This is a genomic window from Rothia sp. HMSC073B08 (genome assembly GCF_001812975.1).
Taxonomy (GTDB): domain Bacteria; phylum Actinomycetota; class Actinomycetes; order Actinomycetales; family Micrococcaceae; genus Rothia; species Rothia mucilaginosa.
In genome coordinates, this window is record NZ_KV811048.1 from 1 (window position 1) to 115343 (window position 115343).

Genomic DNA, 115343 nt, shown 5'->3' on the forward strand with positions numbered 1-115343 from the left:
ACCCGGTCACCCACACTCAACTCGGAAGAGCCTGTTAACGCCACGTTTTGTAACTCAACTTATGGCAAAGATTGCTGGAACAAACAAGGACTCATTCGTGTGGGATACCTGTATGGGATCATCTGGGTTTTTGGTGTCAGCTATGGAAATCATGATTGATGATGCGGGAAGAAGAATTAAGGATAAAGATATACTTTCTGAAAAAATAAACAACATTAAGCGGAATCAGCTTCTGGGTATTGAAATTTTAGGAAATATCTATATCTTGGCTGTACTTAATATGATTCTTATGGGTGACGGATCATCTAAAATCATTTGTGGAGATTCCCGTCAGGAAGGGCCAAAATTTATTGAGGAGAATTCAGCGGTATTTCCAGCTAATGTCTTTTTGTTGAATCCGCCATATTCTGCTCCGGGTAAGGGTTTAGTATTTGTTGAAGAAGCTTTGTCTAGGATGGAGTCTGGATACGGTGCTGTTCTAATTCAAGAGAATGCCGGTAGTGGGCAGGGAGATATTTATCCTAAGCAGATTTTACGGAAAAATACTTTGATTGCCTCAGTTCATATGCCAATTGATTTGTTTATTGGTAAGGCGTCAGTGCAGACGGCAATTTATCTCTTCAAGGTAAATCGCCCACATGAAGAAGATGATGTCGTTACATTCATTGATTTTAGTAAAGATGGATATAGTCGACAAAATCGCAGAAAGTCTACATCTAAAGTGAACCTCAGGAATGTTGACCATGCACTAGAGCGATATGATGAAATTGCAGCTATTTGTCTTGGAAAGAAACCAAAGACTAATTATTACACTGAGGCTAACGGTCTTATTATTAAAGATACAATATCGCTAAATGGTGATGATTGGACGTTTAACCAGCATAAAAGAATCAATATTGCCCCGAGCGAGCAAGATTTTAAAAGAACAGTAATCGAGTATCTGACATGGAGCATGGGTGAAGTTTTAAAAAGTGAGGTGGATTTGAATGTTTAAAGAGTTTAAAATTGGAGAATTGTTTGATATTTATCCAACTAAGGCATATAAACTAACCAATTCAGAAATATTTTTAAGTGAAGGTGAAACGCCTGTTTTATCAAATTCATCAACTAATAATGGTATTTCTGGTTATTGTGGTTTAGAGCCAACTGAGCAAGGAAATATTATTACATTTTCTGATACAACTTCAGGGGCTGAAACAATGTTTTATCAGCCTAATCCTTTTATTGGATATCCACATGTCCAAGGTATGCATCCGTATCAGCCAGAGAAATGGAATAGAAGAAGTTTTTTATATGTAATCTCATGTATTCGAAAATCGGCGGGTAACGGATGGAGCTATGCCGTAAAATTTAACCGTGCACTTGTAAAAGAAATATCCATCGAGTTGCCAGTAATTCTCTCAAGAGACCCAAACCATATTTATACGCTTGAAGATATAGATTGGAAATATATGCAAGATTATATTGCCGATATAGAAAAATCCTGCCTCGAGAAAATTGATTTACATCTAGAGTCGGTTGGTCTCGACGATTGTGAGTTGAGCGATGATGATCGTAAAATTTTAGATATTCATCTTGAATTTAAAAGTTTCAGGATAGATGACTTATTTACTCGAGTCTCGGCGAAGTGTAAAAATCCTGATTTTGATAAAAAAAGGGATACCTCAAAGATTTTGAATCGGGAGTTTTGTGTTCCTCTCGTAAATGCAAAACTCGGCAATAATGGAATTATGTTTTATGGTCGTGAGGATGATTGGGAAACTCAAGAAATGTGTATAGACATTATTCAAAACGGGGCGGTAGCTACAGGCTCTGTCTATGCGCAGCCCCAGCCCGTAGCAGTCTTGTGGGATGCCTATTTAATTAGGCCGGTTTTTAAAGATTATTCAGAGAATATACTTTTATATGTGGCGAAATGTATTGAAAAGGTTACAAAAGAGCAATTCTCGTACGATAATAAAGCAACTTGGAATAGGGTGAGAAACTGTGAAATTGTTTTACCTGTTAAGGATAACGGAGAAATTCATTTTGATTACATGGAACGGTATATTCAAGCGGTAAAGAAATCTGTTATTTCCAACTTGGTAAAGTATAAAGATAGCTTGTCTGATTAGTCGTAGTAAAAATTTTCCCGCCAGAGTTATAGTTGTCATTTATAGATAGTAAGCTCATAAGCATATTAGCGGTGGCGCCTCGGATGGTTGTATCCGAAGCGCCACCGCTCTTTCATACCTTCTAGCGGGTGCGAAATTCTAGCCCTGCGCCCCGAGGATACCCGCCGCGTACGCCGCCTGACCCACGTGCTGCGCCGCATCGTCAATCATGCTGACCAGACGCACACCGCGAGTCACCGGCGGAGTCCACGAACGGTCAATAATCTCGCTCAAATCAGCCTCGCTCAGCGTCTCCGCGTAGTCCGCGAGCGCCTCGCCGGTTGCCACAAGGTACTCCACCAGAAGCGCGGAATCCTCCACCACGATGGAGCGTGCCTGCTCGGCGGTATGGCCGTAGCCCATGGTGTCGCCGAGCTCGCCCAGATTGAAACGCTCCCTGAAGCCCTGAGTCTCCCAGACCTGCGGCTGACCGTTCAGAGCGGAAAGCTGCATGTCCATCTGCCGCCCGGCGTGCCAGAGCAACCAGGCGATAGAGTTCGGGTGCCCGCCCGGATGCGCGTTCAAAGCCTCCGCTGACAGCCCCTTGACGGCCACGGCGGCTTCGATGCCGGGGCGGCTGGCGGCGTCACGCAGAATGTCGTGGGTTTTCATGGAATCCTCCTGAAGATGCTGGCTCCTCGCAGGGAGCCGGGTAGTTTCAGTCTACGCCCGCGTGTTCGCTGCCTTGAAAGAGCCGGTTTGAAAGAGTCGGTTTGGAAGAAAAAATGTGGCACTCGGGAATAATACTCATTTCTTCCCGTTGAACTCTGCGAAGACATCATCATCTAAATTCCACAGGAGAACACTATGACCACCCCCGCTCAGCTGCACTTTGACATGGTTGTCATCGGTTTCGGCAAGGGCGGCAAGACCCTCGCCGGCGCCTACGCGAAGACCGGCAAGAACGTTGCCCTCATCGAGCAGTCCACCGGCATGTACGGTGGCACCTGCATCAACATCGGTTGCGTGCCCACCAAGGCGCTGGTTCACCGTGCCGACGAGTTCCGCGCCAGCGGCGAGCGCACCATCGAGGACGCAAACGCCGCCTACGAGTCCGCCGTGGTGTTCCGTGACAAGCTGACCGGCATGATGCGCGCCAAGAACCGCGAAATCCTGCTGTCCAACGAGACTGCCAAGCTCATTGACGGCCACGCACGCTTCATCTCCGACACCGAGGTTGAGGTCACCGCGGGCGAGGACACCCTGCGCGTTACCGCCGACTACTTCATCGTCAACACCGGCGCCGTGTCGGTGATCCCGCCGATTGAGGGTATCCGCGAATCTGAGCGTGTGCTCACCTCCACCGAGCTGCAGAAGCTCACCCCGCGCCCCAAGCGCCTGGGCATCATTGGTGGCGGCCCCATCGGTGTTGAGTTTGCCGGTATTTTCTCCTCCTACGGTACCGAGGTGACCATTCTGGACGGCGCACCCGCTCTCTTCGGCCGCTACGATGAGGACGTTGCCCAGGTTGCCCGCGAGATTATCGCCGACCAGGACATTACCGCTCATACCGGTGTGCGTGTGCAGTCCTTCAAGGACGGCGCTGACTCGGTGACCGTGACCTACCTCGACTCCGAGGGTGCTACCCAGCAGCTGGAGGTGGACTACGTGATGGTCGCGACCGGCCGCAAGCCCGCCACCGAGGGTCTGGGCCTGGAGAACACCAGCATCGAAACCAACGACCGCGGCGCAATCGTCGTGGATGAGCACCTGCGCACCACCGTGCCGAACATTTTCGCGCTCGGTGACGTGAACGGCGGCCCGCAGTTCACCTACATTTCCATGGATGACTACCGCGTGGTGCTTTCCCAGCTGGTCGGTGACGGTTCCCGCTCCACCAAGGACCGCAAGGCAGTGGCTTCGACCATCTACATGAACCCGCCGCTGTCTTCCGTGGGTCTGACCGAGCGTGAGGCGATCGAGGCTGGCCACAAGGTGAAGGTCGCTTCGAAGCCGGTTGCTGCGGTTGCCGCGATGCCGCGCGCGAAGACCCAGGAGAACCCGCGCGGCATCATGAAGTTTGTGATTGACGCGCAGACCGACCAGATTCTGGGTGCCCAGCTGCTGGTAATCGAGTCCATGGAGGTTATTAACCTGGTGGCGCTGGCGATGCGCCACGGCATTACCGCCTCGCAGCTGCGCGATGAGATTTACACTCACCCCTCGATCACTGAGGGCCTGAATGAGGTTCTTGCCGTCGCGGCGCCCGTGAACTAGTTGAACTAGAATCGCGTCTGGATTCGCGGTTCGTATAGCGTTTCTGCTGGTCAGAGTGCTTCCCTGCCCGTTCCGCCCGTTGCGCTGTCAACGGAGGTGCGGGTGGGGAAGCATTTTTATTAAAGTTCAGATATACCTTGTAGCTAAGCATGCCCTAAGATGGTTATGAGATAAGCGCAAGCTCACTGTGTGGGTGGTCGGTGTGAGGGGGCTCGGAGGAGACACCCACTCGCTGCTACACCCACCACAGCGCACCGCCTGCGCCGCGCATACAACCCATAGGCACGAACCGGGAGAATCATGGCACTGCCCAAAATCAAGCCCTACACCTACGTCGACCGTGAACACAGCAACCGCGTGAACTGGCCCGTAGACCCCAGTCGAGCCGTACTGCTCGTGCACGACATGCAGGTACACTTCGTCCAGGCTTTCGAAGGCGCCAATCTGGGTGAGGGTAACGGCAACCCGGATGCACAGATTAACATCGCCATTCGGAACCTGCGCCGCCTCATTGACGCCGCCCACGCCGCCGGAATCCCGGTCTACTACACCGCGCAGCCGCCGCGCCAGAACCCCGAAGACCGCCGCCTGCTCATCGACTTCTGGGGCGACGGCCTGCAGAACGACGAGTCCGCCCGCGTGCTCGACGCACTTGCACCCACCGACCGCGACACCGTGCTGACCAAGTGGCGCTACTCCGCGTTCGTGCGCAGCCCCTTCGAGGACCTGCTCAAGGAGACCGGTCGCGATCAGCTCATCATCGGCGGCGTGTACGCGCACATTGGCTGCCTGACCACCGCCCTGGAGGCGTTCATGCGTGACATTCAGCCGTTTATGGTTGCGGACGCGCTTGCCGACTTCTCGGAGGAGGAGCACCGCATAGCGTGCGAGTACGCTTCGGGTCGTTGCGCCCGCGTGCTGAACACCGCCGATGTACTCGCCGACCTGCATGCTGCAGAAGGTGCTGAGAAGGCTGAGACTGCTGAGGAGGCGCGCGCATGAGCTGGGTGATTGTGACCGGCGCGAACGGCGGTATTGGTGAGGCAACCGTCCACCAGCTCATTAAGAACGGTTATTCGGTGTTTGCGGCTGACCTTGCAGAGCAGCCCATTGCCTCCTTCGGTACCTACGGAGACGCGATCTTCCGCTACCGCGCCGTAGACGTTACGAGCGAAGAGTCCGTCACCGCCCTCGCCAACGCTGTAGCGGCACTCGACGAACCCATCACCGGTGCGGTGCTCGCCGCGGGCATCGCCCACAGCCAGCCGCTGCTGGAAACCAGTTTCGCCACCTGGAAGCGCCTGCACGCGGTCAACTCCGACGGCGTGTTCCTGTGCCTGCGCGAATTCGCGCGCATCATGATTGACCAGCAGGAAACCGACCCGGCGAACAGCCGCTCCCTGGTGACGGTCGCCTCCAACGCGGCACGTGTGCCCCGCGCGGAGTTTGGCGCCTACGGTGCATCGAAGGCGTCGGCGGCGCGCGTGAGTTCCAGCTTCGGTCTGCAGCTTGCCGCGCACGGTATTCGCGTGAACTCGGTCTGCCCCGGCACCACCCGAACCCCCATGGTGACTGACGCCTGGGAGGGTGAGGATCGCTCCGCCCTGCCGGTTGCCGGTAACCCGGAAACGTTCCGCCTGGGCATTCCGCTGCGCCGTATTGCCGACCCGGCGGATATTGCGGCGGTCAACGCTTTCCTCATCTCGGAGGCGGCACGCCACATCACCATGCAGGAGATTGTCGCTGACGGCGGCGCGACCCTCTAACGGCACCCGGACTATACCTGGCGCCCACAATATACCCGCGCCCGCACTGTGCTCTATGCGCTCCCGGCGCGAACCCACACACCACTGATAGAAGTACGATGACGAACCTTCCCGACTTTATCTTTGCCACCGGCACCCGCGTCCTGCGCGCATCCGGTGCGATGACCCCTGTCACCTTCGATAATGCCCTGGACGAGGCAAAACGCACCGGTAGCGCCGTCGTGGGTCTGATTCCTTTTGACCCTGATATGCCCGCTTACCTCTTCGTGCCCGAACGCCTGGAGGAGCAGCAGGTGCCGGTCCCCGAGCACACAGTGAAGCTGGCCGAACCGGTGTCGGTGACCGGCCGCCAGAACGACCGGTTCCGTGCCGCCGTTGCGACCGCCGTGGAGCGCATGAAGGCGGGTGAGTTGAGCAAGATCGTGCTTTCGCGTGTGCTCACTGCCCGCTACGCACCCGGCGCCCTCAACCTGGAGGCGCTGTACAACAACCTGCGCGCCCAGCAGCGTTCCGCGTTCAACTTTGCGGTGCGCCTGCCCGACGGTGAGCGCGGCATGAACGGAAGCTACCTGATGGGTGCCTCCCCGGAGCTGGTGTTCCGCACCGAGGGCCGCGCCTTCAAGACCCACCCGCTTGCCGGTAGCGCCCCGCGCATTGCCGAGCCCGGTAGCGCCGAGGACGAGGCGATTCGTGACCGCCTGTTCGCCTCGCCGAAGGACCGCCACGAGCACGCCTACGTCATCAACGATATTGCCGAGCGCCTGGCACCCATCGCCGAGGAGCTGAACGTGCCGCAGGTGCCCTCGCTGCTGCAGACCCCGCAGCTTTGGCACCTGGCGACCCCCATCGACGGTGTGCTGAAGGAGGGTTTGACCTGCCTGGACGGTGCCCGCGCGATCCACCCGACTCCCGCGATTTGCGGTGCCCCCACTGAGAAGGCGCTGGAGCTGATTCGCCAGCTGGAGTCTTTCGAGCGCCGCTACTTTGGCGGCCTGGTCGGCTACATGGACGCCGAGGGTAACGGCGAGTGGGCGCTGGTGCTGCGTTGCGCCCAGGTCAGCCCGGACGAGGCGGTCCTGTACGCTGGCGCGGGTATTGTGGCTGAGTCCGACCCGGAGCTGGAGCACACGGAGACCGGTACGAAGCTCGGCAGCTTCGGTCGCGCACTGGGCGTGGATACCCTGGGCGAAGATACCCCTTAAGCTCTGCCTAGAACGCCTTGACGAGGCAGAACGAAACTGCAGAATACAACGACGGAACGCGCTCGCTGGCATGGCGGGCGCGTTCCGTCGTTTTATCAGGTGTTAGGGGATTGAGCGCAACTAATCGGTGAGCAGGCGCTTGAGCTCCAGGGGAGTAGCCACCGGCAGAAGCTGAGCCTCAACCTGCGCGGATTCACCCTCAGCAGGGTTCTCCACAGCCAGGGCGATGAGCATCTTCTGCGCGTGCTCCGGGTTCTCCGCATCGGGCAGTGCCACGGGTACCCACTGCAGGCTAAAGCTTCGCTCGATAGCCTCGCCGTCCTGATTACCGCCCTGATCGCCGCCTCCCTGAGCCGTGGGCGCGCTAAAGGTCGCTTGGGCGGTCAAGCTGTCCTGAGTCAGTACACGCAGGGCGGTCGGCTCGGGAGTGTCGCTGCCCAGAAGGTCCCCCGGGACCTCCTCGTTCATGGCAAGTTCGAGCGCATCCAACAGATCATCGGTGAGCTGCACCCGAACCAGGGAGGGCACCACGCTCAGACCGTGGCCGGTCGCCTTGAGCACCGCCTCCTTAGCGGTCCACAGCGCCACCGAGAACAGGTGCAGTACGGGCGCGGGACGTTCCTGCGCCACCTGCTCATAGAATGCACGTTCTTCATTGGAGAGCGCTAGGCGCGCAAAACCGGAGAACAGGCGCGCATCCAGGGTCTCAACATCCACGCCGAGCACCGCCGAGGAATTACGACTAAACGCACCCACCACCAGCGGATTCACCTGCGACATATTGAAATTCACGCCCGCAATACGCGGCTTACCGTGCTTCTTACCGCTGGTGCACAAGGTGCAGGAACGATCCACCTCAATCTCAGAAGCGGCACTGGACGGCACATCCAGACGAGCCGCCGCCATGGCACGCATGAGTGCCTGAGTGCTCAGGTAGCTGACCGCCGCCGTGGAGGTCGGCAACTGCGCCGCATGCTGCTGCTCGGCAAGACCCAGGTAGCTCAACCAGCTAAAACGCAGGGAACCGTACATTGTGCGGGTGGGAAGAGCGAAAATCTGCACGCGCTCGCTCGGGCGGGCGGTAGGGCGCTCCGGGCGCTGTGCGCCGGGTGTTTCGGGGGCAGAATAGCTCATAGGTTTAGTGTACCCGCCCGGCATTACGGCAATGAGCGCGTCCGAGGCTACTTGAGGTTATCCACAGTGGCGACTGTGTGCTACGCACCCTCGCCGCCGGTGCGGTAAAGTCATCACAGACATCATTACGGACAGCCGCCCGCACGCTAGAGGGGTGGCAGCTTAGAAAGAAGGTACCGTGAACAGCACGCAAGAAATCATTGCCGCCGCAGACGGCTCGGCGCTGGGCAACCCCGGACCGGCGGGCTGGGCATGGTATATCGACGACGACCACTGGGCGAGCGGCGGCTGGGCGCACGGCACCAACAACATGGGTGAGCTCAAGGCGGTCTTGGACCTGTTCGAGGCGACCGCATCCCGCCCGGAGGCGAAGCTGCGCGTGTACTGCGATAGCCAGTACGTCATTAACTCGCTGACTAAGTGGATGCCCGGCTGGAAGAAGAAGGGCTGGAAGAAATCTGACGGCAAGCCCGTGCTCAACCGCGACCTGCTGGAGGCGCTGGATCAGGCGCTGACCGGCCGCGACTACGAGTTTATTTGGGTGAAGGGTCACGCGGGTCACGAGCTCAACGAGAAGGCGGATTCCCTAGCGAATGGTGCGGCGCGCGCTTACCAGGAGGACCGCGAACCCGCGCACGGCCCCGGTTTCGGTGCGGCTGCTGAACCCGCTACTGCGGCTGAGCCTGTGGAGGCTCCGGCTGTTGAAGTGCCGATTGTGAATGCTCCGGCTGCAGAACCTGCACTCTCGGACGTTGCCCTCTCTAAGCCGGTGCCTTCCGAGTCTTCCGCGGACGCCCACCTGCCCGTGCAGGAATTCACCGCAGCCGAGATTGAGAACGCCCAGCGTGGCGTGGAGAGCCTGCGCCTGTCCGGTCTGTTGCGCCCCGCCTCCGCGGTGAACGCCCCCGATCCGGAGGTGGTTCGCACCCGCAAGGAGCAGCTGGCGCTCGCGGCGGAGCGTGCCGCCGAGCGTGACGCAAAGGTGCTGGCTCGCCAGCAGGAGACCGCTCAGCAGGCATCCAACGCCGCGCAGGCGGAAGAAGAGGATGACCTGACCGGTCTGGAAGAGTTCGCCGGCATGGATCCGAACGATGTTGACCCGGCGGAACTGCTGGGTGAGACCGAAGGACATGCAGAAGAGCAGGCGGTAGATCCGGCCGCGGAGCCCGTTCAGGATGCTCCCGCTCAGCCTGCTCCTTCCCAGCCCGCTGAGCCCGCACCGTCTGCTCCTGCGGCACCTGCGGCACCCGCTCTGAACCCCGAGGAAGCCGCCGCCGCAGAACAACTACTCGAAAGCCGCGGCTCCGTCATGGAGGCGGCGCAGCTGGAGTCCATGCTGCACGAGCGTCTGGTGTGGGTGACCGCTACCGGCAAGTCGGTGTCCCGCTCCTCGGTGCTGCAGTACCGCGAACGCGCCTTCACTCAGCAGGGTGCCCCGCTCAAGCAGGGTGTGCAGGTACTGGATTCTTCCAGCGTGCTGGTCATGGCGGCGGTTGCGACCGCGCGTGGTCGCGTGAGCCGTTCGAGCATCTGGCATTACGACGCTGAGCGCGGCCTGTGGCGTCTGCGTTTCCGTCAGGAGACCCCTGCTTCCTAAAGCTCAGCTCCTAAGGCTCTGCTCCTAAGGAATGGGCTCTTGGGCCCAAAGATTTCTGTACATTAAAACCCCGCCGCATCCTCACTTTCGAGGATGTGGCGGGGGTTTCTCAATAGATGTTCGCCGCCTTCTGGCGAATCTAGCGGGCGGTGTGCTGTGCGTCCGGGACCTTTTAGCTGCCCGGTCTGCCGCCTGCCTGCGGGTGGGCCTTAGAATCTGTAGCCCGGACCCCTTAGCCGACGAACATGGAGGCGTTAGCCTGCTCGGTGTCTGCGTAGTTTACGCCTGCGCGGGTGAGTGCCTCGTTGATCTGGGTGATGGATGCTTCGACCTGGCGCTGGGTTGCATGCCACTGGTCCAGTACGCCCTGGAAGTTAGCGGATGCGGAGCCGGTCCAGGAGCTCTGCAAATCGTGCAGGGATGCGGTCATACCGTTGACGTCTGCGGTGATGGATGCGACGTAGGATCGTGCCTGTGCGCTCTTGGCTGCGATGACTTCGGAATCGACATTGAACTGTGCCATGGTTTTTCTCCTTTGAGATATGTGAGATAGGTGGGGCGGTTGCCCCGTGGTGGCGCTTGGGGTTTGGATCTCTGGAAGGGTTGAGTTCCTGACCGGAAGCTTGTTATCACTATATCTTTCAAAATGCATCAAATGAGCTGAAAAATGATTATTAAATAAATCTGTGGATAAACCCGCCAGATTCACTCCAGCATCTCGAAAAAATCGAAAACCCTCCCAAAAATGACGCCGCCATGACGCGCGCTCGGTTGCTCCCGCTGTTCTTTACTCGCGCCGCCGCGAGTCATAGTCCCGCCTCCGGCGCACAGCAAAACCCCCGAACCGTAGAACACTCAAGTTCCACAATCCGGGGGTTTATGCATCAGCGCTACTTCATCAGCTGATCATCCGAGACGGGCGGCGGATAGAACGGCAAAGAAATCACGAAGGTAGCACCGCCACCATCGGTCTCTTCAATGTGAATCCTGCCCTCGTGCTGCTCGATAATCGCAGCCACGATGGACAGACCCAGACCCGTACCGCCGGTCTCACGCGAACGTGAAGCATCGGTGCGGTAGAAACGCTCGAAGACGCGCTCGCGGTCCTCGCCGTGAATACCGGGGCCGTGGTCGCGCACCTCCAGTACAGATAGCAGGAAGCCGGAAACCTCTTCGCGCACGCCCACCGCAATCTCCAGGGGAGAACCGTTGGGGGTATAGCGCATGGCGTTAGTCAGCAGGTTTGCCACGACCTGACGCAGGCGTGATTCGTCGCCGAGCACGGTTGCGGAGGTCGGCGCCACCTCTTCGTTCAGACCCACCAGGGACACTGCACGGTCGGGTGCCGTAGCGTAGGCGTCGTTACTAGCGTCCACCGCCAGGTTGAACAGGTCGAAGGGCGCCAGCTTGGATTCGCGGCGCTCATCGATACGCGCCAGGGTCAGCAGGTCTTCCACAAGCTGACCCATACGCTTGGACTCCGATTCGATGCGGCTCATTGCGGTAGCGACAGCCTCATCGGTCGGTAGCGCGCCCTGACGGTACAGCTCCGAGTAGCCTCGAATACTGACCAGAGGGGTGCGCAGCTCATGCGAAGCGTCACCCACGAAGCGGCGCATTTTCGCCTCGCTCTTCTCGCGGGCTTTGAAGAGCATTTCAATCTGGGTGAGCATCGTGTTCAGCGAAACCGCAAGGTTACCGATCTCGTTGCTGGGGTTGTAGTCCTCAATACGCTGAGAGAGGTCACCGGCAGCGATCTTGGCGGCGGTCTGCTCCACGCGAGCCAGCGGCTCGAAGGTGCGGGTCACAATCACCCAGGTCATCGCAATGGCGGAGGCGAGAGTCGCCAAACCAAACGCGAAGGTCAGCACGCCCACGAGGGCAACCACCTGGTTCGTTTGTTTCAGCGGCATGGCAATGATGAGGGAGGCCGCCTCCGGCAAACCTGAAGAGTCGTTGGCTTCAATGGGTACGGCGAGCACGCGCCAATCGGAGGAGCTGCCCACCGAATTGACGGTGACCGCCTCTTCGTTTTGCTTGCGAACCTTCTCTTCGGTCCAGCCTTGCAGTGCCGGCTCGCTGAACTGTTCGCTGTCCTCGGACTTGAGCGAGTACAGTACGTTGCCGTCCTTGTCGAGCAGGTACAGGCGGTAGGTGCTCAGGGATTGTTCCTGATTGCCGGAGGGGCGCACGGTCGCCAGCTGCACGAGTGAGGGGGCGCTGTTCTTCATCTCTTCGTCCAGCTGGTGCACCATCTGGGCGCGCAGAGCGGAAATCGCCACCAGGCTCGTCACCGCGATGGAGAGGGCGATGAGCATGGAGGTGATGAGCACCAGCTGGGTGCGAAGGGAAAGAGACTGGGGGATCCGGTCGAGGGGTTTGAGCGCCACGTTAGCCTCGAGAACCGCGAATCATGTAGCCCACACCGCGCTTGGTGTGGATGAGCGGCTCGTGGTTTTCACGGTTGTTGTCAATCTTGCGGCGCAGGTACGAAATGTAGGACTCAACGATGGAGGAGTCGCCGTTGAAATCGTACTCCCACACGTGGTCGAGAATCTGCGCCTTGGACAGCACGCGGTTGGCGTTGAGCATCAGGTAGTGCAGCAGGTTGAACTCGGTGGGGGAGAGGTCAATCTCTTCGTCACCGAGGAACACTTCGTGGGTGTCCACGTTCAGGGTGAGGGCGTCAACGCGCAGTACGGCGTCGTCCTCTTCCTGGACGCTGCGGCTACGGCGCAGAATCGCGCGGATGCGGGCGATTACCTCGTCGAGGGAGAAGGGCTTGGTGACGTAGTCGTCACCACCGGCACCCAGACCGGTCACCTTGTCCTCGGTGGCGTCCTTTGCGGTCAGGAAGAGCACGGGGGTGGTGGTGCCGTTTTCGCGCAGGCGGCGGGTCACCTCGAAGCCGTCCATGCCGGGCATCATGACGTCCAGGACGATGAGGTCGGGATTTTCGGCGTGTGCCTTTTCGAGGGCTTCGCGGCCGTTGCCGGCGGTAACTACTTCAAAACCGGCGAAACGCAGGGAGGTGGCGAGCAATTCAAGAATGTTGAACTCGTCATCGACGACTAGGAGTTTTGCTTCAGCAGACATACTCTATCTTTCTCTCTGAATGGCAGGCTGTACTTGATAAGTGAATGATGTGTGTGAGCTTGCGGCTCAAATCTTTATGCCTTGTTGCGGCGCATGACCGACAGGACGAGTGCGGCCATGAGGGCGATAAAGGCGACGGGGAGGAGGACCAGCGGAATCTGGCTCATGAGGGCGGGCGGCGCTGCCCCAACCCACTTCATCACGAGCATGGCGACTCCGGTGAGCAGGCAAATCAGGGCGAGAAGCGCACCTGCCGCGCCGAGCCAGCGGATAGCTCCGGCGTAGGGAAGGGGCGCGGGCGCCTGGTCTGCGGTACTGCGCGTGTCCTGTACGGGTTCATTACTCATAAATTTAACCGTATCAGCTCACACACAGCTGTTCGTGGGCGAAGCCCCAGATTTAGCGGTTTGAGACCCAAATTCACAGCGTATGTGAAGCTTGGGGTGGGCGCCGCAATGTTTGCGCACGCGAGATGCTTTAATAGGGGTATGTCTGAACAGGTTATTGAACTGCTCCCCGAAACTACGCCCGCTACTGACGCACCCGCAGAGTCCGTTGTGCCTTCTGCCGCGCCTGAGAGCACCGACGAGGGTAGCGCTGTACCTGCTGAGACTCAGCCCTCCGTGAACGCTGAGGAATCTGCCTCCGAGGAATCTGCTGCCGAAGAAACCGCACAGAACGAAGACTCCACCCCCGACCCCTTCACCCCGCTGGATGAAGAGGTGGGCGCCCCCTCCCTGGGTGTTCCGCACAAGCTGCGCCGCACCTCCAAGGTGGATGAGATTCTTGCCGCCGCCAAGGATGTGGCGTTGCAGGGCGTTCAGGAAATCGCCCCGGCACACGCTATCGGCCTGGTGCACCACGTGCGCGCCGAGGAAGAGCGTCTGAGCACGCACCTTTTCGAGTGCACCCTGCCCGGTTACCGCGGCTGGTTCTGGTTCGCGACCCTCTCGCGTGCGCCTCGCTCCCGCGTGGCAACAATCTGCGAGGTGGGTCTGTTGCCCGGCGACGACGCGCTCATTGCGCCGGATTGGGTGCCGTGGGCTGACCGCGTTCGCCCGGAAGACCTGGAGGAGAACGCCGCGCAGGAGAACGCAGAGTCTGCTGAAACCGCTGAGGCAGAGGAATCTGCTGAGCCCGCAGAGAACAAAGCGGAAGAGAACGAATCTGCCGTGGAAGAAACCGCTGAGGCTGAGTCCGCAGAGTAAGCCTACCGTCTACTCCTCTTAATAAGGGGTGGGTTAGCAAAAGCGTATATATAAGGTGTCTTGAGTCGTCCAATGAGTTTTCATTGGGCGACTCAATGACTTAAGCCGTGGCAAAAGCCGCTGAAAAAGTACATAATAGATTATTGAATAAGTAACGACTTAGGCAGTGCTATCTAAGTACTGTTGCGGTGAAAGCTGGGAGAGATATATGACAGACCTCATCGATACCACAGAGATGTATTTGCGCACCATCCTCGAACTGGAGGAAGAGGGTATTGTCCCCATGCGTGCGCGCATCGCTGAACGACTCGAGCACTCCGGCCCGACCGTTTCCCAGACTGTGGCACGTATGGAGAAGCACGGCCTGCTCACCGTTGAGCCGGACCGCCACCTCGAACTGACCGAGGAAGGCCGCCACAAGGCGGTCGAGGTGATGCGTAAGCACCGCCTGGCTGAGCGTCTGCTCTCCGACATTATTGGTCTGGAACTTGAGTACGTGCACGAAGAAGCATGCCGCTGGGAACACGTCATGAGTGACAAGGTGGAGAAGCGCATCCTGGAGATGCTCAAGGACCCCAAGTTCTCCCCGTACGGCAACGCTATCCCCGGCCTGGAGGATCTGGGCCACAGTAGTGAGAAGAACGACGAGCGTACCGTGCCCATGTCCCTGGCGGCACGCGACTCCGGTCCCGAGGACCGTTTCACTATCTCTCGTTTCCCTGAGTCCATTCAGACTGACGTTGAGCTGCTGAAGCTGCTGGCTGACGCAGGTATTGTCTACGGCGCTTCGGTGTCCGTGGTTGCCGGCCAGAACGATGACGTGATTGTTCACGCTGATGGCGAAGAGGACACCCTCTCCCTGGATATGGACGTGGCAAACGCAATCGTGGTCAAGCGCGGCGGCAACCTCTAAGCTCTAATTCTGAGAGTCTGCTAACCCAGTTCATGCTAAACGGTGGTATCGCCTTCCTTTGTGGAGGCGGTGCCACCGTTTTTGTGCACGTGTTAGGGCTGCTCGGTCTTGCGGGGGAGGCTTGCGGGGGAGGCTTCGGGAGGCTGAGATGCCTAGTGGGTGGGGTATTTCAGAGTTTGGTCATGCGCGCGGGCGCATATACTCCTCTCTCAGGGTTTTAGCAACTGCGCTTGAGTGCATTTTTCGGGTTTTTCGCTTAAATCTGAGGTTGAAACTGAGGGAAACGCCGATGTTTGAGCAATCTCTGAGAATGGACACTTAAGAGATAAGGGTCATTTTTAAGAGTTTTGAACCCTGTCCTTAAGGGGTGCTGGTGCATTAAAAGCGAATGTGCGTCCTTGTGAAACACCTAGTCAAGAGCCTTAAACGGTACCTGTTGGTTCCATTGAGAGGGGGTCAAACGCCTGGAGTGCCAAGTTTTTCCCCCAGGGTGAAAGTCCAAAATTTAAGCCCGAATGAAGTGACAACTGGGAGTTTTCTGTGTATTCTCGATTTGTGCCCAAATCCTCATCGTAAGAGGGCACCGTCGAAGCGGTTCCGCTGAGTTCTGCCAACGCTTCGATGAACGTCTACCCAATATGGCAGAAGCGGGGGACCCAATCCCCAAGCTGGGATACGGCATCTCAATCGAGAAGCCTCGGGGCTAAGTCACTTCGGTGGCCGAGCGAATCCATGCTCGAGCCCGACAGCTCACCTCGTCAGGCAATGGAGGAATTACCAATGGCTAAGAAGATCGTACGTACCGCAGGTGCAACCCTCGCAGCAGGCGCAATCCTGCTCGGCTCGACCGTTCCCGCGAACGCATTTGCACAGATTCCCGCTGCTGCTGATCTGTCCTACGACTACACCAACTACGAGTTCGACTACACCAGCTACAACACCCCCGCAACCACCTACGTTGCACCCCAGGCTCAGGCACAGCAGACCTACGTTGCTCCCGCAGCAGCTCCTGCACCCGCAGCTGAGACCGCCTACGTAGCACCCCAGGCTGAGACCCAGCAGGCTTACGTTGCACCCGTTGCAACCGAGGCTCCCGCTGCACCCGCAGCTTCCTCCGCTTCCACCGGTAACGCTTCCCGCGACGCAATCGTTGCAACCGCAATGAGCGGCCTGGGCGGCTCCTACGTTTGGGGCGGCAAGACCTTCGGTGCATGGGACTGCTCCGGCTTCACCTCTTGGGTTTTCGCTCAGCACGGCATCAAGCTGACCGCTTTCACCTACGCAATGAAGAACGAGCTGCGCCCGACCGCTAACCCCCAGCCCGGCGACATCGTCTTCCAGAACGGCTACAGCCACGTTGGTATCTACCTGGGCGACGGCAAGATGATCTCCGCTCTGAACCCCACCAACGGTACCCTGGTGCACCCCACCTCCTGGATGTCCGTTGACGGCTACTACACCGCTCTCTAAGCCTTAGCGCATAAGAGCTGGGTCTAGTCCAACATACTTCTCAAAAGGCGCCTACCCCGCACGGGGTGGGCGCCTTTTGCGTACCCGAAAGATTCCGTGAAAATACCGCCGAGAACGCACCTTAGTATGGGCGCATTCTCGGCGGTATGTGTTTTAGGTGTATGCGGCTAGGACGCGAGAGCCTGCAGAAGCCCCTGCGGGTCCTGCGACCACTCGCTGAGCTCTGCCTGCAGATTAGTCTGCGCGGGCTCCTCCCAGAGCTGCAGAGCCTGTTCGGAGAGGAAGATGCGCTTGCGCCCCAGAATCGAACGCAGGAAGGTCGTACGACCGGCACGGAATGCCTCATCGTCAAAATGGGAGTACTCGCTACGCACCCCGCGCAGGTAGCGGCGGTAGCGTGCCGAATCAGCCGCCAGGATAGCCATATCGGCATCGAGGAAAAACTGAATATCCGCTGGCTCATAGCCCGCCGGTAGATCGGCAGACTCGGGCAGCTTGTGGGTTGCCGTGGCACGCACCAGAAGGCTCACCATCTGCAGCTCGTCACCACTGAGCAGGCCCGCGGTAACCAGCGGCTCCAGGGAGATGTTCGCCAGCTGCTCGCTACGGCGCTCATCCTCACCCGGCGCGCCCTCGTACACCGCGTCGTGGAACCACGCCGCCAGAACCAACGCCAGGGGAGTAGAACCCTGCGTGCGGTATGCGTAGAGGCGGTCCAGATCAGTGAGCATCTGCGAAAGGTGCCCGCTGTGGTGGTAGGCGCGGTGCGGCTGCTCCCACGCCTGCAACAGGCTCTCACCCAGCTCCGCGACCTGTTGCTGGAATGTAGCGGGAGCCTTCTCGAGGCGGGGTGCAAACGCCGCCTCCCAGGCGCGAAGCAGGCGCGGGCGAATCTTCTCGGGGCGTTCCTTTAGGGGAATCCGCAGACCGCTGGCAATGAGCGTGCGAGTCAGTTCTGCACCGCTGAGTTCCTTCGCACCCGCCTGCACCAGCTCATCGTAGAGGTGCGCCGGAACATCGTAGTGGTCGCGGTCGAAGGCGCGTTCACTGATGCCCGCTGCTGCGGCGAACTCGTGCAGTTCCGCCAGGGATGCATCGGAGATGAGGTGCGAGAAGACGGTGCCGTGCGCGGGCCAGGTGGGCGGGTCAATGTAGATGCTCATTCGTACATTGTAGGAGCGGTTCTGCCGCCGGGTGCGGGTGTCCTCAAGCGGTGAACACAGGGCGGTGAACACGGGCTGTGCGGACCCTTGGTGCGGGGTGCTTTATACTGGATAGGTACGCCCTCGTAGCTCAGGGGATAGAGCACTTCTCTCCTAAAGAAGGTGTCGGACGTTCGAATCGTCTCGGGGGCACACAGAACCGGTATTCACGCCGGTACGAGAAAACCGCCCGTCGCTTGCATTAGCAGGCGCGGGCGGTTTCTCTGTTTCTGCACGTAACGAGCACTCAAGAAAACACGTTGTTATAGCTGAGACAGGTCAATCTTGCCCATCAGCAGGATTTTCTCGCGAGCGGCCTTATCCGCCATCAGCTCAGCAATATTGTGCGGGACAACCTGCCAAGAAATACCCCAGCGATCTACACACCAGCCGCAACGCTCCGCCTCAGGTATAGCCGAGAGCTGCTCCCAATAGTAATCAATCTCCTCCTGAGTACGGCACGAAAGAACTACCGAAACCCCCGGCGTGAATGTGAAATCGTGGAAAGTGCCGGAATCAGCAGCCGCCATCCAGGTGCCGTGCAGGTTGAAGTCGGTAAACATGACCGCATCTGCCTCAAAGGGGCTACCTTCCGGATAGTGGTACAGGGTACCGCGGCGGGCATCATCAAACATGGAAATCCAGCCGTTGGTGGCTTCCTCTGCATTGCCGTGATTCGTGCCGCCAAACATGAATGAGGGAATGACGAAGGGTCGAGGGTCACCCTCGGGGTTGGTGAGCATCAGCTGCCAGGTCATACCGAAACGATCGCGAACCCAGGCGTAGCGAGGAGAGAACGGGTACTCGCCTAACTCCATGAGTACACCGCCGCCGCTTAGCTTTTCGTAGAGCTCATCAAGGTAGGCGCGCGCCTGATCCTCACCGCCGAACAGGAGTGGGTCAAAGTTTAGGATGCAACTGATGTACTGGTTCGGGACGTACCGGTCATCACCATTAATGAGTGAGAGCTGGAAGCCATGGATGCTTAGAGCCGTCGTAAGTCCGGGCACCTGTTCAACGATAGAAGCATCGCGAAAAACCCTGGTATAGAACTGTGCGGCTTCATCGGCTGAGCCATTGCACCATAGGGCTATTGAGAGGCTCGGAGGTAAGGTCTGGGTCATGCGGTCATCCTAGCATGACTATTCTGTGCCACCGGTGTGCCGTTGCCGATTTAGGTTGTGAGGCTGATTGACCGAACGGGTGGGAGCCGCGGAGTAAATGCGGTAGCATGGAATATCGAACGTGTATTCTAGGCAGCGAGGTAGATGATGAGCGACAAGCCCGAACAGCAGAAGCAGCCCTTCACCGAACAGGACGGCCTGTTCGCCGCCGAACTCGTCACCCCCGCAGCACCGGTAGCGGATGATGAGCCGCCCTTCGACCCCTACTACGACGTACCCCCTGCCGAGGACGACTACTACGCCCCTCCCATGGACGCCGCAGTGATGGATGCCCCGGTGATGGAAGCGCCCGCACAGGACGTACCCGCCGCCCTGCCCACCGGCATGCCCGCCTACGGTACCCCTGCTACCAGCGCGCCCGTTCCTGAACCCGGCGCACCCGCAGCCTTCACCGCCGCAGACCCGCTCGGCGACTTCATGCCACCCGCCTACCGCGTCGGCGGCTACGGTGAGGACTTCGACCCCGCTGACCCCTACGGCGAACGCGCCCACAGCCTCAACGCCGTGGACCCCGCCTCCCTCACCGCCGGGCTCAACGAACGCCAGGAAGAAGCCGTGCTGCACTCCGGCTCGCCCCTGCTCATCGTCGCGGGCGCCGGCTCCGGCAAGACCCGCGTGCTCACCCACCGCATCGCCTACCTGCTCGCAACCCACCGCGCGACCCCCGGCCAGATTCTCGCCATCACCTTCACCAATAAGGCTGCCGCCGAAATGCGTGAACGTATTGAGGCGCTGGTTGGCCCGCGCGCCAAGCACATGTGGATTTCGACCTTCCACAGCTTCTGCGTGCGCGTGCTGCGCCGTGAGGCCGCCGCCCTGGGTTTGAAGTCCACCTTCACCATCTACGATTCGACCGACTCGCAGCGCCTGCTGAGCCTCATCATTAAAGAGCTCAACCTGGACACCAAGAAGTTCACCGCCAAGGCCGTGGGCAACCGCATCTCCGCGCTGAAGAACGAGCTGGTCAGCGCCGAAGCGTACGCATCCCGCGTGGCGAGCGATAACCCGTACGAGAAGACCATCTCGCAGATCTACACCGTCTACACGCAGCGTCTGCGTGCCGCCAACTCCCTCGACTTTGACGATCTGATTGGCCGCACCGTCTTCTTGCTCAAGAAGTTCCCCGAAATCGCGAACTACTACCGCCGCAAGTTCCGCCACATCCTCGTGGACGAGTACCAGGACACCAACCACGCCCAGTACCAGCTGGTGCGTGAACTGGTCGGCGCCCACACGAAGGCACCGGCTGACCGCGGCCCCTACCCGGATGCCGTGCCCCCTGCCGAGCTGACCGTGGTGGGTGACTCCGACCAGTCCATCTACGCCTTCCGTGGCGCGGATATTCGCAATATTACGGACTTCGAGAAGGACTACCCGAACGCCCACACGATTCTGCTGGAGCAGAACTACCGTTCCACGCAGAACATCCTCTCTGCGGCGAATGCGGTCATTGAACGCAACCCCGACCGTCGCCCCAAGAAGCTGTGGACCGCCTCCGGCGCGGGCGCGAAAATCATCGGTTACGTCGCCGAGTCCGAGCACGCCGAGGCACGCTACATCACCCGCGAAATTGACCGCCTTGCCGATGAGCACGGCGTGCAGCCCGGTGACGTCGCAATCTTCTACCGCACCAACGCGCAGTCCCGAACCCTCGAGGACATGCTCATGCGTGCCGGCCTGCCCTACCGCGTGGTCGGCGGTACCCGCTTCTACGAGCGTAAGGAAATCAAGGACGCCCTGGCGTACCTGCGCGCCCTGAGCAACCCCGATGACGACGTGAACGTGCGCCGCATCCTCAACGAACCCAAACGCGGTATCGGTGCCAAATCTGAGTCCGTGGTGGCGGAGTACGCGAGTGCGAACCGCATCTCCTTCTACGCCGCCGCACGCCAGGCAGCCGACATCCCCGGCCTGGGTGCCGCCGCGGTCAAGAAGTACGCCGAGTTCGTGCGCCTCATGGACGACCTCGCGCAGATTGCCCGCACCGAACCCGCCGCAACCTGCCTGGAAGCGGTCCTGGAGCAGACCGGATACCTGGCGGCTCTGCGCGCATCCAAGGACATTCAGGACGAATCGCGCGTGGAGAACCTCTCCGAGCTACTTGACGCCATGGTCGAGTTCGAGACCGAGAACCCCGGCGCCGACCTGGAGCAGTTCCTCGAACACGTGGCCCTGGTCGCCGACGCCGACTCAATCCCGAACCGCCCCGCCAGTGCGGAGGGCGAGAACGCCTCCGCCGCACAGATTGCCGCCGAAGCCGCCGAGGCGAAGGCGCAGGGCATGGTCACCCTCATGACCCTGCACACCGCTAAGGGCCTGGAGTTCCCCGTGGTGTTCCTGACCGGCATGGAGCACGGCCTGTTCCCGCATCAGCGTGCCCTGACCGATGAGAAGGAAATGAGCGAGGAACGCCGCCTGGCGTACGTGGGTCTGACCCGCGCCATGGAGCGCCTGTACCTGACCCGCTCGGAAACCCGCACCATGTGGGGTAAGAGCCAGTTCAACCCGCCCTCGCCCTTCCTGGAGGAAATCCCGGAGGAGCTGATTGACTGGAAGCGCACCGCCGGTTTCTCGGGCTTTGGCGCCTCCTGTATGGGTGCGTATGGCGCTCGCGGCAGCTCCTACGGCAACTCGTACGGTGGCGGCTACTCGGGCGGTTCCCGGTCCGGCTATGGTTCCGGCGGCTACTCGGGTGGTTACAGCTCGGGCGGTTACAGTTCCGGTGGCTCGCGCGGCTCATACGATCCCTACGAGTCCCGCCCCGCACGCCGTTCTGAGCCGTCCACCGCGGATATTAACGGCTCGGCAAGCTACGGGCTGGCGGCGGCCACCTCGAAGGTGACGAACCGTTCTCGCGTTCACCAGAGCAAGGAAATCCCGACTCTGGCGGTTGGCGATACCGTGCGCCACACCAAGTTTGGTGAGGGTCGCGTGCTCGCCGTTGAGGGTAGCGGCGATAAGACCGTGGCGAAGGTCCGTTTCGGTTCGGAAGAGAAGCGCCTGCTGCTGCGTTACGCGCCGCTGGAGAAGGTGAGCTAACGCGTCGGGCGTAAGAACCTGACAATGCCGTTGGAGGGGCGGGTACCTGAGGTTCCCGCCCCTCTTTTGTGCGCCGTACCGGGCGTGTTGTCCGCCTGCTGAGAAGGTGGCCGGGGCTTTGCAGAGCACGGCGGTAAACGCCGCATTTTCGCCGGTATTTCGCGGCGGATGGGGGAGCGCGAGTTTGGGTTAGTTACCCGGTGCACAGCCTTTGGGTAGAATGTACCCAAAATATTTGTGAGCTGAGTCGCTAAAATCTCAGATTTAGGGTTCCGTGAGTGCGAGCTCACGCCGAATCCGATAGAGTAGAGACGAGAGAAATTCCCCGCGTCAATGATGCGTGTGCGCCGGGTGCGAGAGACCCCTATCGCACCGTACTGACCACACGGGGGAACCTCCTCTAATGAGACCAGGCCGAGTGCACCAGTACTCGGCACCACTTCGAAGAAGAAGGACACCTGTGGACCTTTTCGAATACCAGGCGCGCGAGCTCTTCGCAAAGCACGGTGTACCCGTGCTCAAGGGCATTGTTGCGACCACCCCTGAAGAAGCAAAGGCAGCAGCTGAGGAAATTGGCGGCCTGACCGTCATTAAGGCTCAGGTTAAGACCGGCGGCCGCGGTAAGGCTGGCGGCGTTAAGCTCGCAAAGTCCCCCGAAGAAGCTTACGAGCACGCTAAGGCAATTCTCGGCATGGACATCAAGGGCCACACCGTTCACCGCGTGCTGGTCGCTGACGGCGCAGACATCGCCGAAGAATACTACTTCTCCCTCCTGCTGGACCGTGCAAACCGCTCCTACCTGGCAATGTGCTCGGTAGAAGGCGGTATGGAAATTGAGCAGCTCGCTGCTGAGCGCCCCGAGGCACTGGCAAAGATCGAGGTTGACCCGCTGGTTGGCCTGGACCAGGCTAAGGCTGAGGAAATTGCTAAGGCAGCAGGTTTCTCCGCAGAACTGCAGGAGAAGGTTGTTCCCGTTCTCGTTAAGCTGGGCGAAGTCTACACCAAGGAAGACGCAACCCTGGTTGAGGTTAACCCCCTCGTTCTGACCCCCGAGGGCACCATCCTCGCCCTGGACGGCAAGGTCTCCCTGGACGACAACGCAGAATTCCGCCAGCCCGAGCACGAGGCTCTCGTGGACAAGTCCGCTGAGAACCCGCTGGAAGCTAAGGCAAAGCAGTTCGACCTGAACTACGTGAAGCTGGACGGCGAGGTCGGCATCGTTGGTAACGGTGCAGGTCTGGTTATGTCCACCCTGGACGTCGTTGCATACGCTGGTGAGAACCACGGCAACGTCAAGCCCGCAAACTTCCTTGATATTGGTGGCGGCGCGTCCGCTGAGGTTATGGCTGCTGGTCTGGAAATCATTCTGGGCGACGAGCAGGTCAAGAGCGTTTTCGTGAACGTCTTCGGCGGCATCACCGCATGTGACGCAGTGGCAGACGGCATTGTGAAGGCTCTGGAGATTCTGGGCGACGCAGCAACCAAGCCCCTGGTTGTGCGCCTGGACGGCAACAACGTTGCTGAGGGTCGCCGCATCCTCTCCGAGGCGAACCACCCGCTGGTTGTTCTGGCTGAGACCATGGACTCCGGCGCCGACAAGGCAGCAGAGCTCGCTCACAAGGCGTAATCGCCAGCAAAGGATTTCAAGGAAGTAATATGTCTATCTTTGTGAACAAGGACTCCAAGGTCATCGTTCAGGGCATCACCGGTGGCGAGGGTACCAAGCACACCGCACGCATGCTCGCAGCAGGCACCAACATTGTGGGCGGCGTGAACGCTCGCAAGGCTGGTACCACCGTCACCCACAAGGCGAAGGACGGCTCCGACATCGAGCTGGACGTCTTCGGTTCCGTAGCTGAGGCTATGGAGAAGACCGGCGCGAACGTCTCCATCGTCTTCGTTCCCCCGGCCTTCACCAAGGCAGCAGTTCTCGAGGCTATCGAGGCTAAGATCGGCCTCGTCGTCGTCATCACCGAGGGCGTTCCGGTTCAGGACTCCGCAGAGTTCTGGGCAGCTGCTAAGGCATCCGTGGACGAGAACGGCAAGCAGATCACCCGTATCATTGGCCCCAACTGCCCCGGCATCATCTCCCCCGAGGAGTGCCTGGTTGGTATTATCCCGGCGAACATCACCGGCAAGGGCAAGATTGGTCTGGTTTCCAAGTCCGGTACCCTGACCTACCAGCTGATGTACGAACTGTCCGACATTGGTTTCACCACCGCTATCGGTATTGGTGGCGACCCCATCATCGGCACCACCCACATCGACGCTCTGGAAGCTTTCGAAGCTGACCCCGAGACCGAAGCAATCGTCATGATTGGTGAGATCGGTGGTGACGCTGAGGAGCGTGCTGCAGAGTACATCAAGGCAAACGTGACCAAGCCCGTCGTTGGTTACATTGCAGGCTTCACCGCTCCTGAGGGTAAGACCATGGGCCACGCAGGCGCTATTGTCTCCGGTTCCTCCGGTACCGCTCAGGCGAAGAAGGAAGCTCTGGAAGCAGCAGGCGTGAAGGTCGGTAAGACCCCCTCCGAGGCTGCAAACCTGATGCGCGAAATCTTCGCAGCGAAGTAAACAGCATAGTATTGCGGCAGATGCCGGTAGTCCATGAGGCTACCGGCATCTGTGCTTTAACCGGGAACTCAACAGAGACAGTGCCGAAGAACGCCCAGAGGTGCTGGAGGGGAATGCACCGGGGAAAAGAGGAAGGTTGAGCCGCTCCAGCTGCCGAATAGTGCTGGGATTTGAGGATGCTTTTGAGATGTTTGAAACCGGGCGGTAGAACTTACGGAGGAAAGTAAGATTGTGCACATCCGCCCTCATAAGGTGCAGATATAACCTCAACCTTTGTATACTGGAGTGCATTGAGCCTAGTCAGAACCATTCTGAGCGGCTCTAAGAAACACCAAACACTCACAGGAGATCACTACACTCATGACTCAGCCCATCTCTCGCCGCACCATCGCAAAGGCAGGCGTCTGGTCCGCACCCGTCGTCGCAGCCTCCGCAGCAGTACCTGCCTACGCCGCATCCAAGGAAACCCCCGGCGTGCAGTACGGCGTGTACGTCAGCGTGCAGAACAACGGCGGCTACGTCGGCTACGCATCCTCCAACAACACCGGCACCATCAACCCGGCAAGCCCCGAGGCACACTTCACTGCCTCCGGCACCCCCGACTCCGACATCAACTGGGACGACGCAACCTCCAAGCCCAAGAGCGCAACCTACGTCAACGGCGAAGGTAAGTTCACCCCCGTCACCAACTCCCAGACCGGCGCAAACGGCGCATACATGTCCTCCAGCGGCTTCTGGTGGTCCGTACCGACCAAGGACACCGCAACCGGCACCGGCTACATCCCCGGCAGCAGCGTCACCCTCGCAGCTGGCGCAACCTTCGTAACCGAGGTTGAGTACACCGTCGCCGCCAGCGCACAGTCGCTCCTTAAGCTCGGTAAGATCAACGGTCAGGCATGGGCCCCCTCCGGTCGCAAGCTGACCGGTAAGACCACCGAACTGGTAGCCTCCGCAGGCCAGGCAAAGTACCTGTCCGTCGCGCAGACCGCCGGCACCTGGACCGCAGAAGTACCGACCGTCACCAAAAACTCTGACGGCACCTACACCTTCAAGGGTCGTATCGTCTACACCACCAGCAAGGCGTACACCATGAAGCAGTCCGGCACCAAGTACTACAGCCAGACCAACTTCATGCCGGCGCAGCTGCGCTTCCCGGCAAACGACGGCTGGGTTTCGTACAAGCAGACCTCCAGCGTGCAGGTCGCAAACCTGACCTACTCCGGCAACGGCGCGAGCGGTTCGGAGAGCGTTTCCGGTCAGGCCACCACCGCGGAGATTCACCCGTAATAGATCAACCCCTCATGCAGGGTAAGAACATATAGAAAACCCCCGGCGGATACACTGAATGTATCCACCGGGGGATTTCTGCATCCGAATAGTTCTCAAACGCTTGAAAACAAATTCCAGAGCGGCTATATACACTTGTCGAGAGCTTATTGGGGGTGTTGTAACTAGCCGACCGTCGTGCCGAACGCCAGACCCAGCAGGTAGGTCACGAACGCAGCGCCAAAGCCAATTAGAATCTGACGAACACCGCGCTTGAGCGGGGAAGCACCCGAAAGCAGGCCCACCACGCCGCCGGTGAAGCCCAGCGCCGCACCCACAAACAGCAGGGACAACACCATCGCGAACACACCCGACAAGCCAAAGATATACGGCAGAATCGGAACCAACGCACCCGAAGCGAAGAACGCGAACGACGCTGCGGCGGCACCAATATCGGTACCCAAAGCCACATTCTCCTCACGATCCTCTTCCTCGCGGTGAGACAGCGACGGATCGCAGTCACAATCCAGGTAGCCGAAACGCTCCATCGCACGGTGATGCGCCGCGTCCGGCTCCATGCCGCGGGCACGGTAAATGAGCTCCAGCTCGTTCGAATCCAAATCCAAATCGTGCGCAACACGCAGGGTCACCTGGGTCGGCTGGGAGGCATCCAGCAGCTCACGCTGAGAACGCACCGACACGAACTCACCCGCCGCCATCGACAGCGCACCCGCCAGCAGACCCGCAATACCCGAGAGCAGAACCATCGAGCTGGATGCACCCGATGCGGTAATACCCATAGTCAACGCCAGGTTCGACACCAAACCGTCGTTAGCGCCAAAGACCGCCGCACGGAAATTACCCGAAAGCTTCTCCCTGCCACTGGTCGCCAGGGCACGAATAATCTCCTCGTGAATCGCCTCGTCAGCCGCCATTTCCTCGGTAGCGTCCGGATCCTCAGCGTAAGGGGAACGGGACTCGGCGCGCTGAGCCATCGCCAGAATAAACACCGAACCGAAGTTCTTCGCCAAGAACTGCAGTAGCTGCGATTGCAGGGACGGGCGCACGTGTACATCCGCGTGCTCGCCGAGCATGTCACGCCAATGCTGCTGGTGACGCTTCTCCGCCTCAGCAACCTGCAGCAAAATCTCACGGTCGGTACCCTCGGCACGGCGAGCCAGGTAGCGGTAGATGCGCGCCTCCGACTCCTCATCGGCAAGGTAGCGGCGCCAACGCTTAATCTGCGTGGGGGAGGGGGAGGTAACGGCGCTATGGCGGGTGGCCTGCGGAGCCTCGGTAGCGGTGTTTTCCGGCTGAAGTTTCTCAGTTTCTTCGCCGTGCTCGTGCTGGGCGTGCGTGCTCATAGTTCCCTTTCCACGGGTGCCGTGCGTGCAGGGCTGGATCCCTGCGCCTGATGATGCGTTCATGTCTGTGTGCTCTGTCATGAACAGTGAACCACTCTAGAACACTCTGAACAGAAAATCTAGGACGGCCTAACCCGATAATAATGTTCGCCTCAACGTACTCTAGAGTACCCCGCGGGCGAGGCGAAACGTCGGGAAAAAGCACCGAAACAGCACAGAAACCGGGCGGGTGCACCCTCCATAAAGGAGAGCGCATCCGCCCGGTTTCGTGATTCTAAAAATTCGTGTCTTTAGAACGATGGCTTAGATGTTGCCTTCGCCGTTTTCCAGGAACGCGCGGATGAACCACTGGAACTTCTCCAGCTCAGCGGTCTGACCAATCAGCAGGTCCTCAGTGACGGGGTCGGACTCACCGGCAAAAGCAATAGCCTTGCGGTGATCCTTGATCACACGGGTGTACACGTCGTTCAGAGCGTGCAGGTGGTCAGCAACGCGTGCGCGGCCGACGGGGTAGTCCTCGACGGTGCGCTGTGCGACCAGTGCGCCAGCCAGGCCATTGGGGGTTGCGCCCAGGGTTGCCATACGCTCTGCGATGGCGTCGACGAACTCGCGGACGGTGTCGACCTGGGGGTCAATCATTTCGTGAACGGCGATGAAGCCGGGGCCGGTCACGTTCCAGTGAGCGTGCTTCAGCAGCAGGTGCAGGTCGTTCAGGTCGTGCAGACGTGCCTGGAGAACCTCGGAAATGCCCTTGCCTTCTTCGAGGGTCAGGCCGGGTGCGGTGTAGTTTGCGAATGCCATGATGGTCTCCTTCATGATGCTGTGATGCTTGTGGTTCGGTGGGATTTGTCGCCCCGCCGAATCGTTATTATGAGTAAATCATTTTAAGGAACCATTGTCAAGGTTATTTTGAGTAATTCGTAATAAATTGTCATCTATGTGTCGCGCCGCACTTAAAAGCCCCTGTTCAAAAGGCGCTGCTTAAACGTGTCAGCCCCAAATGCCCGCGTGGCTCACCGCCCAAGCACGCACAAAGGGTGGGACACGCGGTATCTCATATCGCGCATCCCACCCTTTATGGTGAAGCGTATTCAGTTTTCTACAGAGCTTCCGGCCTTTCTGTAGGGCTTCCCGCGTGCGAATCGGGCGGTTACGCCAGCGCGCGAACCGCCTCCAGAGTCAGCTCCTCATGCTTGAGGCGCGCGGTGCCCAGCTCCGCCGGAACCTCCAGCTCGCCCGGCACAACAATGACACGCATACCCGCCGCGGTCGCACTGCGCACGCCCGACGGGGAGTCCTCAAGAGCCACGCACTGAGTCGGATCAACACCAAGACGCTCCGCCGCCAAAAGATAGGGCTGCGGGTCCGGCTTGGGGTTGGTGGTCTCATCGTTGCCAATAACCACCGAGAACGTGCCCTCGGGTGCCGCGTTTGCGGTGCGGCGAGCCACGGAGGTGGTTGCGTTTGTGACGATGGCGGCCGGAATCTGTGCATCGTGAACCTCCGAGAGGAAACGCTCAATGCCAGGAAGGAACTCGACCGGCTGCTGCGCCAGGGCCTCGCGCACCTTCGCCACCAGTCGATCGTTAATCTCCTCGTCCGGCAGGTTCACGCCGCGCTCGCGCAGACGATCCAGGGTGAACTGCATCGACAGGCCCAGGCAATCGAGGGTGTCCTGCTCGGTCCAGGTGCCGCCAAATTCTGCGGTGAGAGCAACCTTTGCGGCAGCCCATACGGGTTCAGTATCGACGAGGGTTCCGTCGTGGTCGAAGAGAATGGCGGCGGGGAAGGTGTTCGTAGTCGTCATGTCATTAAGCCTACCGGTTTATTTCTGGGGCGAGTGTAGGGCAACGTCCCCAATCGTCACCAAAAAATCTGTGCCCGCATTCTGAGGGTTCTTGGCGATAGTGAGCAGTGCATCGGCAACGTCTTCACGGGCAATCGTGGGGATGCCCGGAGTTCGCTCGACGCTCGCCATGTCAAATACCTTCACCCCGCCCTTACCGGGCTTATCGGTCAGCCTGCCCGGATGAGCACGCGAAATATATGGCTGATATTCGGCAACCAGGGCGTCCGCCTTAACCTTGTCGGTGAAAATGCCGCGCATGATGACCTTGCACACCAGGCGCATGGGGAGGGACGCGGTCCGTACCGTATTGCCGACACCGTAGGCACTCATCAGAACGCAATGCTTTACGCCTGCGCCCGTGACCGCCTCCATGATGAGGGGCAGACGCTCCTGCATGAACGTGGAGGAGAGAAACTCTCGCACCGTGGCTTTCTGCCCCAGGACGCTCACCATGACGTCCTGCCCGGAGGATGCTGCGGCGAGCTGTTCGGCATCGTTCAGGGTCCCCGGAATGATAGTGAGATTTTGGTGCGCCCCCAAAAGCGCTTGTGCCCTATCGGGGTTGCGCACGTAGGCGGTGACGGTGTGCCCCTCCTCTAGGGCTTTGCGGGTGAAGAGGTAGCCGGTGCGGCCGGTTGCACCTAGAACCAGTATTTTCATGTGGGTCCCCATTCGTGACTGTGATTGTTGTGGGAGCCCGCAAGCACCCAGCCTCGCAAGTACCCAGTCCGGTCAGTATAACAATGCGGTTTTGACTGGGGCTTTTGTCCGGGGCTTTTGTTTGGGGGTCAGGGGTGTGAGGTGGGGTGAGGTGGGGTGAAAAATATGAAAATTTTTTTGCAGGAGGCTTGCGAAACATAATTGAGTGGAGTAGACTCAAGTTATGTAATGCAGGGGCGCATAGGATAAGCCCCTCGAAATGCGAAAGGAACATCATGGACAACAAGTTCACGACCAAGAGTCAAGAAGTTATCTCGGCGGCAAATACTAATGCTCAAACCGCCGGTAACCCCACTATTGAAACCGCGCACATCCTCAAGGCCCTCATGGACCAGCGCGAAGGCGTCGCCGTAGCAGTCCTCAAGGCTGCAGGCCTGGATGTGGACGCTATCTCCGAGGCGGCATCCGCTGAAATCAAGAAGCTGCCGAAGGCATCCGGTGCCTCCGTGCAGAATGCTTCCCTTAGCCGTGCAGCGCTCTCTGCTCTGCAGGCGGCACAGACCCGTGCCCAGGGCTTCGGAGATACCTACGTTTCTACCGAAATGATTCTGCTCGGCATTGCCAGCGGAACCGATAGCACCGCTGAAGCAATGCACAAGCTCGGCGCTACCGCAGAGCTCATCGCACAGACCATCCCCAACGTCCGAGGAGACCGCACCGTGGACACCCCCGACCCCGAAGGCACCTTCCAGGCGCTCGAAAAGTACGGCACCGACCTGACCGCCATTGCCCGCGCGGGCAAGCTCGACCCGGTCATCGGCCGTGACTCTGAGATTCGCCGCGTCGTGCAGGTGCTTTCCCGCCGAACCAAGAACAACCCCGTCCTGATTGGTGAGCCCGGCGTCGGTAAGACCGCCGTCGTGGAAGGCCTGGCACAGCGCATGGTTTCTGGCGACGTGCCCGAATCCCTGCGCGGCAAGACCCTCATCAGCCTGGACCTGGGCTCCATGGTCGCAGGCGCAAAGTACCGCGGTGAGTTCGAGGAGCGCCTGAAGGCAGTCCTCGAGGAAATCAAGAAGTCCGAAGGTCAGATCGTGACCTTCATCGATGAGATTCACACCGTCGTCGGTGCCGGCGCATCCGAAGGCTCCATGGACGCAGGCAACATGCTCAAGCCCATGCTTGCCCGTGGTGAGCTGCGCCTGATCGGTGCAACCACCCTGGACGAGTACCGCGAGAACATCGAGAAGGACCCCGCACTGGAGCGCCGCTTCCAGCAGGTGTACGTGGGCGAGCCCAGCGTAGATGACACCATCGGTATTCTGCGTGGCTTGAAGGAACGCTACGAGGCACACCACAAGGTGCAGATCGCTGACTCCGCGCTGGTTGCCGCAGCAACCCTGTCCAACCGTTACATTCCCTCCCGTCAGCTGCCTGACAAGGCAATTGACCTGATTGACGAGGCAGCATCCCGCCTGCGCATGGAAATTGACTCCGCACCGGAGGAAATCGACCAGCTGCGCCGCGCCGTGGACCGCCTCACCATGGAGGAACTGGCACTTGCCGACGAGACCGATCCCGCATCCGTGGAGCGTCTGGAAGCGTTGCGCAAGGACATGGCTGACAAGAAGGAACAGCTCGACGCCCTCAACGCTCGTTGGGAGGCCGAGAAGGCTAGCCTGAACCGTGTGGGTGACATCAAGACCCAGATTGACGAGCTACGTTCCCGCGCAGAGGTTGCACAGCGCGAGGGTAACCTCGCTGAGGCATCCCGCCTGCTCTACGGCGAGATTCCCGCAAAGCAGGCTGAGCTGGAAGAAGCACAGCGCGCCGAGGACACCGCCAAGAACGAGTCCATGGTCTCCGAAGAGGTCACCGCGGACGATATTGCCGAGGTGATTTCCTCCTGGACCGGTATTCCCGCAGGCCGCATGATGCAGGGTGAATCCGAGAAGCTGCTCGAAATGGAGAAGCGCATCGGTGCCCGCCTCATTGGCCAGGAAGCCGCAGTAGTCGCTGTCTCTGACGCTGTGCGCCGCGCCCGCGCCGGCATCTCCGACCCGAACCGCCCGATTGGTTCCTTCCTGTTCCTGGGCCCGACCGGTGTCGGTAAGACCGAGCTGGCTAAGGCACTGGCTGAGTTCCAGTTCGATGACGAGCGTGCCCTGGTACGCATCGACATGAGCGAGTACTCCGAGAAGCACACCGTGTCCCGCCTGGTCGGTGCCCCTCCCGGATACGTTGGCCACGAAGAGGGCGGTCAGCTGACCGAGGCTGTACGCCGTCGCCCCTACTCGGTGGTCCTGCTCGACGAGGTCGAGAAGGCACACCCCGAGGTCTTCGACATCCTGCTGCAGGTACTCGATGACGGCCGCCTGACCGACGGCCAGGGCCGCACCGTGGACTTCCGCAACGTCATCCTGATCCTGACCTCGAACCTCGGTTCGCAGTACCTGGTCAACCAGGATTTGCCCTTCGAGGAGCGATCCGAGAAGGCGCTGGAGGTTGTTCACCAGGCATTCCGCCCCGAGTTCCTCAACCGACTGGACGACATCATCATGTTCCAGCCCCTGTCGGCTGAGAACCTGGGCCAGATCGTGGGCCTGCAGATCAAGAGCATGGCTAAGCGTCTGGAGGACCGCCGCCTCACCCTGAACGTGACCGAGGCAGCCCTCGAGTGGCTGGGTAAGACCGGCTACGACCCGGCATTCGGTGCCCGCCCGCTGCGCCGCCTGGTTCAGCGTGAGATTGGCGACCGCCTGGCTCGCGGCATCCTCTCCGGCGCAATCCACGACGGCGACACCGTGACCGTGGACGTGAACCCGGACGTTGCCAGCGACGGCCTGTCGGTGACCTCCGAGCGTGAGCAGAAGGCTGAGAACTAAGCTCAACCGGTTGGCTGGGCGGACTTAGCCTGTGGCTGAGTTTGCACATTCGAAACCATAAGAAATAGGCTGTGGGGTACCCTCAAAAGGGGTACCCCACAGCCGTTTAACGCACTAGAACCGCACTAATACACAGAGCATTGAGGAGAAGAATGGACCGCTGGACTGACCACCAGAACTTCGCCGCCGCCGGTGAGCAGCGCGAAGAAATCGCCTCCGTGCACCGTGCCGCAATCCGCTCGATTCAGCGCGTTGTCTCTGAGAACGCCACCCCGCACGACGAAGAATACGCCTCCGCGGGTATTGCCAAGCTACTCAAAGCGGGTAAGGTTCTCGTGCTCACCGGCGCGGGAGTGAGCACCGAATCCGGCATCCCCGATTACCGCGGACCCGGCGGCTCCCTGCACGACCACCGCCCCATGACCTACCAGGAATTCCGCTACGATGACGCCGCCCGCCAACGCTACTGGGCGCGCTCCTACGTGGGTTGGCGCCGCATGCGCCGCGCCGAACCGAACCGCGCCCACTATGCGCTCGCCGAGCTGGAGCAGCTGGGTGCCGTGAGCGGCGTGATTACGCAGAACGTGGATGGGCTGCACGCCCGTGCTGGAAGCTCCCGTCTGCTGGCGCTGCACGGCGACCTCTCTCGTATTGTGTGCCTGGACTGCGGGCAGGACGAGAGTCGCGAAAGCCTGGATACACGCCTGGATGCTGCGAACCTCGGCTACCTGGCGCGCCTTGAAGACGAAGAGCTGCGCGTGAACCCTGATGGCGATGTGGAGTTGGACGACCGCTATATCCGCGATTTTCAGATGGTGCCCTGCCTTGGCTGTGGTTCGACCCGCCTCAAGCCGGATGTGGTGTACTTTGGTGAGTCCGTGCCCGCCGAACGTAAGGCGCTCAAGGACGCCATGCTCGCTGAATGTTCGGCGCTGCTGGTGGTGGGCTCCTCGGTGGCGGTTATGAGTAGCTACAAGATTGTGTTGGAGGCTCTGCGTGCCGGCAAGCCGGTCGCTGTCATCAATGGCGGCCCCGGTCGTGCGGATGCGAAGGCTACCTACCTGTGGCGCACCGGCGTGGGTGAGGCACTGGAGCTCATGCTTGACGAGATTGACGACTAGGTAGCGCTAGCGCCCGGCGAATTTTGCCGCGCGTGCACTGACCTATAGCTGGCCCGTCGTTAACTGCACGAAAGTGCTATTTTGTGTTGCAAGTCATTGCAAATAGCCCCTGGACAGGCGGATACACCCAGAGCGCGGGGATAAAATGATGGGATGGACATTCGACACACTATCACTCGCTTCGGTGCCACCGCCCTGATCGGCTGCGGTCTGGCGGTCACCGCAATCCCCGCAACGTTCGCTCAGAACGGTGAAGAGTCCGTCACCCACGTCTACTCCGACAAGGCGACTTCCCACATCTCTGAGGTCTGGTACAAGGGCGAAACCCTGAAGATTACCGGCGAAGGCTTCCTGACTCAGGACGGCACCTCCGGCTCCGTCATCGCTATCAAGCTGAACAAGGGCTCCGTCAAGATTGACGGCAAGGACTACCTGGAAGTTCAGGCTGACGAGAAGGGCAACTTCTCCGTTTCCATTCCCTGGCAGAACGACCTGGATGAGCGTATCTCCGTGGACGTCTACCTGCTCTCCGGCTCCCTGAAGGACAACGACACCGCTCGCGGCGGCAAGGCTGCGACCGTGAAGATTGAGGCTCGTTCCGTTCAGGAAGCAACCCCCTCCGCTACCGCTTCGGTGAGCCCTTCGGCAACCGCTTCTGCTTCGGCTTCCGTGGTGGCTACCCCCTCCGCTTCTGTTGCGCCCTCCGCATCTGCGACTCCTTCGGCTTCGGCTACCGCCGCTGATGAGGTTGTTGCCTCCGTAGATGCAGAGATCAAGAACCGCGCCGATGAGAAGGCGTCCGCTACCGCTTCGGTGAGCCCCTCGGCTACCGCATCGGCTTCTGTGGTGGCGACCCCCTCCGCTTCGGCACCTGCTACCGAGTCGGCTGCTGCTAATCAGAACGCAGCCGTTGCGAACGAGGCGAAGGATCAGCTGGGTGATTCCGCCTCCGCTACCGAGCAGGTGACTGCTTCGGCTGAGAGCACTCGCTTCGCGAACTGTGCAGAGGTTGCGGCCGCTGGCCTGGCGCCTATGCACGAAAGCCACCCAGACTTCCGCAAGAAGTTTGATAACGACGGTAACGGCCTGGGTTGCGAGGTCATTAACAGCGAGGTAACCGACGGTTCCTCCTCCAACAGCTCCTCGGGTTCTTCGTCCCGCAACTCTGGTGGTCTGGATAACCTGGGCGGCGACTCCTCCTCTTCGAGCAGCTACACCTCGAGCCGCGCTCAGCGCTCTTCCCTGGCTAACACCGGTGCTTCTAACGCCTTCACCATTGCTGGTATGGGCCTGGTGGCTCTGGGCCTGGGTGTTGCTGGCGTGACCGCTGTGCGCAACCGCAAGAACTCCTAAAACTATTGCCGCCGCCCGGTGCGGTGCGTGAGAGTCCCCTCTCCTGAATGCTTTCGAGCGTTCAGGCGGAAGGGATTTTCGCGTTTAACGGGGTGGTTTTTGCTATTGGGTTGTGCTGATGGGATGGGGTATGTACCTGTTAGTTTCTTCAATGTCGGGTTGAGAGTTTAGGTGTGCACGGCGGTGCAAAAGGCTTATATAGTTCAACCATGCCTTCAAGAAACCTTCAAGAAAAATATGTTTTGTGAGTCAGGTCATGGCAAATTAGCGTCTTGGGAGCCGGTATCCCAAGCTTCGCTCGTTAGAATGGGTGGCATGAATATTCGAAACAACATCGCACGCATTGGTGCCACCGCCCTCATCGGCTGTGGCCTCGTTGCTACTTCCGTCCCCGCGACCTTCGCTGTTGAAGGCGCACCTCAGGTTGTCCACACCTACGCAGACTCTGCACAGTTCATCGCCCCCGACGTATGGGTTGAGGGTCAGGGTCTGAACATTGGCGGCGAGGGCTTCAAGACCGCTGACGGCACCTCCGGTTCCGTCCTGGCACTGAAGCTGAACAAGGGTGCAGTTAAGATTAACGGCCAGGACTACCTGGAAATCCACGCTGACGCGGCTGGCAACTTCTCCGTTACCATCCCCTGGCAGGCAGAGCTGCACGGCAGCGTTTCCGTCGACATTTACCTGCTGTCCGGCTCCCTGAAGGACGGTGACGTTCCCCGCGGCGGTAAGGCAGCTACCGTGACCATTAAGGTTGCAGAGCAGCCCGCTCCCTCCGAGGCGCCCACCCCCGCTCCTTCTCAGGACCCGACCCCGGCTCCTTCCGAGAACCCGACTCCGACCCCCTCCGAGGACTCGACCCCGGCTCCGACCCAGGATTCGACCACTGAGGCTCCCAAGCCTGCTGACGAGACCTCCGCTCCCGCAGTTGAGGACGCTAAGGAAACCAAGCCTGCTGAGGATCAGAAGCCTGCCGAAGAGCAGAAGTCTGACGAGAACGCAGCTCCGGCTCCCCAGCCTTCCGAGAGCTTCCGCTTCCAGAACTGCGCTGACGTTGAGGCAGCAGGTCTGGCGCCGATTCACAAGAGCCACCCGGATTACCGTGAGAAGTTCAACGCTGATGGCGACGACTATGGTTGCGAGCAGCCCGTTGACTACGAGAACTCCAAGAAGTCTGACAGCGTTTCGCTGAGCTCCGGCTCGAACGACAACCTGGGCTCCGGTTCCTCGAACGCATCCTCCAAGAACTCTTCTTCCCTGGCTAAGACCGGTGCATCCGATGCGATGACCGCTGCTGGCCTGGGTCTGATTGCTCTGGGTGCTGGTGGTGCGACCATCGTGGCAACCCGCATGCGCAAGAAGGCTTAATAACGCCTAGTCGCTAAGTTTTTAGCTGCTTTTATGGGCTCCCTCCATATCGGAGGGAGCCCATTTTTTGTGCTTTTTGATACCGCAGAAGATACAGAAAACGTAGTGGAGAGAGGAAAAAAATAATAGCCTCTAGTGCATTTGACCAGCAGATTTACTAGAGACTTCTAACACTTATCTCTAAGTTAAGGGCAGCACAGGGTAAACACAGGCTTGCACGGGAATCTAGATACTACAAAGAACGCACAGCCCGAAGCTGAAGAACAGACAGCAAAAAGCACTGCGAACATCACGACACGATATCTGGAGCACCCAATGACTATTCTGACCATGGCGATTGCCGATGCCATAGCCATCGCAGCTCTCTGCACCCTCTACATGGTGCGGCACCGCAACCGCGAACTGATGATTTCCTACGCGGTCATCAACGCCGGCATCTTCACCGTCTCGGTGGCGCTGGTATCCGCCGGATCGAACGCATCCGCTATGGGTATGGGCCTCTTCGGTGTCCTGTCGATTATCCGATTGCGTTCCACCGCCCTGAGCCAGCGCGAGGTGGGTTACTACTTCGTAGCCCTCTCGGTCGGCATGATCGCAGGTGTGAACATTAGCCCGGCGTACATCGCCTTCGGCCTCATGGCTACCCTGGTCGGCCTCATCGCGATTCTCGACTCGCGCAGCACCCCGGTCTCTACCGATCAGACTCAGACCGTTACCGCCGATCGTGCGATCAGCGACGAGGAAGAGCTCAAGGCATACCTGAGCGCTCGCCTGGGTTACACCGTCACCTCGGCGAAGATCACCGAGCTGGACATGGTGAACGACCTGGCCCGCGCCACCGTCACCTACCAGCCCAAGGAAACCACCGAGGGCGGCACCCCCGCGGCAGGGGAGGCGGCTCAGCCTGTAGCCGCTCAGACGGTAGCATCGCAGGCTCCTGCGGCTTACTCGGCAGCACCTCAGGTTCCCACAGCCGAGGCGCACACCACCCTGGACACCCGGATGGTTCCGCTCCAGCGCACCCTGGTGGGCAAGTAAGACCAGCCGGTATAAAAGCCTCCGATTCACTCCAACTGCACAAACTCTCCGATACCCACGACACGCCGCCCCCCAGCGCACAGCACGCAGGGGCGGCACCCCAGAAGGACGAAGACCCATGACTAACGCAGCCGCAAACATCATTCCCACAGAGTGGAAGAGCATCAGCCTCGAAGCCATGAACGAAAAGGCAGCCATGCAGACCCGCGTGGACCGCAAGTACATTGTCGACGCAGAAACCGCCGCCAAGGTACTCTCCACGCTCGACGCAGACGCCTCCGTCATGGAAATCGATGGCCAGCGCGACTTCGCCTACGACTCGGTCTACTTCGACACCCCGCAGATGCAGAGCTACCACTCGGCAGCCTACAGCCGCGACGACACCTTCAAGATCCGTACCCGTAGCTACCTGGACTCGGAACTGACCTTCCTGGAGGTCAAGACCGACGGTGAGCAGGATATGACCGTCAAGAAGCGTATCCCGTACACCTTCGAGAACCGCGATACGCTCACCGCGGAAGGTCACGAGTACATCACCGCAGCACTCGGCGATATCCTCGCCGGCCCCGTGCACAAGCTGGAGGCGGTTCTGACCACCGGCTACCGCCGTACCACGGTCTTCCTGCCGCAGAGCGAGAAGAACCCGGTCGCCTCCCGTATGACCGTAGATAACGCCCTGACCTGGACCCCCATGTCCGAGAACATCCTCATGGCGGGCGTGAACTACCGCAACTTCCACGGCAACCTGGTCGGCACCACCTACGGCCTGCCGAATGCGGTCATCATCGAAACCAAGTCCGGCGTGGAGCCCTCCGTGGCAGATCAGCACCTCTGGGATGCGGGCATCACCCCCGCGAAGATTTCCAAGTTTGCAACCGGTATGGCGGCGTTGAACCCGCAGCTGGCAAGCAACAAGTGGGAAGAAACCCTGAAGAACTGGATGCACCTGGAACCGGTCAATGGCACCCGCCTGAACGTGGATGACATGACCGAAGAGGACTACCAGAAGCTGCTGACCGAGCGTTTCGCAGCCGCCTAAAACGGCAATCTGGCTATAACAACAATCTGGATGCGCGGGTAGGGTAGCGCACCTACCTTACCCGCGTCCCCAGCCCCCTAACCTATACCCCCGAACCAAGCACAACATCGGCCTTATTCGCCCCACACAGGCAATAACCGCTCTCACACATATTCACATTTCACATACGTCTTACCCCTGTGGCGCTGGCTCTACGCGAGTGGTCACCCAAACACAAAGGAAAACCCGTGAAAAAGAGCAATATGATTAAGAGCGCAACCTCCATTACCCTCCTGGCAGCCCTGGCGTTGACCGGCTGCTCGGCAACCTCGGCATCGAATGCCAGCGCTTCGAGTGCAATCAGTACCTCCGCTTCGAGCACTTCGGGCACCACGTCGAAGGTGGCAGACTCCTTCTCCACCGACGTGAAGAGCGGAGCGAAGCTCGCCGAGGACACCCACTACTCCGCGAAGGATCTGACCTGGGATTCCTCCAGCGAAGTTACTATCGATCTTTCTAACCCGACCGCGACCGACGGTGTGACCGTCAGCGACGGCGTCATCACCATCACCAAGGCGGGCAACTACAAGCTCACCGGCACCTACGATGGCCAGATTAAGGTTGATGCAGCCGACAGTGACATGGTCCGCCTGATCCTGAACAACGCGACAATCACCAACTCCACCGGTGCAGCTATCAACGTTGTTGAGGCGGACGAGGTCGTTATCTACACCGCCTCGGGTACCACCAACACCGTCTCTGACGGCTCCTCCTACTCGGATACCGCCAGCGGCAGCCCCGATGCAGCTATCTACTCCAAGAGTGACCTGACCCTGGCGGGCGAAGGCACCCTGAAGGTTGAAGGTAAGTACGAAGAGGGTATCCACACCTCTGACGGCCTGGTCATTGCCTCCGGCACCCTGGAAGTGAACGCGGCAAACACCGGCATCAAGGGTAAGGACTACGTCGATATCCTGGACGGCACCATCACCGTGACCGCAACCAAGGACGGCATCAAGGCAACTAACGACACCGACGGCAACCGCGGCTGGGTACGCCTGAGCGGCGGTACCGTGAACATCTCTGCAGGTGATGACGGTTTCAAGGCTGAGCGCGTGCTTGAAATCTCCGGCGGTACCCTGAACATTACCAGGGCGAACGAGGGTATTGAGGCGCAGTACATCAACATCCTGGACGGCACCGTGAACGTGACCAGCTCCGATGACGGTATCAACGCCTCGTACAGCACCACCTCGACCAGCACTGAGTCGACTACTGCAACCTCGACTAAGCAGAGCGCGCAGGGTGGCCAGAACTCTGCGCCCCAGGCGCCCAGCGGTAGCGCAGGTCAGGTACCTGCAGGTGGCGGTCAGGCTCCCTCGGGCACTATGGGTCAGCCCCCGGCTGGCGGTGGCGCAGGTGGCGGCATGGGCGGCGGCATGGGTGGTGGCGGCACCTTCGAGGTGGTCGACGCAACCATCAACATCACCGGCGGTACCGTCACCGTGAATACGAACGGCGACGGCATCGACTCCAACGGTACGGCAACCCTCTCCGGTGGCACCCTGATCGTGAACGGTCCCTTCACCGGCGGTAACGCATCCCTGGACACCAACGGTGACCTGCTGCTCAACGGCACGACCGTGGCCGCGGGTAACTCCGGCGACATGTTCGAGGCACCCTCGACCAACTCCACCAGCGGCTACGTGAAGATCAGCAACGTATCGAACCTGAGCGCAGGCACCACCGTACAGGTGACCGACTCCTCCGGTAACGTGGTGGCGAACTACAAGGTGACTAACTCCAGCACCGCACTGATCCTGGTCTCCAGTTCCAAGATCACCAAGGGCGAGAGCTACACCGTGTACACCACCACCGATAGCGTGGATGCCTCCAGCACCACCCTGGCTTCTAACGCCACCTCGCTGGGCTCCTTTACCGCAAGCTAGCAGCTTCTTCGCCGCAGGCTCAGCGGCAGGGGGCTCTCCCTTAGACCCCGTGCGGGATGTCATGACCTGCACGGTACCCTCTCTGAACCCGGTCTTGTGAGTGAGCCGGAGGCAGAGACACTCGCCCCGCATCGGATATAGTGATATATCCGGTGCGGGGCTACGTGTTATATAGGGAGTGTGGCGGCTGGGGTAAAAAAGCTGCGGGTGCAAAATAAAACGGTTGTTCCGGTGCGAAGAAGTGCTCTGATACGCAAAATAGGTGCCGTCCAGCGAGACATTCAGGGCTGAAACAGGGTACTCTATAGTGTAGTAAAGACTGTTGAACGATCCGAGAGCGATGCGCCGCGCGTGCTGTTCGCCTCGGACAGGATGAAAGAGGGGGTCACGCCATGGGGCGCGGCCGTCAGAAGGCTAAAGCAACTAGGCAGGCTCGGGAGATGAAGTACTTCAGCCCCGAGACCGACTACAGCGCACTCGAGCGCGAGCTCAGCAGCGCGAAGAAAACGAAGTCCTCCGATTCGTCCCGCCGTCGCTATGACGACGAGGACGACTACTCGGCATACGCAGAAAAGTACGCGTCCTACGAGGATGAGGCATAAAGAATACGCGGAATGATTCGGTGCATATCGACCGAGCGTATTTCATAGATGATGAACCGGCTTGAGGCCCCGTACGGGGTGCTCAGCCGGTTTTTTCGTGCCTTCGAGTGGCCACGTGCGCGTGGGGGAGTGGGGATGCGGTGGGTGCTCAACTGCTTGGTACACACAGCCAGTACACATGTTTATACATGGGTGTGTATAGCATCTTCTGGTAATACGGAACAGGCAGTAATAAAAAAGCCTGGAATGAATAAGCATACATAGCTTCTGCACAGCTTAGTAATGCCTGGCACAGAGAATAGCCCGGCATTCTAGAGACATGAACAACGAACAGAACATGACTCAGAACATTGACCAGACCACCCAGACCGCAGCAGAACAAGCTAACGCAGCGCAAACCGTTGCAGAGCAGAAGCTAGCCAAGAAGAAGCTCACCCGTCGAATTTTCATCGGCGGCGGCCTCGGCGCACTCGCAGTAGTCGGCGGCGGCGCAGGCTGGGCCTACAACCGCTACCTGGCAGAGCACACTGAAATCGAAGACACCACCGCCTACGAGGCGGCAGCAGCTCAGGCAAACGCAAGCGCCTCCGGCTCCGCCACCGCAGATCCCACCGAACTGACCGGCGTGAAGGTCAACGGCCAGAGCCTCACCGCTAACGAAGGCTCGATCACCATCACCTCCAACACCACCGGCAGCGGTTCCGATGCGGTCGTCTCCTTCGTAGCAGACATCAAGCTCAACAACGCAACCCTGCTGCGAAGCGCCTTCGCCAACAACAAGTTCGGCCAGAACATCATCGACACCCCCTCGAACATTGCCTCCGAACACAACGGCATCTGGGCGATCAACGGCGACTACTACGGCTTCCGTACCACCGGCATCGTAATTCGAAACGGTGTTGTCTACCGTGACTCCGGCGCTCGCGAGGGCTTGGCCTTCTACCGCGACGGCTCCGTCAAACTCTACGACGAAACCGCAACCAACGCCCAGACCCTCGTCAACGAAGGTGTATGGAACACCCTCTCCTTCGGCCCCGCACTGGTCAAGGACTCCGCGGTAGTCGACGGCATCGACAGCGTCGAAGTGGACACCAACTTCGGTAACCACTCCATCCAGGGCAACCAGCCGCGAACCGGTGTGGGCGTGCTCGGCACCAACCACCTGGTCTTCATCGTGGTCGACGGCCGCTCCACCAACTACTCGCGCGGCGTGACCATGCCCGAGTTCGCCCAAATGTTCAAGGACCTCGGCTGCGTGAGCGCCTACAACCTGGACGGTGGTGGCTCCTCCGCCATGGTCTTCAACAACAAGCTGGTCAACCGCCCGCAGGGTGGCACCAAGGAACGTGGCACCAGCGACATCCTCTACATTGCAGGGAGCGCATCGTGATTATCCTGATACCCGCCTATAAGCCGGACCAATCACTGGTCCGCCTTGCCCGGGCCCTGCGCAAACAGGACCCTGCCGCCGAAATCCTCGTGATTGACGACGGATCCGGTAGCGCCTACGCACCCATCTTTACCGAACTGCGCATCGACGGCGTGACCGTGCAGACCCACCCCGCCAACAGGGGCAAGGGTGCGGCACTGCGCACCGGCATCGCCTGGGCGAAAGCAAACCGCCCCGGCGAGGTCATCGTCACCGCCGACGCGGACGGCCAGCACCTACCTCGGGATATCTTCCGTGTGGGTGTGCGCACCGAAACCGCCGCGGCGGCAGGGCAGAGGAGCATCATCCTCGGCGTGCGTACCAAGCCCGACCCGAACGCCGGTGAAGAAGGCACGAAGGTGCCGCTGCGCTCCAAAATTGGTAACAGCGCAACCGTAGGCTTCTTCGCCCTGGCGACCGGCGCCCGCATGGCAGACACCCAGACCGGTCTGCGCGGCTTCACCCCGCAGATCCTGGACTGGCTGCTGCAGATTCCCGGCGATAAGTACGAGTACGAGTTCTCCATGCTGCTGCGCGCAACCCGCGCAGACGTGGACCTGGTGCAGGTACCCATCGTGAAGGTCTACGAGCCTGGCAACCCGACCAGCCACTTTAGGCCTCTGCAGGACTCGGCGCTCATTTACGCGCCGTTGCTCGCCTTCCTGGCATCGTCTTTCCTGACCGGCTTCCTCGTGGATGCTATCGCCCTCTTCGTCCTGGTGGGCATGGGCGCTCCGCTGCTGGCAGCCGTGGTCGGTGCCCGCATCATCTCGGCGCTGACGAACTTCACCGTCAACCGAATGCTCATGCACGACGGGGGCACACGCCCCTCGGCATCCGCCTCGCTGGTACGGTACACCGTGCTGGCGGTGGGTATCCTCGCCGCCAACGCGGCCCTGATGGAAGCTTTGACCGGCCTGGGTGCATCCCTGCTGGTCGCCAAGATCCTGACCGAACTGATTCTGATCCCAATCAGCTTCGCGGTCCAGCGCCGCTGGGTTTTTCTACCCACCCAGCGTCAGGAAAATACGCGAGAAAAGACTCAGGCAATCGCCGCCTCTTCCGGCTTGCGCGCGGTGAGCTACGAGTCCACTCGCATGGAGGCTGCCGGTATCCGTACCGGTGTGCGCGCCTCCCAGGTACGCCCCTAGCTCGTCTACCCTAGCGTCCAGCTCGTTAGGGGCGTGCCCAAAGATTTCTCCCACCTGTCAGTCGTGAGGGTGGGTGGGAGAAGCATGCTGCAGCATCAAAAGCCGCAGCGTTCTGTTCACGAAAAGCCCCCGCTGAGAAAACTCAACGGGGGCTTTTTGTATGTGGCATCCTTCAGAAGCCTATTGGCTCACCGGCTTCCGAGCTGGCAACATGCCGATTACTGACCGGGAATCAGGCCGTGAGCAGTAATCAGGAACGGCGGGTTGTGGTTAACAGCCGGGTTAGTCACGTAACCAACACGTGCCGCACGGGTCGGGTGCTTGGGTGCACGCTTCGGCCAGGGCTTTGCCTGCGGGTTCGGGTCCTTCTTGCCCTGCACCATAGCCAGTGCGCTCGCGGCGTTCACAATGCCGGAACCGCAACCGTTCACATCGCAGGTGAGCGGCTTGGAGCTCTGCTTCAGAATCTGCTTTGCACGCTCAGCGTTCAGCGAGGGATCCACGGACTTCATTAGAGCAATCACGCCAGCAACCTGGGGTGCTGCCATGGAGGTGCCGTCGTACTCGGTGTAGCCTGCGCCGGTGGACACGGTGGTACCCAGATCCACGGTGGACATGATGCTACTGCCGGGGGCGCTCACATCAACAAGCTTGCCGTAGTTGGAGAAGTCGCTACGCTTACCGTTCTGGTCGGTAGCGCCCACCACGATCGAACCGCCGCAGTTAGCCGGAGCGACCTTGGAAGTGTCCTGACCATCGTTACCAGCAGCGACAACGAGAATCGCGCCGCGCTTGTTCACTTCAGCAATAGCCTTGGAGTAGGTTGCGGGGCAGGTGCCTTCGCCGCCGAGGGAGAGGTTAATGATCTTGGCGGGGTTGGAGTTCGCAGGAACGCCTTCAACGGTGCCGCCGGCTGCCCAAACCATTGCATCCGCAATGTCGGAGTCGTAGCCGCCGCACATGCCCAGGGCACGCACGGGCAGGATCTTGGTGGAGGGTGCCACGCCGACGATACCGCGCTTATTGTTCATAATCGCCGCGATGGAGCCGGCAACGTGGGTGCCGTGCCAGTTCGACTCGCTTGCCTCTGCATCAGCACCGCAGACGCCCGCTTCTTCCCAGTTGCCCTGGTCGGTCGGGTCGGAGTCGCGGCCGTTGCCGTCACGAGCAATGGAGGGCTCGGTGATGAAGTCGTAGCCGGGCAGGACGTTAGCGTCCAGGTCGGGGTGCTTGACGATGCCGGAGTCAATCACAGCAACGGTCACGCCGGCACCCTGGGTGGTCTTCCACGCTTCGGGGGTAGCCAGACCCTTGGTGCCGTGCAGGTTCCACTGCTGCGGGTAGAGGGTGTCGTTCGGCGCCACAACCTGGTTCGACGCCTGGGCAGCCTGGGCTACCTGAGCGACCTTGGAGTTTGCGGCGGTACGGGTGCGTGCGTTGGAGCGGCGCAGCAGGTCGGGCTCAACCGACGCGACGGAGGGGTTAGAGCTCAGCGCCGCCATGTACTTCTCTGCCTGCTCCGCGGTGAGCTTGGAGGAGAGAGTCACCACGGTTGCCTTCTGAGCGGTGGTGCGTACGTAGCTGGTCTTGATTTTGAAGAGGTCATCGACGCTCTTCACCTCGGAGGTGAGACCCTGGTAGAGGCCGTCGTTCCAGGTGGCAACCTGGGTGCCTGCGGGGCTTGCCCAGTTGATGCCACCTGCGTTCAGAGCGCTATCGGTGTAGGTGATAACGAATCGGTTGAAGCCTGCCTTCTGCTGTGCGGAGCTGAGGGAGGAAATGGTGGTGTGCGCCTTGGCGCGCTCGGCTCCGTTAGCCTTGGCGGGTGCCGCGAAGGATGCGGGGGCGCCCAGGGTCGTGACGAGTGCTGCGGCGGTGCCCAGGCTCAGCGCGGTGCGTGCGACACCGCGCGCTGAGGGGTGAGTGGTAAAAGACATCGGGGTCCTTTGCGTATGTGAGTGCCGGAAGCGGCAAGTGGGTTGGTCATCCACTCACATAAATGCACCTTCGAGAAAATATTTGCATTCTTTTGCATATTTGCTTGTGAGGAGCGAATAGAAAAAGAAAATGCACATCACTGCATTGATGTGTATTTTTCTCTAAACCCCCGTGCGGGAGTTCATCGGAAGTAGTTTATGTGGTGAGATATCGCTATCCTAGCACCTTTTTCTATGTTTGGCGGGGCTAAAACTCGATAGTGTGGCGTAAATAATGAGATTTTTCTTTCATGTAAATGCAGATAAAGAAATGCCTAGTCGGAATATTCTCGCGACTTAAAGTAGTGATTTAAGTTTTACTCATCTATGCATAAAATGACCTGCATCACAAAGGTTATTTTATTCATAAAGTAACTGAAAAAGGGTGCTAGAGTATCTCACGGTGCGTACCCGTGCACGCACATTGTGGAACCACTTCACAGCACACACAATGCACCAACACCTCACTCTTCCGTATTCACTCGTACCGAGCACACGCCCTCAACGCGAGACGGCAACGCTACGCCGCATCGTGCGCACCCGGTACCACTCACCTCAAGGACGTCCATGCTTCGCATTGCTCGCCCCTCGCAGGCACGCTCCTCACAGCGTTCCCTGCTGAGCTTCGTCACCGCAACCTGCCTGCTCTCGGCAAGCGTGATCCCCGCCGTGGCGGCACCCACCGCGCTGGCCACCCACGCAACCCAGGCTTCGGCGGCGGCACAGGCTTCTAACACCACCCAGTCCGCGCCCGTGGCATACAACCGCTTCATCATCACCTATACCGATGAGGCGAAGAACGCCGCCTCCGCCGACGCCACCGCAGATCAGATTGACTGGTCCGCATCCGCCGGTACCCAGCAGGCAACCTGGAGCGACGCACTCTACGCGGGCATCAGCTCCGAGGTGCAGAGCATTGACGAGCTGCTGAACATTAAGACCAGCTACGTCCGCTCCACCGCGCTGGATGCCAGCGTGGTCACCACCTCCGCAGAGCTCACCCCCGCTCAGGCGCAACAGTACATGGACGCCCTGAGCGCGAACTCCAAGGTCGCCTCCGTGTCGCCAGATATGCGCCGCTACGCCACCGTGGATAACACCTCGGAGACCGTCAAGATCAACGACCCGAAGATGAACCGCATGTGGTCCCTCACCGGTGAGAAGGGCATCTCCGCCCTGGAGGCGTGGGGCACCACCCGCGGCAAGGGCGTGACCGTGGCGGTGCTTGACTCCGGCATTACCGCCCACCCGGACCTGGACGCTAACGTGCTGCCCGGCTACGACTTTATTGCCGAGTCGGCGTTCTCCAACGACGGTAACGGCCGCGACTCCGACCCGACCGATGCTGGCAACTGGACCGTAGATAACCAGTGCTTCACCGGTTCGAAGGCGACCGCCTCCGACTGGCACGGCACCCACGTGGCGGGCACCATTGCCGCTATCGCGAACAATAACGAGGGCATTGCCGGCGTGGCACCCGAGGCGAAGATCGTGCCCGTGCGCGTTCTGGGCGCCTGCGGCGGCTTCGACTCGGACATCACCGACGGCATTATTTGGGCTGCCGGTGGTAGTGTGCGCGGTGTCCCCGCAAACCAGAACCCCGCCCAGGTCATTAACATGTCCATCGGTAGCGAGGGCACTTGCACCACCCCGTACCGCCAGGCGATTGCTCAGGCGAATAAACGCGGCTCCATCGTGGTTGTCGCGGCGGGTAACAACAACTTTGATGCCTCGAAGTCCAGCCCCGGCAACTGCGAGGACGTCATCAATGTGGGCGCAACCGATAAGAATGGCAAGCGCTCCTACTTCTCTAACTACGGCTCCCGCGTGGACGTGAGCGCACCCGGTGGCGACCGCCGCTACTGGGGTGGCGGTATTCTCTCCACCCTGAACGCCGGTAAGACTGCTCCCGGTAAGGCCGACTACGCCGAGTACCAGGGCACTTCCATGGCGGCACCGCATGTTGCCGGTATTGTGGCGCTCATGAAGTCGGTCGACCCGAAGCTGACGTATGCTCAGGCGAAGAAGGCTCTGCAATCCACCTCTCAGGGTGTTGAGTGCGACCAGTCCGCGTGCGGTTCCGGCATTGTGAATGCGGCACGCGCGGTTCAGCAGGTCCGCTCCGACCGCGAGGCTGCGGATGCTGCCGCGGCTGAGGCAGCACGCAAGAAGGCTGAGGAGGAAGCCGCACGTAAGAAGGCGGCTGAAGAGGCGGCACGCAAGAAGGCTGAAGAGGACGCTAAGCGTCAGCAGGCCCCCGCGCCTAAGGCAACCCCGGCTCCGAAGGTGACCCCCGCTCCTAAGGCTAGGACCCGCCCGTCCCGCCCGGTGACTCGCCCCTCCTACCCGTCGCGTCCGCGTCACGGTCACACCTCCCGTTACCGCTCCTGGTACGGTGCTTCTGCGAACACCTACCCGAGCAGCGGTTACCCGAGCAGTGCATACCCGAACACTGGCTACCTGGGCTTCGCGACCGGTAATCACCGCTAGTCAAAACTGATTTTAGATACGAAAAGCCCCCGATGAGTTCTCTCATCGGGGGCTTTTACTATGCGCTGTCGACTGGGCCTGGTGCGAAGCCGGTAGCGGATAGCTTATTGTTCATTGACCTCGCGGGGCTTCTGGGCGGGGTTGGTGACTAGCGGTTCGTCCTGGGTGATGGGCTCGGCGTCACCGTTCAGGTCGTAGACCTGGGCATCTTCGGGGATTTCCATGGCGGGAGCGCCGGGAATCCGGTCGTAGTCACCGGTGAGGCTCTCGCCGTTGGCTCCTGCCGTGAGAGCTTCTGTGGTTGCTTTGGCTGCCTCGGCGGCGGCGGCTCTATCGGCAATCTTGGTGTTAGACGCGCCTGCGCTCAGTCCCTTAGAGATCACCTTGATCGTCTTGCGCGGTCGTAGGTAGGTCACCCTACCGTTCGCGTCCAGGTTTCCAGCCTGTTTAGCCAGTTTGAAGCTGTTGATAATGCCTCGTCCACAGAAGTACTTATCGCATTTGATGCGGTTCGTCCCCATGAGAGTAAACGCCTCCTCGACCTGCTTAGTGGTCATGGAGGTGCCGTTGACCAGCTGCTGCGCCAGCAGAGCGGAGACGTGCGGTGCCGACATGGAGGTGCCGCTCTCATAGTCGTAGCTGAACTTAGTATTATCAGGGCGGTCGAGGCTGTTCATGGACAGGGTGAGGATGTTTTCACCCGGTGCCAAGATGTTAACCCTCGTGCCGTAGTTCGAGAATGATGCTCGCGTGCCAGCCTTAGTGGTTGCGCCAACCGTGATGACGCCCATGCAGTTGGCGGGCGCGTACTTGGAGGCCTCCGTGTTGCCGTTACCCGCTGCTGCGACCACGATTGCGCCCTTGGAGCGGGCGATGTTGATGGCGCGCTGGTAAGCGGCGGGGCACTGGGTTACGGTGCCGATGGACATGTTGATAATCTTGGCGGGGTAGGTGTTATCAGGCACCCCGTCGACGTGTCCGCCGGCTGCCCAGATGATGGCGTCGGCAATGTCGGAGGTGCGGCCACCGCATCGGCCCAGCACGCGCACGGGCTGCACACGGGCGAGGTCGGCGGTACCAACCATGCCCATGCCGTTGTTGCCGCGGGCGCCGATAATGCCGGCAACGCTGGTGCCGTGCCAGGTGGAGGTGTGGGCGTTCGCTTGATCCTTGCAGAGGTTGTAGGGCGCGTAGTCGCCTTCATCCTTGGGGTTGGGGTCGCGGCCGTCGCCGTCGCGGGCGCTGAGGGGGTCGCTGACGAAGTCGTAGCCGTTCGCCATGCCGGTGACCAGGTCGGGGTGCGGTACGTAGCCGGTGTCGAGTACGGCGACCTTCACGTATGCGCCGCGGCGCAGGCGTGCGTTACCGGTGTTCTGAACGCCGGTGGTGGGGTTGGTGAGGTTCCACTGCTTGCTGTACTGCGGGTCGTTGTACTGGAAGGTGATGTCGCCCTCTGCGGCGGGGTAGTTGATGTAGTCGGGTTCGACGGAGGCTACGTCCGGGTCGGAGGCGACCTTCGCCATGAACTCCTTCGCCTCGTTTTTGTTGAGGGTTTTGGAGGTCTGGATGACGGCGTCATCGGTGGAGGTACTGCGCAGGATTTGAGTGTCAACGTTCAGAGATTCACTGGCAACATCAACGGTGTCTTTAACGTCATTAGCAATGTCTTGGATTGCATCCCGATTGCCTTCGTTCTGCTGCTTACGCTGCTTGGCTTCGTCGGTGTAGGTGACGATGAATCGGTCGAAGTTCTGCTGGGGAAGCGTGCCGGGGGCTGCCGCGGTGGGGGTGGTGGGGCGTGCTACGCCGTTGCGTGTGAGGGTGAGGGGGCTGACGGGGCCTTCAATCTGGGGCGCTGCCTGAGCTGCTGCCAGGATGGCTTCGTCGCTGGGTGCCTGCGCGAGGACGGCGGGTAGGTCGCCTCCGAAGAGGAGTGCGCCGGCGGCGAGCAGGCTCATGGCTGCGTGTGCGGGGCGCTTGCGGCGGCGGTTATCGGGGCAGGGGTCATCGGTGCGGCGGTTATCGGTGTAGAGGTTATCGGTGCGGCGGTTATCGATGCGGGGGCGAGGAGGTGTTTCGGTGCGCTGCGCACCGATGTATGGAAGCCTCATCTGGTTCTCCTGATGTAGGTGGTATGCGGACTGTGTGATGTGTACTGGTGCTTCCGTCTGCAGATGCACGAGGTGCGTATAGGGTTTTTACAGGGCACTAAAAGGGACCTCTTTGGGTGCGCTGAAGTAATGAATGGGGTGAGGGAATAGTGTTTTGTAGACCCTTTTTCGTACCGAAAGAACCCTTTTTTGGACGGTGTGCAACGTACATTTCTAAGGTATCACCTCAAGGTGAACTTGAGGGATTTTTGAGGTGCTTTTCACGGGTTAATGTGCAGAAAATCAACCTCTGGAGGCTGAATAGTGCCCAATGATTGAGAGTTTATGTAAGTAAAGCTTGAGGGTTGGAATATGCGAGGCAGGATATGCGGTACCTCTTGCTGACAGGGGAGAGAAATAAATGTTTTAACACTGTGGTGTAAGCACTGAAATGCATTAAAAATGCAGTTGATAGCAAAAAATAAAAATAGCCCAAAATACGCGTGAAAATAAATAAAAAGCTGGCATCAAACACACGGGGCAGCACGCCCCGCCGGTAGACACACAAAGACCGGGGCGGCCACCGCATCGGTGACCGCCCCGGTCTATAGAATCATCAGCACCAGCAAACTGGCGCTCGCTACCTACTGGAGAAAGCGTCCTTAGGAAGCGTAGGAGCCCAGCAGGCGAACCGCGCCGCCGTCCACGCCCTTAGCGCCCTGAACGTAATCGGGGTTGTTAGCCTCGGGCTCACCGGCGGCAACAACGTCACCCATAATCCAGGAGGGGATACCGCGGTCGTTCAGACGCTTGGTAGCAGCCTCAGCCACGGAGGGGTCAACGATAGCAATCATGCCCACGCCCAGGTTCAGGGTGCGCTCCAGGTCGGCAAGGGGCACATTGCCCAGCGAACCGATCAGGGAGAAGATGGCGGGAATCTGCCAGGTGGAGCGGTCCACGCGACCCTCCAGGCCCTGAGGCAGAACGCGAGCCAGGTTAGCAGCCAGGCCGCCGCCGGTCACGTGCGAGAAGCCGCGTACACCGCTACCGGTGGTGCCGTCTTCGCCGTTGACGGGGAATGCCGCCGCCAGATCCAGGCAGTCCGCCGCGTACACGCGGGTGGGCTCGAGTAGCTCCTCACCGATGGTGCGACCCAGCTCGTCCACCTGGCGCTCCAGGCCCCAGCCGGCTACGTTCAGGACCTTGCGGACCAGGGAGTAGCCGTTGGAGTGAATACCGGAGGACGCCATAGCGATCAGCACGTCACCCTCGCGCACGCGGTCCGGGCCGAGCAGCTCGTCCGCTTCAACCAGACCGGTTGCGGCACCGGCGACATCGTACTCATCCTCGGCCAGCAGGCCGGGGTGCTCAGCGGTTTCGCCGCCAACCAGGGCGGTGCCAGCCTGTGCACATGCGCCAGCGATACCGCGCACAATGTCAGCGATACGCTCGGGAACGACCTTGCCGGTGGCAATGTAGTCGGTCATGAACAGCGGCTTAGCGCCGCAGACCACGATGTCGTCCACGACCATGCCGACCAGGTCGTAGCCGATGGTGTCGTGAATATCGAGTGCCTGCGCAATAGCGACCTTGGTGCCCACACCGTCGGTGGAGGTAGCCAGGTAGGGCTTGCGGTACTTGACGAGCTCGGAGACATCGTACAGGCCCGCGAAGCCGCCCACGCCACCAACGACGGAGGAGTTGTGGGTCGCCTTGATAGCGCCCTTCATCAGCTCAACGGCGCGATCGCCAGCCTCTACGTCAACACCTGCGCTCGCGTAGGTTACGGTGGTGGTGTTCTCGCTCATTAGGATTCCTTCGGGGTAGCGGTAGCGGAGGAGTTTGCGGGGATGCGGTCCTGCTCGGTGAGCAATGCCTCGAGGTCGGCGTCGGGGCCGGGGTTGCACATGCCCATACCGGCATCGTCTGCGGCAACCTGTACTGCGGAAGGGTCGAACTTCGTTTCGAGAGTTTCGGTTCCTTCGCGGGTTTCAATGGAGACTGCCTCGGCGTGCTCAGGCTTGGAGGGGACGGGGCGCTCCACGGTCACCTCAGCTGCCTTGCCGGCGAGGGGTCCGCCCTTGCCCTTTTCTCCAGCGTCGAAGAGGGACTTGCCGCGTCGTTCCTCGCTCGGCAGCTCGATCGGGTATTTGCCGGTGAAGCATGCGGTGCACATGTTTTCGGCGGGCTGCTCGGTGGCTGCCATCATGCCGTCCTGGGAGATGAAGCCGAGAGAATCGGCACCCAGGGAGGAAGCGATTTCGTCCACGGACAGGCCGTTAGCGATCAGCTCCGCGCGGGAGGCGAAGTCAATACCGTAGAAGCAGGGCCACTTCACGGGCGGGGAGGAGATGCGCACGTGCACTTCCTTCGCGCCAGCTTCGCGGAGCATACGCACGAGGGCACGCTGAGTGTTACCGCGAACAATGGAGTCGTCAATGACGACGAGGCGCTTACCGGCAACCACGGACTTCAGCGGGTTCAGCTTCAGGCGGATACCGAGCTGGCGGATAGTCTGCGAGGGCTGAATGAAGGTTCGGCCCACGTAGGCGTTCTTGACCAGGCCGTTACCGTAGGGGATGCCGGACTCTTCGGCGTAACCAATAGCAGCCGGAACACCGGATTCGGGGGTGGGCATGACCAGGTCAGCTTCAACAGCGTGTTCGCGGGCGAGCTGACGGCCCATTTCTACGCGGGATTCGTAGACGCTACGGCCGGAGATGGTGGTGTCCGGGCGTGCGAGGTAGACGTACTCGAAGACGCAACCGGCGGGCTTAGCTTCTGCGAAACGCTGGGAACGCAGACCGTTCTCGTCAATGGTGAGGAATTCGCCGGGCTCCACTTCACGCACGTAGGATGCGCCGACAATATCAAGTGCCGCGGTTTCGGATGCGACAACCCAGCCGCGCTCCAGGCGACCGAGTACGAGGGGGCGTACACCCTGCGGGTCGCGTGCGGCGTAGAGAGTGTTCTCATCCATGAAGGTGAGGCAGAAAGCACCGCGCAGGGTCGGCAACAGGTCGAGCGCTGCTTCTTCAAGGGAATCGAAGTCATGCTCTGCCAGTAGAGCCGTAACGAGTGCGGTGTCGGTGGTGTTACCCTGAGCAAGCTCACCGTGCTTGGGGGGCTTGCCGCCGTTCTTTTCGAGGATACGGTCGTAAAGGTCAGCGGAATTGGTGAGGTTACCGTTGTGCGCCAGACAGAGCGTGCCGTGCGGGGTGGTACCGAGGGTGGGTTGTGCGTTAGCCCAGTGGGATGCGCCGGTGGTGGAGTATCGGGCGTGGCCGATAGCGTGGTCGCCGGGCATGGAGCTGAGGGTGGCTTCGTCAAAGACCTGGGAGACGAGTCCCATATCTTTGTACACGTGGATGCGTTTGCCGTTACTGGTTGCGATACCTGCTGATTCCTGGCCGCGGTGCTGGAGTGCGTACAGACCGTAGTAGGTTAGCTTTGCCACGTCCTCGCCGGGTGCCCACACGCCGAAGACGCCGCAGGCGTCCTTGGGGCCGTGGTCAATCGGATCGAGGTCGTGAGTGAGTTTTCCGTCGGGACGAATCAATTCACTTCTTTTCGACGTTGGGACTGCGGATGCGTCTGCGCAGGCGCAAGACGGACGTGTGTTTCTGTACTCGCACCTGCCTGTGTGTGCGGTAGCATACACCAGACCTTTAAAAGTGTACCGGGTTTCAATGTAGACGTGGTGAAGGATACGCTAAATACCTCAGGATGGACCACTAGAACAGGCACCAAACACGCCAAATCACGAAAACTGCGTGGACCTGTGAGCTCGTAGCGAATTCTAGAAGAGCGGCAACAAACCCGAAAGGTCACTACGCTCACCCGACGCATCCAGCGCACCGGCACTCACCGCCTGCGCCCACGAACAGGCACCCAGAACCAGCGCCGCCCACACGAGCGGACGCGCCTCCACAACGGACGGGGGAGTGCCGCGCGTATGGCGGGGGCCAGCAATACACTGAGTCACACCCAGCGGGGGTACACGCACCTCCACACTATTGCCGGGGGCGAGGGTTGCCAGCTCCTCCAAGGTGAAGCGCACAAAGGTCGCACGCACCGAGCGGGGGAGCGCGGCAAACGCCTGCTCCACCTCGGCGCTGTTCAGCAGGTACTCGCCTTGGGCATGCACATCTGCAGGCTCGCCGGCTGCCGCACGCTGCGCCTCAAAGAAAGCACGCACTTCGCGTACCGCCGCCATGCCGTCTGCTTCGGAAGTTTTACGTCGAATCGCCACGATTAGTCCTCTTCCGGGGCGCCGGGAACCAGACCCTCGCGGGTGAAAAGCTCCTCATACACACGCAGCTCGCCCACCTCAACCGGCTTGCCGTCCACGTAGCCGCCGGTCACCGGGTGAACCACCAGCGCGAGTAGGCGCTCGCATTCCTCGGCGCTCAGGTAGCCGCCAGCGGCGAGAGCACGCAGAGCCACGGCGTACATGGCGCGGTGCGAACCGTCGCTCATCTTCACCACCACGGATGCGCCCGAACGCAGACCAATGCAGAGCACGCCCTCCGCACCGCCCTTGACGATCGCGTCCAGTTCTTCGCTGAGCACGGTGTCGGGGGAGCCGGGTGCCTGAATCAGCTCGGGGTAATCCACCATGGCGGTCGCGACCGTGGAGGCGCGCGCATCCGCGCCGAGGTTGCGGATTGCCGCACCCAGGGTCGAGTAGGCGCGTGCGGCACCGGCCAGGGAGACGGCGTGCACGGGCGCACCGCAGCCATCAACGCCGATAGCGGCTACGGGCTCGCCGGTGAACGCCTCAATTTCTTCGGTGATGACCTGCTGCAGCGGGTGGGCGGGGTCGAGGTAGTTGTGCAGAGTCCAGTCCTGCGAGCCCTCTTCGAGGTCGCCGCGCTCAAGCTTGGCGGTGCACGCCCACAGGAATGCGGCGTGCTTGCCGGAGCAGGGGTGCGCCAGGGCAGTAGCGGCAAGGTTCGCCTGAACCATTGCCTGGCGTGCCTGCTTGTCGGAGGGGAGCGTGGGCTTGAGCGCCAGGTTTGCCGGGGTGAGCGGGTTGGCTTCGGTGCTGCCCTGGGTGAGTACGTCCTGCACGGCGCGCATCTGCTCGAAGGTGCCTCGATGCGAGCCGCAGGCGATGGCGACCTGGGAGCCGCGCAGGGGTGCGCCCGCCTTCATGGATCCGATGGCCTGCAGCGGCTTGGCGGCGGAGCGCAGGTAGAAGGGCTCGTGAATGTCGCCGAGGGCAAGCTGTACTTCGCCGTCGGGGCCCAGCAGGATGAGGCGGCCGCGGTGGCGTGCCTCAATGAAGTTGTTGCGGGTGAGCTGCGCGAGTTCTACGTCGAAGGTGCTGCTGTGGTCGGTGGTGTGAGTGGTTGCCTGTGGGGTGGTGCTGTTGGTCATTCTTCTAGTTTAAACGGGGCGTGCGGCTTGACCCTATTTGTCTCTGGTGGCGCGGAGCTAGGATGGGCTGGCACCGTCGAGGGAGAGCCCTGTGAAGAGATTCACGTTTACTGCGAGTTGAAGCTATGAGTAATTCATTTTTATAATTGAAGTGTGCTCAAGCGCAACGGGTAAGACTAAGGTAAGTGAGCGAGGCGCAGCCCGCACGAACCGAAAAACCCAGCACCGCATAGGACCGACCACGATTGACGCCCGACGAACCATTCTGGCGCCTCGACGTACCGCCTCATGAACATGGCGATGACCAAGGCAGCGGCAGATGAGCAAAACCCCACCCCGTCAATCGATGAGCTATGAGTGTATCCACGGTTCATCATCTCTGACATGCCCCAATATGCAGTCTGAGAACGGGCGTAATGTATCCAGTACGCAATTGATGCAGTCCCGGGGCCTCTATATCTAGGCGAAACTAGTTAGACGTGACCCGGTACGAGTATGCATCGCTTAATGCCCCTTACCCCTCAACTCACTCTTGATTGGTGAGCGGCAAACCATGTAAAGGAGTACATCCATGGCAGAGCAGAACAACACCTCCGCAAACACCTCCGCACAGAACGTCTCCCCCAAGGGTGGCGTGGGCGTGGATTCTGAATTCCACGCAAAGTTCTTCCCCATCCTGGCTCGCGTTGCTTCTGTGACCGCAGTGCTCATGTATGTCTTCTACTTCCCGCAGATTATCGGTAACCTGAACGGTCACAAGGGTGACTGGATCCAGCCGCTGGTCGCTGCGGTGAACTGCACCCTGTGGGTTCTGTACGGTCTGTGGCGCCCCAAGAAGGATGTTCCGATTATCATCGCGAACCTCCCGGGTATTGTCTTCGGTGGTGTGGCTGCCATTACCGCCCTCATCTAGTGCTTTTAGCTTGATTCGGTAGCTTCGGTTACCGCGCTGTGCGGCTCTTCTCTAGCGTGCATTCTTACGAATGTGCCGCTACATGAGAAGAGCCGCATTTTTAGTGAGCCCAGCTCACGTTTTTAGAGTGATACCGGGTACCCTGAATAGCATGAAGGTTTTGGTACTGGGCCCCGGCGGCCGCGAACACGCAATTATTCGAGCGCTTCTGCGCGACCCTGAGGTAACCGAGGTGCACAGCGCCCCCGGCAACGCCGGCATTGCCCAGGATGTTCCCGTCCATGCAATTGATGCGAATGACCCCGCCCAGGCAACCGCCCTGGCACGCGAACTGAACGCCGACCTGGTCGTTATTGGCCCGGAGGCGCCGCTGGTCGCCGGTGTTTCTGACGCACTGCGTGAGGCGGGTTTTGATGTTTTCGGCCCCTCCGCAGCTGCCGCTCAGCTGGAGGGTTCTAAGGCTTTCGCTAAGCAGGTCATGGAAGAGGCTTCCGTGCCGACTGCCCGCGCTTACGTGGCAACGAATGCTGCTGAGGCGCAGGCTGCCCTGGACGAGTTCGGTGCACCCTATGTGGTGAAGGACGACGGCCTGGCAGCAGGTAAGGGCGTTGTGGTGACCGAGGACCGCACCGCAGCACTGGAGCACGCTCAGGCTTGCTTCAACGCTGGCGGTACCGTGGTCATCGAAGAGTTCCTGGACGGCCCCGAGGTGTCCCTCTTCGTCATTTCTGACGGTAAGAACGTTCTGCCGCTGTCCCCGGCTCAGGACTTCAAGCGCATTTTTGACAACGATGAGGGCCCGAATACCGGCGGTATGGGCGCCTACACCCCGCTTCCCTGGCTGCCCGAGGGCTTCGTGCAGGAGGTCGTGGAGAAGGTTGCCCGCCCGACCGTGGCTCGTATGGCTGAGCGCGGCACCCCGTTCGTGGGTGTGCTCTTCTGCGGCCTGGCTGTGACCAGCCGCGGCGTGCGCGTTATCGAGTTCAACGCCCGCTTTGGCGACCCGGAAACCCAGGCGGTTCTGGCGCGTCTGCGCACCCCGCTGGGTCAGCTGCTGCGTGCGGCTGCTCGCGGTGAAATTTCTGAGGGTACCGAGCTGGATTGGGATCCCCGCACCGCAGTGGACGTGGTTATGGCTGCTGAGAACTACCCTGACACTCCCCGCAAGGGTGATGTTATCTCCGGTCTGGATGAGGCGAATGCTCTGGAGGGCGTGCACGTGATTCACGCGGGTACTGCCGCATCCGAGGAGGGTGTGCTGACTGCTGGCGGTCGTGTGCTGGCTGTTGTGGCGCTCGGTGAGAACCTGGGCGCTGCCCGCGCCGCCGCCTACGAGGGTGTTCGCGCTATCTCTTGGGCTGGCGCGCAGTACCGCACCGATATCGCGCTGAAGGCTGTGGAGAATCGCATCCAGATTCCCGCCCCGCGCGGCTAAAACCTAAGGTGACCGGCTTCCCCGCTTGAGGGTGGGGGAGCCGGTCGCTTCTTTGCCACTCGCTTCTTAGCTTTGTGCCGCCTCAGCTTTTCCCGGGTTCATTTCCTCAGCTCGGGGTGCTGTCGGCGGCGACCGGGGTAGGTTGGGCTCTCAAGATTGTGCCGTATTGATGACTGATGGCACTATCGGGAGCCGCGCCTGTCGCGGTATTGTAATTACACAGACTTTTTGCATCCACATCACACCACCTCATCAGGAGAAATTCTCATGACTTCTCGTTCTAACCCCGTGGAAATCCCGGGCTGGACTCACATTTATTCCGGCAAGGTCCGCGACCTGTATGTTCCGAATGAGGAACGTTTTGACGCTACCGGCTTGACCGTCAATGATGACGCTGAGCTGCGTGCCGGTTCGGTCATGGTTGTCGCCTCGGACCGTATTAGCGCTTTTGACCGTATTCTGCCCACCGAGATCCCGGATAAGGGCAAGATTCTGACTCAGATGTCCCTGTGGTGGTTTGAGCAGCTCAAGCAGGTTCCGAACCACGTGCTGTCCACTGATGTTCCGGATGTTGTGGCTGGTCGCGCGATGATTTGCCGTTCGCTGAACATGTTCCCGGTGGAGTGCATTGTGCGCGGTTACCTGACTGGTTCGGGCTTGGCGGCGTATAACGAGACCGGTGAGATTGCTGGTGTAAAGTTGCCTGCGGGTCTGGTGGATGGTTCCCGCCTGGACACCCCGATTTTCACTCCGACCGGTAAGGCTGAGGTGGGTGAGCATGATGAGCTGGTGACCCGTGAGGAGCTGTACGCTGAGGTGGGTCAGCCGGTGGGTGAGCGCCTGGAGGAGCTGAGCCTGAGCCTGTACACCACTGCCGAGAAGATTGCTCGCGAGCAGGGCATTATTCTGGCGGATACCAAGATGGAGTTCGGTACCGATTCGTACCGCGGCGAAATCACCCTGGGTGATGAGGTGCTGACCCCGGACTCTTCGCGTTTCTGGGATGCGACCCAGTACGAGCCGGGTCGTGCACAGCCGAGCTTCGATAAGCAGTATGTGCGTGACTGGCTGCGTTCCCCGGAAGCGGGTTGGGACGGTTCGGATAACGTGCCGCACCTGCCTGAGGAGGTTGTGGAGAAGACTCGTGCCCGTTACGTTGAGGCGTATGAGCGTCTGACCGGCACGAAGTTCTAAACTCAATATTTCGGACCGAATAAGTCTTTGAGATAGCTAAAGGGCGGTGCCCCGGAAGGTCATTCTTCCGGGGCACCGCCCTTTAGCTATGTGGGGTTATGAGGTTGAGTGGCACATCCTAGCCGGCGTGAATGTTCTCGTGGCACAAATCCTCGTGCAGAATATCCCGCGCCGGATGCTGCCGCGCCCGCTCCTCCGCTGCACGGTCAGACAGCGAATAGAACCACGTAATATGCTCGCACACCCGCTCGTAGGCCGCCTGCTCATCGTGAGAGGCAATCGCCTCAATAATGCCGTAATGCTGCCGCTGCAGCGTGCGCTTGACCGCCTCCCAATCCTTCAAGAAAGGAACCGCCTCCTGCACATAACTCATTGTCGCCATGTGCAAAGAGTCAATCACCGTATCAAGCACAATATTGCCGCCGAGCTTCGACAGCTCATAGTGAAAACGCGTATCGCAGAAATGGAAGCGCTCATCGCTGATCTGCTCATCCATCTCCGCCAGATGCACGCGCGCCCGCTCCAGCGCCGCCGCACGCTCCGGTGTGTCCGGCGCGGCAGCCGCCGCACGTGCCGCGGGGCCCTCCAGCAGCAGGCGGGTTGAGACAACGTCCTTCACCGGCAGGCTGCGGGTCGCAATGTGCATGCGCAGCGCCCAGCTGAGCGCATCCGACGGCTCAGAAATGATAATCGCGCCCGACTTCGGTCCCGAACCCGTGCTGGAACGAATCAGACCCAGCGCGTTCAAAACCCGAAGGCCCTCACGGACCGAGGGGCGGGAAATACCGTGCCGTGCCGCCAGCTCACGCTCGGAGGGGAGCTTATCGCCCACACGCAACTCACCCAGGCGCAGGCGCCGCTCAAAGGTCTCCAGAATGATGCTGTAGCTGCGGTCCGCCAGAATCGGCTGGCGCTCAACCACAGGGGGCGCCTCTGCAGGCTGGGTGTCGTCAAAAGAACGAGGCATACTCTCTCCTGATAACGAGGCGGATAACGAAAAGAAGTCTCGACTCAGCATGTTCTCCCAAACTATTGGGGCAACCTATCGAGTCATAAGGGGCATAAAAAGCGGGGCGGCGATACCGGAAAGGTACGCCGCCCCGCTGTGGCCTCCGGTCAAACCGGGGCGAATGTCCTACTGTTCGTGAAGCGGATGCTTCAGGAACTCTCTAAAACCTGAGCTTCAGATTAGGGAATCATGAAGGACAGCACGTTGGTCTGCAGGAAGACCAGGACGCAGACGAACAGGAGCATAGCGAAGGACCAGGGGAGGACAGCCTTGAGGATGTCGGATTCCTTGCCTTCCATGTCCACGGAGGTAGCAGCAATAGCCAGCGACTGCGGGGAGATCATCTTACCGACCACACCACCGGTGGTGTTAGCAGCCAGCATGAGCTCGGGGGTTGCGCCGTGGATACCTGCGTGCTGCAGGTTCTCAGCAGCAGACACCTGCAGCTTGGAGAACAGTGCGTTCGCGCTGGTGTCCGAACCGGTCACAGCGGTACCGATCCAGCCCAGAGCCGGTGCGAGGAACGCGTAGACGGTGCCCAGGCCTGCCAGGAAGGTACCCATAGCAATGGTCTGACCGGAGAAGTTCATGACGTATGCCAGTGCCAGAACCGAAGCAATGGTCAGGATGGACCAGCGCATGCGGTAGACAACGGAACCGAACTCGGTGAAGATTGCCGGGAACTTGAAGGCGTAGCGGCCCTTCTCGTTGAAGAAGAAGTAGACGACAGCAACAACCAGACCGGAAATGATCAGCAGGGTGCCGGGGTTGGACATCCACGCGAAGTTGTAGACAGCGTCCTTGACGGGCTTGCCGTCAGCGGTGACGAGGCGGGAGCTCAGAGCCTGGATATCAATCTTGATGACGAAGCTCTTCAGCCATGCCTTCAGGCCAGCGTGCAGGTTAGCAACACCGAAGATTGCAACGACGATGACGTAGGGCAGCAGTGCCATCCAGACGCGAACGGCGGGCAGAGCTTCCTTCTCTTCAGCCTGTGCGGGCAGACCGTAGCGTTCACGAACGCCTGCGACGCCGCGCGGCTTCCAGAACTGCAGGAAGATCACGGCAACGCCCATGGAGACGATGCAGGCAACAACGTCGGTCAGGTTGTATGCGGGGGTAGCGGCGGTGACCCACTGTGCGATAGCGAAGGAAACGCCGATGACCAGTGCGGGCAGCCAAGCGTCCTTCAGGCCCTTCATGCCGTCGAGGATGACGAGCAGGATGAGCGGAACGAGCATTGCCAGGAACGGAGCCTGGTGACCAACGATGGTTGCGATAACGTGTGGGTCCTTGCCGCCAACGTCAGCTGCGGTGGTAATCGGGACAGCAACTGCGCCGAATGCCACGGGTGCGGTGTTAGCGATCAGAACGGTGACAGCAGCCTTAAGGGGCTTAACGCCCAGGGAGAGAATCATGGTTGCGGTAATTGCAACGGGAGCGCCGAAGCCAGCCAGTGCCTCGAGCAGACCGCCGAAGCAGAATGCGATGAGGATAGCCTGGATGCGCAGGTCGCCGCCGCCGAGGCGGTCGAAGACGCGGCGCAGGTCTTCAAAGCGGCCGGAGAGAACGGTGAGCTGGTAGAACCAGATTGCACCGAGGATAACCCAGCAGATGACCAGGCCGTAGATGCCACCGCGGACGGCGCTCAGACCGGCGAGGTCAGCGGGCATGTGGAAGCCCAGCGCTGCTACGAGGATAGATGCTGCCAGTGCCACGAGTGCGGACCAGTGGGCGCGTGCCTTAACGCCCAGTAGCATCACAAAGAAGGTGAGGAGGGGAATGGTTGCCACGAGCGCGCTGAGGCCGAGGCTACCTCCCACTGCATTGGTTACAGCGGTATAAGTTTCCACTGGAACTCCTTTGGTTCAGGGTGTGTTTTGTGTGTGGTCAGACCATAGATAATTCTGTGGGGAACGAGTCATTGTTCCCTGCATGGGGATGTGGTCAGACCATTGATCGCATGTTTAGAAGAGTACCGGATAATGTGGTGTTTCACCAAAAGTGACCTGACTCATTTTTGTGGAAGGCGACCGGAACCTGGGCTCGCTTCCAGTGAAACTGCCGAAATATTGCGGTTCTGATAGTTAATTCCAGGTTCTGAAACTCGAATATTTTCAGATACATCACGAGTTGGGTGTATGGGTCATTGGTTTACCCAGGGGAGAGTCTTCATTTGGACGCATATACCCGAAAAGAATGTTGTTTTAAAAAGGAAAAGCCCCATAAAACAACCATAAAATCTTCAGAACGGCGGATTTCTAGGGGGTTTATGGTCCACTTCTGTGTGTTTGATAAATGTTCAATCTGCGAAAAGAATATAGGGGTCTTACGGGGGGTGCATGGGAGATGAGGTCACATGTACCGGAAGGTAGGGAAATATACCTTAAGGTCAGGTCGACCTAACCGGTTATTTAACAAGGAAAGTATGTGCTATTCCAACTAGAGAAAAGCCGTCCAACGGTGTTAAATGGCTAGAAAGATAAAAGACATCACCACGGTTTCTGATCCCACCGCATCCCACCTCCACTTGGGGCGCGCACATTAGCCGGAACCATCCGGCCCAGCTTCCCCGACTCAATACATCTGAGTCGCTTCTTTGGAAGACCGAACTTGTTCGGACTGTGCCCCGCCTGCCCCAGACGCAGGCGGTGAGACCGAGAAACTCTGAACACAGAGGAAAGGACGGACAAGTCATGCGCATTGCACTCTTCTCCACGTGCATCGTTGACGGCATGTACCCCCGCGTAGCACGCGCCACCGTCGAAATTCTTGAGCGCCTGGGCCACGAGGTTGTCTTCCCCCCGAACCAGACCTGCTGCTCTCAGATGCACGTCAACTCGGGCTACTTCGATGACGGTTACGAAGTCATCAAGAACCACGTTGAAGCTTTCGACTCCTGGGACTGGGACGTAGCTGTTGCACCCTCCGGCTCCTGCGTTGCTTCCCTGCGTCACCAGCAGGCAATGGTCGCACGTAGCCGCGGCGACGAAGCGCTGGCTCTGAAGGCAGAGCAGATTGCTTCCCGCACCTTCGAGCTTTCCCAGCTGCTAATCGACATCCTGGGCATCACCAACGCTGCCGAGCAGCTCGGCTCCTACTTCCCCGAGCACGTCACCTACCACAGCTCCTGCCACGGTATGCGTATGCTCGGCCTGGGCACCCGCCAGCAGGACCTGGTCCGCACCGTCGAAGGCATCAAGTACACCCAGCTCGAGGGCATGGACCAGTGCTGCGGCTTCGGTGGTACCTTCTCCTTCAAGAACGCTGACGTCTCCGGCGCAATGGTCAACGACAAGGCAGACAACGTTGAAGCAACCGGTGCTTCCGTCTGCACCGGCGGCGACTGCTCCTGCCTGATGAACATCGGCGGTGCGCTGATGCGTCGCGGCTCGGACGTTCAGACCATCCACTTCGCTGAAATCCTCGCATCCACCAAGGAAAACCCGCTCAAGATCAACTCCGAGCGTGTTGAGCTCTCGATCGGCTAAGGAAAGATAAGACCTCATGACCGCTATTCAGCTTGGTATGCCCAAGGTCGTTCACTACGGCGAGGGCAACATTTTCGAAGAAACCCCCTTCCCCAAGTACGCGAAGGAAGAGCTCAAGAACGAGCAGCTACGCGCCAACCTGCGCTTCGTGACCCACGCGATCCGTAACAAGCGCGCACGCGTCACCGCAGAGGTGCCCGACTGGCAGGACCTGCGTAACACCGGTGAGTCCGTCAAGAACTACGTTCTGGCGAACCTGCCCGAGCTGCTCGAACAGTTCGAGCGTAACTTCACTGCCGCAGGCGGCCACGTGCACTGGGCACGCAACGCCACCGAGGCAAACCAGATTGCTTTGGACCTGATCCGCGAGCAGGGCGTGGACGAAATCATCAAGATTAAGTCCATGGCAACCGCAGAGACCGGCCTGAACGAATTCCTCGAGGAAAACGGCATCAACGCTATTGAGACCGACCTCGCGGAAGAAATCGTCCAGCTCGGCCACGACCGCCCCTCCCACATTCTGGTGCCCGCAATTCACCGCAACCGCCGCGAAATCCGCGACATCTTCCTGCGCGAAATTGAGGGTATTAACCCGGACATCACCGATGAGCCGGCAGAACTGGCAGAGGCATCGCGTAACCGTCTGCGTAACAAGTTCCTGAACACCACCGTGGCAGTCTCCGGCACCAACTTCGGTATTGCTGAGACCGGTACCCTGACCATCGTGGAGTCCGAAGGTAACGGCCGTATGTGCCTGACCCTGCCCGACACCCTCATTACCTTCATGGGTATTGAGAAGATTCTGCCCACCTTCCAGGACTACGAGGCATTCCTGCAGCTGCTGCCCCGCTCCTCCACCGGTGAGCGCATGAACCCCTACACCTCCATGTGGACCGGTGTGACCCCCGGTGACGGCCCGCAGAACATGCACGTCATCCTCATTGACAACGGCCGTACCGCTGTTCTGGCTGACGAGCTCGGTCGCCAGGCACTGCGTTGCATCCGCTGCTCCGCTTGCATGAACGTGTGCCCCGTGTACGAGCGCGCAGGTGGTCACGCCTACGGCTCCACCTACCCGGGCCCCATCGGCGCGATTCTGTCCCCGCAGCTCTCCGGTATCGAGGCTGCAGAGAACAACTCCTTGCCGTACGCATCCTCCCTCTGCGGCGCATGCTACGAGGTCTGCCCCGTGAAGATTAACTTCCCCGAGGTCCTCGTGCACCTGCGCGCTAAGGACGTCGAGTCCAAGCACGCTATCCGCGAGTTCGAGGGCAACAAGAAGGCTCCCTTCTCGCAGATGGACGGCATGATGCTCGGTGCGAAGAAGCTCTTCACCTCCGGCAAGATGATGTCGATTGCAGAGCGTGGTCTGCCCATGTCCCGCCTCATTACCGGCCGCAAGCACAAGATCACCGCTGTTCCCGGTATCGTCGGCGGCTGGACCGCTTACCGCGACATCCCCGAGCCCCCCAAGGAATCCTTCCGCAACTGGTGGAAGAAGGAGAAGGGTCAGGCTCCGGCACGCGATAACGCACAGCGCGTTGACATTCAGGCCCTCATCGAGGCTAACAAGGGTAAGGCAGCTGAAGCGGCTGCAAACGCTAAGGCTGCTCAGGAAGCCCGTGAAGCTAAGGAGAACAACTAATGTCCTCTGCTAAGGAAGATATCCTCGCACGTATCCGCTCGTCCCTGGCTGACGCACCCGTCGCCCCCGAGCCCGTACGTAACTACCGCCGCGTCAGCGAGCTGAACGAAGAGCAGACCATTGAGATGCTCGTCGACCGCCTCATTGACTACAAGGCAAATGTGTTCCACGCGAACAAGGAGAACATCTCCGAGGTCATCGCAGAACGCCTGGGTGAAAAGTCCACCTACGTGGTTCCCGAGGGCCTGAACATGGAGTGGCTGCCGGCTGACACCGCTGACCGCAAGCGCGTCACCGACTCCGGTAGCACCCTCAAGCCCGGCTGCCTGACCCTGAAGGAACTGGACGCAGTTGACGCTGTGGTGACCGGTTCGACCGTCTCCTGCGCAGAGACCGGCACGATCTTCTTGAACACCAACCCCGATGAGGGTCGCCGCGCCATCACCCTGGTGCCCGACCACCACATCTGCGTGGTGCCCCGTTCCACCGTGGTGGAGCTGGTTCCCGAGTCGATCGAGCGTATCACCTACACCCGCCCCGTGACCATGATTTCCGGTCCGTCGGCAACCAGTGATATCGAGCTGATCCGCGTGGAGGGCGTGCACGGCCCCCGTACCCTGGACGTCATCATCTACGACGCATAAGGTAAAGCGCCAGAAGGCGAACCTCTAAAGAAACCGCCCGAGAGCTAAGGCTCCCGGGCGGTTTCTTTATGCCCTCTTGGCTTCTGCATCTTTCAGAGCAGTAGAGAGCAGCGGAGAAGATAAGCGAACGGTGGCGGGCCCATGTTTCCCGCCACCGTTCTGTGCTTTATAGGGTGGTGTATCGACGGTTAGCGTCGTAGCGCCCCGTGAGGGTGCTTAGGCGCGTGCGTCGAAGTGCTGCAGACCGGAGTCCTCGCGGCTACCGCCCTGGCCATCGCCAACATCGTGGTAGTCCTTGATCCACTCAATCTTCTGAACCCACTTGACCATCTTGTAGCCGTGCATGGAGTCCGCACGCAGACGGAGCGGGCCACCGTACACATCGGGCAGGGGCTTGTCGTTCATGCCCCACGCCAGGATGGTCTCATCTTCCATTGCCATGGAGATGTCCAGGCACTCGTAGTAGGGTTCGGTCGGGCGGCCGTCGTAGGTGTGGCCCACGTGGCCGAAGGAGGTCACCATAACGTAGCGTGCCTCGTCGGTCTTCTCGACCAGTGCGAGAACGTCGCGCAGGCGCACGCCCTCCCACTTGGCGATGCCGGTCCAACCCTGCATGCAGGTGTGCATGGTGATGTTGACTTCCTTGCCCAGCTGCTTGAGCTCGTCAATGCTCAGGGACTTGGATTCCTTCACCAGGCCGCCCAGCTCGAGGCGGTAGTCAACGAACTCGTGCTCCTTCAGGCGGTTCCACTCGGTGCTCTCACGCTCTGTCGGCGGGCGAGTGTTAACCCAGTGGAAGGGCGAGATGTCGGCATCGGTGAAGGTCTTCTTCTGCACCTGACGGGAGGTGATACGGTCCAGCAGGACGTTACGAATCGGCTGGGTCAGACCCCAAATGAAGGTCTGGGTGAATCGCAGGTCGCGCAGGGACCAGTACGAAGCGAAAATCCACAGAGCCACAGCGAAGACAATGCCGCCAATGAGCATGGTGACTGCCTGAGCGAACTGTGCTGCGTCGACCTCGTTGTAGGGCTTGTTCAGCATCATGTGGGCGATGTTGTACTGGGGGTGAACCACGAACACCAGCGCCACGTGAATGACGGTGAAGACGCAGTAGAACGCCATGCCCAGGAAGTGGATGGAACGTGCGGTCTGGCGGTTACGGAAGAGGCGCACGTAGCCGGGGAAGCGGCCGCAGAATGCCGGGCTCATAATCGGGCCGGTTGCAATCATCAGCGGTGCCACGATGAACACCACAGTGAAGTACATAATCTGCTGCAGAGCGTCGTACGGCTGGAAATGCTCAATCGAGGGAATCTGGAAGCCAGCGTAAATCTGGATGGATTCCCACGCCTGCGGGATGATGTCCCAGCTGGTCGGGACGATGCGGCGCCACTGGCCGGTCAGGAACAGCAAGGAGACGTAGACGAGACCGTTAGCAATCCAGATAAAAGTTACAAGAGCGTGCCATGCACGGCCCAGACCAATCTGGGCATTACCGGGTAGGGAGATAAGCGGCGACAGTCGACGCTGGTCGTCGCGGGCTGTGAACTCACCGGGGACAGTCGGAACCTTGTCCTTGGTGAACTTGAGCCACTCGGAACCCGGGGTGCAGTGGTTGTTCCAGTACAGACGGGGGTGAGAGGCGAGAACTTCCCAACCTGAACGAATCAGGAAGCCCATCATAATGAAGTTGATGAAGTGCGTAATTCGGAGCCACGACGGGAAGTCCAGCTCTACGCCACCAGTGCTCGCGGTGAGGAGTAGTTGGTGCATGATATTTCCTTCAGAAATGACTGTGTGTGCAGACAATCGTTAGGATTCAGTGCGAGGCCTTGAGATGCGAGGTTAGAAATAGTTACCTTTCTGAACCATATGATCCTCCTCCATGGTTGGGAGCCGCCGGGGGTATCGTCGCGGATACTCCCGAAAGGGGCGCCTCCCGTGTGTGAGATGGGAGGTGCGCCAGCTCCCGCTGGGGCGGAAGCGACTCTGTGTATGTATGTTGGTTTATGTGTGTTTTAGGGAAATTCCCTGTCCGCTTTCAATTTTATAGGACAAAGTGTCAGTCGTGAAAGCTAAGACACGTCATGTTCTGTAATATTTGCATAAAAAATCCGAATTTAAGGAAGATTCTCATCTTTCCGCGGTTTATAGGGTCTTTCGGGTGCAAAAAACCCACCGCAGCCTCAAGAGGGGATGCGGTGGGTTTTGATTCTATATGTGGGATGCATGTTGGTTTGCAGGGCTTTAACTGCCTGGTATTGTGTGGTTTTATAAATTCAATCCCACATAAGGTTGCGGCGACTGTAAGCGAGATTCTCACTTAAACCGGTTTGTAACCGACCTTGAAACGCCGAAGGCAACCGTACCGTAGCCGCTGCTAGATTTCTGCAGAACCCGTATTTTCCGCAGAACCCTTACGCTTCTTTGCCCCAGCCCGAGAGGCTGCTCGGGACGCAACGCTAGAACCAGCGGAAGCGCCCGTAGCCTCGGCAGAGCCGGGCTGAGCATCAGCCGGGGACTCAGAATCGGGCTGGGACTCAGAATCAGGCTGGGTTTCGGAATCAGCCTGCGACTTCAAACGAACCACCGGAATCATGCCCGTGGCAAGCTTCGCCTGCGCATTACGCTGAGCCTTCAACGCATTCATCTGCTCCTTACGGCTCGGCTCCTGCTGAATCGGCTGACCAGAACCAAACGCCTGACGAATACCCAACGCCCATAGCGGGAACAGCAGAACCGTCAGCGCGCCGCCGGCAACCAGCAGCGACGCCGTGGACTCCTCCAAAAGATCCGAACTGGTCGCAACCTCCGTCACCGCCACAATAATCGGCAGACCCGCAGCCGAATACAACGCCAACTGCGCCTTCTGTGCGCGAGTGGTCAGACCCGAACGGGTATCGAAGAAATGCTCCGCCAAAAGAACCGGAACGCCGCGGCACAGCAGAATACCCACCACCACGGCAAGCAGACCCAAAGGCTTAGCCACCACAGCAGAGACATCAATGCCCATACCGCTAACCACAAAGAACAGCGGAATCATGAACGTAAAACCAACCACCTCAAGGCGGCGAGTCATCATATGCAAAGCCGCCGGAGGGGTCAGGGTACGCAGAATAAGGCCCGCCGCAAAGGAACCGAGCACCGCATCCAAATCAAAGAGGGCAGTGCACATGATTAGGGTCGCCAGCAGGAACATGGCAAGACGCAGAACCGTCTGACCGGTCGTATTCGCCTCCGCAGCCATAATCTGACGCAGACCCGGCACATGCGCAAACAGACGGTGAGGAATCAGCGCCACAATCACCGCCACCACCATAAACGCCAGCAACACCACAAACGCCATGCCCGGCGAACGCGAAGACAGCAGTAGTGAAATAGCGAAAATCGGCAGAAGCTCACCCACGGCACCGTGCACCAGCACCGCATTACCCACCGGTGTGCCGGCAGCACCGTGAGACTTCAACATCGGCAATAGCGTGCCCAAGGCCGTGGAACTCAACGCCACGCCCACCGCAATATACGTATTCAGCTCATGCGAGAACGACGTAATAACCGCCGCACCCGTCATACCCAGAGCAAAGCACACCACCCACGTGGCAATAGCGCTATAACCCTGACGGCTACGCAACGACGACACGTTAATCTCAAAGCCCGCAATCAAAAAGAGCATGCCCAGACCAAGCTCCTTCAGCAGCGGGATACCGCCCTCACTGCTGGCAAGGTTGAGCATATTCGGGCCGATGAGCAGACCAAAAATAAGCAGGAAGACCACATCAGGGATCTTCTTGCCCGTCAGACGCGAAAGAATCGGGGACAGCAACGCAACCAACGTAATCCAGAAAATGGACACAAACTGGCCGCTATCGTGGCTCGAACCTTCCGACAGAGTCGTACCCGAAGCAAGAAGAGCACCAGAAGCCCACAAATCCGTCAAGAAAAGCGGGGAAAAAGTCGAAAACATAAAACCTCAACGTGGTGTGTGCAGGTGGGGCGCGTTTGAGACAGCGAACGGGGCGAAAATATGCGCCCGCCGGATTGCCCCACCTTTAAGAACGTACCAATGGTACACACCTAACCTCGTGCAACAACACTTGAACAGCACGTATCGAGCGCCTGAACACCGAAAATAACCGCACGAGGAAACCACATGAGAGCAAAACCTCCGCGCCACCACCCGAGCAGCCGTTACACTTAACACCTATGCCAGCGCATCCGGCTCACACCACCGGACGCGGCAGATACCCCGGCAGGGCACACCCCCTGGCAGGGCGCACAGACTCTCAAACACGGCACTACAAGGAGCGAGGACATGGCAGCAGGGCGCACACAACCCATCCCCACCGTCAGCAGCGGGGCACGCGCCGCCTCCCTCGGAGGCACCCGACGCGACCTCGGGCTCGACCTCGCCCGCGCCTTCGCCGTGCTCAGCCTGCTCATCCCCTTCGGATACTGGCTGCAACTAATCCCGGTGTCCTGGAAATTCTGGATCCCTCAGACCCTCGTACCGGCTGAACCGCTCTTCGCCGCAATCCTGGGTGCCGCCGCCTGGCGCTACGCCCGCACCGCAAACTTTTCGCAGTTCTTCGCCGGAACCATCGTGCGATTCCTCGCGCTACTTCTGCTGGGCGTGGCACTCATGCAGGGTGCCACCTACCTGCCGCAAGCCGGAGTGACCGTACCGGCGCAGGGCTTCAGCTACTCTCTGCCCTTCGACATGCTCGTGCACCTGGCGCTACTCACCCTGCTCACCCTATTCATCGTGCACCTGCCCCTGTGGGCGGTCGCCGTGCTGGCGGTGGTCACCAGCCCCTTCATCACCTGGACCTACACCCTCCTCATGGACGTAGCCGCACACGCCGACCAGTGGACCGCTACCCAGCTACCCTTCCTCGCAAGCCACGGCGTCAACCACGCCCAAAGCGCCCAGCTCATCTGGGTCATGTGCCTGGGCATCGTGCTCGTGCGCCTCTACGACAACCTGCAGGCAAAGCTCGCAATCCCCGTAGTACTCGCCGTGCTGGCGCTCGCCGTCTACCGCACCTTCAACCCCTACACCGAGCTCGGCTTCCTCAACAGCCCGCAGGTGCTGCTAACCCTAAACCTCGCGGCAACCCTCTACTTCTGGGCCGAATGCGCGCGCCTGCTCTCCGCACAGGCGGGAATGCTCACCCCCATCGCCCGCCTGGGCCAGATGTCGCTGAGTGCCTCCATTGTGCTGAGCGGAATCATCATCTACGCCGGACCCACCATCAAGGCATTCACCGTCGGCGAGCACTACGTCGCCACCGGAGGCTGGGGCACCGCCGTGTACTGGAGCGCCTTCCTGCTGCTCGGCGCCGCAATCGCCCTGGGCTTCTGCACCCTCTGGTCACGCATGGCACGCTCCATTGCCGGACGCGGCCCTCTAGAGGCGATTCTCGCCCTCATCTCCGGGCGCGGCTAACCGAACTGAACTCAACGTGAAAGCGGCCCCCTCCCTGCGTTCCTGCGCGGGGAGAGGGCCGCTTTTATACACTCAAACTGCGCAGCAAAAATACTGCGGGTACGACAAAGCCCCGGTCCAGAGGACCGGGGCTAGTTGTCGGGATGACAGGATTTGAACCTGCGACCTCGTCGTCCCGAACGACGCGCGCTACCAAGCTGCGCCACATCCCGATGTTGACCTATCAGCGAATACCGTAGGCAACTCACCTAGGATAACCCAAAAAAATTCAGAACGCAACACAACGGCACACCACCGGTCGGGGGAGAGGCAAATAAAGTTCCTAGGCTTCAGCCTCCTGAACCTGATTCAGCTCATCCCAGGAGGCGTACATCGCCGCAAAACGACCGCCGGAGGCAATCAGTTGCTGCGGGGAGCCATCCTCCACCACGGAGCCCTCATGAATCACCAGCACACGATCAGCACCCAGAACTGTCGAGAGGCGATGCGCAATCACCAGCGCCGTACGCCCCGCCAACACGGTTCGCAGCGCCGCCTGCACCGCACGCTCACTCGGGATATCCAGCGAAGCCGTCGCCTCATCCAGAATCAGCACCCGCGGATTCGCCAAGAACACGCGAGCAAACGAAACCAGCTGACGCTGACCCGCCGACAGGGTAATACCGCCACGGCCCAGCTGTGACTCGTAGCCGTCACGCAGACGCTCAATGAACGCGTCAGCACCCACCGCCTTCGCGGCAGCCTTCACCTGCTCATCGGACGCCTGCGGGTTACCCATGCGGATATTCTCCAGAATCGACGCGGAGAACAGGAACACCTCCTGGGTCAGCATGAGCACCTCACGGCGCAGCTGCACATCCGCCAACTGGCGGACATCCACGCCGTCAATACGCACCTGACCGGACGAAACATCGTAAAAACGAGCCACCAGCTTAGCGATCGTCGACTTACCGGCACCCGTAGCACCCACCAGCGCCACGGTCGTACCCGGCTCAATGCGCAGGCTCGTCTCCTTCAAAGCGTGACGATCCGACGTGTACCCAAAGACCGCCGAATCCAGCTCCACCAGAGCACCCTGAACTTTGCCGGACGTGCCCGCAGCGGTACCGGTAGCAGACTCTACAGCGCGCTCATGCGGATGCTCCGGCTCAGCAACCTCCGGCTCCTCAGCCAAGAACGACGACAGCTTCTCCAGCGCGGACATCGCCGACTGGAACATGTTGTAGAACTCAGAAAGCTGCATGACCGGCTCAAACACACGGTTCGCGTAAATCACCAGCGCCAGCAGGGTACCGATCTGCATGGTGCCGCCCAGCACCGCATAACCACCCAGCACCAACGCACCGGCAATAAACACATTGCCCAAAAGCATCAGCACGGGTGAGTAGACGCCGAAAATCTTAATGGAATCCATCACCGCAAGGCGGTAACGCTCCGACGCCTGAGCGTACTCATAACGCATCTGCGCCTCCGCACCAAACGCCTTCACCGCACGGATACCCGTAAAAGTCTCCACAAAACGGCTCGTCAAATGCGCAGACTCGGTACGCATCGTACGGAAAACCGGCACCGCCGTCTTCTGGAACCAGCGCGTCAAGAAGTAAATCGGCACGCCCATGACCAGCATGAACAGGCCAATACGCCAATCCAGAAGGAAAATAGCGACCGCAGAAATCACCATGGACAGCAAGGTAATCGCCAACTGGCTGATGCCGCTATCCAAGAAGCTGCGGACCGTATCAATATCGCTGGTTAAACGCGAAATGACCTTGCCCGAGGTGTACCGCTCATGGAACGACACGCTCAGCAACTGCGCGTGACGGAACACCCGCTTACGCAGGTACACCACCACGCCCAGCGACACGCGCACCGTGTACGCCACGTTGACCCACGAAAAAATCGCGGTCACCGCGGTAGCCACCACAAAAAACGTCAGCAGGGTCAGTAGGGGAGAAACGTCACCCTGCTTGAGTGGCTCAATGGAACTATCCAGGACGCGGGCAATCAGAATCGGCGCAACCGCCGAGGAACCCGAGACCAAAAGCACTGAAATAATCGACAGAGCCAACGCCCCACGGTGCGGGCGCAACATCTGGCGCAGCAGAGCCATCGAGCGTTCACGGGTCTCCGCGCGCTCCTGCGGGCTCATCTGCTCCCGCGGCTCCGCCGGACGATGATGGGCCATTAGCCCTCCTCCATCGTCATCAGCTGACGGTACTGCTCCGAAGAGTCCATCAGCTCAGCGTGAGTGCCTTCGGCGACCACGGCACCATCAACCATCAGTAGCACACGGTCCGCCAACGCCACGGTGGAGGGGCGGTGCGCCGTCAACAGGGTCGTAGCGCCGCCCAGGCCCTCCAGACCCTCACGCAGACCGGTAATAATACGCTCCTCTGTGTTCACGTCCAGCGCCGAGAACGGGTCATCCAGCAGCAGCACGGAGGGGCGCTTCGCCAGGGCACGTGCCAACGACAGACGCTGACGCTGACCACCCGAAAGGCTCAGACCCTCCTCACCAATGACGGTATCCAGACCCTGCGGAAGCTCCGCCACGAAATCGCACGCAGCCAGCTGTAGCGCGGTCTGGAGGGTCGCCTCCAGCTCTTCTGCGGCGGGGTAGTCCTCATCCTCGGTGCCGCGCTCGTACTGTTCAGCAACGCCCATCAGCACGTTCTCGCGGACCGTGCCGGAGAAGAGCACCGCCTCCTCAAAGACGAACGCGGTCTGGGCGCGCACCTCCTCAATGGACATTGCGGCGGCATCTCGGGTGCCAAAACGCAGGGAACCGGAGGTCGGCTCGTAGAAACGCGGAACCAGCGACAGCACGGTCGACTTGCCGCTACCGGTTGCACCCACCAGCGCCAGAATCTCGCCCGGGAAGACCTTGAAGTTTACGTCCTTCAGCACGGAAACCTCGGGTGCCTTCACCTCAGAGTTTGCGCCGGTATCCTCTGCAGAAACAGGTGCTTCGGCAGCATCGTAGCTGAACTGAACGTGATCGAAAGTGACAGATACTGCGCCACCGCTGGGGTACTGCATAGTTTCCTTCCCGGAGCCGCCCTCGGCAGACACTCCAGCTAGTGTTGACGAATCAGAAGCACCCTGCGGATGCTCGGGCCCAGACATAGCCGCGGAGCCACGAACCAGCGGCACCGCCTCAAAGCCGGGCTCGTCCATGACCTCGTTGTGGCGTTCCAATGCCACCTTATAGCTCAAATAGGCAGACATCAGCGCGGTCGAGCGCGTCACGTGGCTGAGCACGGTCGTCTGTACCGCAAAGTAGGCGGTCATCGCGCCCAGGCTCAAGGTGCCCGCCGCAACCTGCGAAGCGCCCACAGCCAGCGCCACCGCCGTGGAGATACCCACAATCAGGCCCTGGTACAGGGCAACACGAGCCACCAGCATCGACCTGCCGTACTCGCGCGCCTGCAGGGCGTCCACCGACTTGGAATATTCCTGAATCTGCTCGGGGGAGCGGCCCAGCGCCTTAATCACGCGGATGCCGCGTACAGACTCCTCAATACGGGTGGAGAGATCACCCGTCATCTGCTGAATCTCATGCGAGGCGCGGTAGTACTTGCGGGTGAAGTTCACCAGTGACAGCACCAGAATCGGCACGGTCACCACGAACACCAGCGCGAGCGACGGCGAAGAACGTAGCATGAAGAAGCCACCGACCAGGAACATCACCACAACAGTCAGCATCTGAACAATACCGAAAGACAACCAGCGGCGAATCGTCCCCAAATCGCTCATGGAGCGGGTCAGCAACTGACCGGAGGGCCAACGATCCAGCAGAGAAAGCGGGGCACTGAGCAGGCGGTCAAAAAAGTTCATGCGCATGGACAGCTCAATCGTGGAGGTCGGGTCCACAATCAGCCAGCGCCTCCAATACATGAAGGAGGCGTGCGCAATGCCCAGCAGAAGCACCAGGCCACCGGCAATCCAGATGGCGCTCTCGGTGGTGCTCTGCGAGAGATGATCCACAATAATCTGCAGTACCTGCGGGATGGAGATCTCAAGGGCACCGGCACCGAACGCCACCAGCAGACCCACACCCCAGCGCACACGAATCGGACGCGCATACGCGGCGAGGGTGCGCGGGGCACGCTGACCGTGCGCATAGTCAATCGGGTCGGGGGTGGGTTCGCTCGCCGTCTCCAAGAAGGGGTTGCGGCGGCGCTTAGTCGTGCTTGCTGTAGAAGCCTCAGACATTAGCGGCGGCCACCTTTCGAAGCGTCGGCTTCACCCTTATCGCGAGCCGTGAGGGTCACCAGGATTGCCTCCGGCGGGCAGAACAGACGGACCGGCGCAAAACGAGAGGTGCCCAAACCGGCAGAAACCTGAACCGGAATACCGGACTGCTTACTGACACCCTTCGCACGCGAAGGCGGCAAATCGCAGTTGCTGACCAGGGCATGACCGCCGGGCAGGCAGACCTGACCGCCGTGCGTATGACCGGCAAAAATAGCCTGCGCGCCGTCCTGCACGAAGCGGTACAGGGTACGCATGTAGGGGGCGTGCGCCACGCCGATACGGACGCTCGGCTCCTGCCCCTCATCGAAGGCGCCGGGGGCGAAGCCGGGGTGTTCATCGTAGCGCAGGTGCGGGTCATCCACACCGGAGAACTCCAGACGCAGACCCTTAAGGTTCAGCGTGTCGTAGCGGTTGACCAGGCCCGTCCAGCCGCGCGACTCGAACGCCTCGTGCATCCGCTCAATGGGCAGTGCTACACGCGAGCCCTCCTCAATCATCTGCGGGGTGCGCGGCTGCCACAGGTAGCGTGCCGGGTTCTTGAAGACGGGCGCGAAATAGCAATTCGAGCCGGGCACAAACACGCCGGGGAAATCCATGAGCGGGTCGAGCGCCTCCAGCAGCGGACCCATACCGTCCACGTGGGAGAGATTATCGCCCGTGTTCATCACCAAATCCGGCTCCAGGGCAGCCAGCGAGTGCATGAAATCAATCTTCTTCTGCTGGCCCGGGATCATGTGCATATCCGAAATATGCAGAATCCTGAAGTCAGGACTACCGGCGGGCAGTACTGGCAGGGACTCGGTGCGGAGCTGAAAATTGTTCAGCTCAATAAAGTGCCCATACGCCGCCGTGGCGGCCCCCAAAGCTGCAGTGGCGGCTACCGCCCCCGCTACCTTCTTCAGGAGCGGGGAGGAGCCGCGTGCGCCCGGGACCGCCACGGGGACGCGGGCGTTGACTGCGTTTTCACACATTATCAATCGCCTTTCAGGCTTCAGCTGATGAGCTGTGATTCTAGCTGTACGACAGAATCTTATCGCTGGGGGTGGTGAAGTCCTTCGTGTTGTACTTCGGTGCGATCGTCTTCATGAACGACTGCCACTGAGCACCGGCGTAGGTCGCACCATCCACATAGTTCAGAACACGACCGTTAATGCCCACACCGTTCAGGGAACGGAAGCCGAGGTTGTTAGAACCAACCCAAGACGCGGTGGACAGGCCACGAGTGTAGCCAACCTGCCAGGTCTGGGAGGAGTTATCGTTCGTACCGGTCTTCGCAGCCGAACCGTTCGGCAGACCAATACCGCGCTGAGAAGCGGAACCGCCAGGCTGGATAACACCCTTCAGAACCCAGCTGACACCGTTCGCGATGTCCGGATCCAGAACCTGCTCACACTGGTTCTGGTATTCCTTCATGGTTTCACCGTTGGTCTTGGTGATCTTCTCGATGGGGCGCGGGGTGCAGTACTTACCCTCAGAAGCGAAGATAGCGTACATGGATGCGCTGGTCAGCGGAGAGATACCGTACTTGGTACCACCAATGTTGGTACCCAGGTCGGGGATGCTGTGCAGCGGTTCGCCGGTACCGTCCAGGGCGTGCATCTTGATGGACAGGTCGTGCACATCGCACAGGTCAAGCTGGGAGAGCATGCCGTACAGGTACGAGTTCAACGACTGGCGAATACCGTACGCCGCGGTGTTGTAGCCTAGGCCACCGTTGAACGCGTTCTTGTAGGACCAGCCGTTCGGCTGACCGGTGTAGTAGTACTTACCGCCCTCGTAGCACTTGGCGTTCCAACCGAAGCTGGTGGGCCAGAACAGCTGGGTACCGTTCACGGTAGCGTTAGCGCCGCGGCCGCTGATGAGCCACTGAGCCAGAATAATCGGTTTGAACGTCGAACCGGGCTGGAAGCCGCGGGTACCACCGTAGGCGCTATCAACGTTGTAGTTGTACTCGGTCTTGGAGTGGTCGTTTGCGTCAGCCGGGGTGCCGAGCTCAGTGTTCTGTGCCATCGCGATGACGCGACCGGTACCGGGCTCAACACTGGTCAGGGCGGAGTTCACGTCGTTCCAGTTGGTTGCTGCGGGCTGGGTGGAGTCCACTGCCTGCTTAGCCGCGGTCTGAGCCTCGGGGTTCAGGGTGGTGATCACCTTCAGGCCGCCACGCTTGATGGCGGTGTTACGCAGCTCAGCGGTTGCGCCGAGGGACTCATCCTGCAGCAGGTAGTTGACCACGTAACGGCAGAAGAACGCCTTGTCGCCTGCCAGGGAGCAACCCTGGGACTTGGTATGGACGTTGAGCTTAATGTCGCTGGCGATGGCGTCGCTGTATTCCTTGTCGGAAATCTTGCCGTCGCGGAGCATGGTGCCCAGAACGATGTCGCGGCGTTCACGGGCAAGTTCGGGGTTCACGGTCGGGTCGTACACGTTCGGTGCCTGCACCAGACCGGCCAGAAGCGCGGACTGCGCCACGTTCAGGTCCTTAGCGGAAATACCCCAGTAGTACTGTGCAGCAGCCTCAACACCGTAGTTCGAACCACCAAGGTTCACGATGTTCAGGTAGCCTTCAAGGATTTCGTCCTTGGACTTGTTCTGCTCCATAGAAATCGCAAGCTTCATCTCGCGAATCTTTGCGGCGTAGGTCTTGTTACCGTTCAGGGTTGCGGTTGCGTCCTCACCACGAGCCACAGCGGAGTCAACAATGAGGTTGTTAACGTACTGCTGGGTCAGGGTGGATGCACCCTGACGGCGGCCGCTGTTGGAGTTAATGATGTTGTTCAGGAACGCACGACCGATACCGATAGCGGAGACAGCACCGTGGTTGTAGAAGTCGCGGTCCTCCACCGAGACGATAGCGTCCTTCATGTGCTGAGAAATCTGATCCAGCTTGACCGGTTCGCGGTTCTCTTCAAAGAAGGTCGCGATTTCGGTTTTGCCGTCAGCAGCGTAAATAGTAGAAGGACGGGAAGAGATGCCATCGGCAATGTCGTTAGGAAGGTCCTGGAACCATGACATCGACGCGTTCGTGACCATACCCAAGCTCACGGCAGGGGGTACGACAATAATTGCCGCAAGGAAACCGGCAATCACGCTGAACGCGAGGAACTGCAAAAAATCTCCCGGGCGGCGACGCGCACGGGTTTTCTTAGATGAAGCCATTCATTCAGTTTATCCCATGAAGCTGTGAGAGGAAGTCCGGTTCGGTACCCCATAGGGACGCGGGGGCTTCAACCCCGAGAATAAAGCCCCCAAAAGCCCCGGACATTGACCGAAACCATAGTGAATCCCTTTTACTTATTCGACCCTGAAAGCTAGTCTAGAGGGTATGAAGAAATGGGAATACGCAACTGTACCGCTGATGATCCACACGACCAAGGCAATCCTCGACAACTGGGGTGAAGACGGCTGGGAGCTCGTAACTGTTCTCCCCGGCGCATCCGCACCTGCTGGCGCAACCCCCGCGTCGAATATGGTCGCTCCGACTCAGGGCAACCCCATCGCCTACTTTAAGCGCGAGAAGGCTGACTAAGAGCAGCGTACCCGGCGGTCACCTCGCTATCCCGGCTCTCCTTTAACTAGGGGAGCGCGGGAATAGATGAGGAAGGCCGCCGGTTAGCCGTTTAACAGCTGCCTGAATATCAGTAGCGTTTAGATTTACGGCATTTCCCCTATCACCGTTTGGGTGCCATCACCCGCCATCCTTCTGGAGTAATCATGACTGAATCCCGTATTGAAGCACGTATCCGCGAACTCGGTTACGAACTGCCCGTAGCACCCGCCCCCGTTGCCGCATACGTTCCCGCGGTGACCTCCGGCTCCTACGTGTACACCTCCGGCCAGCTGCCCTTCGTTGAGGGCGCCCTGCCCGAAACCGGTAAGGTGTCCGACTCCGGTGCTGAAGGCTTCGTGACCCCCGAGAATGCGAAGAAGTACGCGGGTATCAGCCTGCTCAACGCCCTGGCAGCGGTCAAGTCCGTCATTGGCGACCTGGACCGCGTGCAGCGCGTCGTGAAGGTTGTCGGCTTCGTGGCATCCGAGGTGAACTTCACCGCTCAGCCCGCCGTCATTAACGGCGCATCCGAACTGCTCGGCGAAATCTTCGGTGAGGCAGGCCAGCACGCCCGCTCCGCCGTCGGCGTTCCCGTTCTTCCCCTGGACTCGCCCGTAGAGGTCGAGATCATTGTTGAATATGTCTAATCTGTACACCGGCGCGCTGCCGCTGTCTGCTATTCGTGCTGCCCAGGCTCAGCGGGCAGCACAAAGTGGCGCCCAAAAGACGGTGAACGGTATAGACGGTCACGGATCCGGCGAATCACAGGATATCAAGACTCTGCCCCTGCCGGTGCAGGAACGCCGCTTCGGCACCCCCACCCCGGCTGAAGGCGTGGAACGCCCCCGCATGTTTACCGGCCGCCAGTCTGCGGCTAACCCGCGAACCTCCTGCATCCAGCGTCTCTACACGATTCCTGAGTTCATGCGCACCGCAGCCGAAAGTTGGCGTGAAGGCGGTAACGAAGGTGCGACCGGCTGCACGATGCGCCAGGCGGCATCCGTCATTTTTGTGCGCGACGGCGACAACGGCCTCGAAACGATTCTGACCTACCGCCCCGGCAGTTCGCCGTTGGGCGTGGTGGCTTTCCCCGGTGGTACGGCTCTTCCCGGTGATGATGAGGCGGCCTCCTGGGTCGGCCCCGGCGCCGAATACTGGGAAGAACAGTTCCACTTCTCTGACGTAACTCAGGCACGCCGCAGCGTCATGGCTGCCATCCGTGAGTCCTTCGAAGAGACCGGCATCCTACTTGCCGGTGAGGACGACCAGGACGTGGTGGAACGCTCCAGCACTCCCGAGCTCATGAGCTGGCGTGAAGCGGTTGCGGCACAGGACAAGAGCTTCTCAGACTTTCTGACCTCCAGTGGTTTGAGCGTACGCGCCGATCTGCTGCGCCCCGTGGCGCGTTGGCAGTCCCCGGACTTCTTCCTCAAGCGTTACGACATTGCCTACTTCACCACGGCGCTACCCGTAGGCCAGGACCCGAAGCTGCTGCTCGGTAAGGGTGTGTGGGGCGACTGGCTGAACGTGCGTGAACTGCTCGAAGCCAAGGACACCAGTGAACTGGGCGACCGCATCGGTCAGCCCAACACGGTGGGACGCACCCTCGACCAGCTCATCACCCCCGGCGTGATGTGCCTGCTCGAATCTTTGGCGAAGGCCCAGACTTCCGTGGCCTGGCTGTCCAAGCGCCGCAATATTGAGGTGAAGAAGCCCGTGCTCGTCACCCACAACGGCGCGTGCATGCTCTCCTTCACCGAGGTGGTTCCGGCTACCACCGGTTCCATGTACACCGGCGCGATGGGTGTGCTCTAAGAGGGTAGTGCATCCGCTCGCTCGTATGATGAAGCGTTAAAGAAATCAGGAGCCGTTTCCCCATGCAGAGGGAAACGGCTCCTGATCTATTTAAGTCGTGCGTCTTTTAGCGAGGGCGTCCTAGAATGCCCTAACTCAAAGAGACCTTAGCGGGAACGCTGGCGCAGGCGGGGCAGGTCCAGAATGACAACTGCGCGTGCCTCCAGACGGATCCAGCCGCGAGAAACGAACTCGGCAAGAGCCTTGTTCACGGTCTCGCGGGATGCACCAACCAGCTGTGCCAGCTCTTCCTGGGTCAGCTCGTGAGCAACGAGCACACCGTCGGTTGCGGGGCGGCCGAAGCGGTCAGCCAGGTCCAGCAGTGCCTTAGCGAGGCGGCCGGGAACGTCGGAGAAGACCAGGTCAGCCAGTGCCTCGTTAGCGTGGCGCAGGCGGCGAGCCAGAGTCTTAATGACCTGATCGGAAATCGAGGGGTCCAGCTGCTGTGCGCGCTTGAAAGACTCGTGCTTGATGGCAGCCAAGCGGGTCTCAGAAACAGCCACAGCGTTGGTCGAACGGGGCGAGGGGTCGAAGAGAGCCATCTCGCCGAAAACATCACCGGGACCCATAATCGCGACCATGTTCTCGCGACCGTCAGCGGCGGTACGGCCCAGCTTGACCTTACCGGAGAGCACAGCGAAGAGCTGATCGTCCTGGTCACCCTCGTAGAAAAGGACAGCGTTGCGGGAGAGGTCAATCTCCTGAATGTCATCGGTCAGCAGAGCGAAAGCTGCGTCGTCGAGGTTAGCAAAGAGAGGGGTACGACGGAGGATCTCGAGATCCATAAAGTTCTCCTAGATATGAGGTGATGAGCCGAAGCTCATAAATGTTCAGTGAGTGAGCCCGAACCGGTGCCATGCGTCTCAACATCTGAAATGTGAGAAGGCTCAAGCTAGTGTGACATATTCAACTGATATGAGCGTACCCTAAAAAAGCTGTTTGTGCATTCCGATAGGGCGAGCTTTACAGCAAAAGTTATTTCTTCCGAGAAAATTCAAAGCTTACCCACAGGTTCAGCACCTAATATCAGGCATTCAGGTGTGTACTTTTTTCGGTACCAAGCACGCAGACACCCTCATGACCAGGAGGTGCACCGCCTCCACACACGGTACGATGCGACGAGGCAGAACCCCGAGCCCAAAACCCCGGGAACACAAGCCCGCCGCATCCACCACTGGGTGTTAACGCGCCGCCACACTCACCGGGCACAGCCCGCACCAACCACATGGGCACACCGTGACCATTTCTACCCACCAAGGAGGCAATTAGTCGTGACGACTGGCATCAACCTGCTTGATATTGCTATCCCCATCATTCTGCTGCTCTACTTCCTCGCCGGAGTCCGCAGCGGATTCTTCACCACCCTCGGAACCTTCCTCGGCCTGGGTCTGGGCGTCTGCGCCGCAGCCTGGCTCGTGCCCCTCGCCGTGGCATCCGTGGGATCCCAATGGAGCCTCATTACCGCCGTCGGTGTGCTCATCATCTGCCTGACCATCGGACAGTGGCTCGGCCTCGTTGCCGGACGCACCATCCGCCGCGTCACCGACATCACCCCGCTCAAGGGCGTTGAACGCTTCTTCGGCGGCGTGCTGAACCTCGCCGCCTGCGCCCTGGTCATGGTCGTGCTGACCATCTCCATGCGCACCGTACCCATCCCGCAGCTCAACACTGCGCTCAGCGACTCCAAGACCCTCTCCTGGATGGTCGCCTCCACCCCCGAGGTCGTCAAGGACCGCATCAACACGGTACGCAATGACGTGCTCGCCTTCGGAACCATTCCCGAAGTCAGCCAGCTCATCGCCCCCGAAACCAGCGCCCCCACCCAGACCGTAGAATCCGCGGCACTGGACCGGGCGGCAGCCTCCGTGGTTGAGATCCTGGGCGCCGCCGAGCAGTGCGGCTACACCTCCACCGGCTCCGGCTTCGTGGCGGACAACGGCCTGGTCGTCACCAACGCCCACGTGGTCGCCGGCGTGACCTCCCCGGTCGTGCAGGACTCCCGCGGCCGCACCTGGCCCGGCACCGTCGTCTACATGGACACCGAACAGGACATCGCCTTCATCAGCGTTCCCAAGCTGCCGCTCGAACCGCTGACTATCGGCCCCAACGCCACCGCAGGTAGCCTCGTAACCTTCATGGGCTACCCCAAGGGCGGCCCGTTCAAGGCGTTGCCCGCCACCGTGCAGGGCATCGGCAACACCCAGACCATCGACGCCGACACCGGCCGCGCCAACGCCATGCGCCAGGTCTACCAGCTGGCAGCCGACGTGCAGCACGGCAACTCTGGCGGCCCCGTCCTCGACGAAAACGGCAACGTGGTCGGCGTGATCTTCGGTAAGGCAACCACCGGCCAGACCGGCTACGCCATCACCGCAAGCACCCTCAAGCAGGCACTGGCCGAAGGCGGCGACAACACCGCCGCAGTCTCCACCGGCACCTGCCGCAAGTAACTAGCCGCTAAATAGCGATAAAAGTTCAGGCTCCCGCCCTCACACGAGGAACGGGAGCCTGAACTATTTAACGAACGGAGGCGCGCTGGGCTATTCCGCGAGGTGCTGCACTGTTATTCCGCCAAATGCTGGGCGAGGAAATCAACCGCCATGACATAGCCGTACGCACCCGCACCGGCAATCACCGCAGTAGCCTGCGGCGACACAAACGAATGATGACGGAACTGCTCACGACGATGCACATTCGACAGATGCACCTCAACCACCGGAAGCTCAGCCGCCTCCAGCGCATCGTGCAGCGCCACCGACGTATGTGTGTACGCCGCCGGGTTGATAATAATCGCCGCGCCACGAGTACGAGCACGCTGAATCTCATCCACCAGCGCACCCTCATGATTCGACTGCATAAACTCAACATCAAAACCATGATCCGCCGCGCGCTCACGCACCATACGCTCAATATCGTGCAGAGTGGTGTAGCCGTACACCTCGGGGCGGCGCTGCCCAAGCAGGTTCAAATTCGGTCCATTAAGCACAAAAATCGTATCTGACATAAAACCAGTGTGGCACAGCTGGCGCCCGCTGAGCGCTAGCCGGCGCGAACTGCCCAGAAAATGATGGGGAGCGGGCCAAGTACGGTGAACCTCGCTACCGCCCACACGCCCAAGCCCGGTACCCTCGCGCTATGACCGAGAACGCCACCCGCACCGAAGTAGAGAACACCGCGGCAGAAAATAACGCGGCTGAGAACAACGCGGCAGAGAACGCCGAATCGCTCCTGCAGATCCGATTCGTCCCCGAATTCAAAGCCGCAGCCGCCGCACGCCGCCTCAACGCACGCGTACCCGAAAGCCACCTCGCCACCGTGCGCCGCGCCCGAAAGATTAACCGCATCCTCGGCGAAACCTACCCCTACGCCGTCGCAGAACTCGACTTCGACAACCCCTTCGAGCTACTCATCGCCACCGTGCTCTCGGCACAAACCACCGACGTGCGCGTCAACTCCGTCACCGGTGCACTCTTCGCACGCTACCCGGACGCCGCCGCGCTCGCCTCCGCACGTACCGAAGAGGTCGAACCCTACATTCAGTCCCTCGGCTTCTACCGCGCCAAGGCACGCTCCATCGTCACCCTCTCCCAGCAGCTCGTCGAACGCCACAACGGGCAGGTCCCCTCAACCCTCGAAGAGCTCGTAGAACTCGCCGGAGTCGGCCGCAAAACCGCGAACGTAGTCCTCGGAAACGCCTTCGACGTGCCCGGACTGACCGTAGACACCCACTTCGGCCGCCTCGCCCGCCGCATGGGATTCACCACCGCAGACGCCCCCGAGACGGTCGAAAAAGACGTCGCCAAACTCATCGAACGCAAAGACTGGACGCTCTTCTCACACCGTATGGTCTACCACGGCCGCCGCATCTGCCACGCCAAAAAGCCCGCCTGCGGCGTATGCCCCGTCGCCGACCTCTGCCCGTCCTATGGCGCCGGGGAGACGAACGAACAAGCAGCACGTAAACTCATGAAATACGAAATGGCACCCGGCCGAGAAGATCTGCACCTGCGATTCCTGCAGGGCGCAACCCGTCGCGAACTCATGGCAGAAGGCTACCCGCTCAGCGCCTAACGGCACCTGAACCGGAATGCAGCCGCGCAGAAGAGAGGTACACAGATGAGCGCACCCGAGCAGTCGGTACAATCCGAACCGGCAGGGCAGGATGCACAGCACCCCGCCCAGCAGGCACTGGCGGCTCTCGCAGAGGGCGGCGTGGCATTCGACGTCCAAGCCCTGCTGCGCAGCGCACCCGCCAGCCCCCTGAGCAAAGAAGCCGCCGTGCTGATCCTCTTCGGCGTGCTCGATAACTCGCCCTCCACCGGCGAATTTGAGGGCTGCCCCGACAACGTTAGCGCCGACCTGGACGTACTGCTCCTCGTACGTGCCGCAACCCTGCGCTCACACGCCGGTCAGCCCGCCTTCCCCGGCGGCAAAATCGACCCCGAAGACTACGCGCTCGCCGAAACCACCGGCGAACCCGTCGCCCACATCGCTGCCCTGCGCGAGGCGGTCGAAGAAACCGGGCTCGACCCCGCCGGCGTGCAGATCCTCGGCCAGCTGCACACCCTGCCGCTACCCATCAGTAACTTCATGGTCACCCCCGTCATCGGCTGGTGGAACAGCCCCGTGCCCGTCGAAGTCGTCGACCACAACGAGTCCGCGCTCATCGCCCGCGTGCCCGTGCGCGACCTGCTCAACCCCGCCAACCGGCACACCGCCTACGTCAAACGCGGCCGCACCTCACACCGCACCCCCGCCTTCGAGGTGCGTATGCCCGGTGGCGAAGAATTCACGGTGTGGGGATTCACCGCAATTCTGCTGGACCGGATCTTCGACTCGCTCGGCTGGACCGTGCCCTGGGATCAGAAAAAGATGCGCCCGGCACCCGGCTACGAGGAGTAAAGCTCATCGCAGAATAAACGCCTGACCAGCGGATATAGGGAGCAGAATAGTGCGCAGATAGGGGCGGTGGGTAGCTTGAATGAAGCTACCTGCCGCCCCTATTTTTGTCTTGATCCGCCCGCAGAATATTTACCGCTGATTATTTACCGTCTGCGTAGTTGCGCACCCGCGCCACCGACACCGGAAAATCAACCGGCACCCGACCGAACAGCAGACGCGCCGCCTCCGCAGCGCCCTCACGCACAATACGCTCCACGCGATCCGCCTCCAGGTCGGGACCGCACAGCAGAAGCTCATCGTGCAAAAAATACACAATGCGGGTGCGCATCGGCATACCAAAAATCCGCTCCGACAACAGACGAGAACGCACCGCGCCCATCCAGCATAGAGCCCACTCAGCCGCCGTACCCTGCACAATAAAATTGCGGGTCATACGCCCGTGCGCACGCGCAGTCGACACCGCACGCGACTCAGCCGCCGGCGAAGACCGATCAGCCACAATCTCACGGAAACGCTCATCCACCGGCGGGGACGTACGACCCAAAAAAGTCGTCACCTGCCCGCCCGCCTCACCAATGCGCGCGGCACGCTCCGTAAAGTCCATCGCTTGCGGAAAAAGCGCCGCCACATGCGGCAACAGGGCACCAATCTCACCGCTGCGGCCGCCATACATAATCGCCAGCATGCCCACCTTCGCGTGGGAACGCTCCGTCAAACCCACACCCTTCATGCGCGCCAGCTCGGCAATACCCGCATACAGGTCAGCGCCACGACCCGCCGAAGCGAGCGCCTCATCACGGCTCAACGCCGCCAGAATACGCGGTTCAATCTGCGAGCCGTCCGTCACCGTCAGCACCTGACCCTCCGGCGCCTGCACCGCCTGACGAATCTCCGCCGGAAGCTGCAACGCACCACCGCCGGAAGCACCCCAACGCCCGGTCGCGGCGCCGCCCACCTCAAGATGCGGGCGGAACGCACCCTCAGAAACCCACGTATCAGCCCACGTCCAGCCGTTAGCAGTCCAAATACGGTACAGCTTCTTATAGCGCAGAATCGGGTCAATCATCGCCCAACGCTTCTGCCGCTGAGCCGGAATCGCATCCGCCCAACTCTTCAACTCCCACGAACGCGTAGACTTCACCGAAACCCCCGCAGACTGCAAAGCACGCAAAAGATCCTGCGGTGAATCCGGGTTCAACGACGGCATAAACAGCATGCGCTGAATCTGCTCCGCCAACTCCTGCATCTTCTGCGGGCGCTCCCCAGGTACCGGCCGCGGCCCCAACAACTCGCACAGATGCTCATGATGCGCCTGCACATTAAACGGGATGCCGTAATAACCAATCTCAGCCGCCACCAACGCACCGGCAGACTCAGCCGCCGCCAAAAGACGCAGCCGCTCCGGGTGCCTTGACTCGCTAATAGCGCGCGCCTGCGCCAGCCACTCACGCATCAGCACGCGCACCACCGGATGCTCCGGCAGCAGAGTCACCGGGCCCGCCGCCAACTGCGGGGCAAAAGGCTCATGAGGCGCCGCCTCAAGGAAATCGGGGGAGGAATCAGCAGGAGAACCGGCATGTGTAGCGGAAGAGGTGGCGGGGGCACTCAAAAAATCAGCGCCAAACAGCTCCTCCTGACCCTGAACCTGCCGCGCCACCGGCAGATACCCCTGAGGCTCGGCCGCCTCACGCACATCAGAAAGATCCAGCACCGGGCTGTACTCCACAAAACCGCTCGGATGCGTAGCGGCAGTCGTCAAAATTCGCTGCACCAGACGCAAATCATGGCACAGATGCACCCGCACCCCGCGGCGCAGAAGCAGCGGGTCAACGTGGCGGGTATCAGCCCAAATCCAGCGGGGAAAACGCGCCTGCGCCGAATCTGCCGCCTGCCGCTCCACCTCTCGCACATACGCCGGAAGATTCGCCGCACTCACCCGATCCGCCCGCGTAATCCGCGGAATAAAGGTCGGGTCCTGCAACTGTTCAGCGGTCGGCGCCGAAAAATGAAAAGCACCCCACGAGGTCACCGGTTGAGCACCGCGCGGGGACGCACCCGCGGCAATAGCCGAGGTGACCGGGTGCGCGGAGGTGCCGGTCTGGGCGGTAATACCCGCGCCGGTGGCAGGACTGAGCAGAACGTACATTCTTCCATTATCGGTGACCGGGTGCGAAGGCGCGTGGTTTGTGGTCGCGGGCGGGCGGTTTGCGGAAGAGGCAGGGGAGGGCTGAATGCGCCGCGGTTTGTCATAAAAGCGCCGGATGTGTGCGTTTTGTTCGTTTGAGACGCGTGCATCGTGGATATTTCGGGGTGCGCGAGGAGTTATCCACAGAACGCTCATTCTCTTAAAAATTCGGGGTGGGTGCAATGCTCTCCTAGAGCCATGAACCCCGCCATGAACCCCTCCAACAATCCCGCCGGGCACCCTGCCAACAATCCCGGCAACCCCAACGGTTGCTCGCCGCGTGCCGCACAGGGCGCGAATCAGCCGGGCGCACAGAATACGGGTGTCCAGAACACCGGCGCGCACTCGCTACCCGCCCTGCTCATTCCCGAAGACTATCGCGCCCGCGCCGTCGCCCTGCACGCCCGCGAGCTGATTCTGCGCTCGCCGCAGATGAGCGCTATCGCCCTGGGCGGTTTTAGCGGCGGGTTCAGCGCCGGGTTCAGCGGCGGACCCAGTAACGGATTCAGTGCCGGAGTCGAGAAGGCAGGGGAGCGGCCGCCCGCAGAGGGTGTGGTTGCCGCGGGCAGTGCAAACGCTGCGAGTGCCGCGGGCGGTGGGTTACTCCAAGAATCCCAGCCCCTCCGCGAGATCCTCGAAAATGCCGTGGATGAGGCAATTTGCGCCATCGATGGCGGATGCCAGGGGAATGCCTGGGGGAACACGAACGCAGAAGGAACGGGCGCAGATAGAACTAATGTGACGAAGCCCCGAAAATTCCGCACCAAAACGGTGCAACCCGCGCCCGCCTCATGGAGCTACCCCAGCGTGGAATACGTGCCCGTCAACCGGCAGACCGCGCTGCGCTACCTCGCCGCGGAACTCTACGGCCTCGGTGCCCTCGGACTGCTCCTTGACGAGGGGCAACGCGCCGGAACCATCACCGATATCTACGTGAACTCGCCCTGCGATATCTGGGTGGGCATCAACGGAACCACCCGCCCCGTGGCGCTGAGCCTCGGTAACGAGCGGCGCGTGCGTGACCTTGCCGAGCGGCTCATCCGCAGGCACGGCGGGCAGCTGGATGCCGCGCATCCGGCGGCTGACATTAGCGACGAGCACGGCAGGCGCATCCACGCGATTATCCCGCCGCTGAGCGAACGCACCCGGCTCTCCGTGCGCCTACCCGCCCGCGAGCGCCCCACCCTGGCGCAGCTGCAGGCCTCCGGGCTGTGCGATGAGGCGACCGCCGCCTACCTGCGCCGCATGATTGCCGAACGCCGCGGATTCCTCATTAGCGGGGGCACCGGCACCGGCAAAACCACCCTGCTCAACGCCCTGCTGGGGCTGTGTACGCCGCAGGAGCGCCTCATTTTGCTCGAAGACACCCCGGAACTTGCGCCGCAGCATGAGCAGGTTATTGCCCTCAAAACCCGCGCCGCCAACTCCGAGGGTGCCGGCGAAATCGGGCTGGGTGAGCTGATCGTGCAGGCGCTACGTATGGGCCCGGATCGGCTCGTGGTCGGTGAGTGCCGCGGCGCGGAGGTGGTGCACCTGTTGACCGCCATGAACACCGGTCACCGCGGTGCCGGAACGACCCTGCACGCCAATAGCGCGCAGGCGGTTCCCCTGCGTTTGTGTGCTCTGGGCGCGCTCGCCGGACTGGATAGTAGAACGGTCGCTCTACATACGGCGACGGCTTTTGAACGCATTATCCACCTGGAACACCGGGATGGTCGCCGCCGCATCGAGGGCGTCTACAGCCTGCACCCCGCCACACAGGGGAGCGAAGAGTACCTGCAGGTCAGGCGTATTTCTACTGGCTCTGAAGTTGGGTACTAGCCCCCGAAATGGGGGAAGCAGAAAACGTGAAAGGAGGAAGCAATGCAGCAGAACGAGAAGAGCAACGGAAGCCTTCACGAACGCTGGACTGAGCGCCTAGCTGGGCGCATCGCCGGAGCAGCCAGCGCCGAGGAAATGCACATGTGGCCGCTCATGCTACGCACCCTCGCTCTGAACCTACGCGCCGGCATCCCCCTGCAGGAGGCGGTGCACGCCGACCCGGGCTCCGCGCAGTTTGCGCAGTTCGGGCAGTTCGGGGGGAACGAGCTGGTGCCGGGTACGGGGAAACCGTGTGCGAAGAGAAGCGCCCCGGCTCTACGTGCACGAGGCCTCTCGCCCCTCTCTGAAGACTACGGGCACAAGCGGTGCGCCGAAGATATCCGCCGCTTCATGCAGGCTCTCGCCACGGTTACCTCCTGGGGTGCACCCGCGCACCTCGCCTGCGCGCAGCTACTCGAAAACAGTACCCGGATGCGCCCGCACAGCCGCGAGCGCCTGCACGACCTGCAGCTGAGCCTGCGCATGAGTGAGAGTGCCGGTGCGCCGCTCGCCACGAGCCTGGAACGCGCCGCAGAACACGCCGAAGAACGCATCGACGCGCTCCTGGGCAGGCAGAGCGCCCTCGCCGCACCGCGTGCCACCGGCAGGATCCTCTCCTGGCTGCCGCTGCTCGGCCTCGGCTTGGGGGTGCTCATGGGAAGCGACCCTGTGGGTGTGCTGACCGGGTCCGTTCTCGGAGCGCTCACCGGTTTGCTTGGGCTGGGGCTCGCCTTCGCCGGGCGCCGTTGGACCGCCGCGCTCGTGCATCGGGCAGAGGTGGAGAGCGCGGCAAGTAATGGAGCCGAACAAACCTCGAATATGCCGCCCGTTGATACCGCCCTCGTGCTGGAACTACTCGCCGCGCAGTTGAGAGCCGGGCTCGCACCGCTCGCTGCACTGGGCACCCTCGCCGAGGCGCTTAACAGCCGACCGTTGCACACGGTCTGCCAGCGCCTACAGATGGGCAGCGGCTGGGGGAGTGCCTGGTCGGGGTCCGCGGCGGGAACCTTCGGTGAGCTGCGGGATGCGCTCGCCCCCGCCTATACGGGCGGCGCACCCAGCACGGCGCTACTGCTCTCCCTTGCCGACGCGCACCGCCTCAGCGAACGCCGCGCGGCAGAACGCGCCGCCGGAAAGCTCTCCGTAGCGCTCGTGGTACCCCTCGGGTTGTGCTCGCTGCCCGCCTTTATCTGCCTGGGCATTGTGCCCATCCTCATTTCGCTACTACCCACGCTGACCGGCTAAAGAACCAAGCCCATAAGTACTGTCGACTAGCCGAAATGCTGAAAAGTTTAGACCTTCGCTTTAGACCTTCGCCCATCTGCCGTGAATGCGGATGAGCACCCACCCCGCCCCGAATGAACGGGGTACAACGAAAGGAAAACCAATGACGAACACCCTTTGCGAAGTAATCCGCCACGATCTGCACACTGCCGATATTTCGGTCGGCGCTCCGGGCAACGCCCCGGTCGGTGCTCCGGGTGGCATTCCGAGCGAAATTCAGCCCGCCGCATCCGGTGCAGAAGCGCAGACCATTCTGGGCCCCGTGCCGCTGTCCGTTGCCATTGCAACCACCATGAAGCAGCTGCGTGAAGAATGCCCCGAACTCTTTACTGATGCTGAACTTTCCCCCGGCGCTGAGCAGAAGCATGCCGGCCCCAGGATTGACCCTCACGAAATGGAGATTGATATGAACACGGACCGTTTGAGCCCCGAACAGGCATTGACCATCGCCCGCGCGCTCGCCGAAGGCTGCACCTTGGACGAATGTGGCGCCACCTGCCGCAGCCTGGGTGAGCACGCGCCCGGCTGCACCGAATATGTACCCTCTGAGGAGCACGAAAAGGCGCTCGAAGAGTACGCCCCCGCGGGGGATCCGGAGGAGGGCGCCTCCACTGCGGAGTACGGCATTGTGATGCTCGCGGCGGTCGGTTTCGCAGGCCTGCTGGTGCTGATTCTCAAGTCGGATGAGGTGCGTTCCATGCTCCTGGATATTGTGCGTAACGCCCTGTCGATTGCGGGTAACACGGGGCTGCTCTAGAGGTCTTGGGAAACCCGCCACAGGGTTTAACTCTAGAGGCAAGGAATCCCGGAAAGTCAGGCTAGAAAGGAGGAATAAAGAATGAACGCTCATGTGAATTTGGGTTCTTTGTGGAACACTTGCCCTGCAGGAAAAGTCGGGGCGGAACCGGCACCCTCGACCCCGCACAAGAGCCCAGCAGAAGAGGGCGTGATTACCGCCGAATTTGCGGTCGCCCTACCCGCTGTCACGGTGGTGCTCGCCCTCTGCCTGGGTGCCGCCTCCACGGGCGTTGCACAGCTGAAAGTAGAGGAGTCCGCGCGAACGGCCGCGCGATCCGCCGCCCGCGGAGATTCCGAGGCGCAGATTCGCTCCGCCGTCAGCCGCATCGACCCGGCGCAGAGCGTGCAGATTTCTGTTTCTCCTGATGATGCAGCCGTGACAGAGGCGGGGCGCGCTCAGGAAGTGCACGTGCGGGTGAGTCGCCCCGCCCCCGGTGTGATCGGCTCGGCAACCGGCTGGATGCTGCGGGCGGACGCCCACGCCCGCGTTGAAAGCGGCGGCAAAAACAATGCTGAAAACGGTGCGGGGCATGAGGGTGAATAGAGCCGATAGGTGCCCCGCCCCGAAAGCAACCTCCGAGAAGCAACGCCCCGAAGAGGGTAGCGGCACCGTCCTCGCCCTCACCATTATTGCCGCGCTACTGGTGGTGACCGTGGTGATTGCCGGGCTCATCGGGGTGGTGTCCGCGAACCGCAGGGCGTCCGCAGCCGCCGATTTGAGTGCGCTCGCGGCGGCGGACGCCTACCGCGGGCTCACCGAAGGCGACCCGTGCGCGGTCGCGGCGGATCTTGCCGAACGCCACGGGGCACACCTGGAATCCTGTACGTTTCCGGACCGCCCTGAAACGGTGGAGGTGACGGTCGCCGTCCCCGTCGCAGGGCCCATGGGGATGCTGGGCCCGGCGAGGGTGCGTGCCCGCGCCGGGGCTGAGCACCCTGAAGAAGAGTATGCCGAAGAAGAGCATGACGCGGCGGGCAACGCGGAGGAGCTGAGCCCCGATGAGGTCGCCGAGCTGGAGGAGGAACTGGAAGCTGGACAGGACTCGGTGCCCGAACCTCCTGAGCCGGAAAACCCAGCCGACTAGGCTATCTGTGCTCGCCGGGAGTTGTCATCCCAGCGCGTTCTACGCCTCCGCCATACTCCGCAACATTGCCTGCAGTAGCGCCCGCGCGCCCTGCTTGCTGAGTGGCTCGTTGCGGTTGCCGCACTTGGGCGAGTGCACGCAGGAGGGGCAACCGTTGTCGCATCCGCAGCTTTCGATGGCTTCGAGGGTGGCGCTCAGCCACTGCGCAACCGCGTTGAAGCCGCGCTCGCTAATGCCCGCGCCGCCGGGTGCGGCGTCGTAGACGAAAATGGTGGGCCTTCCGGTGTCCACATGAAGTAGCGTGGAGAGCCCGCCCAAGTCCCAGCGGTCGCTGGTGGCGATGAGCGGCAGCAGCCCGATGGCGGCGTGCTCGGCGGCGTGCAGGGTGCCGGGGCCGTCCTCTTCGGTCACGCCCGCGCCGAACAGGTAGCTGGGTTCGAAGGTGAACCAGACCGCCTCGGTCATGAGTACTTCCGGTGGCATGGGTTGTGCCTCTTCGCCCAGGTATTCGCCGCCGTAGACGGAGAAGCGCCGGTACCCGGTGACCTGGTCGGTGACCTGAACCTGCCCGCGGTGCATGGTGAGCGGGGCGAGCTGCTGTTCTCCAGAAGCACTCTCGACGGGAACAGACGCTCCAGGAGCAGTCTCGGCGGGAACCGCTTCCCCAACAGCGTTTTGCGCACCGTAACTAACCCGCGCACGCTCTGTCAGAATACGCACCTCGGTGCTCTCAACGGCGCGCGTGTAGTAGTCCGGGTAGACGCGGCTGAGCAGAATCACGCGCTCGCCCTCGCTGAGGGACTCGACCACGTACTGCGCGTTCTGGTGAATATAAATCGCGCCGGGGTGCCCCTGGCTCATGGCGTGCGCGGCGTCCATGGTGCCAACCAGGGTGCCGTCTTCGGCGTCGATGAGCTGGTAGGGGCCGCCACCGGTGCCGCGGATATCGACCAGGTCGGCGGCTGATTCGGCGTGCGTCCAGTACCAGCCGTCCGGGCGGCGACGCAGGTACCCCTGCTGCACCAGCCGATCCAGCAGCGCGGCGGTATGCGGTCCGAAGAGGCTCAGCTCTTCGGCGCGGATGGGTGCCTCCTGCGCGGCGGCGCACAGCTGCGGTGAGAGCACGTACGGGTTCGTCGGGTCGAATACGGTCGCCTCAACCTCCTGCCCGAAAATCGCCTCCGGGTGGTGCACCAGGTAGGTGTCGAGCGGGTTGTCGTCGGCAATGAGCACGGCGAGCGCGTCCTGACCGCTTCGACCCGCGCGGCCCACGCGCTGCATGAAGGAGGCGCGGGTACCCGGCCAGCCCGCCACGAGTACGGCGTCCAGTCCGGAGATGTCGATGCCCAGCTCCAGCGCGGAGGTGCTCGCCAGACCGAGCAGTTCGCCGTTGCGGAGTTTGCGTTCGAGTTCGCGGCGCTCTTCGGGGGTGTACCCGGCGCGGTATGCGGCGACGCGGTGGGAAAGGCCCGCCTCCACCTCGTCGAGGTAGCGTTGAGTCTTCTGCGAGAGGATTTCTACGCTGCGGCGTGAACCGGCGAAAACCAGGGAGCGGGTGCGGGAGAGCACCAGGTCGGTGAGCATTTGCGCGCCCTGCTCCACGGGGGAGACGCGGCGCGGCGCCTCCTGCTCAGCCTTCGACTGGACCGCCTGCTGCTGGGTGCTGCGGGCGCCCTTGGCGAGCTGATCGTGCGCCTTGGGCGGCATGAATTCAGGCTCCCAGAGCGCGACGGTGGTTTCACCGCGTGCGGAGGTGGACTCGGTAATGGCGGTGACCGCCTGCTGCGGCACGCCAATGAGCTTGGAGAAAGACTCGACCGGGTTGGAACTGGTTGCGGAGGCGCCGTAGAACACGGGCACGGTGCGGTAGAGTGCGCAGACGCGGCGCAGGCGACGCAGCAGGTTGGCGATGTGCGCGCCGAAAACGCCGCGGTAGCTGTGTGCCTCGTCGAGCACCACGTAGCGCAGCCCGCGCAGGAAGGATGCCCACTGCCGGTGGTTGCTCAGGATTGAGTAGTTGAGCATGTCCGGGGTGGTGAGGATGAAGTTGGCGTGTTCGCGGATCCAGCGGCGTTCGCCGGTTGGGGTGTCGCCGTCGTAGCTTGCCGCGTGGAGTCCGGGCAGGTTGTAGGAGGTGAGGGCGGTGAGCTGGTCGGCGGAGAGTGCTTTCGCCGGGGAAATGTAGAGAACGTTCGCTCTATTATTGAGGTTTTCTGCCCCGGAATACGCGGAAGTTGAGCTCACCGGCTCGCCGCACGATGCACGATAAATAGCGTCCAGGGTGGGCATCAGGTAGCTCAGGGTCTTGCCCGAGGCGGTACCAGTCGCCACAATCACGTGCCCGCCGCTGCCGGCACTCTTCGCGCCTTCGGCATGCGCGGGAGTCGGTGCTTCAATGCGCCCAGCCTCATGACGCTCAGCTTCAACCCGCTCGGCCTCAATCCGCCCCGCCTGCCAGCCGTAGCGTGCTGCACTCGCCGCCAGCGCCGCATCAAGACCCGCGTGGGCGGCGTCTGCCGCCTGCACCTGGTGGGCGTAGGGCTCGGCAATACCGAGCGATTCAAAGGCCTCCACCACGCGCGGATGCAACCACTGCGGCCACGGCGCGTAGCTCGCCTCCCTGGCGGCAATGGTGTGAATATGGGTCACCTGCTCGGGCAGCGTTCCGGTGCGTGCCGCCTCAGGTAACAGGGATACCAGCACCTGCTGTGCGCTCGCGGGTAGCTTGCGGTAGCGTAGCGTTTTTGAGCGCGCCGCAGACTGCCCCTGCTCGTGCTGGTGCGTGGGCTGCTGTTCGCGGTGCTGGTTGGCGTTCTGCGAGGAGGTGCTGTGCGGCATGGGTTCCATTGTAGAGCGGCGGGCTACACCCCGACCTGCCGCCGGTCATGTATCGTCCTGAATCTGCGCACCGTGCCTGTCCCAACCCCGTCCCAGAACCGCTTCTGTGCCGCCAACCCCGTAGTCAGCGCGCACATATCAAAAAATTTGCATGCTTTAGACGTATATGACGATAAAATAGTTTCGTGGCTCAAAATAAGATTATTCTGTATTACCAGTTCGCCCCCATCGCCGATCCGCAGGCGGTCATGCTCTGGCAGCGTGCCCTCTGCGAGAAGCTCGGCCTGCGTGGGCGCATCCTCATTTCCAAGCACGGCATTAACGGCACCCTCGGCGGCGAAATCAACGCGGTCAAGGCGTACACCAAGGAAACCCGCAAGTACCCCGGCTTCAAGAACATGGAGTTCAAGTGGTCCGAGGGTGGCGCGGAGGACTTCCCCCGTCTATCCGTGAAGGCACGCGACGAGATTGTGGCTTTCGGTGCTCCCGACGAGCTGCAGGTGGACGAGAACGGCGTCGTTGGCGGCGGCGTGCACCTGAAGCCTGAAGAGGTCAACAAGCTTGTTGAAGAGCGCGGCGACGAAGTGGTCTTCTTTGACGGCCGTAACGCATTCGAGGCGAAGATCGGCAAGTTCAAGAACGCTATCGTTCCCGACGTGCGCACCACCCACGACTTCATCCGCGAGATTGAGTCCGGCAAGTACGACCACATTAAGGACAAGCCGGTCGTCACCTACTGTACCGGTGGTATTCGCTGCGAGATTCTCTCCGCACTCATGAAGAACCGCGGCTTCAAGGAGATCTACCAGATCGACGGCGGCATCGTGCGCTACGGCGAGAAGTACGGCGATAAGGAACTGTGGGAAGGCTCGCTCTACGTCTTCGACAAGCGCATGCACATGGAGTTCACCCCGGACACCGTCACCATCGGCAAGTGCGAACAGTGCGGCGCCCCCTCGAACAAGTTCGAGAACTGCTCCAACGATTCCTGCCGCGAGCTGGTTCTGCTCTGCCCCGAGTGCGCTGCTGATGACGCGAAGTGCCACTGCGTGCCCGAGTGCTCGGTGGACCGCGAAGCAGCTGAGGCGAACGCCTAATGGCAGCCGCTAAGGGCGGCGCGGTTCAGATTTCTGAACCTCGCATTGAGGAGCACCCGGCGATGGTCGTTGCCGGCGTTTCGCAGGTGTTCCCCCTGGACGGCGACTTCTCCTCGCTGTGGGATGAGCTGAATCAGAAGGCGTCCCCGGCGATGCTGGATGTTCTGAAGGTGACCCAGTACCTGGGCGTGTGCACTCAGCCGAACCCGAAGGGCCAGGTCCGCTACACGGCGGGCTTCCTGGTGTCGGAGCCGGCGAGCGCGGCGAAGCTTGGTCTGGGTGTGCTGGAACTACCTGCTAGCACCTATGCGGTGGTTGAGGTGACCGGCCCGATTTCGGAGTCCATTCCGGCTGGCTTTGCGAGCTTTGAGGAGGCGTTCTTCGCGAAGAATCCGCAGTACCGCCCGGTGGGTGGCCTTGAGGTGTACGGTCGCGGCGATATGCAGGCGGCTGATTACCGTATGGAGCTGTGGGTTCCGCTGGTAAAGCGTTCCTAGGGCAGTTTGTTTCTGCCGGTTATAGTTGCAGTTTTAGCTGTTGAATAGAAGGGCCCGGTGGTGCGATGTGTTCGTGCCGCCGGGCTTTTCTGTGCCCTTTTCGGCTGTATTTTGTGCCAGCATTTTGTGGCGGTATGTGTGCCCCGGGTGGGTGGGGCGTGCGGGCGGGTGAGGCGTGCGGGTGGTGTGTGCGGCGAAAGGGGAGCGGTGCTCTGTGCGTAATACCCCGAAACAAAATACTTGACATGTAAAGTATTTTGGTTTAGATTTAAACCACCAGCCCGGCACTACACGAACCCGGGCGCAACTCGCTAAGGAAAAACAATGAGCACCCCCACTAACCCCAGCACCCCGCAGCTCGACGAATCCATCCGCATCAGTCACCTCGAACCCATGCGCGGTGAGGAGAAGAAGCTCGGCTTCCTCTCCTTCGGCCACTGGGCTGAGGTTCCCGGCTCCCGCGTGCCCTCCGCGGCAGAATCTCTGCACCAGGCAATCGACCTTGCCGTAGGTGCCGAAGACATCGGGCTGGACGGTGCGTTCTTCCGTGTGCACCACTTCGACCAGCAGCAGGCAACCCCCTACCCGCTGCTCTCCGCAATCGCCGCCAAGACCGAACGCATCGAGCTCGGCACCGGCGTGATTGACATGCGCTACGAAAACCCGCTCTACATGGCTGAACTTGCCGCCATGGCAGACCTCATTGCGGCGGGCCGACTGCAGCTCGGTGTCTCCCGCGGCTCGCCCGAATCCGTTATTCGCGGCTTTGAGAGCTTCGGCTACTACCCGGCAGAAGGCGAAAACGAGAGCGATATGGCGCGCCGCCACCTCGACATTTTCCTCAAGGCAATCGAGGGTGAGGGTATGGCGCCCAGTGCCCGTGTGGCGGGCAAGTACGCCCCCGTCCAGCCGCAGTCGCCGGGTCTGCGCGAGCGCATCTGGTGGGGCGCGGGCACCGATAGCACCGCCGTGTGGACCGCGCAGAAGGGTCTGAATCTCATGTCTTCAACCCTGATGCTGGAAGATATGGGCATTCCCTTCGATCAGCAGCAGGCGCAGCAGATTCGCCTCTTCCGCTCCGAGTGGGTAAAGGCGGGTAATTCGGGTGTTCCGCGTGTTTCGGTGTCCCGCTCGGTGCTGCCCGTTATCGACGAAACCTCGGCACGCTACTTCGGTCGCCGCGCCGCGGAGGACTCGCAGGATTACACCGGCATTATTGACAACAGCTTCTCCCGCTTTGGTCGCAGCTACATTGGCGATCCGGCGGACATTGCCGAAGAGCTCGCCCGTGATGAGGCGGTCCAGGCGGCGGACACTCTGCTGCTGACCATTCCGAACCAGCTGGGCGTGGACTTCAACCTGAAGATGCTTGATGCAATCGTGAAGGAGGTCAAGCCCGCGCTGACCACCAAGTAAAGACCCTGAGGTGAAGATTCCGCAGAACCTTCTGCGCTAGCAGAGTTTCGCGCCAGCGTGCCGCCGTCGCTTCCGTGATGGGCGGTGGTCGCTGATGAGCGCGAACTCTGCCGCCTCCCGAGGGCAAGGGTGCGGAGCACGTGCGGCAGTCCGCGCAAGTGGACAATTGGTCAGTTATCACTGTATAGTCATCGTATGCTGACTATTGCTTCACACCTCGACGTTATGAACCGGCTCGGCCGCGCCATGGCCGACCCGACACGTTCCCGGATTCTGATGACCCTCCTCAGCGGCCCGAGCTATCCAGCCGTGCTCTCGCGCGAGCTGGAGCTGACCCGCTCGAACGTGTCCAACCACCTGACCTGCCTGCGCGATTGCGGAATCGTCGTTGCCGAGCCCGAGGGCCGCCAGACGCGCTACGAGATCGCCGACCCGCACCTCGCCGCGGCGCTGACGTCCCTGATCGACGTCACGCTCGCGGTGGACGAGGCAGCGCCGTGCATCGACCCGGTATGCTCGGTGTCGGGCTGCTGTGGAACGGCGGCGGGAGCATGAGCGAGACCCTGACCGCCGCGCGCCGCGCGATGCTGCACCGGCGCGTCCGCTTCATCGTCGGCTTCACGATCACGTACAACGTAATCGAGGCAATCGTCGCAGTCTGGGCAGGCGTCCTCGCCTCGTCTGCGGCGCTCATTGGCTTTGGGCTCGACTCGGTTGTCGAGGTACTCTCGGCCGCGGCCATCACCTGGCAGTTCACCCGCAAGGACCCTGAGCGGTGGGAAACGGTCACCGTCAAGGCCATCGGCATCGCGTTCTTCGCGCTGGCGGCCTACGTCTCGATCGACGCGGTGCTGGCCCTGGTCGGCCAGGAGGGCCCCGACCGCAGCCCGCTGGGTCTCGGTATCACCGCGCTGAGCCTGGTCGTCATGCCTCTGCTGGCGTGGATTGAGGTCCGCACCGGGCGGGAGCTGGGCTCCAAGAGCGTGATGGCCGACGCCAAGCAGCTCATCCTGTGTATCTACCTCTCCGGTGCAGTGTTCATCGGCCTCGTCCTCGACAGCCTGTTCGGCTGGTGGTGGGCTGACTCGGTCGCGGCGCTGGTCGTGGCGGTGCTCGCGGTGCGCGAAGGCCTGGAGGCCTGGCGCGGCGACGTCGAGTCGCCGTTCGAAGTGCTAGAGGACCTCGAAGACGAGGACGACTAACCCGTCACCCGACGATGAAGAGCCAGTACTGCAACCCAGACATGCGCTACGAAAACCCGCTCTACATGGCTGAACTTGCCGTCATGGCCGATCTCATTGCGGCGGGTCGACTGCAGCTGGACGTGGACTTCAACCTGAAGATGCTGGAGGCAATCGTGAAGGAAATTAAGCCCGCGCTGGCCACCAAGTAAAAGTCCTGAGGTGAAGGTCCTTGGGTAAAGACCCCGTGCCATGCTGTTTCCAGCGCTCTGTAACGCGCTGAGATGCTTGCTCCCATATAGCTGAGCCCGTACATACAGCAATGCCCCGGCAGGCACCCGCAAGGGTTCCGCCGGGGCATTACTATGCTCACGTTCTTAAAAATCTTTCGTCTTTTCCCAGGGCTCAATAGCGCCCGGAACCACCTCAAAGAGCGGATGCGCACACGCCGCCAGCCCGGACAGGTAGGTGGCAACCGCCTCCAGCGGCTGCGGATGCGCGCGAAAACGAATCAGCTGCGGATGGTTCGTGTACCCGCGAGTCAGACCCCGCAGCACCTTCTGCGCCAGCAGGGTTTCACGCCAGCAGGCGACCAGGGCGCGCCGATCGAGCAGGCAGGGGTGAAGGGACCAAATGCGCACGCTTAGCCCTGCACTTCTGCAGTGCTCTCGTCAGCCGACGTTGCGCCCGCGTGCTCGTCGCTAAAGTGCAGAAAGCTCTTGAGCACCAGCTCACGCACCGCATGCAGCAGGGTGTCGCGCGGATGCTGCTCCTGCGTACCGCGCGCCGCGGCGGCAGCCTCATCGTATTCGGGCCAGGAGAGTAACATGGCAAGAGCCGCCACAATCTGACCCACGGCAAGCTCACCATCGCTCGCCGACGCAAAACCCGCCGTCTCGGTGGAGAGCAGCTGGGTGCGACACAGGCCCGAACCGGCACGCAACAAAATGACGCTGGGATGCTCGGCGCCGGGGCGGCCGTGGCGTTCCTCGGTGACGTCCTCGGCGACTTCCAGGTGCGAGGTAAGGAGCGCCTCATCGTCCATGGCGGCGAGGCGGTCGTAGCGGCGCACGGACTCGGTGAGGGCGCGGGCGATGGGCTGCTGAATCGGGTAGGTGATCTCCTCGAAACGCTGCAGGGGCTCGGTCACACCTGCCGCGGTCGCCTCGGTCGGGCGGCGCAGCCAAATCATGCCGAAACCAATAGAATGAACGTTCCGGGAAGCGAAGTCGTTCAGGTACGCCACGTAGGTCTGTTCGTAGTGGCTACGGTCGCGGTTCTCGCTCGCATCCTTCAACCAGGTCTCCGCGTAGGAGGCGGGGGTCAGCGACTCACGCTGAATAAACCACGCCTCCGCGCCGCCGTCGGCAACCCAGGTGCGCGGGCGCTCATCCCACGGGCGCGGTGCATCCGGGTCTGCCGAATCGCGAATAATCTCCCAGTTACCCAGCATCTGCGCGCGACCACCGGGCACCAGCACCGACGGCAGCTGACGCACCATCGTGCTCACAATTTCGTCACCGGGCAGACCACCGTCGCGGTAGGTGAACTGCTCCTCGGCGCTCTCACCAGCAACACGCGGGGTAATCACGAACGGCGGGTTCGACACCACCAGGTCGAAAAGCTCACCGGCGACCGGCTCCAACAGGGAACCCTCACGCAGGCTCACGCGCGCCTGCGGGTTCTGCGGGTCAATGTTGAGCGCCTGCGCGTTCAGCAGCAGGTTAAAACGGGTGAACGCCAGGGCACGCTCCGAAATGTCGGTAGCGGTCACGTGCTCGGCGTGGGCGAGCAGGTGGAAGGTCTGAATACCGCAGCCTGTGCCCACATCCAGGGCACGCTTGACGGGGGTGCGCTCGGTAATCTGCGCCAGAGTCAGGGAGGCGTGGCCAATGCCGAGCACGTGATCCTTACGGAGCACGCCGGGGCGCTGATGCGCACCCAGGTCGGCGGCAACAAAGATTTCGGTGCCGTCATCGGCGGCGTGCGGACGCAGGTCAACGCTCGCGGACCAGCGGGTAGAATCCGCAGCGTCGCGCTCAATCAGCGCGGCGTCCGCGAAGTCCTGCAGGGTCTCGCCGAAGACCTCTGCGGCCTCCGCCTCGGTGAGCGGGCGAGCCAGCAGGAAAAACGCCAGCAGACGCGCCAGGTTCTTCTCACCCACACTGTAATCGTCGCGCAGAATGTGCTCCACACGCCACAGGCCCGGAACTACTTGGTCGCGAGCCATCGCCTCAGCCGCCTCAACACCGAGCAGCTCCTGCACAGCGTCATAGCTGTAGTTCAACGCCAACAGGCGTTCACGGATGCGGGTCAGGCGGGCGTAATCATCGCTGCGGGGAGCATCCGCAACGGCGGCGTACTCGGGAGCGAAAGAGGCGGCAGAAATAGTCATGCACACCATTCTACGCACCCGCCGCATCTGCCCGGGCGCGCCCACCGCGTATAGGCGGCAGCGCAATGACACAGCCCCGACCCACCCACTGACCAAAACCGTCATCTGCGCAAGAGCGCCCACCCCATCGCATACACTGAAACCATGAGTAACCTGTACCCCGATGAAAGTATCAGCGTCGACAAGTGCTGGGAGCGTCTGCACGCAAACACTCTCGGCCGCCTCATCCTCACTGACGGACAGCACGTCGATGTGCTGCCCGTGCTCTACGCCGTCGCCAGCCAAGACGACAAGCAGGAAATCTACATCCGCACCACCCGCGGCAACAAGTTCTCCTCCGTAGTGGTCAGCCGCCGCGTCGCCTTCGAAATCGACGAAACCCTCGAAGACGGCATCCGCTCCGTCATCGTGGTCGGTATCGCCCACTGGCTGCCGCCGGAAATGACCCCGCAGATCGTGCGCACCTTCGACCTGCCCGACTCCGAAACCCACGAAATGCAGTGGGTGCGCATTGCGCCGCAGACCGTGTACGGCCGCGAATACCCGCTGCTACCCGCATACCTGGACGGCACCCACCCCGACTCTGATACCCTCACCAGCTAGAAACGCAGGTGAGCGGGTGCGGTGCGCCCCAGCACCCGTGCACACCACCGTGCACACACCACCGCTCCGGTACCGTATGATGTACCGAGTACCCTGCGCACTCGTGCAAGCTCAACACGCCCGGTCCTCATCAACTAGAACCGTGCCAGCTCGCCCAGTGCCGGGTCACCGCGCGCTCGCCGCATGAAACGCACCGAGCGCACCACATCAACCCAACATAAACTACACCCCCACCGATCACCTCACCCCACGTACACCACACCCTGTCGGCGCCCACAAGGGCCAGCGTAGGTTATGGTTGAATACGTAGCTTTTCAACACACAGATAGAGGAGTGCCGTGCCCGCTCAGGCAAAGACCGGAAAAGCCCTGCTGATTGTGGAGTCTCCCTCCAAGGTCAAAACCATTAGCAGCTACCTCGGCGAGGACTACCTCGTCGACTCATCCATGGGCCATATCCGCGACCTTCCGCAGCCCTCCGAACTGCCCGAAAACCTCAAAAAGAGCCCCGTCGGCAAGTTCGCTGTCAACGTTGAAGAGAACTTCGAACCCTACTACGTGGTCAATCCCGACAAAAAGAAAAAGGTCGCCGAACTCAAGCGCAAGCTCAAAGAAGTAGACGCGCTCTACCTGGCAACCGATGGTGACCGCGAAGGTGAAGCCATCGCATGGCACCTGAAGGAAGTCCTCAAGCCCAAGGTACCCGTCTACCGCATGACCTTCCCCGAAATCACCCGGGAAGCCATTCAGCGTGCCTTCGGCGAACTGCGCGATATCGACCTGCACCTGGTCGACGCGCAGGAAACCCGCCGCATCCTCGACCGCATCTACGGTTACGAAATTTCCCCCGTACTCTGGCGCAAGGTCGGCCGCGGCCTCTCCGCAGGTCGCGTGCAGTCCGTCGCAACCCGCCTCGTCGTTGAACGCGAACGCGAACGCATGGCATTCGTCGCCGCCAACTACTGGGACCTGACCGGACGCTTCCTGACCGCAGCCTCCGAAGGCTTCGACGCCAAGCTGGTCGCCGTAGACGGTAACCGCATCGCCACCGGCAAGGACTTCGCCGACAACGGCACCCTCAACACCTCCAAGGTCACCCACCTGAATGAGGAAGCCGCCCGCGCGCTCGCCGCAGCCCTGCAGTCCGCCGCGTTCTCCGTACGCTCCGTTGAGACCAAGCCGTACAAGCGCCGCCCGGCAGCGCCGTTCACCACTTCCACCCTGCAGCAGGAAGCCGCACGTAAGCTGCGTTTCTCCTCCCGCGTGACCATGCAGGTGGCGCAGCGCCTCTACGAAAACGGTTACATCACCTACATGCGTACCGACTCGGTGGCACTGAGCGAGCAGGCAATCTCCGCCGCACGTCGCCAGGCATCCGAGCTGTACGGCGCAGAATTCGTGCCCTCCGCACCGCGCGTGTACACCTCCAAGAGCAAGAACGCACAGGAAGCCCACGAAGCAATCCGCCCCGCGGGTGACACCTTCCGCACCCCGGACGCCGTGCGCGGCTCTCTGTCCAACGACGAGTTCCGCCTCTACGAGCTGATTTGGAAGCGTACCGTCGCCTCCCAGATGGCTGACGCGACCGGTTCCACCGCCTCCGTGCGCCTGGGCGCCGTGGCATCTAACGGCCAGGACGCCGAGTTTGCTGCATCCGGTACCGTCATCACCTTCCGCGGCTTCCTCGCCGCCTACGAGGAGGGCGTTGACGCATCCCGCGTGGCTGAGCGTGAGGCGAAGGACGCTGAGAAGCGCCTGCCGAACCTGACCACCGGCGAGGCACTGACCGCCGAGGCGATTGAACCCGCCGGCCACGAGACTCTGCCGCCTCCGCGCTACACCGAGGCGTCCCTCGTGAAGACCCTGGACGAGCTGGGCATTGGCCGCCCGTCCACCTACGCGGCGGTTATTTCGACCATCATGGACCGCGGATACGTGAACGTTCGTTCTGGTTCGCTGATTCCGTCCTGGATCGCGTTCTCCGTGGTGCGCCTGCTTGAATCCAGCTTCGGCCCCTACGTGAACTACGAGTTCACCGCGCAGATGGAAGAAGACCTCGACCGCATCGCACGCGGCGAAGAATCCCGCGTCGAATGGCTGGGCGAGTTCTACTTCGGCGGCGGCTCCAAGCGCGGCCTGAAGCCCATCGTCGACAACCTCGGCGAGATTGACGCCCGCAGCATCAACTCCATCCCGATTGCGGACGGCATTGTGCTGCGCGTGGGCAAGTTCGGCCCCTACCTGGAAGCCGAAGGAACCCTCGACACCGAGACCGGCGAGCTGACCGAACCGATCCGCGCGAATGTACCCGCCGACCTGGCACCGGACGAACTGACCGAAGCGAAGGCACGAGAACTGCTCGAACAGGGCAAGTCCGACGGCCGCGTGCTTGGCGTTGACCCGGTCTCCGGCAACCAGATCGTGGCACGCGACGGCCGCTACAGCCCCTACGTCACCGAAGTCATCGAAGAGATGACCGAGGAGCAGATTCAGGCATACCTGGACGCGCAGCCGACCGAATACTACAAGAACGGCAAGCCCAAGCCGAAGAAGAAGCCCAAGCCCGCCAAGCCGCGCACCGCGTCCCTGTTCAAGTCCATGGACCTGGCGACCGTGACCCTTGAGCAGGCACTGCAGCTGATGAGCCTGCCGCGCGTGCTCGGTACCGACGCTGAGGGCGTGGAAATCACCGTGCAGAACGGCCGCTTTGGCCCGTACCTGAAGAAGGGCACGGACTCCCGCTCGATTGGCAGCGAGGACGAGATTTTCACGATTACGCTGGAGCAGGCGCTGGAGATTTACTCTCAGCCGAAGCAGCGCGGTCGTGCGGCGGCTAAGCCTCCGCTGGCTGAGCTGGGCGTGGACCCGGTCAGCGAGAAGAAGATCGTGGTGAAGGACGGCCGCTTTGGCCCGTACATCACCGACGGTATTACGAACATTACGGTTCCGCGTGCGGAGTCGGTCGAGTCGCTGACCCACGAGCGTGCGGTGCAGTTGCTTGCTGACAAGCGTGCGAAGGGTCCGGTCAAGCGTAAGACCGCTGCGAAGAAGACCACTACCGCTAAGAAGACGACTACCCGCAAGACTGCGGCGAAGTCTACTACCGCGAAGAAGACGACCACTCGTAAGACCGCGGCGAAGAAGACCGCCGAGTAGCTCTTCTACCTGAAGGCGCAGGATGCGTCCCGAACCCCTTAGCGGGGGTGGGGCGCCTCCTGCGCCTTTTGCGTGCCCGAGGAATGTTTGTGCCCGGGGACGTTTGTGCTCGGGATGTTCGGCGCGTTTTTGTGCCCGCGCTGTGTTTCTTAGGCTTGCGCTGTGCTGATGTTGGGCATCCGCCCGGATTGTTTGCGGAGTGAGCCGCGCCTCTGACAGACTGGAAGAGGCGCCGCACCTGCGGTACCGCACACAGACGATATCCCGCCGCGGGGCGGGGGAGGGGAGCGCATCGTGCGCCTGGGAGTTCTGGATGTTGGGTCGAATACGGTCCACCTGCTACTGATTGACGGCAGCCCTGGAGCGCGCCCCGAACCGTACGCGTCCCATAAAATTCCGCTGCAGCTCGTGCAGTACCTCGACGCTGAGGGCAATATTTCCCAGGAGGGCGCGGACGCACTGACCCGCTTCGTGACCAGCGCCCGCGACTTCGCGATCGAGAATGAGGCGGAGGACCTGCTGGCGTTCTCCACGAGCGCTATCCGTGAGGCGGGTAATGGTGCGGCGGTGCTGCATCAGGTGCGTGAGCAGACCGGCGTGAGCCTGAACGGTATTTCGGGCGACCAGGAGGCGGCGATTACGTACTTTGCGGTGCGCCGCTGGCAGGGCTGGGGTGCCGGGCGCATCCTTGATTTTGATATTGGTGGCGGCTCGTTTGAGTTTTCGACGGGTACGAATGCGTTGCCGGATGCGGCGATGAGCGTGCCGTTGGGTGCGGGTCGTCTGACGCGTGAGTTTTTTGATGAGCAGCCGCCGAAGCCGAAGCAGGTGAAGCGTCTGCGTAAGTATGTGCGTGAGCAGATTGCCCCGGTCGCGGAAAACCTGTTGCAGTATGGCACGCCGGATATGACGGTGGGTACGTCGAAGACGTTCCGTTCGTTGGCGCGTATTTGCGGTGCGGCGCCGTATTCGGCGGGCCCGCATGTGAAGCGTGAGATGCATTTGCAGGATTTGCGCCTGTGGACTCGTCGCATGGAGGCGATGACGGTGTCTGAGCGTAGCGATTTGCCGGGTGTTTCGAAGGCGCGTGCGGAGCAGATGCTGGCGGGTGCTATCGCTGCGGAGGCGGCGATGGAGGCGTTCGGTATTGAGACGATGCGCGTGTGCCCGTGGGCGCTGCGTGAGGGCCTGATCCTGAAGCGTATTGAGCACCTGGCGGAGGGTACGGGTACTCCGGTCAACCCGAAGACCCTCCTGGGTGAGTAGAACATGATGATGAACCCCGCAGGCTGGTGCGTAACGGGCACCGGCCTGCGGGGGTCACCGCTTTTCTTTTGTATATAACCCGCCGACAAAGATGTAGGAAAGGAAAAATCACCGATGAAAATCCAAGAAGTTATTGACGAAGTCAATGAAGCCTGGGGCGAAGAGCACGAGGAAAAACGAAAGAAGATATTTCGGGAAAATATTTTTTGGAAGCCTTTAAGGTTTTTTAGAGACATTTCTTTGTTTTGTCTCCTTGTTAATTGTATTTCAGGTCTTTCTTATATGTCTAGCTCTGCTAATACGCCAAAAATTTTTCCTGCATATACTTTTAATGTTCCATATTATATATTTGATGTGCGCGCTGGAATTATTGCTTCTCTAGCGAGTCTGCTATTAAGCCTATATGTTAGTGTGGGCAAATTTGCAGATGGGTATGAAGGTATTTTGGGTGAAGCTCGACGGGCTGCTTATCGTAAGTTTGCTAAACGTGTTAGCTATATTATTTCTGCAGTTTTTATTATAAATTTTTGGCATGCCGCCCTCGCAGGGTATCTTCAAGGGACCTCGTACGCCCCAGATTTCTTCAGGGATTTGCGGACGGGTCCAGAGTGGGGTAAATATTTTGTTCCAGCAGAAATTGATCTTTCAAGATATGGTGATATCCCCTTATGGGTTATTGCATTTTTCGCCTGGTTTACTTTGGTGTCTGGATTGATGCTTACTTATAATGAAAAAGATGTCTTGATTGAAAATGTTTATAAGCTTAAAAAATTTAATAAGATATACAAAAAGATTAATAAATCTCATGTCAATGAGTATTCTATAGTGGACTCTTTGCTTGCAGAACCGAAGATTAAAACGAGTGATTTTTCTTCTATAGATGGGAATGTTGATTCAGGCTGTGAATATGGAGACCGTTTTATATCTGAGTTTAGCTATCTTGGATTCAGCTTTAAAGTCAAAACAAATCTATACCTCAAGGGTCTTGTCGAACTGCTTAGAAATCCTGGGCTGAGGTTCTTGTGTATTATTTGCTTATTTTTTAGCCCGTTATCAGTTTTCCTTGTCACGGAGTCGTTTGAGTTTACAGTCTCGGTTTTTGGTGTTATTCTGAGTGTTTTTCTAATTGAATTGCTTATTAGGCTCTTTGAAGTTGGAAATCTATATAAGGGGCTGTATGTCGCGGAAACATCAGATTTGAGATGGTGGCATAGAACTTTAATTTGGGTCAGGTATTTTTGGGCTGACTTGGTTGGAAAGTTACTATACAGAACTATATATAGTCTATTTATCTTATTGGTGTTGGTATATTTATATGCGTCATATTTGGAATCCATTGATAAATCAGTGAAGTCTAGTCTCTTGGCTCTCATGGCTATATTTATTATTTCAATATTTAGCGCCTACTGGGTAATGAAATTATGGCAGTATGATATAAAGTGTATTTTTGATAAAGAACTTAAATTGTACTCTGATAAGTTTATACCCTGCGATATTGAAGGCTCTGAGGGTGGTAAACCCCTGGACTATTTAGCTATAGCTTATATTTATGTGTCGGTGCGGAAGATTAACGATTACTATGTGGCATATAAATCTGAAGTGGGTGAAGATAACTTATCTCCTGTTTATAATAGAAAAAAACTTTATCGGTATTCAAGGTCAGCTAATTCTAGGCCACCAAAATCTATTCGCCATATGTGGCCTTAAATCTTTTTGGGTTTACGGATGGGCAGGATTTTGTGTGGTGATGAAAATATTTTTTATGGATTGGGTTTCGGTAAATTTGATAAGGGGCTATGAAAAGTGTGAAATTTTTTTGCTAAGGTAATTAATCGACAATACGAAGAAAGGAGTAATCACCGATGACGAACCAACTACTGTTAGCACAGGTGCTAGCTGAGGGATTTACCTGGGATTATCTCTGGCATTGGACTCATGACCAGGAATTCGGCAAAGTACTAATTTCTGCAATCGCACCGATTGCAACCGCAACCATCGCTGCTTTAAGTCTTATGCTGACTGCTCGCAGGGAGAATAAGCAGATGGAAATCTCTAAACAAGGGATGCCACCTGAGTTAACTCGTTATAAGGAATGGCTTGAAATCTCTAAAAATCATAAAGATCTTATGGAATTTGAAAAAGGCAACAAGCTTGAAGGCATAAAAAATGAATATCAAGAAATTAGAAAATCTCGAAAAGTGGCTCTTGAGCGTGCTGTTTGGGAGCGCAAAGTAATCTCTGTCTGCCCGGACATTAATGGACAGAAACGTCTCTTAAATGTTCCCGAAGGAATAATAGTTAGCAGCATTAAAGTCAAATCTATTCCAAACTTTGGAAGTGCTGTATTTACTGCGTTTGAAGTGTTTATTTCGGCTCTAATATTCATATTTGCATCTATATTTATAGTGGCATACTTAATTTATATGTTTGATTATATTATGTCTGGGAATTGGGATATTGTACGTTTGGCTGAGGGTGTATTCTTGATTGGATTTATTCCCTGGCTGTCGGTATTTTTCAATAATGCTATAAGTGCTATTCATGCGGGCTTGACGGGGAAATGTTTTGCTGAATATGGTTACCTTCGCATTCTTCAAGAAAATATGTCACATGAAGAGTTTAAAGATGTGTTGAAAAATTCTTCTACTGTGGATAGTAATTCGCAAAGATTTTTCTTTGCCCTGTGGAATGGAAAATATCGCAATTTTGTATCCTGCCCAGAAACAGTGAATTCAAGATATTTAAGTATTTTGGGGCTAATTATTTATGGTCTTCCTCATTGGCTCATAAATATTAGGCATAAGAGTCGTGGATACAACTACGGTGAATATAGACCAGAAATTTTTGGATTTGTAGAGGGAACTTTAGGGGGAGACCAAACTGGGCAAGATGAAAATATGAAAGGTAAAAAATCCTCCATAATCAGGCGGTTGGTTCTGTGGATTTCTAAAGAGTGGGAATCTCGGAACCGTGGTTAACGCATTTTGGTTAGACCCTCCTCCTCTGTAGTTTCTAGCTGTAGGGAACCTATAACCCGTGCAGAATTTGTGCCTTGGTTTAGCGTCTTCGACCATGGTTTTTAACTACGACCAAAGACACTAACCTATGGCACAAATCCGTACCCCTTGACCGGATCTCTGGCTGCGTCAGGTAGGTGAGAGCCGGTTATGGGTTATGATTTAGCCTTTTCGTCGATAGGTTAGTGTCTTCACTGCGGGTTAAAGACTCGCGGCGAAGACACTAACCTATCGAAAACCTCGGTCTAAAAAGCAGGCGGCCCCGGATGCATGCACGCATCCGGGGCTGTCTCTTTTGCTTTTTTGACGAATTCTCTATTGCTATTTTGATATAATCATAGGAGATGTAATTAATAGTCAGAAGGACTGGGTAATATTGATATATTGCAGAATTTTTTCATATTAAAATTTAGTGACGTAACAAGAGAAGTGACTCTACGAGAGGCTATTGGAGGTATCGATGAGTTTTCTAAACTATAACAAAGATGAAAAGCTAGAATTTAACTATAAGAGGGCATGCGGCCTGTGGTTAATTGTGGTGGCGGCAGTTATAGCAATAGCCGCCATGACTGGAGGAAAGCAAATAATAAACATGCAAGTATTCAGTATTGGCTATGTTATTAGCTTTTTCTCGATCAACATGAACAAAAAGGTGCTAAATAGCCTGTCTGATGGTCCTTCAAGTGAATTTCAAAAGAAAGTATCTTCACGTGCCGTTATTCTATTATTTGTCTTGATGATTTTGCTGGGCGGCCCATTCTTTGCAACTGAAAATTGGAGACTGATTTGGCTGGGAGCGCTGATGGCAACCGCGCTGCATTTCTTCCCATACTATTTTGTGCATGGAAAGTCAATGATATATCTGGGTCTTATCTGTGCCATTAACGTGTTTGCAGGATATATTTTTACCAGCATCCCGTTAGAGGTAATTGCATATATCGATGCGGCGATTAAGCTCCTCTTCGGAATCTATCTGCTATTCCTTTCAAAGCCGTCAAAACAAAAGTAAGGCAAATCTTCGGCACGGCAAAACAGGGCGGCCCCGGACGCACACACGCATCCGGGGCCGCCCGCCACCTGTCAGGACCTACTTCTTAGCGCCGAACGCCCGTGTCCACGCCCAGCGGGTCAGCACCGCCGTGCCCACCGCAACCGCCATCGGCAGCCACGCACTCGCACCCTGACCCGTAAAACCAATCAACAACGTCAACGCAGACAACGGCGCATTCATCGAAATACCCAAAAACGCCGCCGTACCCGTCAACGCCGCCGCATACAACACCATCGACGCGCCACCCGGCACCCCGCCCAAACCCGGGAACGCCCACAGCACCAGCGCCGCCACACAAAACGCAACCGCCGCACCCAACGCCAAACCCGGCGTCAACGTACCGCCATAAGAACCGAAACGCAGACTCAACACCACCACGGCAGCCTTCGCAACAGCCAACGCCAACACATACACTGCCGCCGATGCGGTCAAACCGCCCGCCGCCGCATCCAGCGACACATTAAACGTGTGCTGAGTCAGCAGACGACCATTACCCAGAATCTCCGGAAGCCACAGCGAAACCACCGCGACCAGCGCAAACGCTACAGGAATACGCCACAGAAGAGAACGATCCTTCGCCTTCAACTTCTCCGCACGCTGCGACAACGCCCTAAAACCCAACGCCAACGGAGTCAACACCACACCCGTCAGCGCCGCCACTGTCAGCGTCGTCGCATCCAACGGAAGCTGCGGCACCGGGTACGTCGGCTCATTGACGATCACCAGATTCGCCGTGACCGTCGCCGTCCACACCGTCACCGCACCCACATATAGCGACCGCAGGCTCAAACCAACAGCCATCGCCTCCACAAGGTACACCACGCCACCAATCGGCACCTGATACACCGCCGCCAAACCGGATGCCGCACCCGCCGCCACCAGCAGACTACGCTCACGAACACCCAACAGTGCGGCACCGTCAGCGCCCACAAAACCAAGACGCTCCAGCAGATTCGAGGTGCGGCCAGCCGCCAAAGCACCCAGCTCACGAGGCGCGACTTCCTTACCCACAGGAGAGCCCGCACCCACCGCAACAATCTGAATCACCGAATGCGAAATCTGCCGCCACAGTGACGGGGTGCGGTCCTCCTCGGTAGCACCGGCAATCTGCGACTTCACGCCGACCACACGCCGCCCACCGGACTGCAGGTAGTACCATACCAGCGCCACAAACGGGCCCAGCGCCGCCAAAACCAAGGCACGACGCGCCGGATCGGCGCCGTCAGTCACCATCGGGTGATGACCCTCAGCCTGACCGAAAGTTAGCTCCTGCATGAAGTCCAGAACATAATGCAGAGCAATCGCGCCCAAGCCGCTGAACACGCCCGTGACCAGCGCGGCAAGGGTCAGCCCCAGCAGGAGGCGAAACGAAAAAGAACGGAAACCCGCAGGGCTCTGCGGGCTATTCGGGGAAGAACTCGAGGAAGAACCAGTATGAGAAGACATAGAAAAAGGGGTTTGTGTGTTGCGTGCTGTGTGGTGTTGGAGGCTTCATGCCCGGCACAAACTGCCGCGGGTGAAGCTGTTTTCATTCTACGCCCGCAGAATTACGCCCTCCCCGGCATGCCAGAACGTGAGAAGCGGAGCCCCGCCCATTGGGTCGCGGAGCATGAGGTGAAGCCGCCGCCCAGAAAACGCGGAAGAAACAGAGCCAGGTCACATGCCCGTAGCCACACCCGCTATGCTGGAAGGGTACGCCTCCACGCGCCCGCCGCGCACCGAACAGTAGCCCCCGGAACACACCGGCGGCACGCCTGCCGGCACCCGGCGCAGGCACCCCATTAGGAAGGATCAACGATGACCGCAACTATTGCTTTTCTCGGCACCGGCTCCATGAACGGCTCCATCGCCGCAGGTCTGCTCGCTGCAGGCCACGACCCCGCCCACATTCGCGCCACCGTGCGTAGCGAAGAATCTCGCGCCGCCCTCGCCCAGCGCCTCGGCGACAAGGTAGAAATCATCACCACCGGCGGCGAAGCTGACGGCAACCACAAGGCAACCGCCCACGCAGACGTCGTTCTGCTCGGCGTGAAGCCCTACGGCATTGTTGAGCTTGCCCGCGATATTGCACCCGCCCTCGCGCCGAACGCTGTTGTGGTGTCCGTTGCTGCTGGCGTGACCCTCGAAACCCTCGCCGAGTGCCTTCCCGCAGGTCAGCCCATTGTTCGCTGCATGCCGAACACCCCCTCCTCCGTGGGCAAGGGCGTGCTCGCCATCTCCACCACCGACACCGTGAAGAACGAGCAGAAGAAGCTCGTCGAAGAGGTCCTGGGCACTGTCGGCTTGGTCGTTGAGGTCCGCGAAGATCAGATGGATGCGGTCACCGCCGTCTCCGGCTCCGGCCCGGCATACGCGTTCCTGCTTGCGGAGGCGATGGCCGCCGCCGGTGAGAAGCTCGGCCTGGACGCAGACACCGCCCTCAAGCTTGCCAGCGCAACCGTTGCCGGTGCGGGCTTCCTGCTCGACACCAACCCGGATGCGCCCGCCCTGCGCCGCGCCGTGACAAGCCCGAACGGCACCACCGAGCGTGCACTGAACACCTTCGTGGACGGTGGCCTCTTCCAGCTGACCGAGGACGCGATGCGCGCCTGTGCGGCACGTTCGGCGGAAATGAGCCAGCTGTACACCGCTGATGAGGACTAATCAGCGGGAATTAACCAGTGGAAACTAATCAGCGGGGACTAATACCGTCTGGTAGCATCCCCCCCCTGACTAGGTGAAACTACAGAAAAACAGCCTCCTCCCGGCAGAACGGGAAGAGGCTGTTTTTCTATGCCTATTTGCTTTTCTATGTCTAATCGCGGGCTACTCAAATGCGGGCTCTTCAAAACCAGCAGAGCTGGGGAAGATAACCGCCGCAGCGAGGAAAAACGCGCTTAGGGTCGTGCCGCGAAACGCTCAATCAGGTCCACCTGACCGGACACAATCAGAATGTCGCGCGAGTGAATGCGGGTGGTGGCGTCCGCGTAGGTGAAGTCCTCACCTGGGGACTTAATGCCGACCACGGACACGCCGTACTTGGAGCGGATATCCGACTCAGCAAGGGTGAAGCCGTGGGTTTCCTTCGGCGGGCGCATCTTCGCAATCGCGAAGTCGTCATCAAACTCAATGTAATCCAGCAGTCGACCCGAGACCAGGTGCGCGGCGCGGCGGCCGGCATCCGCCTCAGGGTAGACCACGTGGTGCGCGCCAATACGCTCCAGAATCTTGCCGTGCGCGGGGGTAATAGCCTTCGCCCAAATACGCTCCACGCCAATGTCCACGAGGTTCGCGGTAATCAGCACGGATGCCTCCACCGAGGTGCCCACACCCACCACGGCGGAACCGAAATCGTCCGCACCCAACTGGTGCAGGGTGTCGATATCGGTCGCATCGGCGGAGACCACATGGGTCAGCACGCCGGACCACTTCTGCACCAGCTCGGGGTCCTTCTCAATAGCAAGGACCTCCTTGTTCTGCAGGCGCAGCTGGGCCGCCACCGCGGAGCCGAAGCGTCCCAGACCAATCACGAGGACGGGGGCGTTATGTG

89 protein-coding genes, 2 tRNA genes, 1 pseudogene and 1 riboswitch (1 of these 93 running past the window's edge) are annotated in these 115343 nt (G+C 60.1%); of the genes and pseudogenes, 57 read left to right on the top strand and 35 right to left on the bottom strand.

Going from position 1 to position 115343, the window contains the following annotated elements; translation table 11 throughout:
- Both HMPREF2884_RS00590 and HMPREF2884_RS08960 read left to right on the top strand, forming a co-directional pair.
- A partial coding sequence (locus HMPREF2884_RS00590) for an HsdM family class I SAM-dependent methyltransferase (protein WP_168165540.1) occupies positions 1 to 994 on the top strand: 994 nt, incomplete at its 5' end.
- A complete protein-coding gene (locus HMPREF2884_RS08960) occupies positions 987 to 2114 on the top strand; it encodes a restriction endonuclease subunit S (protein WP_083309660.1) in 1128 nt (375 codons plus the stop codon). The genes HMPREF2884_RS00590 and HMPREF2884_RS08960, both read left to right, overlap by 8 nt.
- A 138-nt stretch (positions 2115 to 2252) precedes the next feature.
- Here the strand turns inward: HMPREF2884_RS08960 and HMPREF2884_RS00600 are convergent, their stop codons facing one another.
- Positions 2253 to 2765: a mycothiol transferase gene (locus tag HMPREF2884_RS00600; RefSeq protein ID WP_070614794.1), complete on the bottom strand. Its 513-nt coding sequence runs from the start codon at positions 2763 to 2765 to the stop codon at positions 2253 to 2255.
- 195 nt (positions 2766 to 2960) lie between these two features.
- On the opposite strand from HMPREF2884_RS00600, the gene HMPREF2884_RS00605 reads away from it, so the two are divergent.
- The 4 genes from HMPREF2884_RS00605 (at position 2961) to HMPREF2884_RS00620 (ending at position 7338) form a co-directional block, all read left to right on the top strand.
- Positions 2961 to 4370 (top strand): FAD-dependent oxidoreductase, encoded by a 1410-nt coding sequence (locus tag HMPREF2884_RS00605; RefSeq protein ID WP_070614795.1) that lies wholly within the window; start codon positions 2961 to 2963, stop codon positions 4368 to 4370.
- Positions 4371 to 4670: 300 nt separating this feature from the next.
- Positions 4671 to 5372 carry an isochorismatase family protein gene (locus tag HMPREF2884_RS00610; RefSeq protein WP_070614798.1) on the top strand — a complete coding sequence of 234 codons (702 nt, stop codon included), beginning with the start codon at positions 4671 to 4673 and terminating at the stop codon, positions 5370 to 5372.
- Positions 5369 to 6136 (top strand): SDR family oxidoreductase, encoded by a 768-nt coding sequence (locus tag HMPREF2884_RS00615; protein ID WP_049343152.1) that lies wholly within the window; start codon positions 5369 to 5371, stop codon positions 6134 to 6136. Before HMPREF2884_RS00610 ends, HMPREF2884_RS00615 begins: the two co-directional genes overlap by 4 nt.
- 98 nt (positions 6137 to 6234) lie before the next feature.
- The gene (locus HMPREF2884_RS00620) at positions 6235 to 7338 is read left to right on the top strand and encodes an isochorismate synthase (RefSeq protein ID WP_070614800.1); all 1104 of its coding nucleotides are present in this window, start codon (positions 6235 to 6237) and stop codon (positions 7336 to 7338) included.
- Positions 7339 to 7458: 120 nt separating this feature from the next.
- Here HMPREF2884_RS00620 and HMPREF2884_RS00625 read toward each other — a convergent pair whose 3' ends face one another.
- Complete coding sequence (locus HMPREF2884_RS00625; RefSeq protein WP_070614802.1) at positions 7459 to 8472, bottom strand: 4'-phosphopantetheinyl transferase family protein; 1014 nt, start codon at positions 8470 to 8472, stop codon at positions 7459 to 7461.
- A 178-nt stretch (positions 8473 to 8650) separates the two neighbouring features.
- Here HMPREF2884_RS00625 and HMPREF2884_RS00630 point away from each other — a divergent pair, with 178 nt between their 5' ends.
- Complete coding sequence (locus HMPREF2884_RS00630; protein WP_070614804.1) at positions 8651 to 10069, top strand: RNase H family protein; 1419 nt, start codon at positions 8651 to 8653, stop codon at positions 10067 to 10069.
- Positions 10070 to 10301: 232 nt separating this feature from the next.
- Here HMPREF2884_RS00630 and HMPREF2884_RS00635 read toward each other — a convergent pair whose 3' ends face one another.
- The 4 genes from HMPREF2884_RS00635 to HMPREF2884_RS00650 form a co-directional block, all read right to left on the bottom strand.
- Positions 10302 to 10592, bottom strand: a complete 291-nt coding sequence (locus tag HMPREF2884_RS00635) for a WXG100 family type VII secretion target (protein WP_005504526.1) — start codon at positions 10590 to 10592, stop codon at positions 10302 to 10304.
- Between the two features lie 367 nt (positions 10593 to 10959).
- Positions 10960 to 12459, bottom strand: a complete 1500-nt coding sequence (locus HMPREF2884_RS00640) for a sensor histidine kinase (protein ID WP_070614806.1) — start codon at positions 12457 to 12459, stop codon at positions 10960 to 10962.
- Between the two features lies 1 nt (position 12460).
- The gene (locus HMPREF2884_RS00645; protein WP_005504528.1) at positions 12461 to 13165 is read right to left on the bottom strand and encodes a response regulator transcription factor; all 705 of its coding nucleotides are present in this window, start codon (positions 13163 to 13165) and stop codon (positions 12461 to 12463) included.
- A gap of 74 nt (positions 13166 to 13239) precedes the next feature.
- Positions 13240 to 13512 (bottom strand): hypothetical protein, encoded by a 273-nt coding sequence (locus tag HMPREF2884_RS00650; protein WP_070614808.1) that lies wholly within the window; start codon positions 13510 to 13512, stop codon positions 13240 to 13242.
- Positions 13513 to 13653: 141 nt separating this feature from the next.
- Here HMPREF2884_RS00650 and HMPREF2884_RS00655 point away from each other — a divergent pair, with 141 nt between their 5' ends.
- The 3 genes from HMPREF2884_RS00655 to HMPREF2884_RS00665 all read left to right on the top strand — a co-directional run bounded on the left by HMPREF2884_RS00655 (position 13654) and on the right by HMPREF2884_RS00665 (position 16756).
- Complete coding sequence (locus HMPREF2884_RS00655) at positions 13654 to 14373, top strand: DUF3027 domain-containing protein (RefSeq protein WP_246827901.1); 720 nt, start codon at positions 13654 to 13656, stop codon at positions 14371 to 14373.
- A gap of 208 nt (positions 14374 to 14581) precedes the next feature.
- A complete protein-coding gene (locus tag HMPREF2884_RS00660; protein WP_049340926.1) occupies positions 14582 to 15286 on the top strand; it encodes an iron-dependent transcriptional repressor DtxR in 705 nt (234 codons plus the stop codon).
- A gap of 620 nt (positions 15287 to 15906) precedes the next feature.
- Positions 15907 to 16066, top strand: a riboswitch (cyclic di-AMP (ydaO/yuaA leader).
- Positions 16067 to 16756, top strand: coding sequence for a C40 family peptidase (locus tag HMPREF2884_RS00665; RefSeq protein ID WP_070614810.1), 690 nt, complete (start codon positions 16067 to 16069; stop codon positions 16754 to 16756).
- Between the two features lie 167 nt (positions 16757 to 16923).
- Here the strand turns inward: HMPREF2884_RS00665 and HMPREF2884_RS00670 are convergent, their stop codons facing one another.
- The gene (locus HMPREF2884_RS00670; RefSeq protein WP_070614812.1) at positions 16924 to 17919 is read right to left on the bottom strand and encodes a DUF4031 domain-containing protein; all 996 of its coding nucleotides are present in this window, start codon (positions 17917 to 17919) and stop codon (positions 16924 to 16926) included.
- A 119-nt stretch (positions 17920 to 18038) separates the two neighbouring features.
- On the opposite strand from HMPREF2884_RS00670, the gene HMPREF2884_RS00675 reads away from it, so the two are divergent.
- Positions 18039 to 18111, top strand: a tRNA-Arg gene (locus HMPREF2884_RS00675).
- 110 nt (positions 18112 to 18221) lie between these two features.
- On the opposite strand, the gene HMPREF2884_RS00680 is transcribed toward HMPREF2884_RS00675, so the two are convergent.
- Complete coding sequence (locus HMPREF2884_RS00680) at positions 18222 to 19082, bottom strand: VOC family protein (RefSeq protein WP_070614813.1); 861 nt, start codon at positions 19080 to 19082, stop codon at positions 18222 to 18224.
- Positions 19083 to 19226: 144 nt separating this feature from the next.
- Between HMPREF2884_RS00680 and HMPREF2884_RS00685 the strand changes: the two genes are divergently transcribed.
- The 4 genes from HMPREF2884_RS00685 to HMPREF2884_RS00700 all read left to right on the top strand — a co-directional run bounded on the left by HMPREF2884_RS00685 (position 19227) and on the right by HMPREF2884_RS00700 (position 26042).
- A complete protein-coding gene (locus HMPREF2884_RS00685) occupies positions 19227 to 22181 on the top strand; it encodes a UvrD-helicase domain-containing protein (RefSeq protein ID WP_070614815.1) in 2955 nt (984 codons plus the stop codon).
- A 460-nt stretch (positions 22182 to 22641) separates the two neighbouring features.
- Complete coding sequence (gene sucC, locus HMPREF2884_RS00690) at positions 22642 to 23808, top strand: ADP-forming succinate--CoA ligase subunit beta (RefSeq protein WP_005504561.1); 1167 nt, start codon at positions 22642 to 22644, stop codon at positions 23806 to 23808.
- Positions 23809 to 23837: 29 nt separating this feature from the next.
- Complete coding sequence (sucD, locus tag HMPREF2884_RS00695) at positions 23838 to 24755, top strand: succinate--CoA ligase subunit alpha (protein WP_049340934.1); 918 nt, start codon at positions 23838 to 23840, stop codon at positions 24753 to 24755.
- Positions 24756 to 25115: 360 nt separating this feature from the next.
- Complete coding sequence (locus HMPREF2884_RS00700; protein WP_049340935.1) at positions 25116 to 26042, top strand: hypothetical protein; 927 nt, start codon at positions 25116 to 25118, stop codon at positions 26040 to 26042.
- Between the two features lie 164 nt (positions 26043 to 26206).
- On the opposite strand, the gene HMPREF2884_RS00705 is transcribed toward HMPREF2884_RS00700, so the two are convergent.
- The 4 genes from HMPREF2884_RS00705 to HMPREF2884_RS00720 all read right to left on the bottom strand — a co-directional run bounded on the left by HMPREF2884_RS00705 (position 26207) and on the right by HMPREF2884_RS00720 (position 29894).
- Positions 26207 to 27385 carry a VIT1/CCC1 transporter family protein gene (locus HMPREF2884_RS00705; RefSeq protein ID WP_070614817.1) on the bottom strand — a complete coding sequence of 393 codons (1179 nt, stop codon included), beginning with the start codon at positions 27383 to 27385 and terminating at the stop codon, positions 26207 to 26209.
- 303 nt (positions 27386 to 27688) lie between these two features.
- Positions 27689 to 28186, bottom strand: a complete 498-nt coding sequence (gene dps, locus HMPREF2884_RS00710) for a DNA starvation/stationary phase protection protein Dps (protein WP_005508202.1) — start codon at positions 28184 to 28186, stop codon at positions 27689 to 27691.
- Between the two features lie 349 nt (positions 28187 to 28535).
- Positions 28536 to 29192, bottom strand: coding sequence for an HAD family hydrolase (locus HMPREF2884_RS00715; RefSeq protein WP_049340938.1), 657 nt, complete (start codon positions 29190 to 29192; stop codon positions 28536 to 28538).
- A gap of 18 nt (positions 29193 to 29210) precedes the next feature.
- Positions 29211 to 29894, bottom strand: a complete 684-nt coding sequence (locus HMPREF2884_RS00720) for an NAD(P)-dependent oxidoreductase (RefSeq protein ID WP_049346086.1) — start codon at positions 29892 to 29894, stop codon at positions 29211 to 29213.
- Positions 29895 to 30169: 275 nt separating this feature from the next.
- Between HMPREF2884_RS00720 and clpB the strand changes: the two genes are divergently transcribed.
- The 10 genes from clpB to HMPREF2884_RS00770 all read left to right on the top strand — a co-directional run bounded on the left by clpB (position 30170) and on the right by HMPREF2884_RS00770 (position 43808).
- Entirely contained in the window at positions 30170 to 32779 is a 2610-nt protein-coding gene (gene clpB / locus HMPREF2884_RS00725) for an ATP-dependent chaperone ClpB (protein ID WP_070614819.1), read from the top strand.
- Between the two features lie 152 nt (positions 32780 to 32931).
- Complete coding sequence (locus tag HMPREF2884_RS00730) at positions 32932 to 33900, top strand: Sir2 family NAD-dependent protein deacetylase (protein ID WP_044150102.1); 969 nt, start codon at positions 32932 to 32934, stop codon at positions 33898 to 33900.
- A 153-nt stretch (positions 33901 to 34053) separates the two neighbouring features.
- A complete protein-coding gene (locus tag HMPREF2884_RS00735) occupies positions 34054 to 35253 on the top strand; it encodes an excalibur calcium-binding domain-containing protein (protein WP_070599721.1) in 1200 nt (399 codons plus the stop codon).
- A gap of 315 nt (positions 35254 to 35568) precedes the next feature.
- Positions 35569 to 36621: an excalibur calcium-binding domain-containing protein gene (locus HMPREF2884_RS00740; RefSeq protein WP_070614821.1), complete on the top strand. Its 1053-nt coding sequence runs from the start codon at positions 35569 to 35571 to the stop codon at positions 36619 to 36621.
- A gap of 315 nt (positions 36622 to 36936) precedes the next feature.
- Entirely contained in the window at positions 36937 to 37659 is a 723-nt protein-coding gene (locus HMPREF2884_RS00745; protein WP_070614823.1) for a DUF4956 domain-containing protein, read from the top strand.
- Positions 37660 to 37777: 118 nt separating this feature from the next.
- The gene (locus HMPREF2884_RS00750; RefSeq protein ID WP_049346069.1) at positions 37778 to 38698 is read left to right on the top strand and encodes a polyphosphate polymerase domain-containing protein; all 921 of its coding nucleotides are present in this window, start codon (positions 37778 to 37780) and stop codon (positions 38696 to 38698) included.
- A gap of 227 nt (positions 38699 to 38925) precedes the next feature.
- Positions 38926 to 40626 carry a carbohydrate-binding domain-containing protein gene (locus tag HMPREF2884_RS00755; protein ID WP_049346068.1) on the top strand — a complete coding sequence of 567 codons (1701 nt, stop codon included), beginning with the start codon at positions 38926 to 38928 and terminating at the stop codon, positions 40624 to 40626.
- A 392-nt stretch (positions 40627 to 41018) separates the two neighbouring features.
- Positions 41019 to 41228 (top strand): DUF3073 domain-containing protein, encoded by a 210-nt coding sequence (locus HMPREF2884_RS00760; protein ID WP_005504588.1) that lies wholly within the window; start codon positions 41019 to 41021, stop codon positions 41226 to 41228.
- 319 nt (positions 41229 to 41547) lie between these two features.
- The gene (locus HMPREF2884_RS00765; RefSeq protein ID WP_070614825.1) at positions 41548 to 42618 is read left to right on the top strand and encodes a phosphodiester glycosidase family protein; all 1071 of its coding nucleotides are present in this window, start codon (positions 41548 to 41550) and stop codon (positions 42616 to 42618) included.
- A complete protein-coding gene (locus tag HMPREF2884_RS00770) occupies positions 42615 to 43808 on the top strand; it encodes a bifunctional glycosyltransferase family 2/GtrA family protein (protein WP_070614828.1) in 1194 nt (397 codons plus the stop codon). Before HMPREF2884_RS00765 ends, HMPREF2884_RS00770 begins: the two co-directional genes overlap by 4 nt.
- A 218-nt stretch (positions 43809 to 44026) precedes the next feature.
- Here HMPREF2884_RS00770 and HMPREF2884_RS00775 read toward each other — a convergent pair whose 3' ends face one another.
- Positions 44027 to 45745 (bottom strand): S8 family peptidase, encoded by a 1719-nt coding sequence (locus tag HMPREF2884_RS00775; protein WP_070614830.1) that lies wholly within the window; start codon positions 45743 to 45745, stop codon positions 44027 to 44029.
- 606 nt (positions 45746 to 46351) lie between these two features.
- Here HMPREF2884_RS00775 and HMPREF2884_RS00780 point away from each other — a divergent pair.
- Positions 46352 to 48274, top strand: coding sequence for a S8 family peptidase (locus HMPREF2884_RS00780; RefSeq protein ID WP_070614831.1), 1923 nt, complete (start codon positions 46352 to 46354; stop codon positions 48272 to 48274).
- 104 nt (positions 48275 to 48378) lie between these two features.
- Here HMPREF2884_RS00780 and HMPREF2884_RS00785 read toward each other — a convergent pair whose 3' ends face one another.
- The 5 genes from HMPREF2884_RS00785 to HMPREF2884_RS00805 all read right to left on the bottom strand — a co-directional run bounded on the left by HMPREF2884_RS00785 (position 48379) and on the right by HMPREF2884_RS00805 (position 55746).
- Positions 48379 to 50385 carry a S8 family peptidase gene (locus tag HMPREF2884_RS00785; RefSeq protein WP_049327452.1) on the bottom strand — a complete coding sequence of 669 codons (2007 nt, stop codon included), beginning with the start codon at positions 50383 to 50385 and terminating at the stop codon, positions 48379 to 48381.
- Between the two features lie 641 nt (positions 50386 to 51026).
- Complete coding sequence (purM, locus tag HMPREF2884_RS00790; protein WP_060824316.1) at positions 51027 to 52172, bottom strand: phosphoribosylformylglycinamidine cyclo-ligase; 1146 nt, start codon at positions 52170 to 52172, stop codon at positions 51027 to 51029.
- Positions 52172 to 53923, bottom strand: coding sequence for an amidophosphoribosyltransferase (gene purF / locus HMPREF2884_RS00795; RefSeq protein WP_060824317.1), 1752 nt, complete (start codon positions 53921 to 53923; stop codon positions 52172 to 52174). The genes purM and purF overlap by 1 nt, the downstream gene beginning before the upstream one ends.
- A gap of 240 nt (positions 53924 to 54163) precedes the next feature.
- Positions 54164 to 54580, bottom strand: a complete 417-nt coding sequence (locus HMPREF2884_RS00800; RefSeq protein ID WP_371325918.1) for a sterol carrier family protein — start codon at positions 54578 to 54580, stop codon at positions 54164 to 54166.
- Between the two features lie 38 nt (positions 54581 to 54618).
- Positions 54619 to 55746 (bottom strand): asparaginase, encoded by a 1128-nt coding sequence (locus tag HMPREF2884_RS00805; protein ID WP_070614833.1) that lies wholly within the window; start codon positions 55744 to 55746, stop codon positions 54619 to 54621.
- 571 nt (positions 55747 to 56317) lie between these two features.
- On the opposite strand from HMPREF2884_RS00805, the gene HMPREF2884_RS09320 reads away from it, so the two are divergent.
- The 3 genes from HMPREF2884_RS09320 to HMPREF2884_RS00820 all read left to right on the top strand — a co-directional run bounded on the left by HMPREF2884_RS09320 (position 56318) and on the right by HMPREF2884_RS00820 (position 59288).
- The gene (locus HMPREF2884_RS09320) at positions 56318 to 56659 is read left to right on the top strand and encodes a hypothetical protein (RefSeq protein ID WP_171840176.1); all 342 of its coding nucleotides are present in this window, start codon (positions 56318 to 56320) and stop codon (positions 56657 to 56659) included.
- A 151-nt stretch (positions 56660 to 56810) separates the two neighbouring features.
- On the top strand, positions 56811 to 58094 hold the full coding sequence (gene purD, locus HMPREF2884_RS00815; protein WP_070614835.1) for a phosphoribosylamine--glycine ligase: 1284 nt from the start codon (positions 56811 to 56813) through the stop codon (positions 58092 to 58094).
- Positions 58095 to 58361: 267 nt separating this feature from the next.
- Positions 58362 to 59288, top strand: coding sequence for a phosphoribosylaminoimidazolesuccinocarboxamide synthase (locus HMPREF2884_RS00820; protein WP_049351957.1), 927 nt, complete (start codon positions 58362 to 58364; stop codon positions 59286 to 59288).
- A gap of 118 nt (positions 59289 to 59406) precedes the next feature.
- Here HMPREF2884_RS00820 and HMPREF2884_RS00825 read toward each other — a convergent pair whose 3' ends face one another.
- Entirely contained in the window at positions 59407 to 60255 is an 849-nt protein-coding gene (locus HMPREF2884_RS00825; protein ID WP_070614837.1) for a FadR/GntR family transcriptional regulator, read from the bottom strand.
- Positions 60256 to 60476: 221 nt separating this feature from the next.
- Positions 60477 to 62150, bottom strand: coding sequence for an L-lactate permease (locus tag HMPREF2884_RS00830; protein WP_070614839.1), 1674 nt, complete (start codon positions 62148 to 62150; stop codon positions 60477 to 60479).
- Between the two features lie 843 nt (positions 62151 to 62993).
- Here HMPREF2884_RS00830 and HMPREF2884_RS00835 point away from each other — a divergent pair.
- From HMPREF2884_RS00835 to HMPREF2884_RS00845, 3 genes are read left to right on the top strand one after another with little or no spacing between them, the layout of a single operon-like run.
- Entirely contained in the window at positions 62994 to 63788 is a 795-nt protein-coding gene (locus HMPREF2884_RS00835) for a (Fe-S)-binding protein (protein ID WP_005504630.1), read from the top strand.
- Between the two features lie 16 nt (positions 63789 to 63804).
- A complete protein-coding gene (locus HMPREF2884_RS00840) occupies positions 63805 to 65433 on the top strand; it encodes a LutB/LldF family L-lactate oxidation iron-sulfur protein (RefSeq protein WP_070614841.1) in 1629 nt (542 codons plus the stop codon).
- Positions 65433 to 66077, top strand: a complete 645-nt coding sequence (locus HMPREF2884_RS00845) for a LutC/YkgG family protein (RefSeq protein WP_049351951.1) — start codon at positions 65433 to 65435, stop codon at positions 66075 to 66077. The genes HMPREF2884_RS00840 and HMPREF2884_RS00845 overlap by 1 nt, the downstream gene beginning before the upstream one ends.
- Before the next feature lie 216 nt (positions 66078 to 66293).
- On the opposite strand, the gene HMPREF2884_RS00850 is transcribed toward HMPREF2884_RS00845, so the two are convergent.
- Together HMPREF2884_RS00850 and HMPREF2884_RS00855 are read right to left on the bottom strand one after the other, a co-directional pair.
- Positions 66294 to 67853, bottom strand: a complete 1560-nt coding sequence (locus HMPREF2884_RS00850) for a molybdopterin-dependent oxidoreductase (protein WP_070614842.1) — start codon at positions 67851 to 67853, stop codon at positions 66294 to 66296.
- Positions 67854 to 68460: 607 nt separating this feature from the next.
- Positions 68461 to 70044 (bottom strand): cation:proton antiporter, encoded by a 1584-nt coding sequence (locus HMPREF2884_RS00855; RefSeq protein ID WP_070614844.1) that lies wholly within the window; start codon positions 70042 to 70044, stop codon positions 68461 to 68463.
- Positions 70045 to 70392: 348 nt separating this feature from the next.
- On the opposite strand from HMPREF2884_RS00855, the gene HMPREF2884_RS00860 reads away from it, so the two are divergent.
- Positions 70393 to 71526 carry a hypothetical protein gene (locus HMPREF2884_RS00860; protein WP_070614846.1) on the top strand — a complete coding sequence of 378 codons (1134 nt, stop codon included), beginning with the start codon at positions 70393 to 70395 and terminating at the stop codon, positions 71524 to 71526.
- Between the two features lie 138 nt (positions 71527 to 71664).
- Here the strand turns inward: HMPREF2884_RS00860 and HMPREF2884_RS00865 are convergent.
- The 5 genes from HMPREF2884_RS00865 to HMPREF2884_RS00885 form a co-directional block, all read right to left on the bottom strand.
- Positions 71665 to 71738, bottom strand: a tRNA-Pro gene (locus HMPREF2884_RS00865).
- A 110-nt stretch (positions 71739 to 71848) separates the two neighbouring features.
- Complete coding sequence (locus HMPREF2884_RS00870) at positions 71849 to 73711, bottom strand: ABC transporter ATP-binding protein (RefSeq protein ID WP_070614848.1); 1863 nt, start codon at positions 73709 to 73711, stop codon at positions 71849 to 71851.
- Positions 73711 to 75741, bottom strand: coding sequence for an ABC transporter ATP-binding protein (locus tag HMPREF2884_RS00875; protein WP_070614850.1), 2031 nt, complete (start codon positions 75739 to 75741; stop codon positions 73711 to 73713). The genes HMPREF2884_RS00870 and HMPREF2884_RS00875 overlap by 1 nt, the downstream gene beginning before the upstream one ends.
- A complete protein-coding gene (locus tag HMPREF2884_RS00880; protein ID WP_070614852.1) occupies positions 75741 to 76754 on the bottom strand; it encodes a metallophosphoesterase in 1014 nt (337 codons plus the stop codon). Before HMPREF2884_RS00880 ends, HMPREF2884_RS00875 begins: the two co-directional genes overlap by 1 nt.
- Positions 76755 to 76794: 40 nt before the next feature.
- Complete coding sequence (locus HMPREF2884_RS00885) at positions 76795 to 78939, bottom strand: transglycosylase domain-containing protein (protein ID WP_070614855.1); 2145 nt, start codon at positions 78937 to 78939, stop codon at positions 76795 to 76797.
- A 166-nt stretch (positions 78940 to 79105) separates the two neighbouring features.
- On the opposite strand from HMPREF2884_RS00885, the gene HMPREF2884_RS00890 reads away from it, so the two are divergent.
- The 3 genes from HMPREF2884_RS00890 to HMPREF2884_RS00900 all read left to right on the top strand — a co-directional run bounded on the left by HMPREF2884_RS00890 (position 79106) and on the right by HMPREF2884_RS00900 (position 81145).
- Positions 79106 to 79309 carry a DUF4177 domain-containing protein gene (locus HMPREF2884_RS00890; RefSeq protein WP_005504647.1) on the top strand — a complete coding sequence of 68 codons (204 nt, stop codon included), beginning with the start codon at positions 79106 to 79108 and terminating at the stop codon, positions 79307 to 79309.
- Between the two features lie 185 nt (positions 79310 to 79494).
- On the top strand, positions 79495 to 79977 hold the full coding sequence (locus HMPREF2884_RS00895; protein ID WP_005508253.1) for a RidA family protein: 483 nt from the start codon (positions 79495 to 79497) through the stop codon (positions 79975 to 79977).
- Positions 79970 to 81145 carry an NUDIX hydrolase gene (locus tag HMPREF2884_RS00900; RefSeq protein ID WP_070614856.1) on the top strand — a complete coding sequence of 392 codons (1176 nt, stop codon included), beginning with the start codon at positions 79970 to 79972 and terminating at the stop codon, positions 81143 to 81145. The genes HMPREF2884_RS00895 and HMPREF2884_RS00900 overlap by 8 nt, the downstream gene beginning before the upstream one ends.
- A 146-nt stretch (positions 81146 to 81291) precedes the next feature.
- Here the strand turns inward: HMPREF2884_RS00900 and HMPREF2884_RS00905 are convergent, their stop codons facing one another.
- The gene (locus tag HMPREF2884_RS00905) at positions 81292 to 81969 is read right to left on the bottom strand and encodes a Crp/Fnr family transcriptional regulator (RefSeq protein WP_005504653.1); all 678 of its coding nucleotides are present in this window, start codon (positions 81967 to 81969) and stop codon (positions 81292 to 81294) included.
- Positions 81970 to 82455: 486 nt separating this feature from the next.
- Between HMPREF2884_RS00905 and HMPREF2884_RS00910 the strand changes: the two genes are divergently transcribed.
- Entirely contained in the window at positions 82456 to 83634 is a 1179-nt protein-coding gene (locus tag HMPREF2884_RS00910; protein WP_070614858.1) for a MarP family serine protease, read from the top strand.
- Between the two features lie 113 nt (positions 83635 to 83747).
- Here the strand turns inward: HMPREF2884_RS00910 and aroQ are convergent, their stop codons facing one another.
- Positions 83748 to 84188 (bottom strand): type II 3-dehydroquinate dehydratase, encoded by a 441-nt coding sequence (aroQ, locus tag HMPREF2884_RS00915; protein ID WP_005504658.1) that lies wholly within the window; start codon positions 84186 to 84188, stop codon positions 83748 to 83750.
- 131 nt (positions 84189 to 84319) lie between these two features.
- Between aroQ and nth the strand changes: the two genes are divergently transcribed.
- Both nth and HMPREF2884_RS00925 read left to right on the top strand, forming a co-directional pair.
- Positions 84320 to 85255 (top strand): endonuclease III, encoded by a 936-nt coding sequence (nth, locus tag HMPREF2884_RS00920; RefSeq protein ID WP_070614860.1) that lies wholly within the window; start codon positions 84320 to 84322, stop codon positions 85253 to 85255.
- Between the two features lie 45 nt (positions 85256 to 85300).
- A complete protein-coding gene (locus HMPREF2884_RS00925) occupies positions 85301 to 86086 on the top strand; it encodes an NUDIX hydrolase (RefSeq protein WP_070614862.1) in 786 nt (261 codons plus the stop codon).
- A 139-nt stretch (positions 86087 to 86225) separates the two neighbouring features.
- On the opposite strand, the gene HMPREF2884_RS00930 is transcribed toward HMPREF2884_RS00925, so the two are convergent.
- A complete protein-coding gene (locus HMPREF2884_RS00930) occupies positions 86226 to 88232 on the bottom strand; it encodes a bifunctional 3'-5' exonuclease/DNA polymerase (RefSeq protein ID WP_070614864.1) in 2007 nt (668 codons plus the stop codon).
- Between the two features lie 249 nt (positions 88233 to 88481).
- Between HMPREF2884_RS00930 and HMPREF2884_RS00935 the strand changes: the two genes are divergently transcribed.
- From HMPREF2884_RS00935 to HMPREF2884_RS00955, 5 genes are all read left to right on the top strand, one after another.
- Positions 88482 to 90092 carry a TadA family conjugal transfer-associated ATPase gene (locus HMPREF2884_RS00935; protein WP_070614866.1) on the top strand — a complete coding sequence of 537 codons (1611 nt, stop codon included), beginning with the start codon at positions 88482 to 88484 and terminating at the stop codon, positions 90090 to 90092.
- A gap of 42 nt (positions 90093 to 90134) precedes the next feature.
- Positions 90135 to 91376, top strand: coding sequence for a type II secretion system F family protein (locus tag HMPREF2884_RS00940; protein WP_070614867.1), 1242 nt, complete (start codon positions 90135 to 90137; stop codon positions 91374 to 91376).
- A gap of 142 nt (positions 91377 to 91518) precedes the next feature.
- Positions 91519 to 92172 carry a DUF4244 domain-containing protein gene (locus HMPREF2884_RS00945; RefSeq protein ID WP_083309661.1) on the top strand — a complete coding sequence of 218 codons (654 nt, stop codon included), beginning with the start codon at positions 91519 to 91521 and terminating at the stop codon, positions 92170 to 92172.
- Positions 92173 to 92361: 189 nt separating this feature from the next.
- A complete protein-coding gene (locus HMPREF2884_RS00950; RefSeq protein WP_246827902.1) occupies positions 92362 to 92757 on the top strand; it encodes a TadE family type IV pilus minor pilin in 396 nt (131 codons plus the stop codon).
- Positions 92744 to 93298: an Rv3654c family TadE-like protein gene (locus tag HMPREF2884_RS00955; RefSeq protein ID WP_141753485.1), complete on the top strand. Its 555-nt coding sequence runs from the start codon at positions 92744 to 92746 to the stop codon at positions 93296 to 93298. Before HMPREF2884_RS00950 ends, HMPREF2884_RS00955 begins: the two co-directional genes overlap by 14 nt.
- 39 nt (positions 93299 to 93337) lie before the next feature.
- Here the strand turns inward: HMPREF2884_RS00955 and HMPREF2884_RS00960 are convergent, their stop codons facing one another.
- Entirely contained in the window at positions 93338 to 96145 is a 2808-nt protein-coding gene (locus HMPREF2884_RS00960) for a DEAD/DEAH box helicase (protein ID WP_070614873.1), read from the bottom strand.
- Positions 96146 to 96321: 176 nt separating this feature from the next.
- Here HMPREF2884_RS00960 and HMPREF2884_RS00965 point away from each other — a divergent pair, with 176 nt between their 5' ends.
- The 6 genes and pseudogenes from HMPREF2884_RS00965 to HMPREF2884_RS09325 all read left to right on the top strand — a co-directional run.
- Positions 96322 to 97233, top strand: coding sequence for an oxygen-dependent tRNA uridine(34) hydroxylase TrhO (locus HMPREF2884_RS00965; protein WP_070614875.1), 912 nt, complete (start codon positions 96322 to 96324; stop codon positions 97231 to 97233).
- On the top strand, positions 97233 to 97730 hold the full coding sequence (locus tag HMPREF2884_RS00970; protein ID WP_005508270.1) for a GyrI-like domain-containing protein: 498 nt from the start codon (positions 97233 to 97235) through the stop codon (positions 97728 to 97730). Before HMPREF2884_RS00965 ends, HMPREF2884_RS00970 begins: the two co-directional genes overlap by 1 nt.
- A 324-nt stretch (positions 97731 to 98054) precedes the next feature.
- A complete protein-coding gene (locus tag HMPREF2884_RS00975) occupies positions 98055 to 99146 on the top strand; it encodes an LLM class flavin-dependent oxidoreductase (RefSeq protein WP_070614877.1) in 1092 nt (363 codons plus the stop codon).
- A 195-nt stretch (positions 99147 to 99341) separates the two neighbouring features.
- Positions 99342 to 99701, top strand: a complete 360-nt coding sequence (locus HMPREF2884_RS00980; RefSeq protein ID WP_070614879.1) for a Cd(II)/Pb(II)-sensing metalloregulatory transcriptional regulator CmtR — start codon at positions 99342 to 99344, stop codon at positions 99699 to 99701.
- Positions 99698 to 100348, top strand: a complete 651-nt coding sequence (locus tag HMPREF2884_RS00985; RefSeq protein WP_070614881.1) for a cation diffusion facilitator family transporter — start codon at positions 99698 to 99700, stop codon at positions 100346 to 100348. Before HMPREF2884_RS00980 ends, HMPREF2884_RS00985 begins: the two co-directional genes overlap by 4 nt.
- A gap of 38 nt (positions 100349 to 100386) precedes the next feature.
- Positions 100387 to 100473 (top strand): annotated as a pseudogene (locus HMPREF2884_RS09325) (luciferase); the annotation flags it as partial.
- 231 nt (positions 100474 to 100704) lie between these two features.
- On the opposite strand, the gene HMPREF2884_RS00995 reads toward HMPREF2884_RS09325, so the two are convergent.
- Positions 100705 to 100968, bottom strand: coding sequence for a pyrimidine dimer DNA glycosylase/endonuclease V (locus HMPREF2884_RS00995; RefSeq protein ID WP_049357223.1), 264 nt, complete (start codon positions 100966 to 100968; stop codon positions 100705 to 100707).
- A 2-nt stretch (positions 100969 to 100970) separates the two neighbouring features.
- A complete protein-coding gene (locus HMPREF2884_RS01000; RefSeq protein WP_246827903.1) occupies positions 100971 to 102722 on the bottom strand; it encodes a DUF7059 domain-containing protein in 1752 nt (583 codons plus the stop codon).
- Between the two features lie 144 nt (positions 102723 to 102866).
- On the opposite strand from HMPREF2884_RS01000, the gene HMPREF2884_RS01005 reads away from it, so the two are divergent.
- From HMPREF2884_RS01005 to HMPREF2884_RS09330, 6 genes are all read left to right on the top strand, one after another.
- Positions 102867 to 103325: a pyridoxamine 5'-phosphate oxidase family protein gene (locus tag HMPREF2884_RS01005; protein ID WP_044145909.1), complete on the top strand. Its 459-nt coding sequence runs from the start codon at positions 102867 to 102869 to the stop codon at positions 103323 to 103325.
- A 338-nt stretch (positions 103326 to 103663) separates the two neighbouring features.
- Positions 103664 to 106480, top strand: a complete 2817-nt coding sequence (topA, locus tag HMPREF2884_RS01010; protein ID WP_070614887.1) for a type I DNA topoisomerase — start codon at positions 103664 to 103666, stop codon at positions 106478 to 106480.
- Between the two features lie 294 nt (positions 106481 to 106774).
- A complete protein-coding gene (locus HMPREF2884_RS01015) occupies positions 106775 to 107746 on the top strand; it encodes a Ppx/GppA phosphatase family protein (protein WP_070614889.1) in 972 nt (323 codons plus the stop codon).
- Between the two features lie 114 nt (positions 107747 to 107860).
- Positions 107861 to 109453, top strand: coding sequence for a hypothetical protein (locus HMPREF2884_RS01020; protein ID WP_053087942.1), 1593 nt, complete (start codon positions 107861 to 107863; stop codon positions 109451 to 109453).
- Positions 109454 to 109608: 155 nt separating this feature from the next.
- A complete protein-coding gene (locus tag HMPREF2884_RS01025) occupies positions 109609 to 110724 on the top strand; it encodes a hypothetical protein (RefSeq protein WP_049358929.1) in 1116 nt (371 codons plus the stop codon).
- 499 nt (positions 110725 to 111223) lie between these two features.
- On the top strand, positions 111224 to 111772 hold the full coding sequence (locus HMPREF2884_RS09330) for a DUF6609 family protein (protein ID WP_070614891.1): 549 nt from the start codon (positions 111224 to 111226) through the stop codon (positions 111770 to 111772).
- Positions 111773 to 111850: 78 nt separating this feature from the next.
- On the opposite strand, the gene HMPREF2884_RS01035 is transcribed toward HMPREF2884_RS09330, so the two are convergent.
- Positions 111851 to 113260, bottom strand: coding sequence for a chloride channel protein (locus tag HMPREF2884_RS01035; RefSeq protein WP_070614894.1), 1410 nt, complete (start codon positions 113258 to 113260; stop codon positions 111851 to 111853).
- 351 nt (positions 113261 to 113611) lie between these two features.
- Between HMPREF2884_RS01035 and proC the strand changes: the two genes are divergently transcribed.
- On the top strand, positions 113612 to 114457 hold the full coding sequence (proC, locus tag HMPREF2884_RS01040) for a pyrroline-5-carboxylate reductase (RefSeq protein WP_070614895.1): 846 nt from the start codon (positions 113612 to 113614) through the stop codon (positions 114455 to 114457).
- Between the two features lie 233 nt (positions 114458 to 114690).
- Here proC and HMPREF2884_RS01045 read toward each other — a convergent pair whose 3' ends face one another.
- A protein-coding gene (locus HMPREF2884_RS01045; RefSeq protein ID WP_005504725.1) for a potassium channel family protein crosses the window boundary here: on the bottom strand, positions 114691 to 115343 show its 3' portion. It continues 10 nt past the right edge of the window; 653 of the gene's 663 nt are visible here — the last part of the coding sequence; its start codon lies beyond the right edge, outside the window; the stop codon is at positions 114691 to 114693.

What these genes read in the sequence shown, in the direction of transcription:
- HMPREF2884_RS08960 (WP_083309660.1), top strand. Translation starts at nt 987, where the DNA reads ATGTTTAAAGAGTTTAAAATTGGAGAATTGTTTGATATTTATCCAACT.
- HMPREF2884_RS00600 (WP_070614794.1), bottom strand. Translation starts at nt 2,765, where the DNA reads ATGAAAACCCACGACATTCTGCGTGACGCCGCCAGCCGCCCCGGCATC.
- HMPREF2884_RS00605 (WP_070614795.1), top strand. Translation starts at nt 2,961, where the DNA reads ATGACCACCCCCGCTCAGCTGCACTTTGACATGGTTGTCATCGGTTTC.
- HMPREF2884_RS00610 (WP_070614798.1), top strand. Translation starts at nt 4,671, where the DNA reads ATGGCACTGCCCAAAATCAAGCCCTACACCTACGTCGACCGTGAACAC.
- HMPREF2884_RS00615 (WP_049343152.1), top strand. Translation starts at nt 5,369, where the DNA reads ATGAGCTGGGTGATTGTGACCGGCGCGAACGGCGGTATTGGTGAGGCA.
- HMPREF2884_RS00620 (WP_070614800.1), top strand. Translation starts at nt 6,235, where the DNA reads ATGACGAACCTTCCCGACTTTATCTTTGCCACCGGCACCCGCGTCCTG.
- HMPREF2884_RS00625 (WP_070614802.1), bottom strand. Translation starts at nt 8,472, where the DNA reads ATGAGCTATTCTGCCCCCGAAACACCCGGCGCACAGCGCCCGGAGCGC.
- HMPREF2884_RS00635 (WP_005504526.1), bottom strand. Translation starts at nt 10,592, where the DNA reads ATGGCACAGTTCAATGTCGATTCCGAAGTCATCGCAGCCAAGAGCGCA.
- HMPREF2884_RS00645 (WP_005504528.1), bottom strand. Translation starts at nt 13,165, where the DNA reads ATGTCTGCTGAAGCAAAACTCCTAGTCGTCGATGACGAGTTCAACATT.
- HMPREF2884_RS00650 (WP_070614808.1), bottom strand. Translation starts at nt 13,512, where the DNA reads ATGAGTAATGAACCCGTACAGGACACGCGCAGTACCGCAGACCAGGCG.
- HMPREF2884_RS00655 (WP_246827901.1), top strand. Translation starts at nt 13,654, where the DNA reads ATGTCTGAACAGGTTATTGAACTGCTCCCCGAAACTACGCCCGCTACT.
- HMPREF2884_RS00660 (WP_049340926.1), top strand. Translation starts at nt 14,582, where the DNA reads ATGACAGACCTCATCGATACCACAGAGATGTATTTGCGCACCATCCTC.
- HMPREF2884_RS00665 (WP_070614810.1), top strand. Translation starts at nt 16,067, where the DNA reads ATGGCTAAGAAGATCGTACGTACCGCAGGTGCAACCCTCGCAGCAGGC.
- HMPREF2884_RS00670 (WP_070614812.1), bottom strand. Translation starts at nt 17,919, where the DNA reads ATGAGCATCTACATTGACCCGCCCACCTGGCCCGCGCACGGCACCGTC.
- HMPREF2884_RS00680 (WP_070614813.1), bottom strand. Translation starts at nt 19,082, where the DNA reads ATGACCCAGACCTTACCTCCGAGCCTCTCAATAGCCCTATGGTGCAAT.
- HMPREF2884_RS00685 (WP_070614815.1), top strand. Translation starts at nt 19,227, where the DNA reads ATGATGAGCGACAAGCCCGAACAGCAGAAGCAGCCCTTCACCGAACAG.
- sucD (WP_049340934.1), top strand. Translation starts at nt 23,838, where the DNA reads ATGTCTATCTTTGTGAACAAGGACTCCAAGGTCATCGTTCAGGGCATC.
- HMPREF2884_RS00700 (WP_049340935.1), top strand. Translation starts at nt 25,116, where the DNA reads ATGACTCAGCCCATCTCTCGCCGCACCATCGCAAAGGCAGGCGTCTGG.
- HMPREF2884_RS00705 (WP_070614817.1), bottom strand. Translation starts at nt 27,385, where the DNA reads ATGAGCACGCACGCCCAGCACGAGCACGGCGAAGAAACTGAGAAACTT.
- dps (WP_005508202.1), bottom strand. Translation starts at nt 28,186, where the DNA reads ATGGCATTCGCAAACTACACCGCACCCGGCCTGACCCTCGAAGAAGGC.
- HMPREF2884_RS00715 (WP_049340938.1), bottom strand. Translation starts at nt 29,192, where the DNA reads ATGACGACTACGAACACCTTCCCCGCCGCCATTCTCTTCGACCACGAC.
- HMPREF2884_RS00720 (WP_049346086.1), bottom strand. Translation starts at nt 29,894, where the DNA reads ATGAAAATACTGGTTCTAGGTGCAACCGGCCGCACCGGCTACCTCTTC.
- clpB (WP_070614819.1), top strand. Translation starts at nt 30,170, where the DNA reads ATGGACAACAAGTTCACGACCAAGAGTCAAGAAGTTATCTCGGCGGCA.
- HMPREF2884_RS00730 (WP_044150102.1), top strand. Translation starts at nt 32,932, where the DNA reads ATGGACCGCTGGACTGACCACCAGAACTTCGCCGCCGCCGGTGAGCAG.
- HMPREF2884_RS00735 (WP_070599721.1), top strand. Translation starts at nt 34,054, where the DNA reads ATGGACATTCGACACACTATCACTCGCTTCGGTGCCACCGCCCTGATC.
- HMPREF2884_RS00740 (WP_070614821.1), top strand. Translation starts at nt 35,569, where the DNA reads ATGAATATTCGAAACAACATCGCACGCATTGGTGCCACCGCCCTCATC.
- HMPREF2884_RS00745 (WP_070614823.1), top strand. Translation starts at nt 36,937, where the DNA reads ATGACTATTCTGACCATGGCGATTGCCGATGCCATAGCCATCGCAGCT.
- HMPREF2884_RS00750 (WP_049346069.1), top strand. Translation starts at nt 37,778, where the DNA reads ATGACTAACGCAGCCGCAAACATCATTCCCACAGAGTGGAAGAGCATC.
- HMPREF2884_RS00760 (WP_005504588.1), top strand. Translation starts at nt 41,019, where the DNA reads ATGGGGCGCGGCCGTCAGAAGGCTAAAGCAACTAGGCAGGCTCGGGAG.
- HMPREF2884_RS00765 (WP_070614825.1), top strand. Translation starts at nt 41,548, where the DNA reads ATGAACAACGAACAGAACATGACTCAGAACATTGACCAGACCACCCAG.
- HMPREF2884_RS00775 (WP_070614830.1), bottom strand. Translation starts at nt 45,745, where the DNA reads ATGTCTTTTACCACTCACCCCTCAGCGCGCGGTGTCGCACGCACCGCG.
- HMPREF2884_RS00780 (WP_070614831.1), top strand. Translation starts at nt 46,352, where the DNA reads ATGCTTCGCATTGCTCGCCCCTCGCAGGCACGCTCCTCACAGCGTTCC.
- HMPREF2884_RS00785 (WP_049327452.1), bottom strand. Translation starts at nt 50,385, where the DNA reads ATGAGGCTTCCATACATCGGTGCGCAGCGCACCGAAACACCTCCTCGC.
- purM (WP_060824316.1), bottom strand. Translation starts at nt 52,172, where the DNA reads ATGAGCGAGAACACCACCACCGTAACCTACGCGAGCGCAGGTGTTGAC.
- HMPREF2884_RS00800 (WP_371325918.1), bottom strand. Translation starts at nt 54,580, where the DNA reads ATGGCGGCGGTACGCGAAGTGCGTGCTTTCTTTGAGGCGCAGCGTGCG.
- HMPREF2884_RS00805 (WP_070614833.1), bottom strand. Translation starts at nt 55,746, where the DNA reads ATGACCAACAGCACCACCCCACAGGCAACCACTCACACCACCGACCAC.
- HMPREF2884_RS09320 (WP_171840176.1), top strand. Translation starts at nt 56,318, where the DNA reads ATGGCAGAGCAGAACAACACCTCCGCAAACACCTCCGCACAGAACGTC.
- purD (WP_070614835.1), top strand. Translation starts at nt 56,811, where the DNA reads ATGAAGGTTTTGGTACTGGGCCCCGGCGGCCGCGAACACGCAATTATT.
- HMPREF2884_RS00820 (WP_049351957.1), top strand. Translation starts at nt 58,362, where the DNA reads ATGACTTCTCGTTCTAACCCCGTGGAAATCCCGGGCTGGACTCACATT.
- HMPREF2884_RS00825 (WP_070614837.1), bottom strand. Translation starts at nt 60,255, where the DNA reads ATGCCTCGTTCTTTTGACGACACCCAGCCTGCAGAGGCGCCCCCTGTG.
- HMPREF2884_RS00835 (WP_005504630.1), top strand. Translation starts at nt 62,994, where the DNA reads ATGCGCATTGCACTCTTCTCCACGTGCATCGTTGACGGCATGTACCCC.
- HMPREF2884_RS00840 (WP_070614841.1), top strand. Translation starts at nt 63,805, where the DNA reads ATGACCGCTATTCAGCTTGGTATGCCCAAGGTCGTTCACTACGGCGAG.
- HMPREF2884_RS00845 (WP_049351951.1), top strand. Translation starts at nt 65,433, where the DNA reads ATGTCCTCTGCTAAGGAAGATATCCTCGCACGTATCCGCTCGTCCCTG.
- HMPREF2884_RS00850 (WP_070614842.1), bottom strand. Translation starts at nt 67,853, where the DNA reads ATGCACCAACTACTCCTCACCGCGAGCACTGGTGGCGTAGAGCTGGAC.
- HMPREF2884_RS00855 (WP_070614844.1), bottom strand. Translation starts at nt 70,044, where the DNA reads ATGTTTTCGACTTTTTCCCCGCTTTTCTTGACGGATTTGTGGGCTTCT.
- HMPREF2884_RS00860 (WP_070614846.1), top strand. Translation starts at nt 70,393, where the DNA reads ATGGCAGCAGGGCGCACACAACCCATCCCCACCGTCAGCAGCGGGGCA.
- HMPREF2884_RS00870 (WP_070614848.1), bottom strand. Translation starts at nt 73,711, where the DNA reads ATGGCCCATCATCGTCCGGCGGAGCCGCGGGAGCAGATGAGCCCGCAG.
- HMPREF2884_RS00875 (WP_070614850.1), bottom strand. Translation starts at nt 75,741, where the DNA reads ATGTCTGAGGCTTCTACAGCAAGCACGACTAAGCGCCGCCGCAACCCC.
- HMPREF2884_RS00880 (WP_070614852.1), bottom strand. Translation starts at nt 76,754, where the DNA reads ATGTGTGAAAACGCAGTCAACGCCCGCGTCCCCGTGGCGGTCCCGGGC.
- HMPREF2884_RS00885 (WP_070614855.1), bottom strand. Translation starts at nt 78,939, where the DNA reads ATGGCTTCATCTAAGAAAACCCGTGCGCGTCGCCGCCCGGGAGATTTT.
- HMPREF2884_RS00890 (WP_005504647.1), top strand. Translation starts at nt 79,106, where the DNA reads ATGAAGAAATGGGAATACGCAACTGTACCGCTGATGATCCACACGACC.
- HMPREF2884_RS00895 (WP_005508253.1), top strand. Translation starts at nt 79,495, where the DNA reads ATGACTGAATCCCGTATTGAAGCACGTATCCGCGAACTCGGTTACGAA.
- HMPREF2884_RS00900 (WP_070614856.1), top strand. Translation starts at nt 79,970, where the DNA reads ATGTCTAATCTGTACACCGGCGCGCTGCCGCTGTCTGCTATTCGTGCT.
- HMPREF2884_RS00905 (WP_005504653.1), bottom strand. Translation starts at nt 81,969, where the DNA reads ATGGATCTCGAGATCCTCCGTCGTACCCCTCTCTTTGCTAACCTCGAC.
- aroQ (WP_005504658.1), bottom strand. Translation starts at nt 84,188, where the DNA reads ATGTCAGATACGATTTTTGTGCTTAATGGACCGAATTTGAACCTGCTT.
- nth (WP_070614860.1), top strand. Translation starts at nt 84,320, where the DNA reads ATGACCGAGAACGCCACCCGCACCGAAGTAGAGAACACCGCGGCAGAA.
- HMPREF2884_RS00925 (WP_070614862.1), top strand. Translation starts at nt 85,301, where the DNA reads ATGAGCGCACCCGAGCAGTCGGTACAATCCGAACCGGCAGGGCAGGAT.
- HMPREF2884_RS00930 (WP_070614864.1), bottom strand. Translation starts at nt 88,232, where the DNA reads ATGTACGTTCTGCTCAGTCCTGCCACCGGCGCGGGTATTACCGCCCAG.
- HMPREF2884_RS00935 (WP_070614866.1), top strand. Translation starts at nt 88,482, where the DNA reads ATGAACCCCTCCAACAATCCCGCCGGGCACCCTGCCAACAATCCCGGC.
- HMPREF2884_RS00940 (WP_070614867.1), top strand. Translation starts at nt 90,135, where the DNA reads ATGCAGCAGAACGAGAAGAGCAACGGAAGCCTTCACGAACGCTGGACT.
- HMPREF2884_RS00945 (WP_083309661.1), top strand. Translation starts at nt 91,519, where the DNA reads ATGACGAACACCCTTTGCGAAGTAATCCGCCACGATCTGCACACTGCC.
- HMPREF2884_RS00955 (WP_141753485.1), top strand. Translation starts at nt 92,744, where the DNA reads ATGAGGGTGAATAGAGCCGATAGGTGCCCCGCCCCGAAAGCAACCTCC.
- HMPREF2884_RS00960 (WP_070614873.1), bottom strand. Translation starts at nt 96,145, where the DNA reads ATGGAACCCATGCCGCACAGCACCTCCTCGCAGAACGCCAACCAGCAC.
- HMPREF2884_RS00970 (WP_005508270.1), top strand. Translation starts at nt 97,233, where the DNA reads ATGGCAGCCGCTAAGGGCGGCGCGGTTCAGATTTCTGAACCTCGCATT.
- HMPREF2884_RS00975 (WP_070614877.1), top strand. Translation starts at nt 98,055, where the DNA reads ATGAGCACCCCCACTAACCCCAGCACCCCGCAGCTCGACGAATCCATC.
- HMPREF2884_RS00980 (WP_070614879.1), top strand. Translation starts at nt 99,342, where the DNA reads ATGCTGACTATTGCTTCACACCTCGACGTTATGAACCGGCTCGGCCGC.
- HMPREF2884_RS00985 (WP_070614881.1), top strand. Translation starts at nt 99,698, where the DNA reads ATGAGCGAGACCCTGACCGCCGCGCGCCGCGCGATGCTGCACCGGCGC.
- HMPREF2884_RS01000 (WP_246827903.1), bottom strand. Translation starts at nt 102,722, where the DNA reads ATGACTATTTCTGCCGCCTCTTTCGCTCCCGAGTACGCCGCCGTTGCG.
- HMPREF2884_RS01005 (WP_044145909.1), top strand. Translation starts at nt 102,867, where the DNA reads ATGAGTAACCTGTACCCCGATGAAAGTATCAGCGTCGACAAGTGCTGG.
- HMPREF2884_RS01020 (WP_053087942.1), top strand. Translation starts at nt 107,861, where the DNA reads ATGAAAATCCAAGAAGTTATTGACGAAGTCAATGAAGCCTGGGGCGAA.
- HMPREF2884_RS01025 (WP_049358929.1), top strand. Translation starts at nt 109,609, where the DNA reads ATGACGAACCAACTACTGTTAGCACAGGTGCTAGCTGAGGGATTTACC.
- HMPREF2884_RS09330 (WP_070614891.1), top strand. Translation starts at nt 111,224, where the DNA reads ATGAGTTTTCTAAACTATAACAAAGATGAAAAGCTAGAATTTAACTAT.
- HMPREF2884_RS01035 (WP_070614894.1), bottom strand. Translation starts at nt 113,260, where the DNA reads ATGTCTTCTCATACTGGTTCTTCCTCGAGTTCTTCCCCGAATAGCCCG.
- proC (WP_070614895.1), top strand. Translation starts at nt 113,612, where the DNA reads ATGACCGCAACTATTGCTTTTCTCGGCACCGGCTCCATGAACGGCTCC.